This is a genomic window from Streptomyces sp. NPDC097129 (assembly GCF_055668065.1).
Window position 1 is genome coordinate 110,103 of the sequence record NZ_JBVOQE010000006.1, and the last position, 113,703, is coordinate 223,805.

Genomic DNA, 113,703 nt, shown 5'->3' on the forward strand with positions numbered 1-113,703 from the left:
AGCATGGGGGCGGTGCGGACCCAGGTGGGGCGGGGGAAGACCGCGCGGAACGCGTAGACGCCGTCCGCGCGGGCCGGTCGGCCGGCCGCCTTCTCCCACACCGAGCTTCTCCCACACCGACACGTGCCGGCGGCTCTCGCCGGTGAAGGGGGAGCGGTCCCAGCCCTGCCGGCGGGCGCGCGGCGCAGTCCCGCGAGCCGGGCCATCAGATCCGGTTCCGATCCAGTTCCGATCCAGTTCCGAGGGCCAGACATACGGGAACGGGATCGAGACGTAGGAGCTGGTGCCGTCCTCGCGCACCGTCCTCGCGCACCGTCACGTGGTGCGAGCTCATCGACTGCGTCGCCACGTCGTACAGGCCGAAGCCCAGCCGTGAGCCGTCCACCTCCGGTATCTCCGGACGTCCGTGTGGCCCAGAAAATCATGCAAGCATGCTTGATTGTTTCCTGGTCCGCTGCCATGCTCGCCCCATGTCAGATCCGACGCCCGTGATCGACGACCTGCGTGACGAGAGCGACGAACTCGACGGCCTGGTGGCAGAGTTGAGTGACGAGCAGTGGGCCCTGCCCACCCCGGCTCCCGGCTGGACCGTCGCCCACCAGATCGCCCACCTCGCCTGGACCGACCGCTCGGCCCTGTGCGCCGTCACGGACGCGGACGCCTTCCGCGCCCTGGTGGAGCAGGCCCTCGCCGCACCGGACACCTTCGTCGACGAGGGCGCCGAAGAGGGGGCCGCCCTCCCCCCGGAGACCCTCCTGCGCCGCTGGCGCGAAGGCCGTACCGCGCTCGACAAGGCGCTGCGCGCGGCCCCGCCCGGCGCACGTTTCCCCTGGTACGGCCCGCCCATGGCCGCCGCCTCGATGGCCTCCGCGCGCCTGATGGAGACCTGGGCGCACGGCGAGGACGTGGCCGGCGCGCTCGGCGTGCGGCGCACCCCCACGGACCGGCTGAGGCAGGTAGCGCGGCTCGGCGTGCGCACCCGGGACTTCGCCTTCGGCCTACGCGGACTGACCGCGCCCGCCGGCGAGTTCCGCGTCGAACTGCGCGCCCCCTCCGGCGACCTGTGGACCTACGGCCCCGAGGACGCCCCGCAGCGCGTCACCGGCCCCGCCCTCGACTTCTGCCTGCTGGTCACCCAGCGCGCCCACCGCGCCGACCTGGCCCTGCGCGCCGAAGGCCCCGACGCCGACGCCTGGCTGGACATCGCCCAGGCCTTCGCCGGGCCGCCCGGCGCGGGGCGCCCGGCGACGGGGGAGGCGCGATGAGCGGGGGCGCGCCCCGGGAGAGGGAGTCGGCAGAGGGAGCCGGAACGATGAGCAATGTGCTGCGCATCGGCAACGCCTCCGGCTTCTACGGCGACCGCTTCGACGCGATGCGCGAGATGCTCACCGACGGTGACCTCGACGTCCTGACCGGTGACTACCTCGCCGAGCTGACCATGCTGATCCTCGGCCGCGACCGGCTGAAGGACCCCGCCGCCGGATACGCCCGCACCTTCCTGCGGCAACTGGAGGAGTGCCTGGGCCTCGCCCACGAGCGGGGCGTTCGGATCGTGGCCAACGCGGGCGGCCTGAACCCGGCCGGGCTCGCCGACGCCGTCCGCGCGCTCGCCGGACGGCTCGGGATTCCGGTGCGTGTGGCGCACGTCGAGGGCGACGACCGCACCGCGCACCACCCCGGCAGCCTCGCCGCGCACGCCTACCTCGGCGGCCACGGCATCACCGCCTGCCTGCGCGCGGGCGCCGACGTGGTGATCACCGGGCGGGTGACGGACGCCGCCCTCGTCACCGGGCCGGCCGCGGCCCACTTCGGGTGGCAGCCGCAGGACTACGACCGGCTCGCGGGCGCGGTCGTCGCCGGGCACGTCCTGGAGTGCGGGGCGCAGGCCACCGGCGGCAACTACGCCTTCTTCCACGACCTGCCCCACACCGGCGGCCGGGACATGCGCCGCCCCGGCTTCCCGCTCGCCGAGATCCACGCCGACGGCAGCAGCGTGATCACCAAGCACCCTGGCACCGGCGGCTTCGTCGACACCGGCACCGTCACCGCGCAACTGCTGTACGAGACGACGGGCGCCCGGTATGCGGGACCCGATGTCACCGCCCGGCTGGACACCGTACGACTGGGCCAGGACGGGCCCGACCGGGTACGGATCGACGGGGTGCGCGGCGAGGCGCCCCCGCCCACGCTCAAGGTCGGCGTCAACCGGCTCGGCGGCTTCCGCAACGAGGTCGTCTTCGTGCTGACCGGCCTGGACATCGAGGCCAAGGCGGCGCTGGTGCGCGAGCAGATGGCCGACGCGCTCGCCAAGTCGCCGCCCGCCGACATCCGCTGGGAGCTGGTCCGCACCGACCGGCCCGACGCGGACACCGAGGAGACGGCGAGCGCCCTGCTGCGGCTCGTCGTACGGGACGCCGACCAGCGGGTCGTGGGACGGGCGCTGAGCGGGGCGGCGGTGGAACTGGCGCTGGCCAGTTACCCCGGCTTCCATGTGCTCGCGCCCCCCGGGAAGGGCGCCCCCTACGGGGTGTTCGAGGCCGCGTACGTTCCGCAGGACGCCGTCGAGCACGTGGCGGTGCTGCACGACGGGCGGCGCGTGCCCGTGCCGGCGCCGGGAGAGACGGCCGCGTTGGCGCCGGTAGCGGAACCGGACCTTCCTGATCCGCTGCCCCTGGGGCCGGTGCGGCGGGCGCCGCTGGGACGGGTCGCCGGGGCCCGCAGCGGGGACAAGGGCGGGGACGCCAACGTCGGCGTCTGGGCGCGCTCGGAGGAAGCCTGGCGGTGGCTGGTCCACGAGCTGACGGCCGAGAGGTTCAAGGAACTGCTGCCCGAGACCCGCCCGTTGACCGTCGCCCGGCATGTCCTGCCCCGCCTGCGCGCCCTGAACTTCGTCGTCGAGGGCCTCCTCGGCGCCGGTGTCGCCGCCCAGCACCGCTTCGACCCGCAGGCCAAGGCCCTCGGCGAATGGCTGCGCTCCCGCCACCTCGACATACCGGAGACCCTGCTGTGACCGCCGCCCTGCCGGCCGGCCCGGCCGCTGTCCTGTCCGCCGGCCCGCCCGCCGGCCCGCCCCCCGCCCTGTCCTCCGCCCCGCCCACATCCCTCCCCGTCGACCTCCCGGAGGCTGCGCTGTGACGGTTCTGCGGACCGCGCTCGACCCGGACGCGCCCGACCACCGGGCCAACCGGGAGGCCATGCTCGCCAAGCTCGCCGATCTCGACGCCGAGCACGCCAAGGCGCTCGCGGGCGGCGGCGAGAAGTACGTCGCACGGCATCGCGGGCGCGGCAAGCTGCTCGCCCGTGAGCGCATCGAGCTGCTGCTCGACCCGGACACCCCGTTCCTGGAGCTGTCCCCGCTGGCCGCCTGGGGCAGCGACTACACCGTCGGCGCGTCCCTGGTCACCGGGATCGGCGTGGTCGAAGGTGTGGAGTGCCTGATCACCGCCAACGACCCGACCGTGCGCGGCGGCGCCTCCAACCCCTGGTCGCTGAAGAAGGCTCTGCGCGCCAACGACATCGCCCTCGCCAACCGGCTGCCCTGCATCAGCCTCGTGGAGTCCGGCGGCGCCGACCTGCCCTCCCAGAAGGAGATCTTCATCCCGGGCGGCGCGATCTTCCGCGACCTGACCCGGCTGTCCGCGGCCGGCATCCCGACGATCGCCGTCGTCTTCGGCAACTCCACGGCCGGAGGCGCCTACGTCCCCGGCATGTCCGACCACGTGATCATGGTCAAGGAGCGGGCGAAGGTGTTCCTCGGCGGCCCGCCGCTGGTGAAGATGGCGACCGGCGAGGAGAGCGACGACGAGTCGCTCGGCGGCGCGGAGATGCACGCGCGCGTGTCGGGCCTCGCCGACTACTTCGCCCTCGACGAACCCGACGCGCTGCGGCAGGCGCGGCGCGTGGTGGCCCGCCTCAACCACCGCAAGGCATACCCGGACCCGGGCCCGGCCGAGCCGCCCACGTACGACGCCGAGGACCTGCTGGGCATCGTCCCCGGCGACCTGAAGACCCCGTTCGACCCGCGCGAGGTCATCGCCCGGATCGTCGACGGCTCCGACTTCGACGAGTTCAAGCCGCTGTACGGCACCAGCCTGGTCACCGGCTGGGCGGCCCTGCACGGCTACCCCGTCGGCATCCTCGCCAACGCCCAGGGCGTCCTGTTCAGCGCGGAGTCGCAGAAGGCGGCCCAGTTCATCCAGCTCGCCAACCAGCGCGACATCCCGCTGCTGTTCCTGCACAACACCACGGGCTACATGGTCGGCAAGGAGTACGAGCAGGGCGGGATCATCAAACACGGCGCGATGATGATCAACGCGGTGTCCAACTCGAAGGTCCCGCACCTGTCGGTGCTGATGGGCGCCTCGTACGGCGCCGGGCACTACGGCATGTGCGGGCGGGCCTACGACCCGCGCTTCCTGTTCGCCTGGCCCAGCGCCAAGTCCGCCGTCATGGGTCCGCAGCAGCTCGCGGGCGTCCTGTCGATCGTCGCCCGCCAGTCCGCGGCCGCCAAGGGGCAGCCGTACGACGAGGACGCCGACGCCGGACTGCGCGCCCTGGTGGAGCAGCAGATCGAGTCCGAGTCGCTGCCGATGTTCCTGTCCGGGCGGCTCTACGACGACGGCGTCATCGACCCGCGCGACACCCGCACCGTCCTCGGCCTGTGCCTGTCCGCCCTGCACACCGCGCCCTTCGAGGGCGCGCGCGGCGGCTTCGGCGTCTTCCGGATGTGAGGAACATGATCCAGACCCTGCTCGTCGCCAACCGGGGCGAGATCGCCTGCCGGATCGTCCGCACCTGCCGCCGGCTCGGCATCCGGACCGTCGCCGTCCACTCCGACGCCGACGAGAACGCCCTGCACGCGCGCGTGGCGGACACGACGGTACGGCTGCCGGGCGCGGCGCCCGCCGAGACGTATCTGCGCGGCGACCTGATCGTGAAGGCCGCGCTCGCCGCCGGCGCGGACGCCGTGCACCCCGGCTACGGCTTCCTGTCGGAGAACGCCGACTTCGCGCGTGCCGTCCTCGACGCCGGCCTGACCTGGATCGGGCCGCCGCCGGAGGCGATCGAGGCGATGGCGTCCAAGACGCGCGCCAAGCAGCTCATGGGGATCGAGCCGCTGGGCGAGGTCACCGCGGCCGACCTGCCGGTGCTGGTGAAGGCCGCCGCGGGCGGCGGCGGGCGCGGCATGCGGATCGTGCGCCGACTGGAGGAACTCCAGGGCGCGCTGGAAGGGGCGCGCGCCGAAGCGGCCAGTGCCTTCGGGGACGGCGAGGTCTTCGTCGAGCCCTACCTGGAGAACGGCCGCCACGTCGAGGTGCAGATCCTCGCCGACACCCACGGCACGGTATGGGCGCTCGGCACCCGCGACTGCTCCCTCCAGCGCCGCCACCAGAAAGTGATCGAGGAGGCGCCCGCACCGGGCCTCCCCCAGGGGCTCACGGAGGAGCTGTACGCCCTGGCCGTACGCGCCGCCCGCGCCGTCTCCTACGCCGGCGCCGGCACCGTCGAGTTCCTGGTCGCCGACGGCCGCGCGCACTTTTTGGAGATGAACACCCGCCTCCAGGTCGAACATCCGGTGACGGAGGCCGTGTTCGGCCTCGACCTGGTCGCCGAGCAGCTCCGCGTGGCGGAGGGCCACGCCCTCGCCGGGCAGGCCCCACGCGCGCGTGGCCACGCCGTCGAGGCCCGCCTCTACGCCGAGGACCCCGCCCACGACTGGGCCCCGCAGACCGGCACCCTGCACCGCCTCGCCGTCCCCGAAGGGGTCCGCCTGGACACCGGCTTCACCGACGGCGACGACATCAGCGTCCACTACGACCCGATGATCGCCAAGGTCGTCGCACACGCCCTCACGCGCGCGGAAGCGGTCCGCGCCCTCGCCGGCGCGCTGGAGCGCACGCTGGTCCAGGGCCCGGTCACCAACCGCGACCTGCTCGTACGCTCCCTGCGGCACGAGGAGTTCACCTCCGGCCGCATGGACACCGGCTTCTACGACCGCCACCTCGCCGAGCTGACCGCACCGGCCCACGACCCGCTGGCCCCGCTGGCCGCCGCCCTCGCCGACGCCTGCGGCCGCTCCCGCTTCGGCGGCTGGCGCAACCTGCCCTCCCAGCCGCAGGTCAAGCGGTACGCCCTGGCGGGTGAGGAGCACGAGGTCCGCTACCGGCACACCCGCGGCGGGCCGGCCGCCGAGGCGGACGGGGTGCGGGTGGTGCGCGCGCAGCCCACCCGGGTCGTGCTGGAGAAGGACGGTGTGCGGCGCGGGTACGACATCGCCCGCCACGGCGACCAGGTCTGGGTCAACGGCACCGTCCTCACCGCCCTGCCGCGCTTCCCCGACCCGACCGCCCAGCACGCCCCCGGCTCCCTGCTCGCGCCGATGCCGGGCACGGTCGTCAAGATCGCCGACGGTCTCATCACCGGATCGAGTGTCCAGGCGGGAGAACCGATCGTCTGGCTCGAAGCGATGAAGATGCAACACCGCATTTCCGCCCCGGTGTCGGGAGTCCTGACGGCCCTCCCGGTCACAGAAGGACAGCAGGTGGAGATGGGTGCCCTCCTGGCAGTGGTCGAGAGCGACCAACCTTAAAGGGGCGCGGGGAACTGCGCGCCCAGCCACCCACAACCCGCACCGGAGGACGACAGTGACCACCCTCATCGAATCCGAAGAACACAAGGCCCTCCGCGAGGCAGTCGCGGCCTTCGCCAAGGCCAATCAGGACAACCCCAACCTCTGGCAGGCGGCGGCCAAGTTCGGCTACATCGGCGTCAACCTCCCCGAAACCTACGGAGGAGGTGGCGGCGGCATCACCGAACTCTCCCTCGTCCTGGAAGAGCTGGGCGCCGCCGGAAACCCCCTGCTGATGATGATCGTCTCCCCGGCGATCTGCGGCACGGTCATCGCCCGCTTCGGCACCCAGGCCCAGAAACAGCAGTGGCTCCCGGCGCTGGCGGACGGCACCCGCCTCATGGCCTTCGGCATCACCGAACCCGACGCCGGATCCAACAGCCACCGCATCACGACCACGGCCCGCCGCGACGCCGACAGCGGCGACTGGCTGCTCACCGGCCGCAAGGTGTTCGTCTCCGGCGTGGACATCGCCGATGCGACCCTCATCGTCGGCCGCACCGAGGACGCCCGCACCGGACGCCTCAAGCCCTGCCTGTTCATCGTCCCGCGCGACGCTCCCGGCTTCACCCGCCGGCAGATCGACATGGAACTGAACGCCGCGGAGAAGCAGTTCGAACTGGTCCTGGACGACGTGCGGCTGCCCGCCGAAGCCCTCGTCGGCGACGAGGACGCCGGACTGCTGCAACTGTTCGCCGGCCTGAACCCGGAGCGGATCATGACGGCCGCGTTCGCGATCGGCATGGGCCGCCACGCGCTCACCAAGGCGATCGAGTACGCCCGCGAGCGCACGGTGTGGAACACCCCCATCGGCGCCCACCAGGCCATCGCCCACCCCCTCGCCCAGGCCCACATCGACCTCGAACTGGCCCGGCTGATGATGCAGAAGGCCGCCCATCTCTACGACGCGGGGGACGACGCCGGCGCCGGTGAGGCCGCCAACATGGCGAAGTACGCGGCCGGGGAGGCCTGCGTGAAGGCCGTCGACCAGGCCGTGCACACCCTCGGCGGCAACGGCCTCACCCGGGAATTCGGCCTCGCCCGGCTGATAACGGCGGCCCGTGTGGCTCGTATCGCCCCGGTGAGCCGGGAGATGATTCTCAACTACGTCTCCCACCAGACCCTGGGCCTGCCCAAGTCGTACTAGGCGACCGCACTGGAGGAACCGTGTTCCGCAGCGAGTACGCAGACGTCCAGCCCGTAGACCTTCCCATCCACGAGGCCGTGCTCGGCGGGGCCGCCCGGTTCGCGGACACGCCCGCGCTCGTCGACGGCACCGACGGCACCACCCTCACCTACGAGCAGGTGGACCGCTTCCACCGGCGTGTCGCCGCCGCGCTCGCCGAGGCCGGGGTGCGCAAGGGCGACGTGCTCGCCCTGCACAGCCCCAACACCGTGTTCTTCCCCATCGCCTTCTACGCCGCCACGCGCGCCGGCGCCTCCGTCACCACGGCACACCCCCTCGCCACCGCCGAGGAGTTCGCCAAACAGCTCGCCGACTGCGCCGCCCGCTGGATCGTCACCGTCTCCCCGCTCCTCGGCATCGCCCAACGGGCCGCCGAACTCGCCGGCGGAGTCGCGCAGATCTTCGTGTGCGACCAGGTGTCCGGCCACCGCTCCCTGATCGACATGCTGGCCTGCGCGGCCCCCGAGCCGTCCGTCGCGATCGACCCGGCCGCGGACGTGGCCGCGCTGCCGTACTCCTCGGGCACCACCGGCATCCCCAAGGGCGTGATGCTCACCCACCGGCAGATCGCCACCAACCTCGCCCAGCTGGAGCCCGCCATCACCACGGGCCCGGGCGACCGCATCCTCGCCGTGCTGCCCTTCTTACACATCTACGGGCTCACCGCGCTGATGAACGCGCCCCTGCGCCAGGGCGCCACCGTGGTCGTCCTGCCCCGCTTCGACCTGGAGACGTTCCTCGCCGCCATCCAGAACCACCGCATCACCGGCCTGTACGTGGCCCCGCCGATCGTGCTGGCCCTCGCCAAGCACCCCCTGGTCGCCCAGTACGACCTGTCGTCGCTGACCTACGTCATCAGCGCCGCCGCCCCCCTGGACGCCGCCCTCGCCACCGCCTGCTCCCGGCGCCTCGGGCTGCCGCCCGTCGGCCAGGCCTACGGCATGACCGAACTGTCCCCGGGCACCCACGTCGTCCCCCTGGACGCCATGCGGACCGCCCCGGCCGGCACGGTCGGCAAGCTCATCGCCACAACCGAGATGCGGATCGTCTCCCTCGACGACCCCGGCAAGGACCTCTCCACCGGCGAGCCCGGCGAGATCCTCATCCGCGGCCCCCAGGTCATGAAGGGCTACCTGGGCCGCCCCGACGCCACCGCCGCCATGATCGACCCCGACGGCTGGCTGCACACCGGCGACGTCGGCCACGTCGACCCCGACGGCTGGCTGTTCGTCGTCGACCGGGTCAAGGAACTCATCAAGTACAAGGGCTTCCAGGTCGCCCCCGCCGAACTCGAAGCCCTGCTGCTCACCCACCCCGGCATCGCCGACGCCGCCGTCATCGGCGACCTCGACGCCGACGGCAACGAGATCCCGCACGCGCACGTGGTCCGCCGGCCCACCGCGGCCGGCCTGACCGAAAGCGAGGTCATGATGTACGTCGCCGAACGCGTCGCCCCCTACAAACGCATCCGCAAGGTCACCTTCATCCACACCGTGCCCCGCGCCGCCTCCGGCAAGATCCTGCGGCGCCGGCTCAGGGAGCGCCCATGACCACACCCGTAGGCCGCAGCCGCACCCGGGGCGTCGAAACGCTCAGCCTCGACTCCACCGACACCCGCAACGCCCTGTCCGCGGCCCTCGTCACCGCCCTCGCCGACGCCCTCACCGACTGCGCCGAGGACCCCGACGTCCGCGCGATCGTCCTCACCCACACCGGCACCACCTTCTGCGCCGGCGCCGACCTGCGCGACCCGCCCCACCCCGACGCCCTCGCCGGACTGCTGCGGCAACTGCTCGAACTGCGCAAACCCGTCATCGCCCGCGTCACCGGCCACGTCCGCGCGGGCGGCCTCGGACTCCTCGCCGCCTGCGACATCGCCGCCGCCACCACCACCGCCACGTTCGCCTTCACCGAGGTCCGCATCGGCGTCGCTCCCGCCGTGATCTCCCTCGCCGTCATCCCGCGCACCGACCCCCGCGCCCTCGCCCGCTACTACCTCACCGGCGAACGCTTCGACGCCCCCGAAGCCGTCCGCGTCGGCCTGCTCACCACCGCCGCCGACGACGTCGACGAAGCCCTCACCCCCGTCCTCGACGGCCTGCGCCGCTCCTCACCCCAGGGCCTGGCCGAGACGAAACAGCTGCTCACCACTAGGGTGCTTCAGACATTCGACCAGGACGCGGCGGAGCTGACAGCGCTCTCGGCCCGGCTGTTCTCCTCCGCCCAGGCCGAGGAGGGGATGACGGCCTTCCTCCACAGACGGGACGCAGCATGGGTGGTGTGACCACATGAGTACGACGGCGGAGAACGACCGCGTGCCCAGGGACCGCGACCGCGCCCCCAAACAGGACCGCAGCCGGGCCACCCGGCAGCGGCTCCTGGAAGCCGCCGTGGCCTGCCTCGCCGAACACGGCTGGGCGGGCTCCACGGTGTCCGTCGTCGCCGAACGCGCCGGAGTCTCCCGCGGCGCCGCCCAGCACCACTTCCCCACCCGGGAAGACCTCTTCACCGCCGCCGTCGAATACGTCGCCGAGGAACGCTCCCTCGCGCTGCGCGCCCTGTTCCCGCAGGGCGCGGCCGCGGACGAGCGCCGGGCCGTCGTCCAGGCCCTCGTCGACCTCTACACCGGCCCCCTCTTCCGCGCCGCCCTCCAGCTCTGGGTGGCCGCCTCCAACGAGGACCAGCTGCGCGCCCGCGTCACCGAACTCGAAGCCCGCGTCGGCCGCGAAACCCACCGCATCGCGGTGGAACTGCTCGGCGCCGACGAATCCCGCCCCGGCGTCCGCGAAACCGTCCAGGGCCTCCTCGACATGGCCCGCGGCCTCGGCCTCGCCAACCTCCTCACCGACGACAGGGCACGCCGCGAGCGGGTCGTGACGCAGTGGGCGGCACTACTGGACGAGGCGCTGGACTGAGGACGTTGTCAGCGACGGGGCCTGCGGTTGACCCATGGCCGGCCTCCTCGACGGCCACCGCACCGCCTACGTGTGGGGCAAGTTCCGACCGCGGCCGGACCGCCCCTCAGGGGCTGAGCCGCTCCACCTGCCAGCTCCCGTCCGGCTGCGCCGCGTACCGCAGCCGGTCGTGCAGGCGGTTCTCGCGGCCCTGCCAGAACTCCACGCTCTGCGGCGCCACCCGGAAACCACCCCAGTGCGGCGGCACCGGCACCTGCTCGCCCTCCGGATAGCGCGCCTGAAGCTCCGCGTACGAGGCGTCCAGCTCCGCCCGCGAGGCGATCACCGTGGACTGCGCGCTCGCCCACGCGCCGAGCTGCGAGCCGTGCGGCCGGCTGCGGAAGTACGCGGCCGTCTCGTCCCGCCCCGTGCGCCGCGCGACACCCTGCACGATCACCTGCCGGGCCATCGGATGCCACGGGAAGAGCAACGAGACGTACGGATTCCCGGCCAGCTCACGCGCCTTGCGCGAGTCGTAGTTGGTGTAGAAGACGAAACCCTCCTCGTCGAACCCTTTCAGCAGCACCGTGCGCGAGCTGGGCCGCCCCTCCGCGTCCGCCGTGGAGACGACCATCGCGTTCGGCTCGAAGAGGTGCGCCACCTCCGCGGCCTGCCGGAACCAGCGCGCGAACTGCTCCACCGGCGTGGCGGCCAGCTCGCCTTCGGTCAGGCCCTCGGCGCGGTAGTGCTTGCGCATGGCGGAGGGATCGGGGGAGGGACCGAGAAAGGCGGCGTCGTGGTCGTTCACGCGAGCATCTTGCCGTATCGCCCGCCCGGCCGTACGCCGAAAAAACCCGTCGATGGCACTGAGTGCCGCGAGGCCTCCCCAAAGGTGGCACTCGGGGATTAAGGTGGCCGCAACCCGGTTGGGTGACCGTCGACCCCACGGGGCATCACCAGGGTGACCATCGAACACCACCACGAGGAGCCGCCTGATGTCCGACTTCGTACCCGGTCTCGAAGGAGTCGTCGCATTCGAGACGGAGATCGCCGAACCGGACAAGGAAGGCGGCGCACTCCGCTACCGCGGCGTCGACATCGAGGAACTCGTCGGCCACGTCTCCTTCGGCAACGTCTGGGGACTGCTGGTCGACGGAGCCTTCAACCCCGGCCTGCCGCCCGCCGAGCCGTTCCCCATCCCCGTCCACTCCGGCGACATCCGCGTCGACGTCCAGTCCGCGCTCGCCATGCTCGCCCCCGTCTGGGGCCTCAAACCCCTCCTCGACATCGACGCCGACCAGGCCCGCGACGACCTCGCCCGCGCCGCCGTGATGGCGCTGTCCTACGTCGCCCAGTCCGCCCGCGGCCAGGGCCTGCCCATGGTCCCCCAGCGCGAGATCGACAAAGCGCAGTCCGTCGTCGAACGCTTCATGATCCGCTGGCGCGGCGAGCCCGACCCCAAGCACGTCAAGGCCGTCGACGCCTACTGGACCTCCGCCGCCGAGCACGGCATGAACGCCTCCACGTTCACCGCCCGCGTCATCGCCTCCACCGGCGCCGACGTCGCCGCCGCCCTCTCCGGCGCCGTCGGAGCCATGTCCGGCCCGCTCCACGGCGGCGCCCCCTCCCGCGTCCTCGGCATGATCGAGGAGATCGAACGCACCGGCGACGCCGTCGGCTACGTCAAGCGGGCCCTCGACCGCGGCGAACGCCTCATGGGCTTCGGCCACCGCGTCTACCGCGCCGAGGACCCCCGCGCCCGCGTACTGCGCCGCACCGCCCGCGAACTGGGCGCACCCCGCTTCGAGATCGCCGAAGCCCTGGAGAAGGCCGCCCTCGACGAACTCCACAACCGCCGCCCGGACCGCGTCCTCGCGACGAACGTCGAGTTCTGGGCGGCCATCATGCTGGACTTCGCCGAGGTCCCGGCGCACATGTTCACCTCCATGTTCACCTGCGCCCGCACCGCCGGCTGGTCCGCGCACATCCTCGAGCAGAAGCGCACCGGCCGCCTGGTGCGCCCCTCCGCCCGCTACATCGGCCCCGGCCCGCGCAGCCCCCAGCACATCGAGGGCTACGAGGACATCGCCGGCGCCGAGCACTGACCCGGCGTCCAGGACTGACCCGGCATCCAGCACTGACCCGGCGCCCGGCCGGCATCACGCGGGGCTCAGCAGCTCCGCGTGATGCCGCTCGGCCACCAGCGGATGCGCCCGCAGCTTGCCCTTCAGCTCGTTGAAGCCGTACTCCGCGAACAGCGGATTGTCCGGATCGTGCGACACCCCCGGCGCCACGGCGGCATGCGGGAACGGCAGCGGCTCCACGCGCGCGTCCAGCCGCGGGTTGTAGAAGAACGGCACCGAGAACCGTTCGGTCGCCCCCGCCGGCGACACCACCCGGTGGTTGGTGGCCAGCAGATACCCGTTCGTCGCCACCTCCAGCAGCTCACCCAGGTTCACCACGAACGCCCCCTCGATCGGCGGCACATCGTGGAAGACCCCGTCCTCCCGCTGCACCTGCAACCCGCCCACCCGGTCCTGCAGCAGCAGCGTCAGAAAGCCGTAGTCCTTGTGCGCGCCGACTCCCTGACCCGCGCCGTCCCCGGCACTGCCCGGATAGCGCACCAGCTTCAGATGCGGATGCGCCTGCTCCCCGAAGATCGGCTCGTAGAAGTCCGCCGGAGCCCCGATCGCGGTGAGCAGCTCACGCAGCAGCCGCTGAGCCACCCCGCTCAACCGCCCGATCCACCCCAGCGCCGCCTGGCGCAGCTCCGGCAACCCCGCCGGCCACTGATTGGGCCCCTGCAACCACCAGTACGGCGCCTCACCCGGCCCCGGCACCCGCGCCGGCCGCTCCGCCCCGATGTCCAGCTGATCCCGCCAGTCCTGCCGCCCGCCGGTCAGCTCGTCCCCGATGCGCGTATAGCCCCGGAAATGAGGCGAGTTGACGTTGTCGACGGCCAGCCGCTCGCCCTCCGGCAACGCGAAGAACCGCCGCATGGCACCGACCAGCCGCTCGGTCTCCTCCCGGGTCACGCCATGCCCCACCAGCTGGAAGAACCCCACGTCATGGGCGGCACTGTGCAGCTGCGCGTGCAGCAGCGCCCGCGCCTGGGGCCCGCGGTCGGCGGCGGAGAGGTCGATGATCGGCAGTTGCTGATACGTCATGGGACACGTCCGTGGGTGTACGGAGCCCGCGCGCGAGCTGAGGGTGGGCGACGACGCACGGGTGCCTGGGCGAAGAGAAGAGGAGAGCGCAGAAAGCGAGTAGGAACGGCTGGACGACTCAGAGGGAGCGTCGACAGCCCATGCTCGTGACGCGGACGAAGTCCACGTGGCGGCGCCGAACGAGCGGAAGCATGCGCCCAGGGTACTGCGCCCCGAAAACCCCCACGGCAAAGCGGCCGTAAAACGCAGACGACCCGCGAGTCTGGTTCCTCCGAAGGAGGAGCCGGCCGGACGTACCGGCGACTCGCGGGTCGGGTGACTGCTTGGGATTGGGCCGGCTGCACGCATCACTCACGCACTGGTCCGGCACCGCACTGATGTGGTGACGGACCGCTAGCCCGCAGCCACCTCTTCCGTCCGGTATGTGTACATCTGCCGAACCACCTCCCTTCTGAAGTAACAGCAAGCCTAGGAAGCTGGGCGCGGACCATCAACCGGTTTTTCGAGACGCGATGGCTGGGCCTCCTGCCGGAGAAGGGGCTGGCCGATCAAGCTGCTGGACCACCGGTCGGCGACCTGGTCTTCCGGCCGGCGGAGCGGGAGTCTTCGGCTGATGAGGTGGTCGATCGGGCCCTGGCGTATCGGCCGATCGCTCTGTGAGGCCGGATCCCCGCCGATCACCTGCGACAGTGCTGGGGCGGCTCGGCCGTATTGACACCGCACTGGTCCAGACCGCACCGTGATCCGCGATATGGACCGCGACTGCGAAGGAGCCCCGCGGATGAGCGACAAACTGGCCGGTCAGTTCTTCGACGCCGCGATCGGGCTGTTGCAGCGCGTCCGTGACGAGGAGGCGGAGGGGATCCGGGCGGCCGGCGTGCTGCTGGCGGACACGGTGGCCGCCGGGGGGAACCTGTTCGCGTTCGGTGCGGGGCACTCCTCGCTGGCCGCGCAGGACGTCGTCTACCGGGCCGGCGGGCTGGCGCTGATGAACCTGCTCGCGGTGCCCGGTGTGGTCGGCGTCGACGTGATGCCGGCGACGCTGGGTTCGGCGCTGGAGCGGGTGGACGGTCTGGCGAGCGCGGTGCTGGACAGTTCACCGGTCCGCGCGGGCGACGCGCTGGTGATCATCTCCCTGTCCGGGCGCAACGCGCTGCCCGTGGAGATGGCGATGAACGCCCGCGCGCTCGGCGTGAAGGTCATCGGCGTCACGTCGGTGGCGTATGCGACGCAGACCAGGTCACGGCACGTGTCGGGGACGTATCTGAAGGACCACTGCGACATCGTGCTGGACTCGAAGATCGCGGTCGGGGACGCGGAGCTGTCCATGGAGACGATCCCGGCGCCGTTCGCGCCCGCCTCCACGGTCGTCACGTCCGCGCTGCTGCAGGCCGTGATGGCGACCGCGGCCGGGGCGCTCGCCGACCGCGGCATCGAGCCTCCGCTGCTGCGCTCGGGCAACGTCGACGGCGGGCACGAGTGGAACGGGCGGATCCTCACCGAGTACCGGGACCGGATCTTCTACCGGCACTGAGCCCGCCCTCAGCTCACCCCGCCCTCAGCTCACCCCGCCGTCAGCTCGCCCCGCCCTCACTTCTCCTTCGTGGCCTCCGCCAGGTCCAGGGCCATCGCGATGTGCGCGGCCACGTCCTCGGCGTAGGCCGTGTCGAAGCGTTCGAAGGCGGTGCGGCCGCTGCCGCGCAGGAACGTCACCACGCCGAGCGTGCGGCCCCGGCTGCGCAGCACCGTGCACAGCGCGTGCACGGTGTCCGCCGGCCACTGCCGCTCCTGCGCCCACGCGGCCGCCTGCTGCGCCGGTACGGCCCCGGCGGCGGCCCGGACCGACCCGGCGCGCTCCACGCTCTGCAGGGCCGGGTGGCCCTCGCCGTAGCGCACGGGCAGGCCGGCCGGTGTGTCGGGCCGGCTGGGGCCGGGCGCGCCGGAGGGGGTGGCGGCGACGCGGACGAGCCGGACCTGCCCGGCGGCCTCGGCGTCGGTGACGGGACCGCCGGCGAGGCGGTCGATGAGGGCGTGGTCGGCGAAGCCGGCGAGGGCGAAGTCGAGGTGGACGGTCGCGGCCTCGGCGGGATCCTCGCACTCGGCGGCGGCGCGGGCCGCGCGGTGCAGCTGGTTGGTGCGGAAGCGCAGCAGCGACGCCTCCTGTTCGGTGTGCTTGGCCTCGGTGACGTCCTGGAAGAGCCAGCCGACGCCGAGCGGTACGGGTTCTTCCGCCAGCGGGCTGGCGAGCCGGACGAAGCCGCTGCGCCAGCAGCGCCGCCGGTCGCCCTCGGGGGTGCGCACGCTGACCCAGATCTCCGCGGGTGCGGGTGGGGCGCCTTCGGCCAGGACGTGCGTCAGCGCGCTCTCCAGCTCCTCCACGCCCTGGGAGAGCAGGTCGCCGAGGGGCCGGCCGAGCGCGGAGGTGCGCCCGGTGCCGAGCGCCCGCGCGGCGTGCGCGTTGACGACGGCGGGCCGCAGGTCGGCGTCGACGAGGACGACGCCCCAGGAGGCGTCCTCGAAGAGGGCCTCGCTGAGCGCGATGGACCGCTCCAGGTCGATCTGTGTGTGCACCTCGCTGAAGGCGCAGTACACGCCGGCGGGTTTGCCGTCGGGGCCGCGCACGGCCGCGGACTGGGTGCGGACGAGGACGCGTCCGCCGTCCTTGGTCAGCAGCGCGAACTCGTGGACCTGCCGTCCCGGCGCGTGCATCGCCGACAGCAGGCGTGTCTCGACCTCTTCGGCGTCGGCGCTGCGCACCGCCCAGCCGGCGAAGCCCTGCCGGCCGACGGCCTCGGTCGCGCTCCAGCCGAGGATGCGTTCGGCCTCACGGTTCCAGTGTGTGACGACGCCGTGCGCGTCGAAGGCGCACAGGGCGGCGTCCATGCCGTCGAGCAGCGCGGCCAGCAGATCCGCGCCGTCGCGCTCCGGCGGCTCGGGCTCGTCCGGCCCGAGCTCGTCGGTGGTCCCACTACGCCGGGAAGCACTCACCTGAACCCCCTGCTGCAGGCTGCGTCCGCACGCTCCGAGCGACGGTTCGCTCAGTGCAATCATTCAACTTGAACGTGACGCAGCACACACCGGGTTCCCACAAGATTGAAGGAATCGTTGTACGGCGGAAAACAGACGGCGAACGGCTGCCGAGCGCAGGCCACGGCGGCCGGGCGGGGCCTACGCGTGCGTGGCGATCCGCAGGTCGAGCCGCAGGTCGATCCAGAGGTCGCTCTCGCCGTCCAGGACGTAACGGTCGGTCTCGACGAATCCCCGGGCCTCGGCGAACCGCAGCCCGTCGGCGTTGGCGGCGAGGACGCACGTCTCCACGGTCTGAGCGCCCTGCACGCGCGCGTGGGTGAGCGCGTCCTCGTAGAGCGCACCGCCGATGCCCCGTCCGCGGTACGGGGGCAGCACCCGCGCGATGACGGTCGCCGTGCCGTCCTGCGGGGGCCGTACGGTCGAGCAGCCGACGAGTACGTCGCCGAGGTAGGCGTTCGCGAGCCGGTGGCGTTCCAGCCGGTCGCGGGCCTCGTCAAGGGACATGGCGGCGGGCGGCACGATCACGTTGTGCACATGGCGCCACTCCTCCAGCATGTCCTCGCCGGTGACCTGCTCGATCCGCGGCTCCGGCCCGTTCCGCGGGCCCGTGTGCCCCGTGTCCCTGGTCATGGCCGGCACGCTAGATGACCGGCATGGACACGTCCATCGGATACCGGCCCGCCCGGCGGCGCGGCACGGTTGTCAGTGGGATCCGGCAGAATTGACACCAGGGCCAGCGCACGCGCCGAAAGGGCCGTCGAGCCTTCGGCACATCTCATCGAGGGGCACGTATGTCCGGACTGATCGACACCACGGAGATGTATCTCCGCACCATCCTCGAGCTGGAGGAGGAAGGTGTGGTCCCCATGCGCGCCCGGATCGCCGAGCGGCTCGACCAGAGCGGGCCGACGGTCAGCCAGACGGTGGCCCGGATGGAGCGGGACGGCCTGGTGTCCGTCGCCAGCGACCGGCACCTGGAGCTCACCGACGAGGGCCGCCGGCTCGCCACGCGCGTGATGCGCAAGCACCGCCTGGCGGAGTGTCTGCTGGTCGATGTGATCGGGCTGGAGTGGGAGCAGGTCCACGCCGAGGCGTGCCGCTGGGAGCACGTGATGAGTGAGGCCGTGGAGCGCCGGGTGCTGGAGCTGCTGCGCCACCCGACCGAGTCGCCCTACGGCAACCCGATCCCGGGTCTGGAGGAGCTGGGCGAGAAGGACGGCGCGAACCCGTTCCTGGACGAGGGCATGGTGTCCCTGGCCGACCTGGACCCGGGGACGGAGGGCAAGACGGTCGTCGTGCGCCGTATCGGCGAGCCGATCCAGACGGACGCGCAGCTGATGTACACGCTGCGGCGGGCGGGGGTGCAGCCCGGTTCGGTGGTGAGCGTGACGGAGTCGGCGGGCGGCGTGCTGGTGGGCAGCGGCGGCGAGGCGGCCGAGCTGGCGGCCGACGTGGCCTCGCACGTCTTCGTGGCCAAGCGCTGAGCCCCACCGCGAGCGCCGGCGCCAGGCGCTGAGCCCCCGCCATGGCCTGCGGCGCCACGCGCTGAGCTCCACCGTTGCCTGTGACGCCGGGCGCCGGGTTCCACCGAGCCCGCGGGGCCGGCGCTGAAGGCGCGGTCGGCTCCCTCGCAGCGCGCTGGGGCCGAGATTCGCCATTCTCAGCGCGGCGGCGCCGCCGCGTGCGAGGCTGTCGCGGGGAGGTCCGCAGCCGAGGGGGCAGGTAGATGTGCCGCAGACATGGGGAGGGCCCCGGCGCCCTGAGGCGCCGGGGCCTGTCCTCCCCTGTTCTGACCCGGAGCCCCGAGCTCCCAGGGTCAATCCCCTCGGACCGTTTTCCCCGAGCGGTCCGCCTCCCGTTGAAGATCTCCCCTCGGCAGCGCCGATCATTCCTTGAGGGAGGTCACTCGAAGGAGGGGTGTTGCCCGCAGAGAAGGGCATTTTCGAATACCCATTCGATAGTCTGCGGATGACGGAGGCCGGCCGGAGCTGATGGGGGCACAGCGACGGCACGGCGACAACGGCAGCGACAGCGCGGAGCGTGGGGGTGCCAGTTCCAATGGTGCGGCGTATCGACGTGACCGGCGCGGGCGGCGTACGCCTCGCGGCCTGGGAGTTCGGCGACCCTCCCAAGGGCGACCTTGCCGGGCAGGGCCCGGGCGGACCGGAGCCCGCGTCCGGTGTGCTGTTACTGCACGGGCTGATGGGCCGTGCCGCGCACTGGGCGTCCACCGCCCGCTGGCTCTCCGAGCGGCACCGCGCCGTCGCCCTCGACCAGCGCGGGCACGGCCAGAGCGAGAAGCCCCCGCGGGCCGCCTTCACCCGCGAGGCCTACGTCGAGGACGCCGAGGCGGCGCTGGAGCAGCTGGGCCTCGGTCCCGCCGTCGTCATCGGCCACGCCATGGGCGCGCTGACCGGCTGGCAGCTCGCCGCCAAGCGCCCCGACCTGGTGAGCGGCCTCGTCATCTGCGACATGCGGGCCTCCGCGCTGGGCGCCGCCTCGCAGCGCGAGTGGGGCGACTGGTTCAGCTCCTGGCCCGTCCCCTTCGCCACGCTCGCCGACGTCCGCAAGTGGTTCGGCGAGGACGACCCCTGGGTCGAGCGCCCCAACCCGGCCCGCGGCGCCTTCTACGCCGAGGTCATGCACGAGACCCCCGACGGCTGGCGTCCCGTCTTCGACCCGGAGCAGATGCTCAAGTCCCGCGAGACCTGGGTGTACGACGCGCACTGGGAGGAGCTCACACAGGTGCGGTGCCCGACGCTCGTCGTGCGCGGGCTGGACGGGAAGCTGGGGCGGGCCGAGGCGCAGGAGATGGTGCGGGTGCTGCCGCGTGGCGAGTACGCCGAGGTGGCCGACGCGGGCCACCTCGTCCACTACGACCAGCCGGAGGCCTGGCGGTCGGCCGTCGAGCCGTTCCTCGACGCCGTCCTGACGGGGTGACGGCCGGTCCTGGACAGACATCATGTCGGCCAGGGCGCTGGAGCGCTCTGGACAGCGGCCACGGCTCAGCCCTTGCTCACCGCCCACAGGATCTCCGGCAGTCGCGCCGCCGTCCGCGGTGCCGCCAGCCGCAGCCCCAGCCAGGTGATCAGCGTGCCGTACACCGCGCCCACCGGCAGCAGCAGCCAGCCGTAGTGGCCCGCCTCGCCGGTGACGTTCAGCCAGATCGTCGCCGCGATGACGGGCGCGCACAGCAGGGCCGCCGAGACCATGCCGCCGAAGATCGCGATCCAGGCCAGGCCGGTCTGGCCCGGGACCACGTTCTTGTGGCCCTCCTGCGGGATGGAGTACGGGAAGCGGGCCGACATCCACGCGCCCGTGGACAGCATCGCGCCGAGCAGCGCCAGTGACAGCCCCAGCACCTCGGGCAGCCGGCCCCACTCGCCGAGCAGCGCCGTCGTCACCACGGTCACCAGCGTCGCGTACGGCAGGGTCACCACCAGCAGCGCCAGGGCCCGCGCGCGCAGCTCGACGTAGGCGTCGCGCGGGGCGGAGATGGTCATGGCGACCATCCAGAAGGCGGAGGTGTCCTGCCCGAACTGGTTGTACATCTGGATACCGAGCATGCCCGCCGCGAAGCACGCGAAGTAGAGCGACCCGGTGCCCTGCACCGCGTTGAACACCGGCACGATCAGCCCGATCGCCAGCGAGGTCACCCAGGCCGCCTTGGTCTTCGGGTCGCGCCAGATGTAGCGCAGGCTGCGTTCCATGACCGTCCCGGTGCGCCCGGCCGGCAGCAGCCGCGCGAGCCCCCCGGACGCGCCCCGCTCCCGCCCGGCCGGCTCGGCGGCCTGCAGGGTGGACGCGTCGGGCGCGGTCATCACCTTGGTCAGGGTGCGCGCCCACACCGCGATCAGCGCCGCCAGCCCGCCCACGCTGACCAGCAGCTGCCCGGCCGCGACGCCGTACGCGCCCGCGCTCGCGGAGTCCACCGCGCCGAGCGCCGACGCCGCCGGCAGCCAGCGCACCACGGCGGTCACCGGGTCCAGCTGCCCCAGCCCCGCCGCGCCCAGCCGCTGCGCGCCGAAGTTGACCACCTGCACCCCGACGGCGATCACCAGACCGCTCAGCACCGCCAGATCGCGGCCCCGGCGGCTGCTCAGCAGCCGGACGTTGGCGGCGGCGACGGCCCGCGCCAGCGCCACGCACACCAGCAGCGCGAGCGGTACGGCGACGACCGCGACGGTGTACGCGGCCGCCCCGTGCGCCACCGCGATCACCGACCCGACGAGCAGCAGCAGCGTGAACAGCGGCCCGATGCCCACCAGCGACGCCGCGAGCAGCGCCCGCACCAGCGGCCTCGGCCGCAGCGGCAGCATCACCAGCCGGCTCGGGTCCAGCGTCTCGTCGCCGCTGGGGAAGAACAGCGGCATCACCGCCCACCCCAGCGCCAGCACCGCGACCAGCAGCACCACCAGGGAGACGGCGTGCGCGTGTCCGCGCAGCAGGATCAGGCCGAGCAGTTGCAGGGCGGCGAACAGGAGCGCGATGACGGCGGAGGCGATGTACGCGGCCCGCCGCCCCCCGGACTGCCGCAGCCCGTTGCGCAGCAGCGACAGCTTCAGCCGTACGACGGTGGCGGTCACGTTCGTCATCGGCCGCCGCCGCCCAGCCAGTCGAGGTCGGTCCCGGCGTCCCGGCCGCTCGCGCCGACCAGCTCCAGGAACGCCTGCTGCAGGGTCGGGGCCGCGCCGCGCACCTCGGCGAGCGGACCCTGCGCCCGGATCCGGCCGGCGGCCATCACGGCCACCCAGTCGCACAGCGACTCCACCAGTTCCATGACGTGGGAGGAGAAGACGACGGTCGCGCCGGAGGCGGTGTAGCGCTCCAGGACGCCCCGGATGATCTGCGCGGACACCGGGTCGACGCCCTCGAACGGCTCGTCCAGGAAGAGGACTTCGGGGTTGTGCAGCAGCGCGGCGGCGAGCCCGATCTTCTTGCGCATTCCGGTCGAGTAGTCGACGACCAGCTTGTGCTGACTGCCCGCGAGGTCCAGTACGTCCAGCAGCTGCCCGGCGCGCTTGTCGACCTCGGCGCCGGGCAGACCGCGCAGCCTGCCTGTGTACGCCAGCAGCTCCCGCCCCGACAGCCGCTCGAAGAGCCGGAGCCCCTCCGGCAGCACCCCGATCCGCGCCTTCACCTGCACGGGGTCGCGCCACACGTCGTGCCCGACGACCTCGACGGTGCCCTGATCCGGCCGCAGCAGCCCGGTCACCATGGACAGCGTGGTGGTCTTCCCCGCCCCGTTCGGCCCGACGAGCCCGATGAACCGACCCGCGGGCAGCTCCAGATCGATCCCACCCACAGCGACCTGCTGCCCGAACCGCTTCCACAGGCCCTGTACGCGTACAGCGGCCGGCCGGTCCCTTTCCGTTCGCTCCGTCATGAGGCAACCGTAAGGGGAGGGGTGGGATCAGCGGTCCCGCCCGCAGGCATAAGCGAGCGGTGACACCAACTCCTCCGCATCCGGCAGCCACCGGTTGGCCGGAGTGGGCCGCAGAGCCCACTGAACGGCACCCCGTGTGCCGTAGCGCGTGGGCGGCGCGGCGACCCAGGCACCCTCCCCCAGCACCACCAGGTCCAGCGAGGACACCGACCAGCCCAGCCTGCGCAGCAGATCCGGCAGCTTCGCCGCCGCGCCCGGCAGCACGAAGAAGTGCATCCGCCGGTCCGGGGTCAGCGTCACCGGCCCGAGCGTCAGCTCCATCCGCTCCATCCGGGCCAGCGCCAGGAACCCGGCCGTCTCCGGGACGGACAGCGCGTCGAACGTCCGTCCCGTCGGCAGCAGAATGGACGCGGCCGGCTGCTTCTGCCACATCCGGCGCGCGACCGTCGCGCTGCCCGTCGCCAGCGTCGCCCAGTCCTCGCGCGCCGGGTGTGCGCCGGGTACGGCGCACACCGGGTCGCCGCAGGAGCAGACCTGCACCCCGTCGGCGGCCTCCAGCCAGGTGCCGGGGAACACGTCCCAGTGGCGCTCCTCGGCGTAGCGAACTGCGGCTTCCAGCAGGGATTCCCCGCGCTGCTTCGGGATCTGCGCGGCTTCGGTGCCCGGGATCGTCTCTTCCACGTGGAACTCAACTCCCGCACCCACCTCCGGTTACGGGACGCGTCGCGCGCGGGGGAGGAGCATCGATTCGGCGTCCGGGGCGCATGGGTGCACAGGTGGGGGCGCGCGGAAGGTTCGAGGTGGTGAGCGGGTAACCACGTGAGGGCGGCATCCGCCGTTACCCCGGCAATCCGCCCATGCCTCGCATTTTCGGTATGTCCGCTGGGCATTGATCTTCACGGCCCGATCTTCACGCCGCCCGGCGACTCGTTCGACGAGTGGAGAAGGCCATGGAAGACACGACCACTCGGTGCACGGGCAGGCACCGCAGCCACAGGGGGTAGTGCCAATGGCCGCAAGGCCTCTCGTCGCGCGGCAGCCGAACGAACGGCTGCAGGCGCTCATCCAGGAAGCGGGATGCTCGAACGCCGGGCTGGCCCGCCGGGTCAACATGTGCGGCGCCGAGCACGGGCTCGATCTGCGGTACGACAAGACGTCGGTGGCGCGCTGGCTGCGCGGGCAGCAGCCCCGGGGACGGGCGCCGGCGATCATCGCGGAGGCGCTGGGGCGCAAACTGGGCCGTACGGTCACGATCGACGAGATCGGCATGGCCAACGGCAAGAACCTCGCGTCGGGCGTCGGCCTCCAGTTCTCGCCGACGGTGCTGGGAGCCATCGAGCAGGTCTGCGAGCTGTGGCGCAGCGACGTGGGGCGCCGCGACTTCCTCTCGGGGTCGTCCGTCGCCGCCTCGGCGCTGGTCGAGCCGAGCCGTGACTGGCTGATCTCCTCGCCCGACGCGCAGGTGGCACGGCAGGCGGGCCCGCGCGTGGGCCTGTCCGACGTGGCCGCCGTGCAGGCGATGACACAGGCGCTGGTGGATCTGGACCACCAGTACGGCAGCGGTCATGTGCGGCCGGTGGTGGTGCACTACCTCAACAGCGTCGTCTCCGGGCTGCTGGCGGGGTCGTACCGGGAGGCGGTCGGCCGTGAACTCTTCGCCGCGGTGGCCCGCCTGACGGAACTCGCCGGGTACATGGCCATCGACACCGGTCAACCCGGGCTCGCCCAGCGGTACTACATCCAGGCGCTGCGACTCGCGCAGGCGGCGGGCGATCGCGGTTACGGCGGATATGTGCTGGCCGCCTCCATGAGCCACCTGGCCGCGCAGCTCGGAAACCCGCGTGAGATCGCGCAGTTGGCGCGGGCGGCGCAGGAGGGGGCGCGCGGCCGTGTCACCCCGCGCGCGGAGGCGATGTTCTTCGCGGCGGAGGCCCGCGGCCACGCGTTGCTGGGCGACGTGCGCGCCGCACACGCGGCGAGCGGACGCGCGGTGAGCGCCATGGAGTCCGCCGACCCGGCCTCCGGCGACGATCCCGTGTGGATCGCGCACTTCGACGAGGCGTATCTCGCCGACGAGTTGGCGCACTGCCACCGCGATCTGGGCCAGCCGGAGGCGGCCGCCCGGTACGCGGAGCAGTCACTGGCCGGGCACCCCGCCGGCAGAGCCCGGCGCCGGGCCATCGGGTATGTGCTGCTGGCCACGGCACAGGTGCAGCAGCGGGAGATCGAACAGGCCTGCGCGACCGGGCTGAAGGCCGTGGAGCTGCTGGAGTCGCTGCGGTCCAACCGGGGCGCGGAGTACCTGGAGGACTTCCAGCAACGACTGGAGCCGTACCGGGAGGAGTCGGTGGTAAGGGAGTTCGGCGCCCGGCTGGACCTGCAGACGGCGGCGTGAACGGGCCGCGCACGCGCGTGGCGGGCCTTGTACAGCGTGCGGGAGCGCGGGTTTGTTACGGGAATCACAGGGAAGGAGGTGCCTTTCTCCGCTGCGTGGCATGGGCATCCGGGGACCCGGTAGCGTGAGCCGACGATTGACCAAGGTCCCCCATTCGTAGGAGTCCCGGTGACGCAGAGTGGACAGGGCGAGGAGCCCTCGGCGCAGCCCGCGCGCGAAGGCATCGTGCTGCCCTCCGACGGCGGCGAGCCCGTGCTGCCGGGGATGAGCGGCCCCGCGCAGGGCCCGTACGCCGGGAACCCCGCCGGGGGACCGTACGCCGGGGGTCCGTACGCCGGTGGTCCGTACGGCGACGGTCCTTATGCCGGTGGGCCGCACGGCGCGGACCGGCAGCCGGGGCCGTACCAGAACGCCCCGCAGCCCGGTGGCGCACCCGGCGCGCAGTACGGCGGCCAGGGCGCCGCCGCTCCGGCGGGCGGGCAGGCCTGGGGCGACCCGTGGGGTCCCGGGCAGCAGCCCGGCCCCGCCCCGGCGCCGGACCAGGGGTGGTCCGGCGCCCAGCAGTGGCCCCCGGCCGGCCAGAGCGGCGCGGGCCCGCTGCCCGCCGAGGGCACCCCGCCGCCGTACACCCCACCCGCCCCGCACGACGCCTACGGCGCCCCCCAGCCGCACTCCGGCGGCTACGGCCCCGCGACGCCCGGCGGGCAGCACGCGAACCCCGGCATACCCAACGGCCGGCACACCGGCTCCCCGATGCCCGGGCAGCCGACGGGCCCCGGCGCGCATCCGCAGGCCGGCGGCGACGCGGGCGGCTATGGAAGCGCGCCCGCCCCCGGGCAGCACACGGCCCCCGGGCAGCACACGGCCCCCGGGCAGCACACGGCCCCCGGGCAGCAGCCCGCCCCCGGTCAGCAGACGCCCCCCGGGCAGCTTCCCCCGGCCGCAGGGGCGGCCTCCGCTCACGGCCAGGGTGCGCCGCTGCCCCCCGCCGGAGCTCCCGCGCCCGGGTACGGCGGCGCCCTGCCGCCCGCCCACGGCGCCCCGCTGCCTCCCGCCGGAGCCCCCCTGCCGCCCGCCGACGACGGCGCGACCCAGTACCTGCCGCCGGTGGCCCCGGGCGGTGCGGGCGATGCGGCGACGCAGTACATCCCGCCCGTCGCCGCGCAGTCCGCGGACGACGCGGCGACCCGCTACATCCCTCCCGTCGGCCCCGGCGCGCTGCCGCCCGAGTCGCCGGCGGACGCCACCCGCTTCCTCGGCCGCGCCCCGCAGCACGCCGGGCCGCAGCCCGGCTCCGGCCCGCTGCCGCCCGCCGCCGACCCCGACGCGCAGGCCACCCAGTACATCCCGCCGGTCGCGGCGCAGCCCGGCGGGATGCCGGGATACGGCGACCGGCAGCCGCCCGCGGAGTTCGCGGGGCTGTTCCGCGACGAGCCGGCCGCCGCCCCGGCGGGGGCCACCCAGCAGCTGCCCCAGATCGGCACCGACCGCCCCGGCGCGCCCCGGCCCGGGTATGTGCCGCCGTCCGCCGGCCGGCGCGGCGCGCGGGAGGACGACGGCGGCGCGGACCGGAGCGGCGGCGGCCGTTCGGGTTCGCGGCTGCCGCTGTTCGCCGCGATCGGCGTCGGCATCGCCGTCGTCGGCATCGGCGCGGGCGCGCTGCTCGGCTCCGGCGGCTCCGACGACGCCAAGGCCGACGCGCCGGCGAACGTCTCCGCGACGGCCCCCACCGCGACCTCCTCCTCCGCCGCCTCCGCCTCGCCCGCCGCCGACCCGGCGAAGCAGCAGGCGGTCGCCCTGGACCAGCTGCTCGCCGACAGCGGCAGCAGCCGCGCCGCGGTGATCGCGGCGGTCGCCGACGTCAAGGGCTGCCGCAATCTGGGCCCGGCCGCGAAGAACCTGCGCGACGCCGCCCAGCAGCGCACCGGCCTGGTGACCCGGCTGGCGACGGTGCCGGTGGACAAGCTGCCGAACAACGCCGCGCTGACCGGCGCCCTCAAGAGCGCCTGGCAGGCGTCCGCGTCGGCCGACAGCCACTACGCGGCGTGGGCCGACCAGGTCGCCGGCAACAAGAAGCTGTGCCACAAGGGCAAGGCCGCCGGCACCCCGCAGGCCCAGGCCGGCAACCGGGCCAGCGGAACCGCCAGCGCGCAGAAGCAGAAAGCCGCCCAGCTGTGGAACGCGATCGCACAGCAGTACGGGCTGACCCAGCGTCAGGCGGGCCAGCTGTAGCCGCCGGCGGTGAACCGCGCCGGGACCGTGGCCGCCCCGGCGCGGTTCAGTTCAGGTGCGCGTTCTTGAGGGTGTCCGTCACGTCGACGAAGCCCTTGCGGGCCGCGACCAGCCGGCCGTCCCGGGCGACCTGCAGGGTGACGTCGGTGTTGACCAGGCGCGGGAAGCCGACGGGGGCGAGCTTGCCCGCGAACGGCCAGCTCAGCGTCGGCGTCAGCCCGCCCGTGGTGACCCGCACACCGTCGTCGAGGGCGTGCCGGACGGTGTCGGCGGTCACCTCGCCACCGCCGAGGGACTGAACGACCTCGCGGAAGGCGGTGTAGGCGATGTACGTCGTCTGCACCCCGGCGTCGGCCGGATCGATGCGGTTGTCGGTGAACGCCTGCTCGCTGATGACCTGCTTCAACCCGTCCCAGCGCGGATCGGTCGACACCGGGTACCAGCCGGTGATGTACGACCCCTCGTACGGCCCGGTCTTCCCGCCCGAGGCGTCGACGGCGGTCTGGTCGACGCTGCCCATCACCGTGGCCGCCCCCACCTCGGGATACCCCGCCCGGGCCCGGCGGAAGGAGTCCATGAAGGTGCCGGTGCGGTCGCCGAGGGCCGGCACCACGCACCCCTTCTTCCCGGAGTCCCGGGCGGCGCGTTCCAGCGCCTGCGCCGACTGCGCCTCGTACTCGGTCGCGTCCTCGTCGGCCACCAGGTCCCCGGCGTCCGCGTGGCCGCCCGCCTTCAGCCCGGCGTCGAGCAGCGAGGGCAGTTCGTCGCCCGCGATGGTGTCGGGGCGGACCAGCGCCACGCGGCCGCAGCGCGCGGCGAGCTCCCGCCCGAGGCCGGCGAGCAGCACCGGCTGGCCGCCGTTGACCGGGTACGACAGCGGGCTGGTGAACTCGGCGGTGGTGACGCCGTAGCCGCCGAGGTAGGGGATGCCGGCGCTCTCCAGCGGCGGGAAGTAGGAGTCGGAGTACTGGCTGTAGGAACCGACGACCGCGACGGCGTGCTCGTTGACCGCGCGCCGGGCGCACTGGGCGGCGCCCACGGTGTCGTTGTGCTCGTTGCAGGTCAGCACCTTCAGCCGGCGGCCGTTGATGCCGCCGTGGGCGTTGATCCAGCGGGCGTAGGCCTCGGCGAAGGCCGGCATACCGGGCTTGTTGGTCGCCGTGGTGTCCATCGGCGCCCAGGTCATGACAGTGACGGGATCGCCCCCGGAGCCCCCCGTGGCACCGGGGATGATCCCGCAGCCGGCGGCCAGCGACGCACACGCCACCGTGGCCGCCGCCGTCGTGGCGGCTCTGGTCAGAGGCCGGGTGGTCAGGGGGAGGACGGTGCTTCGCGTGCGTCGCCTGCCGGTCATGCACACGCACGATTCCCCCACATCACCAACCGGGGAGTGACCCAGGGTCAACGGACGGTGACATGCAGGTGAATTACGAGGGGCCGGCAGGGTGGCCCGGGAAGGGAACGTACGATCGATGACCGTGCAAGGTTCGGAGAAGTCTTCCCGTCGCGGCCGTCGCTCCAGCACCATGGGCGGCATGCCACACAACGACATGCCGTGGTGGCGCTGGCGCAGCAATGTGCGCTCCGCGCTGCACATGCTCTCCGACCAGGGGTTCCAGCGCGACGTCTGGCTGGCCGGCGCGGACGGCTACGGCGACGTCACGGACGCCGTGTACCGCCTGGTCGAGGACACCTGGCTGGACCACTGGTCCGCCGAGAAGTACGTCGGCACGATCTTCCGCGACTCGCAGGAGGCGGCGCTCGTCGACTCCGCGGTGCTGCGCGTGCTGCGGATCATGCACCAGGTCGGCCCGGACGCCCCGGTCGCCACGTACATGGAGCACCCGGAGTGGCCGGAGGCGGTGCGCGCGGCGCGGGACGCGCATGTGCGGATGGCCACGAGCGACGGCGACGACCCCGACGCGCCGCCGCGCACGCTGGAGGTGCTGCACCTCCTGGCCCGGTCCGCGTAGCGGACGACCGCACCGCGCGCGGGGCCGGGCATGAGATCCTGTGACGCATGACCGATCAGTCCGTGCCCGCCGCCGACCAGGCCGACCAGTATGTCCTCACCCTGTCCTGCCCGGACAAGAAGGGCATCGTGCACGCGGTGTCCAGCTACCTGTTCATGACCGGGTGCAACATCGAGGACAGCCAGCAGTTCGGCGACCACGACACGGGTCTGTTCTTCATGCGCGTCCACTTCTCGGCGGAGGCGCCGGTGACGGTGGACAAGCTGCGCGCCAGCTTCGCGGCGATCGGTGACTCCTTCCGCATGGACTGGCAGATCAACCGCGCCGACCAGAAGATGCGCATCGTCCTCATGGTCAGCAAGTTCGGGCACTGCCTGAACGACCTGCTCTTCCGCGCCCGGATCGGGGCGCTGCCGGTGGAGATCGCGGCGGTGGTCTCCAACCACACCGAGTTCGCCGAGCTGGTGGGCTCCTACAACATCCCCTTCCACCACATCCCGGTGACGAAGGACACCAAGGCGGACGCCGAGGCCAGGCTGCTGGAGATCGTCCGCGAGGAGAAGGTCGAGCTGGTCGTCCTCGCCCGCTACATGCAGGTGCTCTCCGACGACCTGTGCAAGCAGCTCTCCGGGCGGATCATCAACATCCACCACTCCTTCCTGCCGAGCTTCAAGGGCGCCAAGCCGTACCACCAGGCGCACGCACGCGGCGTGAAGCTTATCGGCGCGACCGCGCACTACGTCACGGCGGACCTCGACGAGGGCCCGATCATCGAGCAGGAAGTCGAACGCGTCGGCCACGACGTCACGCCGGACCAGCTGGTGGCGATCGGCCGCGACGTGGAATGCCAGGCGCTGGCGCGGGCCGTGAAGTGGCACGCCGAACGCCGCATCCTGCTGAACGGCCGGCGGACGGTCGTCTTCGCCTAGGCAGGCGGGGCTTCTCGGCTCACGCGGCTGCGGGCAGTGATGGGGGACCAGCCACCTTCGGCCCGCACTCGCCCACGAACCCGCCCCCACCCCTACATCCGGCTCAGCCCCGCGACGGCGAACAGCACGTCCCTGATCGCCTCCCGGTCACCCACCTGCCCTGCCGCAGCCTCCGCAGGAGACACGTGGCCCGCCGCCAGCTGGCAGAACTCCACGTCGTCCAGGGCGACATGGGCCACCTCGTGCTCCGCGGAGGCCATCGCCGCCGGTGAGTCCAGCGGGATCAGCCACTCGCCCCCGCCCGAGCCCTCGATCTCCAGCCGCAGGCTGCGGCCCGGCCGTCCGGCGGGCACGAGGTGGCGAATCGCGCCGGGCGCGGCCGGTCCCGGCCGCCGGCGCGCCGCCAGGGCCTGCGGCAGCATCCGCGCGGCCAGGTCGATCATGCTGTTCAAGTGCCGGGGCGCGGGCGGGTCGTAGGGGTAGTCCACCGCGTCGGCGATGTCACCGGCGTGCACCCAGCACTCGAAGGCACGGTCCAGCATGGCGTCCCGCAGGGGCAGTTCGCCCTCGCCGTAGGGCACTTGGAGCAGTCCGGCCGTGCTGCCCGTGAACGACACGGTGCGCACCAGCTCGTGACTCTGCTCGCGCCATGGTCCGCGCACCGAGCGGCTGGGCGGGAAGCGGGAGGCCCGCCAGTACGCCTCCGTGCGCTCCTCGGGCGTCGGAGCCCGCGGGGTCGCCTCCGCGAGCGGGTCGTCGAGGCCGAGCGCCACCGCGACCAGTCCGTCGACGGCCAGCAGATGCGCGATCACCCCGGCGACGGTGGTACGGCGGGTGGTGGTCGCGTCGGACTCGAACCAGCGCAGCCGTACGGGCGCGTGCCACTCGGCGTCGCCGAAGTCCTGCAGCAGCGCGTCCAGCCGCGCGGTCTCGGCGTCGTACGCGCCCGCCCACTCCGGCACGGGGATGCGCGGCGGCCGCCGGTCCAGGCAGCCCTGGAGGACCCGGGTGCGCAGGCCGGGGTCGAGGTCGAGGCTCTCGGAACGCTGGAGCAGGCCGACGGCCTCGCGCAGCCGCCGCGCCTCGACGGCGCAGGTTCCGCAGTCGCCCAGGTGCTCCTCGACGGCCGCGGTCTCCTCCGGTGAGCAGGCGGCCAGCGCCCACGCCCCGAGCAGCGACTTCAGCACCGGGTGCGGCAGGGCCGGCGGCCGGGGCGCCGGCGGCGGGTCGGGCAGCGGCTGCCCGCTGTCCTCGACGGCCGCGCGGGGCAGGGGTATCCGCGGCGGCTGCCCGGGATCGGACGCCCCTGAGCCGCCGTCCCCGTCCCCGGGCCGGCCGGGGCCTTCGGGACCGCGGGGGCCGCCGGGACCACCGGCGTCACCACCGTGTCCGCCGCCACCGGAGCCGTACGCCTCGCCGAAAGCCCCCTGCCGGGACTCCCCGGGCCCCACCGCGTCCCCGGACTCCGTGGAATCCCCGGACCGCGCGGGACTCCCGGGCTCCATGAACTCCCCACCGCTCCCGCCCTGCACCGGAATGTCCCCCCAGACGTCCGTGCCACACAGCTCCGGATCGACCCGGCCGCCGGTCATCGCGTCCGTGCCGTAGGCCGTCTCCCGGCCCTCCCCGTCGTCGGCGGCCCCGGGCAGGCCCCGGTCGTCGTCGTAGGACGCGAGGCCCTCCGCGTCGTTCACGCCGCACCCCCGTACTGCGGTGGTGCGCCGGGCGTGCCGGCGTCGTGGGCCGTGGACAGCAGTTGCAGGCCGAGGCGGAGCCGGCGGCGGGCCTCGTCCTCGGTGACGCCGAGGTCGGCCGCGGTCTGGCGGTAGTCGCGGCGCTGGAAGTAGGCCAGTTCCAGGGCGGCGCGCAGCGGGGCCGGCATGGCCTGCACGATGTAGTCGGCGCGGGCGGCGACCGCGGCGTGCCGCACCTTGCGCTCCAGTTCGTCGGGGGAGCCGGGCGCGCCGTGGGCCAGCGCCGCGGTCTCGGTGGCCCGCAGCCGCTGCACGGCCATGCGGCGGGTGAGGTCGGCCACCCAGGTGCGCAGCGGGCCGCTCTTCGGGTCGTAGCTGTCGGGGTGTTCCCAGACATGCGCGAAGACCTCGCGGGTCACGCCGTCGGCGGCCCGCTCGTCGCCCAGGACGCGGTGCGCGAGCCCGTGCACGAGGGAGGCGAAGCGGTCGTAGAGCTCGCCGAGGGCTGCCGCCTCCCCGCGTGCGAGCCGCTGCTGCATCTTGCGGTCCCAGCGGGGCGGTGCGTCCTTCTTCGCCATACGGCCCCCTCACCCTGCCCGTGCCCGTCTTCAGCGTGCGCCCACCGACCCCTCGAATGTAGTCGGCACGTCTGACAGCGCACGCCCCTTTGTGCCAATGTGCGCCCCCCTCGGGGCCGTGCGTGCTAGGGCGCTTACCCGGAGGGGTCGACCCCGGAACACCGTGGCACCCGATCGAACAGTATCGAAATCAGATTGAATCCGACTGAAACAAGCCGAATCTGATCGCGGCCCGTTTTCAAGGGCAAGTTTCAGGGAAACGCCGCTGGGCAGCCGCGCTGCGAGGAAGCGTAAGAACTCCTTCCGTTTGGCGAGCGAGGGGCGTGGTGGTGACGTTCACGGTGACCGGCTCGGAGCAAGGGGCGTGGGCCGTGCTCCAGGTGTCGGGCGAGCTGGACCTGGTCACGGCGCCGGTGCTGCGGCAGCGGGTGCACGACGTGGTGGCCGAGGGCCGGCACAGCCTCGTCCTCGACCTGTCCCGGGTGCAGTTCTGCGACTCCAGCGGCGTCGGAGTCCTCATCGCCGCCCGGCGTCTGCTGCGCTCGTGCCAGGGCGGCCTGCGGCTGGTGCTGCCGGCGCAGGGCGCGGACGGGAGCGCCTCCCGGCCGGGCGAACTCGACATCGGGGGAGGCTCCCATGTGAACCGGGTCCTCGGAGCCCTCGGCGTGCGCCGCCTGTTCGACGTGTACGCCGACCTCGAGGACGCCGTCGGCGAGGAGCCGCTCTCCGCCTGAGCTGTGAGTCGTTTCACACCGATTGCCACAGTGTTGTCCCGGTTCTCCGCCGGTCTCGGTACAGCCGCCGTCACCTCCCTTCCGCGCTCGTTCGTGCGTCGTACGCTCGCATGCCGGAAGCATCACCCCCGACGTAAGGCGGCCGAAGAAGAGATGGTCAGCAGCGAGTACGAGCGTGAGATCGCCGCCCGGTTCGCCACCTTCGACCAGGACGGCAACGGCTGGATCGACCGCGAGGACTTCGGCGCCGCCGCGAAGGCGCTGCTCGCGGAGTTCGGCACGGCGGCCCGCTCCGACAAGGGGCAGGCGCTGTACGCCGGCGCCGAGGCCTTCTGGCAGGGCATGGCCGCGATGGCCGACCGGGACGGAGACCAGCGCATCACCCGCGAGGAGTTCGTCACCTGCGCGGTCAAGCGGCTGCGCGACAACCCCGAGCGGTTCGCCGAGATCGCCCGCCCCTTCCTGCACGCGGCCCTCGCCGTGGCCGGCACCGATGGCGACGGCTTCGCCACCGTGGCCGACACCGCGCGCGTGCTGCGCGTCCTGGGTGTGGCGGGGGAGCGGGCCGGGGCCGCGGCCGCCGCGCTGGACGCGGACGGCGACGGCAAGGTCGGCGAGGCGGAGAGCGTGGCCGCGTTCGCCCGCTGGTTCACGGTGCCGCAGTAGCACCGGCCGCACGGCGCACGGGAGTTGGACGGCCCGTACAGCGCTGAGCCATGGCCAAAGATGTCGCGGATCGTGGCAATGCGGTGTCACGGAGCGTCGATACCGGGTTGTGTCCTCGGAGGGGGTCGTCACGGCCCGGAGTCGACGGGTGGCTCCGGTACCTTGTGTGGGATGCGAGTGGTTCCCGGTACGAGCCATGCCGGTGGTGCCTGTTCGACTCCCCCCGACGAGCGTCGCACAGTATGCCGCACGGGTACTCCTTCGCGCTGGAATATGCCCGAAGCGCTTGTTGGGGTGACGGTACGTCAACCAGGCTGTGGCATAAGGGTTTCACGTTCCGTGATCCAGGCTCCGGCCATTGTCCTGGCCATGCAGAAAATGGCTACGATCGTGGCCCTCGTCGTCGTGGTGCTCGCGTGGCGCGCGGCCATGTGTCCGCCGGTTCGGATGGTGTGAGCGGTGCAGGTGCTTCAAGTGCAGCTGGAGATCCGGCCCGACCCCACGGAGGTCGGGAGGGCCAGGCGGTGGGCCCGCTCGCGGCTCGCCGGTTCGGGGATAGCGGCCGACGAACCCCTCGCCGAGACGCTCATCCTGCTCGTGTCCGAACTGGTCACCAACGCCGTGGTGCACACCGGCCATCCGGCCGTGCTGCGGCTCTGCCTGCCGGGCGTCGCGGCCGAGTCGGCGACGGTGCGGCTGGAGGTGGCCGACTCCAGTGACCACGCCCCCGTGCCGCGCTGCGTGGACGGCGACGCCACCGGCGGCCGGGGCCTGGCCCTCGTCGACGGGCTCGCCGACCGGTGGGGCTGGAGCCGTGAGGGCGCGGGCAAGCGCATCTGGTGCGAACTGGACCGGTGCAGCGCCACACAGGACGCCACAAGCGTCTGCGGCAGCCTGGTGACGCCGTACGAGGGGCTGGCGTTCGAGGCGGTCTGACCGGCGGGCCGGGGTGTGGTGAGCCGCGCGCCGCGCTGCGGCCCCGCCCTGCTGTGCGAACCCCGGAGAGTTGCCGTGCGCCCGGGGTGTGCTTCCGTGCGCGCCGGTGACAAAGGGGGCGTAAGTAATATTTCTCCTTCGCGGTGTTGACGATGCGTGTCCGTTTGATCACGCTTGTGGGCAGCGATCCGCTGTGAGGGGACGGCGAGGGCGCCGGTGACGGGCGTCCTCGGCGAGTGCGGGTCGTCCGGTTCGGCGGCGGTTCCCCCGAGGGGCTCAGGGCGAGGGAGCCGGGGCGGGTGCGCCGGAACCGGCCGACGGTGCGCGGTGCCGTGCTCGGGGCGGGCAGCCGCGCGCCGTCGGCCGCACGAAGCGGCACTTTCTTGTCCACAGCCTGTGGACAACTTTTCCCGACTCGCGCTCCCGTTCCCGACTCGCGCTCCCGTTTCCGGCCGCGACCCCGGCGCGAGCCGCCACCGCGCCGGGGTCGCACAGCACCCCGCGAGTACACGGCGCACCGCCAACTCCCGTTCACCGCAGGGGGAATGGTGCGATCCGTTCGAGTTTTTCCACAGGCGGCACCATGCTCACCCGCAACCTCGCCCGGCGAGCGCCGCCGCCGCCCGGTCAGCCCAGGGCGCCGACCTCGCCCCGGTCGGTGCCGCCGCCCGCGGCGCGGAAGGTGCGGCGATACGTGGCGGGGGTGACGCCGAGCGCCGTCTGCAGGTGCTGCCGCATCGACTGGGCCGTGCCGAAGCCGGCGTCCCGGGCGACCTGGTCGACGGTCAGATCGGTGCACTCCAGCAGGTGCCGGGCGCGCTCCACGCGCTGCTGGGTCAGCCACTGGCCGGGGCTGACGCCGGTCTCCTCGCGGAAGCGGCGGGTGAAGGTGCGTACCGACATCGACTCCTGCGCGGCCATGTCCCGCAGCTGGATCGGCTCGTGCAGCCGTCCCAGCGCCCAGGCCCGCGCCGCGGTCGTGGTCGCCTGCTGCGGGTCGGGCACCGGCCGGTCGATGTACTGCGCCTGGCCGCCGTCGCGGTGCGGCGGTACGACCGTGCGGCGGGCCACGTCGTTGGCGACGGCCGTGCCGTGGTCGCGGCGCACCATGTGCAGGCACAGGTCGATCCCGGCGGCCACCCCGGCCGAGGTGAGCACGTCACCGTCGTCGATGAACAGCACGTCCGCGTCCACCTCGATCTTCGGGAACAGCCGCTGGAAGCGCTCGGCGTCGGCCCAGTGCGTGGTCGCCGGGCGGCCGTCCAGACAGCCGGCCGCGGCCAGGACGTACACACCGGTGCAGATGGAGGCGAGCCGGGTGCCGGGGCGGACCAGGGCGAGCGCGGCGGCCAGTTCGTCGGTGAGCACCCCTTCGTCGTACAGCGGACCGAGTTCGTACGACGCCGGGACGATCACCGTGTCGGCCCCGGCCAGCGCCTCGGGGCCGTGTGGGACGTACACGCTGAAGTCGGCGTCCGTCTCCACCGGGCCCGGCGGGCGCACCGAGCACGTCACCACCTCGTACAGGGGCCGCCCCAGGTTGTCCTTGGGGCGGCCGAAGATGCGGTGCGGGATGCCGAGTTCGAAGGGGAGGATCCCGTCGAGGGCCAGAACGACGACGCGGTGCGGACGGAAACCGTCGGCGGGGTCGGCTGAGTCCATGGCCCGATCCTAGCGAATGCTGTCCTCCGGGCCACTCGCTCGGCGTTCGCCCACCCGGGAAGCTCTACGTCGTGACGCAGACGACCGAAGCACCCACCGCCCCGCAGGAGCCCGTCCGGCGGCCACGCATCCACCGCGCGTGGTTCGTCGCCGCGGTCACCTTCGTGACGATCGTCGGAGCGGCCGCCTTCCGCTCCCTGCCCGGACTGCTGATCGACCCGCTGCACGCGGAGTTCGGCTGGTCACGCGGCACGATCGGCGCCGCCGTCTCCCTCAACCTCGCCCTGTACGGCCTCACCGCGCCCTTCGCCGCCGCGCTGATGGACCGTTTCGGCATCCGCCGCGTGGTCGCCGCCGCGCTGACCGTGATCGCGATCGGCTCGGGCCTGACCGTGTGGATGACGGCGGCCTGGCAACTCTGGCTGTGCTGGGGCCTGCTGGTCGGCCTCGGCTCCGGCTCGATGGCGCTGGCGTTCGCGGCGACCGTCACCAACCGCTGGTTCACCGAGCGGCGCGGACTGGTCAGCGGCATCCTCACGGCCGGGTCCGCGTCCGGGCAGCTGATCTTCCTGCCGCTGCTGTCCTGGATGCTGGAGCGCAACCAGGACTGGCGGCCGGCCGCCGTCACCGTCTCCCTCGCCGCGCTCGCCGTCGTCCCGTTCGTCTGGCTGCTGCTGCGCGACCACCCGGCCGACGTGGGCGCGAAGCCGTACGGCGCGGCCGCGTTCGTGCCCAAGCCCGCACCCGTGACGGGCGCGGCGCGGCGCACGCTGGGCGTGCTGTTCTCCGCGGTGCGCACCGGGCCGTTCTGGCTGCTGGCCGGGACGTTCGCGATCTGCGGCGCCTCCACGAACGGGCTGGTCCAGACCCACTTCGTGCCTGCGGCGCACGACCACGGGATGCCGGTGACCGCCGCGGCGTCGCTGCTCGCGGTGATCGGTGTGTTCGACGTCGTCGGCACGGTGGCCTCCGGCTGGTTCACGGATCGCTTCTCGCCGCGGAGGCTGCTGGCGGTGTACTACGCGCTGCGGGGGGTGTCGCTGCTGTTCCTGCCGATGCTGCTGGCGCCGAGCGTGCATCCGCCGATGATCTTCTTCATCGTCTTCTACGGGCTGGACTGGGTGGCCACGGTGCCGCCGACGCTGGCTCTGTGCCGGGAGCGGTACGGGGAGGACAGCGCGATCGTCTTCGGGTGGGTGCTTGCCTCTCACCAGGTGGGTGCGGCTGTGGTGGCGGGGCTGGGGGGAGTGGCCCGGGACGTCTTCGGGAGCTATGACGTGGTGTGGTACGCGGCGGGGGCGTTGTGTGCGGTGGCTGCGTTGATGGCGTTGGTCATTCGGGGTGGGGGGTCGGTGCCTGTGGCGGCTTGAGGGGGTTGGGGGGTGGGTCGTGTTTCGGCTGCGGCTTTCGTTGTGGCTGGTCGCGGGGGCCTGCGGCGCTGGGTCGTCGTTTGTCTGCGGCTTTCGTTGTGGCTGGTCGCGCAGTTCCCCGCGCCCCTTATATGCCTGCGGCGGCCCGTCGCTGTTGCGTCGTGGCGTGCGTCGCGCCTACGGCCGGTTTGTGAGTCGGGGCCGGGGTGGGGGGTGTCCGTCCTCGGTCCGGCCGCCCGTTTCCGACGAGCGCACCGTTGCCCGGTGCCGGCCGCTGCGGGCGGACACCCCCCACCCCGTCCCCTTCCCGCCGTCGGCGAGTGCGGGGACGCCGTGGTCGTCAGAGGGGCAGTCGGGAGACGTCGGGGCCGCTGGTCCGGGTGATGGCCTTGGCTATCTTCCCGGCGTCCAGGGACAGTTCGCGGAGCATGCCGCTGATGGGGTTGGTGAAACCCGTGAAGTACAGGCCCGGTGCGCTGTGGGGGGTGCGGGGGCCGTGGACGGTGGGGCGGCCGTCTTCGTTCAGTACGTCCAGGTGGCCGACGAGGCTTTCCAGGCCGCGGGTGTAGCCGGTGGCGGCGATTACGGTGTCCGGCTCGATGCGGGTGCCGTCGGCGAGCAGCACCTTGCCGGACTCGAAGCCTTCCACGGCCGCCACGATCTCCACCCGCTTCTTGCGGACGGCGTCGATGAGGCCGACGTCCTGCACCGGGATGGCGCCCTCGGTGACCCTGCTGTACAGGCCGGTGCCGGGGCGGGGCAGACCGTGGGCGGACAGGTCGGGCACGCTGACCCGGGCCAGGGGCCGGGCGAGCGCGTCCACCAGGCGCACCGGCAGCCGCCGTACCAGGACACCGGTGTACTGGGCGGCCCAGCCCGCGGTCGAACGGCGCACGATGTGCGGGGCGGTGCGCACCGCGAGCCGTACCCGTGCGGCGCCGCCCTCCACCAGGTCGACGGCGATCTCCGCGCCGGTGTTGCCGACGCCGACGACGAGGACGTCACGGCCGGCGTACGGTGCGGCGTTGCGGTAGTGGGAGGCGTGCAGGAAGTCACCGGTGTACGTGTCACGTCCCGGCCAGTCGGGGAGGTACGGCGTGTGGTTGAAGCCGGTGGCGACGACCACCGCGGCCCCGGTCAGCTCCCGGCCGCCGGTGGCGTGCAGCAGCCAGCCGTCGGGTGCGCGGTCGATGCGCGACACCTCGACACCGGTGACGATCTCCAACTCGTGGTGCTCGGCGTACTTCTCCAGGTACCGCACCACGTCGTCCCGGGCCACCCAGCGCCCGAACCGGCGCGGCATCGGCAGCCCCGGCAGGGCGGACAGGCGGCGGGTGGTGTGCAGGTGGAGCCGGTCGTAGTGGCCGCGCCAGGACGCGCCGACCCGGTCCGACCGCTCCAGCACGACGGCCCGCAGACCCCGGGCCCGCAACGCGTACGCCACGGACAGGCCACCGGGGCCGCCGCCGACGACGTAGACGGGGCGGTCGGCCGGGGTCGCGGGGCGCGGGGGCGTGGGGGAGTCGACCATGAGCGCGAGCGTAATCACGCACGCGTTTGATGGGTCTCGGTCAAGACCGGAATCGGTTGCGAATTGATCACGCCTGAGCCGCGGGAAGGCGCGCGCCACGGCGTCCCCGCACCCGCCGACGGCGGGAAGGGGACGGGGTGGGGGGTGTCCGCCCGCAGCGGCCGGCACCGGGCAACGGCACGTTCGTCGGAAACGGGCGGCCGGACCGAGGACGGACACCCCCCACCCCGGCCCCGACTCACAAACCGCCGGTAGGCGCTACGCGCGCCACGACGCGACAGCGACGGGCCGCCGCAGGCATTCAAGGGGCGCGGGGAACTGCGCGACCAGCCACAACGAAAGCCGCAGACGAAACACGACCCGGCGCCGCAGGCAACAGCGACCAGCCACAACGCACCCGCAGTCGAAACACGACCCGCCCCCGCCAAAAAAATTCCCCACCCCCCGCCCCGCCCCCTCCTGTTCAATGACCGAATGACACCCGCGCCACCCGCCCCCGACCTCCGCCTCCGCCGCTGGGACCCCGCCTCGGACGCCGACGTCGAGACATTCCTCCGCGGCTGCTCCGACCCGGAGTTCCAGCGCTGGAACACCCCGCTGCGCCCGATCGCGACCCTCGCCGACGCCCGCGCCACCCTCCGTGCCAAGGCCGACGCGGCCGACGCCGGCACCGGCGTGGCGTTCTGCGTGGAGGACGCGGACACCGGCACCCCGCTGGGCCACATCGGCGTCAGCCGCATCGACCGGGCCATGCGCTCCGCCACCGTCGGCTACTGGGTCCTCCCGGAGGCCCGCGGCCGCGGCATCGCCACCCGTGCCCTGGCGGTCGCCACCCGCTGGGCGTTCACCGATCTCGCCCTGCACCGCCTCGAACTGGACCACGCCGTGGGTCACGACGTCTCCTGCAAGGTCGCCGAACGCTGCGGTTTCCGTTACGAGGGGACGCTGCGCGGCGCGATGTGGGAGGCGGGCCGCCGTGACGCCTTCCGCGACTGCCACCTGCACGCCCGCCTCGCCACGGACCCCGGGCCCGACGGCGGCGCCAAGGCCGACCCCGACTCCCAGGAGGCACACGCGTGAGCGCCTGGTGGATCACCCGCGACCTCGACGCGTTCCTCACCCGCGCCGGAACCTTCCTGCACTCGCGGCCCGCCGCCCACACCCTCGCCCTGAGCGTGACCGACGCGCTGCTTCACCGGGGCCTGCACGCCTTCGGCGCCGGCGACCCCGTCTTCGGCGCCCTGGAACGGGCCGGCACGGTGGAGGCGGTCTTCGTCCACACACCGCCGTGGCCCCTGAGCGTCACCGCCCTCTCGGGGCCGGACGCCGACGCGCTCGCCGCGCACCTGGCGGCCGAGGGGTACGCCACGCCCGGCGTCACCGCCGACGAGGACACGGCGGCGGCGTTCGCGGCGAGCTGGCGACGGCACACCGGCGCGACGGGCGAGGTCGGCAAGCGGCAACGCCTGTACCGGCTGGCCGCGTTGGCGGCGCCGCACCCGGCACCGCCCGGAGGCCCCCGCGTCGTCACCGCCGGCGACCGCGCCCTGATCGCCGGCTGGTTCGCCGAGTTCGCGGAGGCGGTCGGCGAATCCGTGCCGACCGACGCCGGGGCCTGGGCCGACGCACGGATCGCCTACGGCGGCGTCACCCTCTGGGAGAGCCCGGACGGCACCCCCCTCGCCATGGCCGGTGTGACCCGCCTGGTCGCCGGACAGGTCCGGGTGGCCCCCGTCTACACCCCGGCCGGCCTGCGCGGTCGCGGCTACGGGGGCGCGGTCACCGCCGAGGTCAGCCGGGCCGCGCTCACCGCCGGCGCCGACGAGGTGCTGCTCTTCACCGACCTGGCCAACCCCACCAGCAACGCCCTCTACCAGCGGATCGGCTACCGCCCGGTCGCCGACTTCACGGTATGGGAGTTCACCCCCGCGCAGCCCTCGCCCGCCCAGACCCCGCCCCCAGGCACCCCGCCCCCCGACGTCAGGGCCACAGCAACCCCCTGACCCACTCGCCCCCGCCCTCCCGCCGGTACACCACCCGCACATGCCGCCGGGCCTCGTCCCCCTGGAAGAACTCCACCTCCTCGGGCCGCAGCCGGTACAGCGTCCACGTCGGCGCCTGGGCGTCCGGGTCCTGCCGGGCCCGGTCCCACGCGGCCTGCGACACGCGGCGCAACTCCTCGACGGACTCCAGCGGTTCGCTCTGCCGTCCGGTGAGCGCGGCCGCCAGCGCTCCCGTGGAGCGGGCGTGCAGGTCGGCCCGCGCCTGCGCGGGCGGCGCCACGGTGACCGGCCCGCGCACCCGCACCTGCCGTCCCAGCACCGGCCAGTAGAAGCAGAGGGCGGCATACGGCCGTGCGGCGAGCTGGCGTCCCTTGTGGCTGACGGCGTGGGTGGCGAAGGCCCAGCCGTCGGCGTCGGCGCCGTGCAGCATGACGATCCGCACGTCCGGGCGGCCCTGCGCGTCCGCGGTGGCCAGCGCCATGGTGTGCGGCTCCGGCTGCCCGGCCGCCACCGCGTCCGCGAACCACTCCTCGAAGAGGGCGAGCGGGTCGGCGGGGACGGCGTCCGGGTCGAGGGGCGGCAGCCGGGTCACCTCCGGGTCCCACACCCGAAGTGACCTCAGCAGCTCGTGCAGTTGGGTTGCCATGAGCGGAAGTATGGCCGGAGCGCGACGATCACCGGGCGGTAGCCTCGGCCGGATGCGCCTGATACCCGACGACCCGTTCCCCGAGATCGGTCACCCCTACACCACCGCCGTCAGCGCCGACGGCCGCTGGCTCGCGGTCAGTTGCCACGCGACCCACCGCGCCGGTCACGGCCGTGTCGTCGTGTACCGGACGGCCGATCTGGCTCTGTGGGACCAGCTCCTGCTGGACGAGGGCGTCGAGACACTCGTCTTCCACCCGCGGCTTCCGGTCCTCGCGGTCGGCACGGAGGCCGGGGACGAGTTCGAGCGCCGGGGCGGGCTGTACCTGTACGAGCCCGGGGCGCGCCGCCGGACCGGCATGACCGTCGCCGGCGCCGGGGTCGTCCATCTGCGCTGGCGGGACGCCCGGCGGCTGGAGGTGGTCTTCGCCGAACCCGTCGTCGACTTCGGGGACCCGGGGGAGAACACCCACACCCGCGCCACCGTCGTACGCGACGACTGGTGCGGTGTGCGCGCCGAGGACCTCGCGGCGCCGCTCGGCTGGCCGCGCGCGCAGGCCGTGATCGACTGGAGCCGGATGAAGGGCCCCGAGATCAGGCACCCGCGGCAGTACCTCGCCGCCCTCGCCGCCGAGCACGGCCGCGCCTGGAGCCACCGCTTCGGCGTGGCCCTCGTCGAGTCGCTGCGCGACGGCCGGGTGCTCGCGGCCCTGCTCACCGGGACCCTGCTGGAGTGCTGGTCGCCGGAGGGCACCCTGCTGTGGTCGGTGCCGGAGCCGGAGGAGTCTTTCCACCGCAACGGCGGCCATCTGTACGTCTCCCCGGACGAGGAGAGCGCCTGGGTGACGATCCGCTACGGCGACAGCGGCAACCCGACGACCTTCCTGCGCCGCCTCTCGCTCACCGACGGCAGCCAACTGGCCGAGCACAAGCTCGACTTCCCCGTCTCCCTCGCCTGGCGCGCCGACGGCGCCTGGGTGGCCCGCGACTCCCGCGACATCTTCCCCGGCCCGCGCTGGCCGCCGTACGACAGCGTCGTGTACACCCCGGGTGGGCGGCGCCTGGCGGAGCTGCCGCTGGGGGAGAGGGACGGTTCGTTCGAGATGCGGGTGCGCCGCTCGCCGCATCTGCTGGTCCTGCGCGGCTACGGCGCGGAGGGCACCCGCACGGAACACCTGGACAAGTGGGTCGTCCGGCTCTCCCCGGCCGGTGTCGAGCGGCTTTTCCCGCTGTCCTGGGACGGCATGCTCGGTCCGTACCTGTACGCGGGGCCCGCCGTGTACGTCGACGACACGGCCGGGCCGGGACTCGTGCACGCCTGCACGGTCCACGGGAACAGCCACCTGGTACGCCGCGCCTTCCCGGGCGGCGACCTGCTCTGGGCGCAGCGCTTCGACACCCTGGTGACGGGCGTCGACGTCGAGGACGGCCAGCTGTACGCGGTCACCGGCGACCGGGAGCTGCTCACCCTGCGCGCCACGGACGGCACGGTCGTACGGCGTCAGCCCCTCACCCTGGGAGGGCACACCTACACCCCGACCTGCCTGACCGCCGCCGGGGACGGCCGGCTGGTGATCGGGACGGTGGAGGGGCGGCTGCTGAGCGTGCCGGCAGACCCCGGCGCCGGCTGAGGACGGCCGCCCTACAGCGTCGCCAGGCGCTCCACCAGCAGGATCGCGCCGATGCCGAGCATCGCCGCGCCCGACGTCCGGGTGACCGCGCGGGCCGCGGCGGGCCGGGCGCCCAGCACCGCGCGGGCCAGCAGGCCGACCGCCAGATAGACGGCGGCGCAGCACGCCATGTGCAGGACGCCCAGTACGGCGGTCTGCGCCGGCACCGGCAGACGGTCGCCGCGCAGGGTGAGGAACTGGGGCAGCACGGAGAGGTAGAGCAGCAGCCCCTTGGGGTTCAGGCCGCTGATCGCGGCGCCGCGGCCGAAGACCCGCAGGCCGCTCTGCGCGTCCACCGACTCCCCGGCCCCCGGCGTCACGGGCCGCCGCAGCACGTTCCAGCCCAGCCACACCAGGTACCCGGCGCCCACCACGGTCAGGGCGGTGAGCAGCGCCGGGGAGCCCGCCACGAGCACCGCGAGCCCCGCCGCCGCCAGCGCCGTGTGCACCGCGTACCCGCCGACCAGCCCGGCCACGGCCAGGGTCACCCTGCGGCCGCCGAGGCCCGCGGCGATCGCGTACGCCCAGTCGGCGCCCGGCACGCAGACCAGCAGGAAGTCCAGGGCGAGGAAGGAGAGGAGGGTTGCGGAGTCCATACCGGGGACATTAGGCGCGATCCGCCCGAAAGTGTTCCCGAAGTTTGCCGGTTTCCTCGTACGCCGGGGGAAGATTTCCCTCATGGACGACGTGGACCGGAAGATCCTTGCAGAGCTTCAGCAGGACGGGCGGCTGACCGTGACCGAGCTGGCCGCGCGGGTGCGGCTGAGCGTCTCGCCGTGCCATCGGCGGCTGCGCGAGCTGGAGCGGTCGGGGGCGATCAGCGGATACCGGGCGATGGTGGACCCGGCGGCGGTCGGGCTGACCTTCGAGGCACTGGTCTTCGTCTCGATGCGGCAGGAGGACCGGGAGACGGTCGCCGGCTTCGAGCGGGCCCTCGGGGAGGTGCCGGAGGTGGTGGAGGCGCAGCGGCTGTTCGGGGAGCCGGACTACCTGCTGCGGGTGGTCGCCGCGGACCTCGCCGCCTACCAGCGCCTGTACGACGACCGCCTGGCCACCCTGCCGGGCGTGCAGCGCCTGACGTCCACGCTGGTGATGAAGCACGTGGTCAGGGACCGCCCGCTGCCGGCGTAGCGGTGACGCCCCGGCCGGCGTGGGGCCGCTCCGTGACGCGGAGGTGCCGGATATGCGGCAGGCGGTGGTCCGCCTGGGGGGACCACCGCCTGTGAGACAGGACTTGGGGCCGGGGCCGTGCGGGCCGCGCCTACCGCGACGGCTTCTTGCCGGTGACGCCCAGATGCACCAACAGTGCGACGTTCGGCTTCAGTTCGGCCAGCTTCACGCCCCACGCCGTGGAACCCTTCTGGTGGGAGGCGACCGCCGCGAGCATCGCGACGAGCGCGCCGGCGATCGCCGCCGGGTTCACGTCCTTGTCGATCCGGCCCTTGGCCTGCAGCTCGGAGATCGACTCCGCGAGGGAGCCGTTCACCGCGTTGAGGATCTTCACGCGGATCTTGTTGAACCGCTTGTCGCCCTCCGCGGCGCCGAGATCGATCACGCGCAGGATCGCGTCGTTGCGGCGCCAGAACTCCAGGAAGCCGTCGACGAGTTCCTGCGCGGTCTGCCAGCCGGCCTTGCCGGCCCACGACCGGCCCTTCACCAGCTCGCTCAAGACGGCGCCCTCGGCGGTCATTTGGTCGGCGAGCTCCAGGACGGCGCCTTCGACGTCCGGGAAGTACTGGTAGAACGTCGCGGGCGAGGTGCCCGCCTTGCGGGCCACGTCGATGACCTTGACGTCCCGGTACGGAGAGGAGCTGAGCATCTCGCTGAGGCAGTCGAGCAGCTTCTGGCGGGTCGCCTGCCCTCGCCGGCCGGCCACGCGGCCGTCGACGGTACGCACTTGTCCTGTCATGCCGTCAGCTTACCGAGGGGGTGTCGGAGCGCGATTTGGCCGACTGCAAATGGGGTGCACGGGGGTGCGGAGGCTGGTGTGCCTGGTCTGCGGGGTGCGCGCGGTCCCGTTACTTTGGCGGCATGGCCGAAAACAGCGCATCCGCGTACCCAGAGGGCGCCCCCTGCTGGGTGGACGCCCAGCTGCCGGACGTGGAGGCGGGCAAGCGGTTCTACGGTGAGCTTTTCGGGTGGTCCTTCGAGGCCGCCCACGGCGACTCGGTGTGGGCCCGCCTGGACGGGGAACCGGTCGCCGCGCTCGCCCGCAAGACCGACGGGCGGCTGCCCACCGTCTGGACCGTCCACTTCGCCACCCCCGACGCCGGGGCGCTCGCCCGCCGCGTCCGGGCGGCGGGCGGACAGGTGGTCAGCGCGCCGCTGGAGGTCGGCGAGCTGGGCGTGGCCGCCCTGGCCGCCGACCCCGAGGGCGCCGTCTTCGGCCTGTGGCAGCCGGGCGGCCACCACGGCTTCGGCCGCCGCCACGACGAGGGCACCTTCGCCTGGGTGCAGCTGTACACCCGCGACACCGCCGCCGCCGACGCCTTCTACGGCGACCTCTTCCACGACGCCCTCTTCGGACCCGACGCCGAGCCTCTCTTCGGCCGCGCCCCGGTCGCCGACGTCTTCCCCGCCGAGATGCCGCCGCACTTCCTGGTCCACTTCCGGGTGCGGGACTGCGCGCAGGCCGTCGGCCGGGTGCAGCGGCTGGGCGGCCGGGTGCAGGCGGACCCGTTTGCGACGTCCTACGGCACCGCGGCGGTCGTCACGGACGACCAGGGCGCGTCATTCGCGCTGCTGGAGCGGCCGTAGCCGACCCCGGAGTGCCGTTTCTGTCCTGAAATGGTGCGAGACACCCCTCCTGTCCCCGGGTTCGCAACCGCTGCCCGGGACAGGAAGAATCGGGGTGCGTCCCGCCATGGCGGTGCGGTGGTGAGACGCTGCACTTCGGCCGTGTCCACAAGCAGGTGGTATGCGGCTCGTACGGGGAGGTGGCAGGCAAGTGGTGGATCAGCTGACGCAGCACGATCCTCGGCGGATCGGGCCGTTCGAGGTGCTGGGACGGCTGGGTGCCGGCGGCATGGGGCTGGTCTATCTGGCGCGCTCGGCGTCCGGCCGGCGGGTGGCGATCAAGACGGTGCGCACCGAGCTGGCCGAGGACCAGCTGTTCCGGGTCCGCTTCACGCGCGAGGTCGAGGCGGCCCGCGCGGTCTCCGGCTTCTACACGGCGGCCGTCGTCGACGCCGACCCGCGCGCCGCGGTGCCGTGGCTCGCCACCGCGTACGTGCCCGCGCCCTCCCTCGAGGAGATAGTGAACGACTGCGGGCCGCTGCCCGCCCAGGCGGTGCGCTGGCTGGCGGCCGGGGTCGCCGAGGCGCTGCAGTCCATCCACGGCGCCGGCCTGGTCCACCGCGACCTGAAGCCGTCCAACGTCCTCGTCGTCGAGGACGGCCCCCGGGTGATCGACTTCGGCATCGCCTCGGGCGTGTCGAACACACGTCTGACGATGACGAACGTCGCCGTCGGCACCCCCGCCTACATGTCCCCCGAGCAGGCCAAGGACTCCCGCAGCGTCACCGGCGCCAGCGACGTCTTCTCCCTCGGCTCCACCCTGGTCTTCGCGGCCACCGGCCACCCGCCCTACCACGGCGCCAACCCGGTCGAGACCGTCTTCATGCTGCTGCGCGAGGGACCCGACCTGGAGGGCCTGCCCGACGAGCTGCGCCCGCTGATCGAGTCCTGCATGCAGATGGAGGCCGCCGGCCGCCCCAGCCCGGCCGACCTCCAGGCCCAGCTCGCCCCGCATCTGTTCGGCTCCGGTTCCGACGACAGCGGTACGGCCTCGGCCTGGCTGCCGGAGAAGGCCGTCGCCCTGATCGAGGCGCGCCGTGGCGGCCGTCCCCCCGTCAAGCCGGCCCCGGCGGGCCCGCGCAGCGCCGGCCGCGGCGGTTCCGACGGCGGCCCGGGCGCCGCTCCCGCCATCCCGCCGCCGCCCCCGCACGCGCCCGCCGTCCCGGCGCCGCCGGTCTCCGCGGGCGCGCCCGGCACCGGCCCGGTGCACCTGGCCGGCGCCGCCGTGCCGATCGGCCCCGGCCCCCGCGTCGCCGACCTGCGCGCCGCCGCGGTCAAGGCGCCGGCGCCCGAGGCCGCCCTCGCCGCCTCCTGGTCCAGGCCGCGCCCCGGCGTGGGCGGCGCCGACCCCGCCGTACCGAATCCGCCGCCGGTGCCGGCCGAGCAGCAGCAGACGGGCTGGCGTCCGTGGCGTTTCCGCATGTCGAACGACGTCTGGGGCACCCCGGCCGTCGCCGACGACCTGGTCTACGTCACCTCCTTCGAGGTGCACGCCCTCGATGTGGCCACCGGCCGGCGCCGCTTCAAGACCCGGGACGTCGCCTGGTCGATGGCGGTCGCCGACGGCCGGGTCCACGCCTCCGACGGCCCCACCCTCTTCGCCCTCGACGCCCGCACGGGCAGCGACCTGTGGCGGCTGCAGACCGACGCCTGGGTGTACTCCCTCAAGGCCGAGCGCGGCACGGTCGTCACCGGCACCCGCGGCGGCGGCGTCCAGGCCTGGGAGGCGTCGGGCGGGCAGAAGCTGTGGGAGATCACCGGCGTGCAGAGCGACTTCGAGTCGCCCGAGGCCGGCCCCGCCCTGCACGAGGGCACCGTCTACGTCTGGCAGGACGCCCGCCTGCGCGCCCTCGACGCCCGCACCGGCGACGAACGCTGGTCCTACCCCATCGGCGACGCGGCCTCCTGCGGCGGCGTCCCGCTGCGCCTCACCCAGGCCCCCGACGGCTACGTCTACGTCAGCGCCGGCACCCGGGTGCTCGCCGTCGACGTGGCGAGCGGCATGGTGCGCTGGCACTTCGAGGCGCCCGCGGTGTTCCTCTCCCCGCCGGCCTTCGTACCGGGCCCGGCGGTGGCCGGCGGCGGGGTGTACCTGGCGGACTACCTCGGCACGGTGTACGCCCTCGACGCCACCGACGGCCGCGACCGCTGGCGCATCGCCACCGAGTCCCGCGCCTCCATCGAACCGGTCCTGGTCGTCGCCGGCCACGTCCACGTCGGCAGCGGCAAGGGCCTGTACACGCTGGACGCGGTGACCGGCACGCCCAAGTGGCGCTTCCAGGCGGGCGGCGACATCGTGGGCGCGCCCGCGGTGGCCGAGGGCCGCATCCATTTCGGCTCCACCGACCACCTCCTCTACACGCTCAAGGCCGACGACGGCCGGCTGCGCTGGAAGCTCGCCACGGGCGGCGAGATCACCGGCTCGCCGCTGGTGCGCGACGGGGTGGTGTACGCGTGCAGCAAGGACCGCTGCGTGTACGCGCTGGACGCGGAGAAGGGCACGGGCACGGCCCGGACAGCGTGACCCGGGCGGCCCTGCGGGCGGGTGCCCGGTGAGGCCCTGCGGGCGGGCGCCGGTGCGGCCGTCGTGCGGGTGCCCGGGGACGGCCGTCGTGCGGGTGCACGGAAGGGGTGCCGGACGGCGGCCGCCGCGTGGGGGAGCGGCGTTGCCGGCCGCTCTCACCGCAGACGCTACGCCGGGTACCGGACGGTCGCCACGCGGTGACATGTCCGTGACCAGTGGCCCCTAGGGTGACCCCATGAGCAGATGGGGTCGCGAGTTCAGGTTGCTGACCGTGTCGGCGCTGGTCGTCCTGTCGCTGACCGGGTTCTCCACGGGGAGCCACAGCGGCAGCGGCGGCGGCAGCAAGGTCAGCAAGTCGAAGTCCGGCTCCAGCAAGAGCGGCAAGAGCAGCAGCCGCCACAGCTCGGGCGGGGGCGGCTGCAGCAGCTCGCACCAGGACCACGACGCCTACGACGACGATGACGACACGTACGCCGACGACACCACCGGCGACGGCACGTACGCCGACGGCGCCACCGCCGACGCGACCACGACGCCCCCGCAGGGCGCGACCGTGAGGCTGGTGAGCTGCGCGACGAGGAAGCAGCCGTACGCCACGGTGGAGTTGCGCAACCCCAACGCCCAGGACGGCACCTTCGAGGTGCGGATCAGCTTCCTGGACGCCAAGGGCAAGCTGGTCGACTCCGAACGGGACCACGTCGAGGTCCCCGCGAACGGGACGGTCGCGACGAAGGAGTACGTCGTCGGCAACGTGTCCGCGGTCCGCCGCTGCAAGGTGGACGAACTGGCGGACCCGGTGACGTCGACGCCCTGAACCTCACGGCCGCCGCGTCGCCGGACAGGCCTCGGCCGCGACGGCTCCCCCTCCGCGCCGCCGCGGCCGTACCCCCGTGGGTGCTGGTCTGTCAGGCCTCTTCGCTCGTGATGTGGGTGTCGAGCGGCTTGACCGTGCCACCGTCGGCCTTGGCGTCCGTGATGTGCGTGTCGAGCGGCGTGACGGTGCCCGCGTCGGCGTCGGTGATGTGCGTGTCGAGCGGCTTGACGGTGCCGTTGCTCTTGTTGTCTGCGGCCATGCTGTTCAACTCCTGTGACGAAGGACGAGTCCCGCCCGGCAACTCCCCCGAGGGTCGCCGGGCGGGCTGGTCAGGGCCGCTCACCTTAGTGGTGGGCCCTCCACGGTCATCCGCCTGCCCCCCGACGCGACGGATCGACGGCATTCAGAGTGCCGGAAGGCGATAAACGAACGATGAACGCCGAAGCCGGGGCCCGCCGTTCGGATCGTCGCGAGGTAACGAAGCACTACTAGGCGGCGGCCACCGGGTTGAGCAGGCGGCGTACCTCGGCGAGTTCCGGTGAGTCCAGGGTCTCGTAGATGGCCAGCGCATCGCGCCAGCAGGCCTGGGCGCGGTCGATCTGCCCGACACCGTGCAGCGCCCGGCCCAGCACGGTCAGCACGTTGCCGCGCCGCCATTCCCCTCCGATGCCGCGCAGGACCGCCAGCGACTGTTCCGCGAGGGCGGCGGCCTGGGCCGGCTGGTGTTCGCTGAGGCGCACCTCCGCGATCCGGAAGATGCTCATGCCTTCCCACAGGCGCTGGCGGCTGTCCCGGAAGACCTCGAGGGCCTCGGTCAACTGCTGAGCCGCGTCGGTCAGTTCGCCGGCCTGGGCGAGCGCCAGGCCCAGGGCGTACCGGCCGTTGGCGCCCCGCAGGGTGTGACCGAGGCGGTCGTAGATCTCGACGCCCTGGCGGGCGAGTTCGATCGCGCTCTTCGTACGCCCCATGGCGAGGTGGCACCGGGAGAGGTTGCACAGCGCGCTGGCCTGGCCGGCCAGGTTGCCGTCCGACCGGAAGCTGGTGATGGCGTCCTGCAAGCAGGTGGCCGCCTCCGCGTGCTGGCCCCGGTAGACCGCGATGACGCCCCGGTGGTTGGGCACCCAGCTGTTCAGGGCCGGATCGTCCACCGCGCAGGCCAGCGCGTGCGCCCGGCTCACCTCCTGGTCGGCCTGGGCGAACCGCCCTGCCGCCAGGTGCGACTCGGTCAGCGCGGTCCGCGCCCGCCCCTCGGCCTGCGCGTCGCCCGCCGCCCGGGCGGCATCGCGCGCCGCCGTGGCGACCGCCTCGTACCCACGGGAGTTGGCCCCGGACTCCGCCAGGTCCTTCACCGCCCACAGCAGATCGACCGCGCGCCGCAGCATCGTCCCCCGGGCGCACTGCTGCACCAGTGCCAGTACGGTGTGCGCCTCCGCGTACAGCCAGTCCTGCGCCGCGTGCCGGTCCCCGAACGTCAGCCCCGGATACTCCGCCTTCGCCAGGTGGCTGACCAGCCGGTCGCCGGGGCGTTCGATCGCGTACACGCCCGCTGCCGTCGCCAGGTAGAAGTCCAGGAGGCGGGACAGGGCCGCCTGCCGTTCCTGAGGGGGCCACTCGTCGCGTTCCGCGCAGGCGCGGGCGTAGAGGCGGACCAGGTCGTGGAAGCGGTAGCGGCCGGGGGCCGCCGACTCCAGCAGCGAGGTGTCGACCAGCGACTCCAGCAGATCCTCCGTGTCCTCAGGCGGCAGGTCCAGGACCGCCGCTGCCGCCGCCAGGGAGATGTCCGGGCCGTCGGCCAGGCCCAGCAGGCGGAAGGCGCGCGCCTGAGCCGGTTCCAGCTGGCCGTAGCCCAGCTCGAACGTCGCCTTCACCGCCAGGTCCCCGGCCTGGAGTTCGTCCAGACGCCGGCGTTCGTCGGCGAGCTTTGCCGCCAGCACGGACACCGTCCAGGTCCGCCGGGCCGCCAGTCGGGACGCCGCGATACGGATCGCCAGCGGCAGGAAACCGCACGCGGCGACCACGTCCAGCGCCGCCTCGCGCTCCGAGCCCACCCGCTCCTCGCCCACGATCCTCGTGAACAGGGCCAGCGCCTCGTCCGGCGCCATCACGTCCAGGTCGACCAGGTGCGCCCCCGCCAGGTCCAGCATGCGCACACGCGAGGTCACCAGCGCCGCGCACCCCGCCGTGCCCGGCAGCAGCGGACGCACCTGGGCCGCGTCGCGGGCGTTGTCCAGCAGCACCAGGACCCGCCGGCCGTCGAGCACCGAGCGGTACAGGGCCGCCCGGTCCTCCAGGGAGTCCGGGATCGCGGAGTCCGCCGTGCCGAGGGCGCGCAGGAAGGAGCCGAGGACCGTCTCGGGTTCGGCGGCCCGCGGGCCCGCGCCCTGCAGGTCGACGTACAGCTGGCCGTCGGGGAAGGCGGTGCGCGCCTGGTGGGCGACGTGCACCGCCAGCGTCGTCTTGCCCACGCCGCCGATGCCGGCGAGCGCGGACACGGCCATCACCCGGCCCTCGGCGGAGGCGAGGATGTCGCCCAGTTCGCGGACGAAGGCCGCGCGGCCCGTGAAGTCGGGCACCGTGGCGGGCAGTTGTGCGGGGCGGGGCCGCGGTGTGGCCGGCTCGGTCGGCGCCGAGGAGGGTTCCGCCAGGGCCGGGTCGGCGCGCAGGATCCGCTGCTGCAGCTCGCGCAGGCCGGGGCGCGGGTCCACGCCGAGTTCCTCCGCGAGCAGGCGGCGGGTGTCGGCGTACACGGCGAGGGCCTCCGCCTGGCGGCCGCTGCGGTACAGGGCCAGCATCAGCAGTTCGCGCAGCCGCTCGCGCAGGGGGTGGGCGGCGGTCAGCGCGGTGAGTTCGGAGACCGCCTCCGCGTGGCAGCCCTGCTCCAGGTCCATGTCCAGGCAGGACTCCAGCAGTTGCAGCCGCCACTCCTCCAGGCGGACCCGCTGGGCCTCCGCGTACGGGCCCGGTACGCCCGCCAGCGCCTCCCCGTCCCACAGGGCGAGCGCCCGGCGCAGCACCGCACGGGCATGGCCCAGGTCCCCGCCCGCCCGGGCCTTGTCCGCCTCGGCCGCCAGGTCCTGCGCGGCCGTCAGGTCCAGTGTGCGCGGCCCGCGGATCGCGTAGCCGCCGGACTCGCTGACCAGCACGCCCGCGTCGAGGACCTTGCGCAGCCGGGAGGCGTAGGTGCGCAGCGCCGCCAGCGCCTGCGAGGGCGGCTCCTCGCCCCACAGGGCGTCGATCAGCTCGGCGGCGGTGGCGGTGCGGCCCTCGCGCAGCAGCAGCGCGGCGAGCAGGGCGCGCTGCTGGGGGGAACCGGTCGGCAGCGGGTCCTCGCCGCGCCAGGCCCGCACCGGGCCGAGCACGCCGAAGCGCACGCCCGCCGGCCCCGCAGCGGAGTCAGGGCGCCTCTGCTCCGGCACCCGCGCAGCACCGTCCATCGCCGTCCCCCCTGGAGATCCCGAGCAACCCCGTCAGTTTGCCTTGTTCGTGGCGGATGCGTCAGCCGTGGGAGACGCCGATCACAGGGCGCGGGGCGGGCGGTCACAGGACCCACACAACCGCCCGCACGGGAGGCGGCCCGCGATCGGCGCCGGCCGGTCAGTCCAGGTCGACCCGGACGGTGAGCAGATCGGTCCCGAGGACCCGCACCGCGGCGCTGTTGACGCGCGGCAGGCGGCGCAGCCGGGCGACGGGGTCGTCGTCGGGCAGGAGGTGGGCGGTGCCGGTGTACCAGCGGCCGCGCAGACGCACCCGCACCCGCGGATCCGCCTGGATGTTGCGCACGTACTGGGAGCGCGTCCCGAACTCCGACACCAGCCAGAAGCAGTCGCCGATCCGCCGTCCGCCCACCGGCGTCTGCCGGGGCAGCCCGGAGACCCGCCCCGTCGTCTCCAGCACGGTCTGTGTGGGCAGCCGGCGCAGCACCGGGTTGAGGCGGCGCTGGACGGCCGTGGTGTACCGGTGGCGGAGATCGGCGAGGCGGGACACGAACGCTCCAGTCGAAGGTCAGCGGTGGCCGAGGAAGATTGGGTTGGTGAACGCCGCGAGCGCGCCCGGCAGCGGACCCGCCGCCGCCTCGTGCCGCACCTCGGCGCGGACGTAGGCAGCGTACGACGGGGTGGTGTGCCACTCCACGGTGCCCGCGCCCGGCACCGGCAGCGGGGCGCTCGTGAACAGCACGCCCTGGTCGGTGACGAACCGGACGGTGCAGCGCGGGGCGCCTTGGACCTCCAGGCGCACGGTCACCGGGGTGTCCCGGTCCACTTCCAGGCGCTCGCCGATCCCGGCGTGTTCGCCGCGTCCGCCGCTCACTGCGAAGGACAGCGTCACCCCGGCGGACTCGGCGACGTAGGAGCGGCCGGCGCGGATGCCCGCCTGGATCGCCTCGCGGGTCAGGTCGTCGGCGAGGACGACGGTCTGCGGCATGCCCACGGGGTCCGGGTCGCGGTGGGCGTCGCTGTTGCCCATCGCCGGGATCCAGTCGCGTCCCTCGCGCACGGAGGCGACGAGCATGCTGTCCCAGTCGGCGAGCGCCACCTCGTCGTCGGGGGTGTACGCCCCGTTCCACACCTCGATCGCGTCGGCCTCGCCGAAGCCGAACTTCCAGTTGCAGCCGACGCAGGTGGCGTGCGGATGCGCGGGTACGACGAGACCGCCGGCCTGGCGGACACGGCGGGCGAACCTGCCGAACCGGTTGTCGCGGGCCCGGTAGCGCCAGTCCACGAAGGTGCCCGGGTCGGTGCCGAGGGCCACGACGTGGCCGTTGCGGGTGGTGATCTCCTCGCCGAGCATCACCAGCAGGTCGTCGCCGGCCACGTCCGCCCAGTGCGGGTGGGAGGAGTGGGTGTTGTGGTCGGAGGTGTTGACGAAGTCCAGGCCCGCGGCCCGCGCGAGGGCGCCGATCTCGGCGGGGGTGCGGCGGCCGTCGGAGTGCCAGGAGTGCAGATGGCAGTCGCCCCGGTACCAGGCGCGGCCCCGCCCCTTGGCGCGCTCCGGCGGATAGACGGGCTTCGGCGTCTCGCCGGGCTCCCCGAAGGTGAGCGTGACGGTCAGCTCGTACGCCAGCCCCTGCGGGGCCACCGTGTACGGGCCGAGCGCGATGTGCCAGGTGCCCTCGCGCACCGGGCCCGGCAGATAGCCGGGGGTGGCGTCGTCGGCGCGTACGAGGAACTCGGTGCGGGCGCCGCCCGACCAGCCGCGGAAGCCCTGGCCGCCGAGGCCGGTGCCGCGCTCGTCGAAGAGGCCGATGTCGAGGGCGTTGCCCGGGGTGCCGGCCGGCACGGAGGGCTTGTCGTAGGTGTAGGAGACCTTGATCTCCCGTACGCCGGCGGGCACTTCGACCGGGACGTACACGAAGTCGGGGGCGCCGGGGGGCAGCGTGCCGCGCACGGTCCGCGTCTCCTGGCCGGTGCGGCCCCCGTCGGCCGCTGAGGCGAAGGTCACGCTTCCCAACGTAAGCGCGGCGGCGGCTCCCGTCACGAACAGGGCGCGCCTGCCGAGGGCGTTTCCGTCTGCTCTGTCGTCACACATGGCCGCCACTGTGCCGCCCGGGCGTGAACTCCGGTAGACCGCAAGGGAATCGGTGGACGGCGGGCCCGGCGGCCGGCCCTCCCGAGGCATCGACCGACCGGACGGTATGGACTGCCGGCCTCCGGCGCGGTACAGATGCCCTCATGCGCATCTCCGTCACGGTCTTCCTCACCGACGAGACCATCACGCCCGTCCGCCTCGCCCGCGCGCTGGAGGAACGCGGCTTCGCCGGGCTCTACCTGCCCGAGCACACCCACATCCCCGTCGAACGCACCACCCCCTACCCGGCCGGCGGCGACCTGCCGCGCGAATACGGCCGCACCCTCGACCCCTTCGTGGCCCTCGGACAGGCCGCCGCCGTCACCGCACGGCTGGGCCTGGGCACCGGCATCACGCTCGTCGCCCAGCACGACCCGATCGACCTGGCCAAGCAGCTCGCGACCCTCGACCACCTCTCCGACGGCCGCGTCACGCTCGGCGTCGGCTTCGGCTGGAACGTCGAGGAAGCCGCCGACCACGGGGTGAAGTGGCGCACCCGGCGCGCCCTCGTACGGGACCGCATGGCGCTGATGCGGGCGCTGTGGGCCCCGGAACCCACCGGCCATGACGGGGAGTTCGCCAGCGTGCGCCCGAGCCTGGCCCACCCCAAGCCCGTGCGCGCACCGCGAGGCCCGGTCCTCGGTCCGCGCACGCTCGTCGGCGGGGCGGCCGGCCCGAAGCTGTTCGCGGACATCTGCGCGTACGCCGACGGCTGGCTCCCGATCGGCGGCCGCGGCCTGACGGAGTCCCTGCCGCTGCTGCGTACGGCCTGGGCCGACGCGGGCCGCGACCCGGCCGGCCTCCAGGTCGTCCCCTACGCCGTGCACCCGTCCCCGGGCAAGCTGACCCACTACGCCGGCCTCGGCATCGAGGAGGTGGTGCTGCAACTGCCGCCCGCCGGGGAGACGGAGGTGCTGCGGGCGCTGGACGAGTACGCCCCCTACCTTTCCTGATCACGCTCGTATCCTCGAAGGATGACGACCTCCGCGACACCCGGACCCGGCCCCACCGAGAACTCCATGCGTCGCGCCCTCAAACGCGCCCGCGACGGTGTCGCCCTCGACGTCGCCGAGGCGGCGGTGCTGCTGCAGGCCCGCGGCGAGGACCTGACCGGCCTCGCCGCGTCCGCCGCCCGGGTCCGCGACGCGGGCCTGGAACAGGCGGGCCGCCCCGGCGTCATCACGTACTCGAAGAGCGTTTTCGTCCCGCTCACCCGGCTGTGCCGGGACAAGTGCCACTACTGCACCTTCGTCACCGTGCCCGGCAAGCTGCGGCGCGCCGGGCACGGGATGTTCATGTCGCCCGACGAGGTCCTCGACATCGCCCGCAAGGGCGCGGCCCTCGGCTGCAAGGAAGCCCTCATCACGCTCGGCGACAAGCCGGAGGACCGCTGGCCCGAGGCGCGCGAGTGGCTCGACGCGCACGGCTACGACGACACCATCGCCTACGTCCGCGCCATCTCCATCCGCATCCTGGAGGAGACGGGTCTGCTGCCCCACCTCAACCCCGGCGTGCTGACCTGGACGGACTTCCAGCGGCTGAAGCCGGTCGCCCCGTCGATGGGCATGATGCTGGAGACGACCGCGACCCGGCTGTGGTCGGAGCCGGGCGGCCCGCACCACGGCTCCCCGGACAAGGAACCGGCCGTACGGCTGCGGGTGCTCCAGGACGCGGGCCGCTCCTCCGTCCCCTTCACCTCCGGCCTGCTGATCGGCATAGGCGAGACGTACGAGGAGCGCGCTCAGTCGCTGTTCGCGCTGCGCAAGGTCGCCCGTGCCTACCACGGCATCCAGGAACTGATCATCCAGAACTTCCGCGCCAAGCCGGACACCGCGATGCGCGGCATGCCGGACGCCGAACTGGACGACCTGGTCGCGACGGTGGCCGTGGCCCGGCTCGTCATGGGCCCGAGCGCCTGCCTCCAGGCCCCGCCGAACCTCGTCGACGCCGAGTACGAGCGCCTCATCGGCGCCGGCATCGACGACTGGGGCGGCGTGTCGCCCCTGACCATCGACCACGTCAACCCCGAACGCCCCTGGCCGCGGATCGAGGAGCTGGCCGCGAAGTCCCGCGCCGCGGGCTTCGAGCTGCGCGAACGGCTCTGCGTGTACCCGGAGTTCGTGACGCGCGGCGAGCCCTGGCTGGACCCGCGGCTGCTGCCGCACGTACGCGCCCTGGCCGACCCGGCCACCGGACTCGCCTTGCCCGGCGCCCTGCCGAAGGGGCTGCCCTGGCAGGAACCGGAGGAGGTCTTCACCGCCGCCGGCCGCACCGACCTGCACACCTCGATCGACACCGAGGGCCGCACCTCCGACCGCCGCGAGGACTTCGACGAGGTGTACGGCGACTGGGGCGCCCTGCGCGAGGCGGCCGCCCCCGGCATGGCCCCCGAGCGCATCGACACCGACGTCCGCCAGGCGCTGCGCACCGCCGCCGACGACCCGACGCGGCTCACGGACGCCGAGGCGCTGGCGCTGCTGCACGCGGACGGCCCCGCGCTGGACGCCCTGTGCCGGGTGGCGGACGACGTGCGCCGGTCGGCGGTCGGCGACGACGTGACGTACATCGTCACCCGGAACATCAACTTCACCAACGTCTGCTACACCGGCTGCCGCTTCTGCGCCTTCGCCCAGCGCCGCACCGACGCCGACGCCTACACGCTCTCCCTCGACCAGGTCGCCGACCGTGCCCAGCAGGCCTGGGACGTCGGCGCGGTCGAGGTGTGCATGCAGGGCGGCATCCACCCGGACCTTCCCGGCACGGCGTACTTCGACATCGCCGAGGCGGTGAAGGCGCGCGTGCCCGGCATGCACGTGCACGCCTTCTCGCCGATGGAGGTGGTCAACGGCGCGACCCGCACCGGCATGTCGATCCGGGAGTGGCTGACGGCGGCGAAGGAGGCCGGGCTGGACACGATCCCCGGCACCGCCGCGGAGATCCTGGACGACGAGGTCCGCTGGGTGCTGACCAAGGGCAAGCTGCCCGCGGCCACCTGGATCGAGGTGATCGAAACGGCCCACGAGCTGGGCATCCGCTCGTCGTCGACGATGATGTACGGCCACGTCGACCAGCCTCGCCACTGGCTGGGCCATCTGCGCACGCTCGCCGGGATCCAGCAGCGCACGGGCGGCTTCACGGAGTTCGTGACCCTGCCCTTCGTGCACACCAACGCGCCCGTCTACCTCGCGGGCATCGCCCGCCCGGGCCCCACGATGCGGGACAACCGTGCGGTCACCGCGATGGCCCGCCTGCTGCTGCACCCGTACATCCCTAACATCCAGACCAGCTGGGTCAAGCTCGGCACGGAGGGCGCCGCCGAGATGCTGCGCTCCGGCGCCAACGACCTGGGCGGCACCCTGATGGAGGAGACGATCTCCCGCATGGCGGGCTCCTCCTACGGCTCCTACAAGTCGGTCAAGGACCTGATCGCGGTCGCGGAGGCGGCGGGCCGCCCGGCCAGGCCGCGGACGACGCTCTACGGCGAGGTCCCCGGGGAACGGCAGCGCGCGGCCGAGGCCTCCGACGGCCACCTGCCGGAACTGCTGCCGGTGCTGGACTGACCGGCGGGGCGCCCACGGCAGGGCAGTACGATGATCCGGCCCCCGACATGCCGGGGGCCGGAGACTGAGGAGATGCGTAGCGGTGCCTGCCCGACGGCTGCCCTCGTGGGCCTGGACCACCGCGCTGACCGTGGGCGCGGTCGCCGCGGTCGCGGCCCTGACGGTACAGGCCGACCAGGGGGCGAAGCCCTCGGCGACGGCGGCCCGGCCGGGCGCGTCGGCGTCGGCGCACCCGCACCCGGCGCCCGCGGCGCCGCCCGCGGTCCCGGACGCCTCGGGCACCGGACGCCGGGTGGTCTACTCGCTCGGGCAGCACCGGCTGTGGCTGGTGGACGCGAGCGACTCCCCGCGCCGCACGTTCGCGGTGTGGGCGGGCACGGTCAGCCCGGACCCGGGGACGTACGCGGTGTCGACGCGGCGGGAGACCACGACCGGCTCCGACGGCGTGCGGATCGAGCACATCGTGTACTTCACGGCGAAGTCGGGGGTGTCGATCGCGTTCTCCAACGCGGTCGACGGCGCCTCCCCGCCGCCGCCCGCCGCGGGGAGCCGCACGGGCGGCATCCGGATGCGGGCGGCCGACGGGGCGGCGCTGTGGGCGTTCGCGACGCCGGGGACGACGGTCGCGGTGGTCAGCTAGCGGTCTTCCCGGCCTCCTCGGCCTTCGCCGGTTTCCCGGTCGCCGGGACCCCGGCGGCCTCGGTGTTCCCGGCGGCCAGGTGGTTGACGATCAGTACGATGCCGCTGATCAGGAAGATGCGGGTCGCGGCGTCGAGGCCGTTCCAGTTCTTCGACTGCCACATGGAGAACCACTCACCGCCGATCGCGATGAACCCGGCGCCGAACAGCAGCATCAGCATCAGCAGGCCGTAGGTGGACAGCCGCCGGGCGAGGGCGTGATCGCGGCGCGCCCAGCAGACGGTCCCGGCTATCAGCACGAGCGCGGCGACGCTCTCCCAGACGATGATCGCGACGTAGGCGGCGTTCTGCAGGCCCTTGCTGGTGATGGCCCGCCACATCAGGTCGTCGTCCTTGAAGGTGGTGTCCATGGCCAGGACGTGCTGGACGAATGCCTGGTTCGTCCCGAAATCGGTGATGTTCCCGAAGGCGACGAGCGTGATGTAGAGCGCGAGCACACCGGTGAGAAGCCCGGCGGCGAGCGGAAGCGCGCGTGAGGTGGGGGTGGTCATGCCGATCATTCTGCCCAACCGGCGCCACCGTCCGTGCAGCACTCAACTTCCCCGGCCCGTATCGCCCTTGGCCGCCGCCGGCGGCCGGGCGGGGACGGCACGCGCGGCACGGGGCCGGGGCGGACCGGGAGCCCCGACCGGCGCCGCCTCCCGGCGCGCACATTTTCCGCCCCTTTCCGCCCCTGAACCCATCGCCTCCGTTCGATTACAGTGCTGCGCGTCGTACGTGCGGACGGTGCCGGGAGGTCTGGGTGGGCGCGACGTCCGGTGCCGTCTGGGGACGAGCCGAGCAGCAGGACTTCCGCAGCCGGGTGCGCGGCACGCTCCTCGGGGCGGCCGTCGGGGACGCCCTCGGCTCGCCCGTGGACGGGCTGGACCTGGCCGCGATCCGGGAGACGTACGGCCCGGAGGGCATCGCCGACCTCGTGCCGGCGCACGGCCGCCGCGGCGCCGTCAGCCATCTCACGCAGCTCACCCTGTTCACCGTGGACGGGCTGATCCGCGCCCAGGTGCGCCGCGACACCGGCGCCTGGCATCCGCCGACCGACCTGCACCGGGCGTACCGGCGGTGGCTCGCCACCCAGCGGGACTGGGGGCCCGACGAGCGCCGCAAGGACGACGGCTGGCTGGCCCGCGAGGAGTGGCTGTACGCCCGCCGCGAGCCGCCCCGCGCGCTGCTGCTCGGGCTCGGCGAGGAGACCATGGGCACCCTGGAGGCGCCCAGGAACCCCGCCGAGGCCGGGCCCGAGGCCGCCGCCCGCTCCGCCCCCTTCGGGCTGCTCGTCGGCTGGGAGCCGCAGCTGGTCGTCCAGCTGGCCGTGGAGTGCGCCGCGCACACCCACGGGCACCCGGTCGCCGGCCTGGCGGCGGGGGCGTACGCGGCGATCGTGCACGGTCTCGCCCGCGGCCAGAGCCTGGACGGCGCCGTCCAGCAGGCGCTCGCCCTGCTCGCCGCCCGCCCCGGCCACCAGCCGGTCTCCGCCGCCCTCCAGCACGCCCTCGGCGCGGTACGGCAGGGACTGCCGACCCCGGCCCGCGTCACCGAACTGCTCGGCGAGGGCACCGCGGACGGCGTGCTCGGCGCCGCCGTCTACTGCGCCCTGGTCGGCGAGGACGTCCGCCACGGTCTGCGCCTCGCCGTGAACCACGACGGCCCCTCCGGCCCGGCGGGCGCCCTCGCCGGCGGCCTCCTCGGCGCCCTGCACGGCGAGACGGCCCTCCCCCCGGCCTGGCTGGCCGAACTGGAGGGCCGCCCCACGCTCCTGGAACTGTCCGACGACTTCGCCATGGAAATGACCCAGGGCCCCGCCTTGCACGGCCCGGCGGGAGCGTCACCGGGGTGGCTGGCCAGGTATCCGCGCGCCTGACGAGGCTCCCCTACGGCGCCCCCACCACTCCCTGCGCCGGGGGCCGGACCGCGGCGGCCGCCGCGTCGTCGTCGCCGTTGACGCGCTCGATGACCGCCAGCCGCTCCGGGGTGTCCTCCGGCTTCACCCAGCCGATCGCGATGTACAGGACCAGGGAGACCGCCAGCGGGATCGACACCTGGTACTGCAGGGGCACTCCGCCCTTGATCTGCCAGCTGATCGGGTAGTTGACCAGCCAGAAGGCCAGCAGGCCCAGCGCCCAGCTGGTCAGGGCCGCCGTCGGGCCGGAGCGGCGGAAGGGGCGCAGCAGGCCCAGCATCATCGGGATGGCGATCGGGCCCATGAGACCGGCCACCCACTTGATGACGACGGTGATGATGTCCTTGAAGGCGGGGGAGTTCACCTGCGTGGCCACCGCCATGGACAGGCCGAGGAAGACGACGGTCGTCACCCGCGCGGCGACCAGCCCCGAGCGCTGCCCCCAGGCCCGCGCCCGCCGCGACAGCACCGGCGCCACGTCCCGGGTGAACACCGCGGCGATCGCGTTCGCGTCGGAGGAGCACATGGCCATGGTGTGCGAGAAGAACCCGACGATCACCAGGCCCAGCAGGCCGTGCGGCAGGAGCTGTTCGGTCATCAGGGCGTAGGAGTCGGAGCCGTCCGGCTTCTGCGCGTGGACCAGGAGCGGGGCCATCCACATCGGGAAGAACAGCACCACCGGCCAGACGAGCCACAGCACCGCCGACAGCCGCGCCGAGCGTTCGGCCTGGCGGGCGCTGCCGGTGGCCATGTAGCGCTGCGCCTGGTTGAGCATGCCGCCGTTGTACTCGAACAGCTTGATGAACAGGAACGCGAGCAGGAACACCGTTCCGTAGGGGCCGACGAGCGGCTTGCCGTGCCCGTGCAGGGCCGGTTCGTCCCAGGCGCCGAGGAAGCCGATGCCCTTGTCGTTCAGCTTCAGCACCACCGCCACGAACATGGCGATCCCGGCCAGCAACTGGATGACGAACTGCCCGAGTTCGGTCAGCGCGTCCGCCCACAGCCCGCCGATCGTGCAGTACACGGCCGTAATGGCGCCGGTGATGAGGATGCCCTGGTTGAGCGAGAGGCCGGTGAACACCGACAGCAGGGTCGCGACGGCCGCCCACTTCGCGCCCACGTCGACGATCTTCAGCAGCATCCCGGACCAGGCCAGCGCCTGCTGGGTGCGCAGGTTGTACCGGTTCTTCAGGTACTCCAGCGGTGAGGCCACGTGAAGCCGGGAGCGCAGCCGGTTGATGCGCGGCGCGAACAGCTTCGAGCCGATGGCGATGCCGAGGGCGATCGGGAAGGACCAGGTGATGAACGAGGTGACGCCGTAGGTGTAGGCGATGCCCGCGTACCCGGTGAACATCACCGCGCTGTAGCCCGACATGTGGTGCGAGATGCCGGACAGCCACCAGGGCATCTTCCCGCCGGCGGTGAAGAAGTCGCTGACGTCGTCCACCCGCTGGTGCGACCAGACGCCGATCGCGACCATCACACCGAAGTAGCCGATGAGCACGGCCCAGTCGAGACTGTTCATGGGCTCGATCGTGTGGGCAGCCGCGTGAACACGACAAGCGAGAGTAAGGTCAAGTCACGGTAAAAACGTTCGACTTGATGTCTGTGGTTCACTGACATGAACACTCGGGGGTATGGGAAAGCCCCTGCCGGCACCGGTGCCGACAGGGGCTTCGTCCCGCTGGAGCGCTCGTTACGGCGTCTGCACGGCGGCATGCTTCAGCTCGTCCGGGCAGGGCGTGCCGCGCGGCAGCTGGTAGGGCGCCGCCAGCCGGTAGGTGCCCGCCTTCGGCGCCAGCAGCACCGTCCACCTGTCGCCGTCGGCGTCCTCCTCCGTCTGCATCAGACAGCCGTTGACGTTGTCGTACGACTTCGGCGTGCCCTCGGCGCGGTGCTTGGAGGCGTCCGTCTCCTGCGGGGCCTTCAGGCTCTTGCCCTTGGCGTCCACGATGCTCAGCCACGGCGAGTACGGGATGCGCACCAGGATCCGGCCCGGCCGGCCCACCTGGATCGTCATCTCGCCCTGCTCCGCGCGCACCACGACCGCGTCCGGCTCGGCCAGCGGCGCCGGGTCGGTGACCCGGAACAGCTGCCATTGGGTGTCGCCCCAGATCTGCTGGAGATACGGCAGCCCGCGCTGCACCAGCGCCCGCTCGCGCTGCCCGCCGTCGCCGTCCGGCTCGTCCTTCGGCACGACCACGTAGTGCACCGCCCAGCGCTGGAGCCACTCGTGGTAGTTCGCCGAGTTGAGGGTGTCGTCGTAGAAGAGCGGGTTGCGCTCCATGTCGGCCTGGCGGTTCCAGCCCCGGGCCAGGTTCACGTACGGCGCGAGCGCGGACGCCTCGCGGTGCGAGCGCGCCGGGACGACCTCCACCCGGCCCTTCTCCGCGCCGACCTGCTGCAACTGGTTCACCAGCGGGGCCAGCTCACGCGACCAGGAGGCGGCCGGAGCGGTGTGGATGATGTCGTCGACGGTCTTGTAGCCGATCCAGCCGACGAAACCGACGAAGGCCATCACCACCGCGTACCACTTGCGCGACTTCGGCACGGTGAACGGCAGTGCCGCCACCAGCGCCACCCCCGCGAACAGCATCGCGAGCCGGGTGATGTTCGAGCCGATCTGCGAACTGATCAGCCACACCAGCAGCACCGCGAGCCCGTACACGGCCGCCGTCACCCGGACCGTCTTCCACTTGCGCGGGACGGCGAAGTAGACGAGCGCCGAGAACAGCAGCGGAAGGGACGCCGAGCCGAACGACATCGGCTGCGTGCCGGAGAACGGGAACAGCCACGCGGAGACCGCCACCACCGCCGACGGGGCAAGCCCCAGCGCCCACGCACCCGGCCGCCGCTTCTGCAGGAACAGCGCGACCGCCACCAGACCGACGAACAGTCCGGCAACCGGCGAGGCCATCGTGGCGAGCGCGGCCAGCGGCGCCGCGCACAGCGCCTTCGCCCAGCGTTTGTGGCGCCAGCGGTACGGCCAGCAGAAGACCGCCGCGACCGCGCCGAGCGCGAACATCATGCCCAGACCGAAGGTGACCCGCCCCGAGATGGCGTTGCAGAGCAGGCCGAACACCCCGGCCATCGTGGCCCACAGCGGATTGCGCACCGCACGGCTGCGGATCAGGATCAGCGCCAGCAGCCCCGCCGAGACCGTACCGGCGATCATCATCGTCGTCCGCACGCCGAGCACCGACATCAGATACGGCGACACCACGCTGTACGACACCGGGTGCATGCCGCCGTACCAGGCCAGGTTGTACGCCGAGTCCGGGTGCCGGCCGACGAACTCCGCCCACGCGTCCTGCGCCGCGAGGTCGCCGCCGCTGTTGGCGAAGGTGAAGAACCAGACGATGTGCAGGACGCCCGCGAGGGCGGTGACCCACAGCACCGGGTGACGCAGCATCCGCTCCCGCAGCGCGAGGAAAGCGGACCGGAAACGCTCGCGGGGGCCGTCGCCGCCGCCGGAAGGGCCTGTTTCAGGCAGCGCTATTCGAGGGCCGGTACGTGATCCCGTACCGGTGTCGTCGGCGCGTGTCGGCTCCGCTGTGGCCACCTGTCGGCACTCCCAGTTCCCGTCTTCTGTTCTCGGCCGCGACCGGCGACCTGTCCGTTTCGCGACGCTAGCACGCACCCCGCCGGGCAGCCCTGCCGTGGGGCGCCGATGGAGGCGTGCGCGGGCGCGAGGACGACGCGGGCGCGGGCCGCGGAGGCGACGCGGGCGCGGGCCCGTGCGGGGCGGCGCGCGCCGCCCCGCACGGGCCCGGACGTCAGCCCACCCGGGTGAGCTTGGCCGTGAAGCCCGGCTCGACCAGATCCTTCTGCAAGGCCACCGGAACCTTCACCGCGCCGTTGGAGCCGTCACCCACGGTGAGCGTGCCGACCTTCGTGCCGGCCTTCGCCGTGTGCGGCACGTCGTCGGCGGCGAACGACAGCCTCACCTTCAGCCCGGCCCAGCCGACCGCCGTGACGTCCTGGGTGAGGACGACCGGCGTACGGCCGCCGAGCTGGTCGTCCACGTACCCGACGACGTCGCCCTTCTTGAGGATCTTCACCGAGGTCAGCGCGTCCCGGGCGGCGAGCATCGCGGTCCTGCTGACCGTGTTGACCGTGTCGATGATCGGCGCCTTGTGCTGGCCGAGGATCGCACCGACCACGGTGACCGTCTGCCCGCCGACCTCCTTGGTCGCGGCGAACAGCAGGTTGCCGCCGGCCGCGCTGGTCGTGCCGGTCTTGAGGCCGATGGCCCCGTTGTACGGCACGAGGTCGTTGTAGTTGCGCCACTTGTGGCCGGAGGGGTCGACCCAGTTCGGCTGCTTGGTGATCTCCATCAGCGCCGGGATCTTCACCAGCTCGTTGCCCAGCTTCACCTGGTCCTCGGCGGTGGAGACCGTGGTCTCCTTCAGCCCCGAGGCGTCGGTGTACGTCGTGCCGGTCATCCCGAGCTGCTTGGCCGTGTCGTTCATCTTCTTGATGAACGCGGCCTCGGTGCCCGCGTCCCAGCGGGCCAGCAGACGGGCGATGTTGTTCGCCGACGGGATCATGATCGCCGACAGCGCCTGCCGCTCGGTGAGCTTGTCGTTCTCCTTGACCGTGTTGAGCGTGGACTCGCCGTCCTTGTCGTAGCCGCCCTCCTTCTCGGCGGTGGCGTCGACGGTGATGGCCGGACCCTGCTCACCGGGCTTCAGCGGGTGGTCCTTCAGCACGATGTACGCCGTCATCGCCTTGGCGACCGAGCCGATGGCGACCGGCGTCTGCCGGCCGAAGCGGCCCATCGTGCCGATGCCGTTCACGTCGATGCGGCCCTGTCCCTCGCCGGGCCACGGCAGGTTCACCTGGTCGCCGTCGAAGGTGTGACTGTCCGCGGCGGTCAGCTGCAGGGCGGGCGCCGGCAGCGGCCGTACGGCCTGCACGATCGCAAAGACGATCACCAGCAGGATGACCAGCGGCGTCCAGATCTTGACCCGGCGCACCACCGTCCGCAGGGGGGTCTGCGGAGGCGGCGGGGTGTTCGTCAGCTCGGCCAGCAGATCCAGCGGCGGCTTCGGCGGCAGCGGCTGCTGCGTGGTGCGCTCGGGGCCGACCTGGGGGATGGCCGCGGTGGCGTCGGCGGGGGCGGCCTTGGGGGCCGCCTTGGGGGCCGCCGCCTTCCGGTCCGCGGGGGCGGTCTTCGCGTCCGCGGGCTTGGCGTCCGCCGCCTTCGCGTCCGCGGGCTTGGCGCCGGCGGGCTTGGCGTCCGCGGGTTCGGCGTCCTTCGGCTCCGCGTCCTTCGGCTTCGCGTCCGGGGTGACCCGGCGGAGCGCGGTCGTGGCCTCGTTCGCGGGCGGCTGCGTCAGGCGCGGGGGCTTACGGGTCGAGGGGTCGTCGAGCGGCTTCAGCGCGACGAACTTGCTGGTCCGCTCGGCGTCGGACTCGGCCGGCCTGCCGTCCTCGGGACCCTTCGCGTCCTTGGCGGGCTTGGCGTCCTCGGGCCGCTTCGCGTCCTTGTCGGGCTTGGCGTCGTCCTGGGGGCCCTTGGCGTCCTTGGCGTTCCCGGCGGGCTTCGGCTTGACGTCGCCGAGCTTCAGCATGGTGGTCGGCTGGTCGACGGGGCCCTTGCCGGCGCGTGCCTCGGAGGCGTCACCGATCTTGAGCATGGTGGTGGGCTGATCGCCGCCCTTGGCCGGGGCGTCCTCGTCCGCAGCCGCGTCCGTCCCGTCCGCCGTACGCGAGTCGGAGTCGGCCTTCTCGTCCTCGGCGGCCTTCTCCGGGGCCTCGGCGTCCGCGGAGGGGGCCTTCTGCGGGGTCTCGGCGGCCTTCTCCGCCTCCTGAGAGCCCTTCGCCTCCGCCGGCTCACCGTCGGAGTCCGCCGACCTCACCCAGGCCGCCACGGCCTCGCGCAGCCGCTCGTCACCCTCCGCACCCGCCGCGTCGCCGTCCGTGCCGCGATCCGCGTCGTCGTCCGCGTCGCCGGCCGTGCCGGAGGTGCCGTCGTCCGATGCGTCGCTGTCCGAAGCCTCGTCCTGCGGCGCGTCACCGTCGGAGGCGCCGTCGCTCTCCGCCGTCCCGCCCTCGGTCCCGTCCTCGGCCGCCGGCGTCCCTTCGCTGTCCGCCCCGCCCTCAGAACCGCCTTCAGAACCGCCTTCAGAGCCGCTTTCAGAACCGCCCTCAGGGCCGTCCTCGGTCCCGTCCTCGGGGCCGTCGTCGGACGCGCTCTCCCCGGCGTCCTCCGCCAGGTCCCGCACCGACAGCACCCGGGTCGCCGTGTCCACGCCCCCGTGGGCCGCGTCGGCGGAACGTTCCATCCGGGCCTCGGGAACCGGCGCCGTACTCCCCGGCGTCGGTTCTGCCGACGACTCGCGCTGCTTCGACTTGTCGGGGGACTCGCCCGCCACCGATGCCTCCTCCTACGCCGCCGCACGCCCACCGTGCGTCTGCCGAAACCGTGGACCGCCGCCCGGAACACCGCCCCACGGCACTGTCCGAACCATGTACCAGTGTCCTGTCTGCGGGCCCGACTCCTGCGTAGGACGAGAACGACATACCTGCCGGTTCCCTCACAAACAGGTCACGCACCCTCGACAGACCAATGTGAGAGGGGTCACCCTGTCATTCATCCACGCGGGGAGGCATGGATGGGCAGGAGCCGCAGAACACTTCCGGAGGAGCTTCTGCTGCTGGCACTGGACCCGGCCACGGGTACCACTGCACAGCCGCAGTCGCTCGACCTCGGTCTGGCCGGAGCACAGCTAGTGGAGCTGGCGCTGGCCGGACGGATAGCCCCAGACGGGGATCGTATCGCCGTGGTGGTACCACGGCCGACAGGAGATCCAACACTGGACTGCGCGTTGGAGTTGCTGCGAAGGCGCGGCGCTCCGGTACGGGCGGTCCACTGGATCGGCGGGCCGCGTCTCGGGCTCCGCCAGATCTACCTCTCGCATCTGGAACGGTGCGGCATGGTGCATGCCGTCGAGGGCCAGATGTGCGGAGTGCTGCCGACGACGCGCTATCAGGCGACCGACAACGAGATCAGCCGGGAGATCAGGGCCCGGCTGGACTCGGCGATCCGCACCGGCGTGCCGCCGGACCCGCGGACCGCGGCGCTCGCCGCCCTGGCCCACGCGGTCGGTCTCGGCAAGCACCTGTACCCGGGCAACGAGGGCCGTTCGTCCCGTTCCCGGTTGCGGGACCTGATCCGGCACGACCCCATGGGCGGGCTGGTCGCGCACGCCGTCATGGACGTGCAGAACGGCGTGGCCGCGCAGCCGCGCCGCGGTGCGCCCCCCGGCCGGCAGGCCGGAGGCGCCCGGCCGGCGCCGGAACCCGCTCGCGGGGTTCCGGTGCAGCCGCACCGGGGCAGCATGGCGCACGTCGTGGCCCACTGATCCGCGGTCCACGACACCGCACCGCACCACCGGCGCCCTCCGGCGCCACCAGGACCCGTTCGGGAGCCGCGCGTGCGCGCGGGGCGGCCCGGCCGTATGCCCCTTCAGGGCCCGGCCGCGCCGCCCCGCGCGAACGCATGCCCGCACGCGCACTTCAGAGGCGCACCCGGACGCGTGTGCGAGGCACCGTACGGGTCTTCGCCGCATATCCACCGTTCGGCAGCGGTAGGAAGGCCCTTGGTGGCAGTCTGCTCAACAGCAGATACGCAAAGTTGCAAGCAACAGGCACAGCCGGAGGTGCACGTCCCGTGGCGTCCAATGTCAATCCCACTGTCAGGCGGCGCCGGCTGGGCCAGGAGCTGCGCAGGCTCCGCGAGCTCAAGGGCATGACGGCCGAGGAGGTCGCCGAGCGGCTCCTGGTCTCCCAGTCGAAGATCAGCCGGCTGGAGAACGGCCGCCGCAGCATCAGCCAGCGCGACGTGCGCGACCTGTGCAGCGTCTACGAGGTCGAGGACCAGCGGGTCGTCGACTCGCTGATGCAGATGGCCAAGGACTCCCGCCAGCAGGGCTGGTGGCACACCTTCGGCGACATCCCGTACAGCGTCTACATCGGCCTGGAGACGGACGCGGCGAGCCTGAGGGTGTACGACCCGCAGGTGGTGCCCGGTCTGCTGCAGACCCGGCAGTACGCGGAGGCGCTCATCGCGGGCGCGCTGCCGGAGACCGCGCAGGCCGACATCGAGAAGCGTGTGCAGGTGCGCATGCGCCGGCAGGAACGCATCACCGCGCCGGAGAACCCGCTGCGGCTGTGGACGGTGCTGGACGAGGCGGCGCTGCGCAGGGTCGTCGGCAACGAGTCCGTGATGCGCGACCAACTGGAGTACCTGGTCGAGCAGTCCCAGCTGCCGCACGTCACCGTGCAGGTCATCCCGTTCGAGATGGGCGCCCACCCGGGCCTCAACGGCCAGTACGCGATCCTGGAGTTCCCGGACGCCGCGGACTCCAGCGTCGTCTACATCGAGGGCGTGACCAGCGACCTCTACCTGGAGAAGCCGAACGACGTCCACAAGTACGCCATGATGTACGAGCACTTGCGGGCGCAGGCGCTCAACGTCGACCAGTCGCTGCAGTACATCTCGCGGATCGCCAAGGAGTACGCCCGCTGACGACCGCCTTCCGCGCGCCCGGCCGTGGAAAGTGCCGCACGGTACACCAGTCGACGGCCGGGATGGAAGTCTCCTCTGGAATATGCCATCCAACGAGTGAATGGGCACTTCCGGACCCGAGGGGGGCGAGTAGCGTCGATCACGCCAAGCAAGCAACAAGGTTGGCGTGAATCGAACAACCTTCCTCAGGCAATACGGAGCAGAGATGGCAATTCGTCAGGGCGCCACCGACTCGTGGACCAAGTCCTCGTACTCCACGGGCAACGGCGCGTGCGTCGAGATCAAGTCGCCGGTCGTGGCCGCCATGGCCGTACGGGACTCCAAGGTTCCCGAGGGCCCCACCCTGTCCTTCCCGGCCGAGGCGTGGAGCGTCTTCGTCACCTCGGTCAAGTCCTGAGGGGAGGGTCCCTGAGACCCACGCACCCCCCACGACACGAGCACCGCGAAGAGCCCTCTCGACGAGCTCGCCGTCCTTGCCGAGAGGGCTCGGCTTTCCCCGTCGGACCCGGAAGGTCACCGCACGGGGAAGGCCACATCGCACACCGGGTCCCCGGGCCCGGCGGCGTCCCAGTCGGCGAAGTAGATCTCCCGGCACGGGCCGTCGTACTCCAGCCCCCGCTCCTTCATCCACGCCTCCACCGCTTCGAAGGCGGCGAGGATCTGGGGGTGCGCGACCTGCGCCTTCGTGATCCGCGTGTACGCCAGCCGGCGGGCCGGCTCGACCCGCACCGCCGTCTCCCACGCCCGCCCGCGCGCCGCCGCCCACGCCCGGGCCGCGTCCTCGTCGGCGACGGGCACGCAGCACTCGGCGGGACCGTCGCTCTCCATGGACACCTCGGCGTGGTAGACGACGAACGGCGACGCCACCACCCCGCCGCACTCCCGGGCCGCGCTCTCCAGCCGCCCCATGGACGCCCCGATCCACGCGGGCAGTTCGTCCGCCAGCGTGTGCCGCTTCTCGGTGAGCACCACCTGAGCGGGCACCTCGACCGTCTCCACTGTGAACGTGCCGTACATCTCCAAGCCCCTTCCGGACAGTCGTCCACGGAGGAACCCGGCGAGCGTGCGCTGCCGCGCGATCCGCTCCTCGACGCCGGCCCAGTACGCGCCGAGCCGGTCGGCCGCCGCGCCCCCGTCCCGCTCGGCGGCGTCGACCACCTCGGCGATCACGGCGAGCGGCATGTCCAGCTGCCGCAGCAGCGCCACCGTCCGGGCGCGGTCGATCTGACCGGCGCGGTAGTAGCGGTAGCCACTGACCTCGTCGACGCGCGCCGGACACAGCAGGCCGAGGCGGTCGTACAGCCGCAGGGCCTTCGGCGAGAGCCGGGCCCGCGCGGCGAACGCGCCGATCGTCAGCAGGTCGTCGTCCACGACGCCATCCTCCGTCACCGGGCGCGTCTGGCCCGGTGACGGGAACGCTGGTCCCTGCCCCAGGGGCAAGGTCAACCCGGACCGGCTAGCCGAGCGCCTTCTCGACGGCCCCGACGAGCGCCGCCGCCTCCGGCTCGGTCTGCGGCGAGAAGCGGGCGACGACCCGGCCGTCCCGCCCGATCAGGAACTTCTCGAAGTTCCAGCGGATGTCCCCGCTGTGCCCCTCGGCGTCCGCGACACCGGCCAGGCGCTCGTACAGCGGGTGCCGGCCCTCCCCGTTGACCTCGACCTTCTCGGTCATCGGGAAGGTCACGCCGTACGTCGCCGAGCAGAACTCGGCGATCTCCTCGGCGCTGCCCGGTTCCTGCCCGAGGAACTGGTTGCACGGCACGCCGAGCACCGTGAAGCCGCGTCCGGCGTAGCGCTCGTGCAGCTTCTCCAGGCCGGTGTACTGCGGGGTCAGGCCGCACTTGGAGGCGACGTTCACGACGAGCACGACCTGCCCGGCGTAACTCTTCAGCTCGGCGGAGCCACCGGTGAGCGCGCCGATCTCGACGTCGAGGGGGGAGGAGGCGTCAGTAGTCATGAGCGGATGCTAGCCGGGCCGGGTCAGCCGCATCCCGCGGCCTGGGCCACTGCGTCCCCCGCGGCCGTCCGCGAGTACAGCACCGACTGCCCCGCCCGTCGCCGCCGCACCAGACCGGCGTCCCGCAGCACCCGCAGATGACGTCCGACCGATCCGAGTCCCTGCCCGGTGACGGCGACCAGCTGCGTCGTGCTCATCGGCGAGGCGAGCAGCACGAGCACCGCGGCCCGACCCGCCCCCAGCAGCGCGCCGAGGCCCTGTGGCACCCGCGGCCCGCCGTCCCCGGCCAGCGCGCCCGCGCACGGATAGACGACGGCGTAGCGCCGCCCGTCCTCCCAGCTCACCCACCCGGTCCCCGGGGTGACCGGCACGAACACCAGCTCCGCGCCGGCGATCTCGCGCGGCGGATACTCGTGCGCGTTCACCTGGAACCGGTTCTCGCCCAGCCACCGCGTCCCCGGCCGCAGCCCGTCCAGCACGGCCGCCCAGCCACCCCGGCTGACCTGTGCCGTCCGCGCGACCACATCGGCCTCCAGCACCCGCCGTCGCCGCTCCCAGTACGGCCGTACGGTCTCCTCCCACACCCACTCCAGCAGCGTCGCGGCCCGCGCCGGCAGATCGTCCCGACGCAGCTCGCCGGGCAGCTCCCCGGCGAGGGACATCCGCAGATGCGCGCGCGCCTGCACGCCCCCGACCTGCCGCACCCGGGCGACGGCGCCGGCGAGGTCCTCCCCGTCGTACGGGACCGGGGTGAGGAAGTCGGCGATCCACTCCCGCCCGAGCCCGGCCCGCACCAGCGACGCGGTGACCGGGTCGCGGGCCAGCAGGGCGCGGTAGGCGGGCAGGTGGGCGCGCAGCCACTCCTGCTCCCCGGGATGGGACCCGTGCGCCGAGTGCAGCAGCTTCAGAGAGGCGAAGGTCTCGGCGAGCGGCGAGATCACGAACCGGCTCCCGGCCAGCGTGTCCGCGTTGACCTGCCACCAGCCCATGCCCCACCGACCTTTCGCGTGTGGGCGAAAGAGTACGAGCCGTGCCCCGACTGCTCCCACCCTGTGGGGCATGCGCAGCTACCGCGACCTGTTCCGCGCCCCCGAGTTCACCCCGCTCTTCCTGTCCAGCGCGGCCCTGACCGCGGCCCAGACGACGGGCGGGCTGGCGCTGGCGACGCTGGTGTACCGGGCGACGGACTCACCGCTGCTGTCGGCGGTGAGCATGTTCGGCCCGTCCCTGGCCCAGGTCCTGGGCGCGACCCTGCTCCTGTCCGGCGCGGACCGCCTCGCCCCGCGCCGGACCCTGACCGCGATCTCCCTGACGTTCGCGGCGGGCACGGCGGTCCTGGCGATCCCCGCGCTGCCGATCTGGGCGGTGTTCCTGGTGATCCTCACGCAGGGCCTGGTGGCCTCGCTCGGCGGCGGAGTCCGCTGGGGCCTGCTGAACCAGATCCTCAGCAAGGACGGCTATCTGCTGGGCCGTTCGGTGTTCACGATGCTGAGCGGACTGATGCAGATCACGGGCTACGGCCTGGGCGGCGCCCTCCTCGCCTACCTGAGCCCGCGGACCACGCTGCTGCTCTCGGCGACGCTGTACGCCCTGTCGGCGGCCTCGACCCGCTGGGGCCTGACCGCACGGCCACCGCGCGCGACGGGCCGCCCGTCGATCCGAACCACCTGGCGGACCAACGGCACGCTGTGGCGGTCGCGCCCCCGCCGCCTGACGTTTCTCGGCCTGTGGATCCCGAACGGCCTGATCGTGGGCTGCGAATCCCTGTACGTCCCCTACACCCCGAAGTCGGCGGGCACGCTGTTCGCGTGCGCGGCGCTGGGGATGCTGCTCGGTGACCTGGCGGCGGGCCGCTTCGTACCGCCCGCGCTCCGCCCCCGCCTGATCACCCCCCTGCTCGTCCTGCTGGCGGCCCCCTACGCCGCGTTCGCCCTGCACCCCCCGCTGTGGCCGGCGGCGCTGCTGGTCACGACGGCGTCGGCGGGCTTCAGCGCGAGCCTGCTGCAACAGGAACGCCTGATGCGGCTCACCCCCGACGACCTGAGCGGCCACGCCCTCGGCCTGCACTCGGCAGGCATGCTCACCCTCCAGGGCGCAAGCGCCACGCTGGCCGGCACCCTCGCCCAACTGACCGCCCCGGCAACGGCGATGACCCTGCTCTCCCTGACCTCCCTGACGGCGACGCTGCTGCTGGCCCGCGCGAACGGACGAGCCGAGAACCCGCGACGCCCCACCCCGGAAACCGTCACCCCCTGCCCTTCACCCCTGCCTGAGCCCCCCACCGGGTGAGAGCCCCCACCCCCAGCGAAACAAGAATCGCCCCCCAGTCGACGACATGCGGCAACCCCGGAAAGAAGGCGAAGAAGGCGAGTGACCCGCACAGCCCCCCAAGGAACGCAACGATTCCCACCCACCGCACCCGCGCCCGGCGCGCGGACTCGCCGGCGCCGGTGTCCTGATGTTCCGTCATACGTCGCTCACTTCGTGATGTGGTGGCACTGACTCACACGCCGCGTCCCGTTCACGTACAGGTGGGCGCATGTCTTGCCATAACGAGGAAGTGTCTGGGGAGAGTTGTTCCGCATCGGGTCGATCTCGCATGGGTGCGAGCGCGCCGGTGCGACGCCCGGCCCTGCGTGCGCGGGGGTCGGCCGGAGGGCTCGGCGTATGCCGTGGGGGCGTCGGGTGTGGGTGGAGGCTCACGCTGCCGGCCGCCGGCCCGGGCGGGGGCGGCGGTCGGTCGGGGGCGTGCCTTGCCTTGGGGTGGGTTACCTCTTGGCGCCGTCCACGATGACCGGCGTGCCGTTCGCGTCGGTGCCGCAGGGGACCGCGTACACCGGGTTGGCCTTGGCGGCTTCCTTGTAGGCCTCCAGGCACTGGTTGTACAGCACCTTGTCGCTCAGCGACCGTTCGATGATCTTGTTGGCGGCGGCCGTGCCCTCCGCCTCGATCCGCTTGCGCTCCGCCTCCGCCTTCGCCGTGCGGGCCGCCTCCGTGGCCCGCTCGGTGGCCTGTTCCTGCTGGATCTTCTTGTCGATCTGGTCCTGCAGCTTGTCCGACGGCCTCACATTGCGCAGGTTGACGGTGGTGACGTCGATCCCGCGCGGCGTCAGCCGCTGCTTGACGAGTTCGGCGATCTGCGCGCCGATCTGCTCGCGGGCGGAGGCGTACCCCTCCTCGCTGGTGTGCTTCGCGAAGACGTTGCGGATGATCTCGCGGCTGTCGGGCAGCACCAGCCGCTGCTCGACGGCGTCCTCGCTGCCCGCCAGCCGGTACAGCGCGACCGCCTTCGCCGGCACCACGGCCCACTTGATGGTGACGTCGGCGTACAGCACACCGCCCTGCGAGGAGCGGACCTCGACGGTGTCCTTGCCGTTGAGGTCGAGGTCGACCGGGCGGGTGGAGAAGGACGTGACGTCGGTGAACGGCGACTTGAAGTGGACGCCGGACGTCAGCGGCGTACCGATCTTCCCGAAGGTCACCGGGACGCCGACCTCGTAGGCGCTGACGACGTGGACGCAGGCGAAGATCCCCGCCAGCAGCCCCGCCACGGCGCTCAGCGCCGCCCCGAGCCTGAAGCCCGTCGCGTCGCGGCGGCGACCGACGAGAAAGAGCACGACGGCCGCTATGAGCAGCACGATGGACAGCACGAACACGGTGATCCCCCTCCAAAGACGTTTCCGCGCCCTCCTGGGGCGCGACCCCGGCGCGCATCGTAGCGATCGAGGGTGACGCCGGCACAGCAGCGCGCAACACCCGGGGGCCCGAACGAGTGGACTCGCGAAGACCGGTGGCGCGGGGAAGCCTCAGCGCGCTTGCCCGATGGTGCCGTTGCCTTCTCAGCCCCCTCCCCGAGAAGGCGCCCCGACATGCGACGTATCCCCTCCCGACGCCTGTTCACCACCGCGCTCGCCGCGTCGGCGCTGGCCCCGCTGACGGTCACGCCCGCCGCCGCACGCGCCGGGGGCGACGACGCCCTCGACCTCCACCTCGACCCCTTTCACGACGCCGACACCGACCCCGGCCTCGACCCCCACCCCGGCCACTGCCGCCCGCACGGCCTCGGCCGTGAGCTGACCGCCCAGCTGGACAAGGCCGTCGAGGACGCCCGCCGGGAGGCCGGCATCCCCGGGCTGGTCGTCGGGCTGTGGATGCCGTGCAAGGGGACGTACGTCCGCCCGTCCGGCGTCGCCGACCTCACCACCCGCGAGCCGATGCGGACCGACTTCTTCACCCGGATCGGCAGCGAGACGAAGACCTTCACGGTCACCGCGCTCCTCAAGCTCGTCGACGACCGGCGCATCCACCTCGACGACCCGATCGCCGCCTACGTCGACGACGTGCCCAACGGCGAGCGGATCACCCTGCGCCACCTCGCCGAGATGCGCAGCGGACTGTTCCCGTACACCTCCGACCCGGACTTCATCCACGACCTGCTGAGCGACCCGTACCGCTTCTTCACGCCGCGCGAGGTGCTGGCGTACGGCTACAAGCACGACAACACCTTCGCTCCGGGCACGCAGTTCCAGTACTGCAACAGCAACCTCGTCCTGCTGGGCCTGGTGATCGAGCGGGTCAGCGGTCAGCGGGCCGCCGGCGTCATCCGCAACCGGGTGCTGCGCCCGGCCCGCCTGCTGCAGACGCTGTTCCCCGACGGTCCCGAGTTCCCCGAGCCGCACGCGCACGGCTACACGAACCAGACGCTCAGCGGCGCCGTCGAGGACTCCACCGACTGGAACCCCAGCTGGGCCTGGACGGCCGGCGCGATGATCTCCACCCTGCACGACCTGCGCCGCTGGGCGAAGATCGTCGCGACCGGCACGCTGCTCACCCCGGAAACCCAGCGCGAACGCCTGAAGATGCTCCCGACCGGCTACCCCGGCACGAGCTACGGCCTCGGCATCTTCGACAGCGGCGGCTGGATCGGGCACAACGGCTCCATCCCCGGCTACGAGAGCGTGACGGTCTACCTGCCCCCGCACGACGCGACGATGGTCCTGCTCCTCAACACGGACATCACCCACGCAGGCCAGGAACCGTCGTCCCTGGTGGCCCGGGCGATCACCCGGATCGTGACCCCGGACCACGTGTACGACCGCCCGGTACCGCCGCGCTAGAACACCCGGGCCGGGGCGTCAGCGGGTGAAAGTCAGCGGGTGAACGTGCCCAGCTTGTTGGCGTCGAGGTGCTCGACGGTGACGCTCGTCGCCTTGCCCGACTCGACGTGGAAGGTGACCCCGGACAGGCCCACCGCGTTCTCCCCCTGGGTCCGGTAGCTGAAGGTGTCACCGGTGTAGTGCGACAAGGGGAACGTCATCTTGCGCGGACCCAGGGTCATGCTCAGTTTGCCCTTGGCGTCACGGCTCACGGTGAGCGGTCCGTAGTAGCCGTTCGCGTAGGTGCCCGTGTAGACGTCGTCGCCCTTGGCCGCCGTGACCTTCGACGGCGGCTTGGCGTAGTCGGTGGGGGAGGCGCCGGTGTAGGCGGCGCCCTCCACCACCGTGCGGAAGAAGGGCAGCCAGTCGACCGTCTGCTTCCCGTGCCGCGCGATGTCCACGAACGCGGAGGCCACCGCCTCGGGCACCCCGATGGGCTGCCCGTTCGTCAGTACGACGATGCCGAGCTGCTCGCCGGGCAGCAGGGTCACCGTGGTCGCGGCGCCCAGCTCGAAGGCGCCGGAGTGACTCAGCCGCAGCGCGCCGCCGTCGTCGTAACCGACGTTCCAGCCGAGGCCGTAGAAGCTCGGCGCACCGGCCGGGGCCCTCGGGGGGTTGGGAACGGAGTGCGGAATGCGGGTCTGGACCAGGGCGTCCGCGTCGATCAGCCTCTTCCCCGCGAACACGCCGTCGCCCAGTTGCAGCCGCATCCACTGCGACAGGTCGTCGATGTTCGAGCTGGCCCCGCCCGCGGGCGCCTGACTGTCCGCGTTCTCGGTGACGGAAGGCTTCCACCGCTTGTCGACCAGGACGTGGGCCGACGCCTTGTCGGCGGCCCTGTCGTAGTCGGCGCGCCGGTAGCTGGTGTGAGCCATCCCGAGCGGCTTGAACAGCGTGTCGGACGCGAGCTGCGGCCAGCTGGTCTTCGCCGCGGCGGCCACCGCCTCACCCGCCGCGGTGAGGCCGTAGTTGGTGTAGGCGTAAGTGGAGCGGAAGGCGGTGAGCGGCTCCAGCCGCAGGTGCCGCTCGATGTAGTCCCGCTGATACCCCAGGTCCTGCAGCAGATCACCGGCGTGGTCGGGCAGCCCGCTGCGGTGCGAGAACAGGTCCGCGTACGTGACGTTCGCGGTCACATAGGGGTTCTTGAGCGCGAACCCCGGCTCCTGCTTGACCACCGGATCGTCCCAGCCGACGACTTTGCGCCCCACGGCCCCGGAGACGACGGTGGACGCCAGCGGCTTGGACAGCGACGCCAGCTGGAAGACCGTCTTCGCGTCGACCTTGCCGCCCTTCCCCAGCTCCCGGACGCCGAAGCCCTTCTCGTACACGGCCTTGTCCCGGTACACGACCCCCACGGCGACCCCGGGCACCCCGGACTGCCGCATGGCGTTCTCCACGAGCCCGTCGAGCTTTCCCACCGCCGCCTCGACCCGTTCCGGCGTCAACTGAGGCGGCGGCTCCTTCGGCGGAGTGGGCGCGAGCGAGGCGCCGGCGGACGGGGCGTCGGTGGCGGCCTCGGCCCCGTCACCGCACCCGGACAGGGCGAGTGCGAGCGCACTGAGCTGTACGACGGCCACGCCCACCCGGACCGGCCGCAACCACGCGATCCTGCTGCTCCTGCGACTCTGCTTCGGCATGATCGGCGTTCCTCACGCTCACGGGTTCCCAGGGCACGGCCTGCGCGGCTTCCATGCTTGCGGCAGCGGAGCCGGGCGGCACTCGGGGGTCGCCAAGTGGGTGAGGGAGGTGGTGGGACCCCGGGGTGCGGGGTCGGACGTCGGCCAGGGGGGTGCGGGGGTCAGACGTCGGCCAGGCGGAAGTGGACGACGGCGACATCGTCGTCGGGGTGGATGTCGGGGTAGTGGTACCGCAGCCTGTCGTGCAGCGTCGCGAGATCGGGGAAGCCGTCGGCGACGGCGTCCTGAACGGTCAGCTCACCGGCCCTCTTGTGACGGATCGCCGTCACGACCCCCGGGATCACCACCTCCTCGTCCAACTCGAAGACGAGGTCGACCGGGCCCGTCGCGACCGGAGTCCTCAGGCGCACAGTCGTCGTCTTGCGCCCCGAGCGGACGGCGTCGAGATAGTCCCGGTGGAAGGACAGGGACTGCGTCGCCGTCGCGGGCCCGCCCGCCTCGGAGGAGGAAGCGGAGGCTGAGCCGGAGACGGCGTGATCCGCCCACACATAGCTGTGCGGCAGCAGTTCCGCCACGGCGATGCTGCGGACCCCGTCCGCCGTGGGCACCAGTACGCGGATGCCCGGATGACGGTCGAGCAGGACCTGCCGGTCACGCCCGCACGGCGCGAGCACTCCGCGACCGTTGTCCCCGACGGCCACGATGGCCGCCAGCTCACGCGCCCCCGCCGCACGGGCGTGCCCCAACGCCACGAGCTCGGCACAGGGCCCGCCGGTGAAGTGATAGAGGTTGATGCCCCCGAACATCCGCCCCCGCACATCCCGCACGGCGGCCCCCACGGTGTGCACCTCGCCGTCCCCGTTGCCGTCCACGATCCGCCGAGCGAACTCGACCAGTTCCACGTCTTCTTCGGCGAGTTGCTCAAGGTCGCGTTCCATGCGCAGCAGCTTAGAAGAGGATCGACCGGCACCTCTGAGCGCCCAGCACCTCTGAACGCCCAGAGTGCGGACGTACCGTCAGTCGACGTCCACCCGGCCGTCCTTCGGCTTCTGCTCCTTGCCGGCGGCCAGTCGGAGCAGGCCGTTGTCCTCGCTCCCCTCGGGGCGCCGGCCGCCGGGGCGGCTGCCGTCGGAGTCCTGGCCGTTCAGGTTCTGGCGGACCGAGTCGAGGATCGTCAGGCCCTGGGACACCAGTCCGGCGGCGATCTCACCGAGGCCGTCCGCGCCGTTGAGGACGTTGACGTTGGCGCCCGCGAGGCCGCCGGCGGCCTCCTTGACGATCTGCGGGAGCTGGTCGATCAGCATCCGGTCGAGCGCGACCCGGTCGTACGAGGCCGCCGCCTCTGCCTGGATCTTCATCCGCTGCGCCTCGGCGGCCGCGAGAATCCGGACCCGCTCGGCCTCGGCCTCGGCGGGCTTCACGATCTCGGCCACCAGCTGCTGCTGACGCAACTGGGCCTGACGCTGGGCCAGTTCCGTCTGGGCGGCGAGCACCTCCTGCTGGGCGTCGGCCAGCGCCAGCGGTCCCGCCTGCGCGGCCTTCGCCTGTGCGCGGTCCACCTCCGCCGAGTACTCGGCCTTGACGATGGCGGTCTGCCGGGAGTACTCGGCCTGTGCGCGGGCCGCCGCCTGCTCCGCCTCGGCCGCGGCCTGGGTGGCCTGCGCCTGGGCGATCTGGGCCTGCCGCTGGATGGCCGCCTTGTGCGGCGCGGACATCGCGTCGATGTAGCCGGTGTCGCCGTCGTCGATCGACTGGATCTGAAGGGAGTCGACGGTCAGACCGATCTTCGCCATCTCGGTCTTGGAGGTGTCCAGGACCTCCGCGGCGAGCTTCTGCCGCTCGGTGACGATCTCCTCGACCGTCATCGAACCGATGATGGCCCGCAGATGGCCGGCGAAGATGCGGCCGGTGAGCACCGACATCTGCTCCTGGTCGGAGAGGAACCGCTGACCCGCGTTGATGATGCTCTCGTGATCGTTGCCCACCTTGAAGGCGATGACCGCGCGGACGTGCAGCGCGATGCCCTGCCTGGTCACACAGGTCTCGGTGACCTCGGACTCGCACATGGACAGGGTGAGGAAGCGGACCTTGCGGAAGACCGGGAGCACGAACTTGCCGTGCCCCGTCACCACGCGAAACGGCGCGCCCCCCAGGCCCCGCCTGCCTCCCGAGATCAACATCGCCTCGTCGGGGGCGGGGACGCGGTATCCGAACATGCCTGTACTCCTCAGTCGGCGTCGGCGGTGTCCTCGCCGAGCGCGTCCAATGGATCCACCCACTCGATGACGCCGACCTCACGGCATCCACGCGATTCGATCACGAGCACCGTGGCGCCCGCCGACAGGGGGTTGTCCGACCATGCGAGGAAGGTCTCGGAGCCGCCTCTGATCCGTACCAGAATCTCACCGGGGCCCGCGGAACCGCGAGTTCCGATGAGCAGTGTCCCCGTGCAGCCGACCACGGCCTCGTCCTGTGGCATCACCGGCTGTCCTCCTCGTCCTGTCCCCTTGATTCCGACGATAGCCCCAGCCCGGCCCGGACCCAACGGGCCGGCCCGGACCCAACGGCCAGGAGGGCCCGCTCTGCGGGACGCGACGGGGCGCGTGGGACCAGGAGTCGGGTTGCGACGGGGCGCGACGGGACGCGTGGGACCAGGAGTCGGGACGCCACGGGGCGCGTGGGACCAGGAGTAGCGTGGCAGGTGCGAGGTGAGCCACGTTTCCGCGCAGGCTCTCGACGACGGGTGGTCCCCATGACCGGCTCGGACACCCCACCTGTTCCCCGGCGTCTGCCCAGTGGCGTCCACGAGGCCGTACGGCCGGGATGCGCTCTGCTCCGGCTGGAGACCACGGAGTCGCGCGAAGGCGTCCTCGACGGTGCGTGGTGGCCGCGCTCGCGCGACATCGGGACCGAGCTGCCCGCCCTGCTGAGCGCCGTCGTCGGACACCTCGGCCCCGTGACGCGCGTGGGACTGGACACCGCGGCCTGGGAAGGGCTCCCGACGCGGATCGTCGTGAACGACCAGGTGGTGCACGTCGACTCCTTCCCGGACGGTGACGACACGGTCCTGATCACCCGGGGCGACCGGGACGTCTTCTCCCTGCTGGTGGTACCGCCGGACGCGGCCCCGGACGCCGCCCGCGCCGCGATGGCCCAGGCCGTCCGCGCGGACAACGTCAGCCAGGCGGAACAGATCCTCGTCGACACCGGGAGTGGACACGAGCCGTCGGGCTGATGCGCCGCGCCCCGCCCGCGTGAGGCCGGTGGGGTCGGCGGCGGGTGGGATGGGCCGCGGGTGAGGTCGGCCGCGGGTCGGGTCGGCCGCGGGTGAGGTGGGCCGCCGGCCGGGGTCAGCCGCGCCACTCCACCATGAGCAGCGTGGCGTCGTCCGTGGTGTGTCCGCCCCTGGCCCGTTTGAGCGTGTGGGACAGGGCGCGCGTCACCGCCCGGATCCCGCGGCCGGTTCTCTCCAGCTGGTTCACGCAGTCGATCAGCTGGTCCTCCCCGAACTCCTCCCCACGGCTGGTGTGCTCCTCGACCAGCCCGTCGGAGAAGTACAGAACCCGGTCGCCGCGCTCCAGCTGCAGTTCGCTGATCCGGGGCTCCGCACCGCCCAGGCCGACCGGGAGCGTCGTCGGGGCGATGAGGCGCTGTGCCACGCGGTGGTCACGGATGAGGAGCGGCGGCGGATGCCCGGCGTTGACCCACTGCACCCGTCCCGTCGTCGTCTCCAGCTGCATCATCTGTGCGGTGACGAAGTGCTCGGGGCCGAACTGCCCGGACACGGCCCGGTCCATGAAGTCGTAGATCGCCGACAGCCCGATGCCGAGGCGGCGGGCGTGGCGGTAGGCGCCGATGGCCACGGTGGCCATCGTGGCCGCGTCCAGTCCGTGGCCCATCGCGTCGATCATGACGACGTGCAGGACGTCGCCGTTGAGGGCGTAGTCGAAGCTGTCACCGGCCACGTCGTAGGCGGGTTCCAGGATCCCGGCCACGGCGACCCGCGGCATGATCATCGCCAGCGGCGGCAGCAGGGACCACTGGATCTCCGCGGCGACGCTCATCGACTCGCCGCGCCGGACACGGAAGAACTGGTCGGAGTAGCCGTGCTTGGTCACCAGCAGGTCGGCCACCAGCCCGGCGACCCTGAGCAGCAGGCGGCGGTCGTGGTCGTCGATGCTGTCCAGGGTCACCGCCATGACGCCGACCTGGTCACCGCCGTCGAGCAGCGGCAGGTGGATCCTGCGTCCGTCGTCCTCGAGCAGTTCGATGGTCTGAGCGTCGAGAAAACAGCGGCCGGCCGAGGAGTCGTCGATCACGTGCGGTTCGCCGCCCGTGAGGCCGTGGCCGGGCAGCGGTACGAGCAGCAACTGGCCGTAGTCCTGGAGCAGCACCTGCGGCCGGCGGCCCCCGAGCCGTTCCACTACGTCGGAGACCAGGGGCCCGATGAGGTGGGGCGGCAGCTCGTGCGCGCGATCGAGGATCTCGCCCAGCAGGGATTCGCCGAAGCTCTCGGAGCGGTCGGTGTCCTGGTCGCGGCGCTCAGCCGTCATCCCCGCACCTGCCCTGATCCGAGCCGATCGGGGCGGTGGGACGGGACGACGAGGGGCTGCCGGCGTCGTCACTCCGCCGAGGGAGTGCCGGCGCTCGGCTCGGCCGGTGGTCAGGTGGGCCCGACCGCAGGGTGCCTCTCACCTGAGCCCAGGCCCTCCTTCCGACTCCCACGTGGCCTGCCCGTCGAGGCCGCTCTCGACGAGTGCCAGCAGGTGCGGAGCCGACAGCGAGTTCCCGGAGCCGGCGGCGGCGATCAGCAGCCCGGCAGCCGCTCCGGCCGGTTCGTCCGGCGGGATCACCAGCAGTTTCCACTGACCCACGGTGTCGCAGTCCACCGTGATGGCATGCGCCTCGGCGTCGACGTCGGTCAGGGCCACCTCGATCACATGGCCGGGCGCCATCACCCTGTGCGGGGCATCGGGCCAGGCGGCCGTCCCCACGGTGACGTGGGTGACGTTGCCGATGCCCGGATCCAGTGAAGCGACCAGCGCGGGCAGCTCCAGTTCCAGCGCGTCGCAGCGCGGCCACCACGCTCCGTCCAGCGGGCCGTGGCTGACGTCCGGCGTGAGGCGCAGCCGGGGCAGGGGCATCCGGTAGGTGTGTCCGTCCCCTGGGGTCGTACCTTCGGCGGGCTTGGTGATGGCGTTCATCGTGTGATCCCGTCCCGGGCGGTTTTCCGGCTGCCCGTGTCCAGGACCCAGGACGCGGACTCACCGGGAACGGCGCCGCCGTGGTCGTGCGCCCGAAATATCTCGGTATGTGCCAGGCTACCCCCGGCCGCGCGGGACGGCACGGCACTTGATCCCTCTCCGCCCGCTCCGCATCCCTCTCTGCCCGCTCCGCCGGATCAGCGCCGCTCTGCCGTATCAGCGCCGCTCCGCCGGGGGTGCCCCTTCGACCGGCAGGATCAGGACGCAGGGGGCGACAGGTCCGGGCAGCCCGATGACCTCTCCCATGTTCTGCCAGCCCCAGGACGAGAAGGCAGCCTGTGCGGCCCGGTCGGCGGGGTGCAGCAGGGCGACGCCGAGGGAGGAGTGCAGGTCGGTGAGCAGACGCTGTTGCAGACGGCGGGCGATGTCGCGGTGCTGCGCGTGCGGACGGGACACGACCTGGGTGAGGAAGACGAACCGTGCTCGGGAGGTGAGCCGTTGGACGCTCTCCTGGAGCGTTCCGTCGAACGCCCGGCGACCGGAGTCGTCCGGATCCACCGGAAAGCCGAAGGAGCAACCGACCAGTACCGTCGTCTCGGCGACCAGCAGCGCGAAGCCGGGACGGTGGGCACTGACCGCCAAGCGGCGCAGCAGATCTCCACGGCCGCGGTACGCCTCGCCCGGAGTACCCGCGACGGACGCCGCGGCCAGGTCCGCGATGTCCTCGCGCATCCCCTCGGCCTGCCAGCGGGTCAGCCGGCGAAGGCGGATCCCGTCCTTGAGAACAGGCTGATCCGGCCGGCCGGCGGAGCCTTCGGCCACCGCCCGCGTCGCGGTCCCCGTGCGATCACCGGGCCCGGCGGACGGCACGGGACCCCCGGGAGCCTCAAGGAGCAGAGAAGCGGACCCGGTGGCGGCGAGGAGCCGGGTGATCTGCGGGCACGGGTGGTGCAGCCGCAGGCAGGCGTGCACCCGGCCGGCGCGCTGAGACGCCGACAGGATGACGTCCAGGCCCCTGGTGTCGCAGGAGCCGACCGTGGCCAGGTCGATGTCGATCACGGTGACGCCGTCCAGCAGACACTGCTCCAGCGCGGCCCGCAGCAACGGTGTCGTGGCCGGCCCGATGTCACCGGCGAGCGTGACGAGCGTCCGCTCCCCCCGGTTCCGCCGACGGATGTCCAGCCGAGGAAGGATCATCACGCCTCCCCGAAGCGAAGGCGCGGCGCGGCCACAGCCGGCATGAGCCTGCGTGGAGTCGCTACGACCATGACGCACATGCTGCGGACCCGTCTCCGCGCCGATCACTGCAAACGGCCCGGAATCTCATCCCTCGCCGAGGACACCCCGACAAAGGCAGCCGGAGTACGCAAACCCTCGGTACCTCAACGGTACGCCGCGGGGGAGGGGGAACGGGGGGCGCTTGGCGGCGGCTGTGACGTGGCTGTGGGGGATGGCTCGGTGGCGTGATCTTGGGGGAGTGCGGGGCGGTTCCCGAAACCCTCCGATGGCCCGGTCCTGGAGGAAACCCCACTGAGGCGGCCAGTCAGTCTGTGCCCCCGGAAGGGTTCGAACCAGTGACATCCGCTTCAAGGAGTTCGATCCGAGACCATTTCTGCTGCTGCCATCGACTGGTTCGGCGGCCGGACGGAAACGCTGGTGTACGCCTCCGTCCGGCGTCGTTGATGTCAGCCGCGGATGTCAGAGGCCGTCCGATCCATAGCTCTACAGAGATCGGTCATTGAAGGTCATACAGCTGCCATGACGCTTCTGAGAGCCGGTGTGGGGCGCTGCCGGTTGCTGCACTCCGCTGCTGTACAACGTCATCAAAGATCTAGACGGGATTATTATCCCAGATCAGGGACGAAATAAGAGGAGGCCGCTATCGGCGGTCCGGCAGCCGCAGCATTTTCGTATGCCTCGTCCATCAGGTCGACAAATCGAATCTGCCGCGCATCCCCTGTCGCCTCTGCAAACTCGCGCCAGCCTACGGAACGATCAACCCAATGATCTCGCGCCCGCTCGCCCCGGAAGTGCAACTCAAGCTGGACGCGTGTTGCGTCGTCGTTCACACGCTTAAGCAAATAGTCGGAGTAGTATTGCGTAACGATCAAATGCGTGAAGTGGAGTTGCCTTGCTAGAGTCAAAGGGAGTGGGCTCTGTGATGGTGCCCAGCAAACGAGAAGCTCAGGATCATTGATCGACATAAGCGCCAGTTCACGGTGCGCAGCACGCCGCTCTTCCTCATTGGATATGTCGGTCTGGTGGGCTTGATAGGCGAGAGATACTGCAACCCCGATCAGTGCTGCACCCGAGAAGATCACGGAGAGGAATCCGTAGGCTTGTCCGACGTTACTGAGTGATTGCCAGTCTTCTCCGAGAAATGAGAGACCCTTGAGGGCTAATGGGGTCAGCGCGATGGTGGCGATTGTGGCAACGGCGATACCCCACGGGAAGTGTCTGTTTCGCCAGAATTCCATGTTTTACCCCTTGTTCCTTCGTTCTGTCGGAATCTGCTACCAGGCTGTTTGTCCGTGGCAGTTGAGGGGGATGGTTCCCAGCTCTGTGCGACGCCATACGAGCGGTCGGTGGAGGGATTTTGGGAGGGAGCTGCTTTGGCGCGAGTGTGATCATGGACCCGTAAGCTTCCGGCGCGTCGGGCAGTCTGTGGACCTGCCCGGTAAAGCACGACGTTGGGGCCATGATCTTCGAGGCTCGCGCCAAAGGGGCTGCCTAAAATCGCGGAGCCGACCGCCCCAGCCACGACGAACCCCTTCTCTGACCTCATGCGGCTGATTGCTGTGCGCGCGGCACGGGCGCCGGCCGGGCTGGAGCGGGGCGGAGACAGGAGCGCAGGCCCGGCCGGGGGCCGGGCCTGCGCGCGGCGAGCAGGGCGAGCCGCCTTGATGAAGTAGAGAAAGTCTTATCCCGCTGGGGATGAGGCGGTTCCCGTCGTGGCTCCGGGTGGAGGCCGTAGCCGTTCAGGGCGTCCAGGAGCCTGATCGGGAAGGCCGTTGCCGTGCGCTCGATGAACTCGCACTCGTCGGGTGTGAACCACTCGACGCCTGTGGACTTGTCCGATGTGCGCCCGGCGCCGCCCGGTGGCTTGCAGCGGAAGACCAGGGCCACGATGCCTCGGGTGGTGTTCTTGTAGACGCCGGTCAGCTCGTCCACTTCGCCCAGGATCCCTGGCTCCCAGAAGGACCTCGCGGCCTACGTCGGCCTCGGGGGTTTCATCGAGTTCGACCACGCCGCCTGGCAGCTCTCAGGTGCCGTCGTCGGCGGGGTGAATTGCCAGGAGCCAGCCATCCTTGGGGCCCTGTGCCTCCGTCAGGGAGAGATCATCGGCCGCACCGTGGCGTGATGGGGGTCCTCGGCCAGCGAGGCCATGAGCCGCATGGCCCAGATGCTCAGGAAGACGCCCCGCTCGTGGGTGATCGCCCGCGTTGATGTCAGAAGTAGATGTCAAAGGCCCCGGACCAAGATCGGTCCGGGGCCTCCGCACTGGTGCCCCCGGCAGGATTCGAACCTGCGACACCCGCTTTAGGAGAGCGGTGCTCTATCCCCTGAGCTACGAAGGCGGCGCCCGCCGGATGTCCGGCTGGCACATGACAGGGTAGCGGATGCGTGTCCTTGGGGGAGGGAGCAAGGTCCCCAAGGCTCTACGCCGAGGGGGCCGGGGCAGGGAGTCGGAGACGTACGTGCCGAGGCCGACCTCGCCGCGTGTCCAGCCCTGTTCCCGTAGGAGGCGCATGGCCTTCGCTGCCGTCGCGTTCACCACGCCGAACTCCTGGGCGATCTCCAGGGTCGACGGCACCCGGCTGCCCGGAGGGTACGTGCTGTCCTTGATACGTCGGGTGATCTCCGCTGCGATCTGGCGCCAGAGGGGGCGAGTGCTGTCCAGTTCCATGAACGTCAGCGTGGGGGATCAGAACTCGATGCGTCCGTGGTTGCTCACGATCACGACGCTCTTGGGTGTACCTCGTGCGTCCTTGGCGAGCGGCGGGGTCGGCCTGCGGCGCCGGGTCAGGAAGAGAGGTGCTTTCCTCTGTCCCCGCTGCGCACGACGGCGGCGGGCCGCGCGTTGGGGACGGGCAGGGCCTCAGGCCGCCGGCAGCGGGTCGGAGACGAACCAGCCACGTTGGGGTACCGCGTACACCCAGCCCTCGGCTGCGAGGAGGCCGAGGCCCCGGCGCACGGTCGTCCGGGCGATCCCGTGCCGCTGGACCAGCTGGGCTTCGCTCGGCAGCATCCGCCCCCGCTGCCAGTCGCCGCGTCGGATCTGTGCACGCAGGATCTCCGCCAGTTGCCGGTACGGCGTGAGGGGTGCGCCGTGATCGATCTCAGCGTCAGGATTCATGTGGACGACGCTAAGCACGCGGGCGTCATCGCGGGGCGGAGTACGGGTAAACGGCCTTCACGTGAGCGGGACTTGGGTGAAGTGGGATGCCGTGTGGAGGTCCTCCTCGATTTGGGACGCCGTTGTCAGGAGTTCCGGGAGGAGGGTTTTCACGCAGTCCTCCGGGGTGCGGCGAGCCGCGTGCGTTGCCGTTGTCAGCGACGCGATCACCTCGCCCCCGGCGTCATGGATCGGCACCGCCAGTGTGCGCAGGCCCGCTTCCAGTTCCGCGTTCAGAAGGACGTAGGGGGCGGCGGTCTTCCCGGCCGGGTGCAGGATGCGGCCCGCAGAGGTCTGGGAGGACGGGAGGCCGGTGCCCAGGGGGAGGTTCGCGCTCATCACACGGTGGTGCGTCGAGCGGGCCACGTACTGGATCTGGTCCGGGGACGGGGTGCGGATCGCCAGCGCCGTCGATTCCTGGATGCGGGACGTCAGGTCGTTCAGGTGCGGCCTCGCGATGTCCGGCAGCGTCGAGCGGGACAGGGGCGGGAAGCCCAGGGACAGCACCCTCGGGGTCAGGGAGAACACGCGGTCCTCCGCCGTCCCCACCAGGCCCAGGTACTCGTACGTGATCAGCGCCCTGCGTGCCGTCGCCCTCGCCAGGCCCGTCGCCTTCGCCACCTCCGTCAGCGTCAGGCTTCCTCTGCCCTCGCCGAACGCCGTCAGGACCGTCAGGCCCCTCGCCAGGGATTCGACGAAGGTGCGGCCCAGTTCGTTCTTCGATGCCGTCGTCCACGTTGCCAGGCCGGCGGGGGGTGGCGCGGATTGCCCAGGGGGCTCCGCGGCCAGGTCCTTCTCCATCGTCCGCACCGCCTCCCGCAGGCGCGGCAGCAGCGTCGCCGTCAGATCGTCCGCCGTGTGGCGGCTCGTGTGGCTCACCACGCTCGCCACGCAGGCGATGCGGCCGCTCCCCGGGTCCCGCACCGGCGCCGAGACCGCCACCAGGCCCGGTTCGATCAACTGGTCGTCCAGGGACCAGCCGTCCCGCGCCGCCCGCCGGGCGCGGTGGGCGAAGTCCTCTTCCGGGTACGGCCGTTCCCGCGGCGGTACGGCCGGGAAGGCGGCGTCCCGCGGGTCCGCCGCCCGGCGTTCGCGCCAGCAGCGCCAGTCGGCGTCCGTCCACTCGGTGGCGAAGAGCGGGCCGGGAGCCGTGCGTTCGGCCGGGAGCAGGTCGCCGATGCGGAAGCTCAGGGACATCGCGCGGCGGCGGGTCGCCTGGTGGATGAAGCGGATGCCGTCGCGGTCGGCGACCGCCAGCGACACGGACTCGTCCAGTCCGTCCGCCAGGGCGTCCGCCCGCGCCGCCAGCAGCGCCGGCAGGCGCAGGGCCGCCAGGTAGGCGTTGCCCAGTTCCATGACGCGGGGGGTCAGGATCGCGTCGCGGCCGTCCAGGCGGACGTATCCCATGCGGGCCAGTGTCGCGGTGATGCGGTCCACCGTGGAGCGCGCCAGGTTCGTACTCCTCTCCAGCGCGCTCAGGCTGAGCGTGCCGCCCGCCTCCGTCAGCCGGTGCAGTACCGCGACACCGCGGATCAGCGGAGTGACGGCCTCCGCCGGGGGCGCGGGGGTCCCGGGGGCGGCATGGGCGGCGGCGTCGGGCGGGTGCATGGGCCGTACGGTCTCCGGGCTGGCGGGGGGGGAGGGGACGTGCGGACACCGTATCCGGCGGGACGCAGTGACCGGGTGGCGAGCGATCGGTTCGGCGGGGGGCAGTGACCGAGTGGCGGGCGATCGGCTCGGTGGGGTGCAGTGACCGGGTGGCGGGCCATCGGTTCCGCTGCGGTCGGCTGCGGGTCGGCGCCGGAGGCGGTCCCGGTTCCGGCGGCTCACGGGCCGGCCTCTACTTCCGCGTCACCCGGACCACCACCTCGCCCTCCGTGTCACCCTCGCCGTCCGGTTCCGTCACCGTGATGCGGATGCCGTGCCGGGGGTCGTCGAAGGACTGGCCCGGCACGAAGGTGGCGTCGGAGAGTTCCGCGTGGACGTTCGGACTGCGGGTGCAACCACCGCTGTTGGGCCGGGAGTCGTACACCTGGACGGGGCCCATGCCCGTGTCGACGTCGGCTTTCACGCGGTAGATGAGGACGCCCGGCCGGCACACCGCCTCGTCGTTGCCCTCCCGGGTGCGCAGCTCCAGCGCGTATCCGGTACGGGCGTCGAGCGGGACGAAGACCAGTTTGGGGCCGCCGGACCGGGCGAGCGGGGTGAGCGGGAACTCGGCCGTCCCGGGGGAGGCGGCGCAGCGGATCTGGGCGGCGTCCAGCCAGCCCAGCTTCCACTTGTGCCAGCCGAGCAGGTCGTTGTCGGCGCCCCAGTCCTCGCTCATGATGTCCCAGTGCCCGACCGCGCCCCCGCCGTCCGCGGTGTAGAGGTCGGGCAGTCCGAAGGTATGGCCGTTCTCGTGCGGCAGGACCCGGTAACCGGTGCGGGCGTAGGAGCCGGAGCCGTCGTCCTGGCGGGAGTAGACGAACGAGGCGTTGGCGACCGGGACGCCGTCCGCCACGGGGGCCTCGGCGTTGCCCGCGAAGGTCACCGACAGCACGGTGTCCAGGGCGGAGGGGCCCGCGTTCGGGGTGACCAGCACGTTCAGCAGGTCGTACTCGCTGAAGTCCACCCGGGCGTCCGCGGTGGCCACGATGTCCTGGACCAGCGCGCGGTAGCCCGGTTCGAAGGGGGCGCCGCGCTCTATGCCGTACGCCTTGAAAGGCTTCGGCATGTGCAGCCAGCCGGTGATCGGGGTGAACGGGCGGTAGTCCAGGCGGCCGTAGGAGCCGGTGCGGAACCATCGCTGGGTCTGCGGGAAGAACTCGTGGAAGCGGTCCATCGCCTTGCCCTGTCCCCGTGCGTCCGGGAAGTCGATCATCAGGTTCAGCGCGCGCACGGTCCCCGTGGAGTGCGCGTAGCCGCCGGCGGTGGGCACGCCCTCCGACATCTGGACGGCCGGGCCGCCGTTGATCATGCAGGGGCCGAGTGCGGTGGAACGGGACAGCGCCGCGACGGGACCCGCCCCGGCCGGGGAGGCGCCCGGCAACAGGTGCCCGCTGCCGGCGGAGGTGCTGACGGCGAGGGTCAGCAGCGTCACGGAGGCGAGGGCGGCCGTGCGGCGCGGGCGTATCCGGCGGTGCGTTCCCCTCCGGGGTCGCTGCGGCTGCATGCAGGGCCCTTCGCTCCAGGCAGCCTCCGGCTCCCGGCTGCATCCATGCGCTCACCCTCCGTCGCACCGGATGCGCTCGCGCGTTGAAGCGGGCCGATCGGGGGTCACGGGGAGGGGCGGCCCCGCGGGGCGGGCGGGGGAGTGGTCGACGCCTCGGGAGGGCGGCCCCGGGGGCGGCCGGGGGTCGCCCCGCCGCACCCGGCGGATGGCACTGGCCAGCCCGGAAGTCCCGGCAGAGCACCGGCCCCGCCGCGCCCGGCGTACGGCACTGGCCGGCCGGGAAGTCCCGGCAGAGCACCAGTCCCGCCGCACCCGGCGTACGGCACTGGCCGACCGGAACTCCCGCCAGAGCGCCGGCCCCGCCGCGCCCGGCTGACGGCGCCGGGCAGCCCGGAAGTCCCGGCAGAGCACCAGCCCCGCCGCACCCGGCGTACGGCACTGGCCGGCCCGGAAGTCGCGCCGACCGCCGCCCGTCGCCCCCGCCGCAGCCGCAGCCGGCGTACGGCACTGGCCGACCGGAACTCCCGCCAGAACGCCCACCCCGCCGCACCCGGCGGGCGGCGCCGGGTAGCCGGGAAGTCCTGGCAGAGCACCAGTCCCGCCGCACCCGGCGCACGGCACTGGCCGACCGGAACTCCCGCCGGAACGCCCACCCCGCCGCACCCGGCGGGCGCCCCGGGCAGCCGCGAAGTCCCGGCAATGCGCCCTGTGGGCAGCCGCGAAGTCCCGGCCGAGCGCCCTGTGGTCAGCCGCGAAGTCCCCGCCGAGCGCCCTGCGATTCAGCCGCGAAGTCCCCGCCGAGCGCCATGTGACCCAGGTCACCGAGAATCTCTCCGGCGACGGGAAATAACCGGGGACCGCTTCCCCGTTTAGTCAGGTGTTCGCGCGAAACGGGGACCGCGTCCCCGGATCGTGAGTCACCAGACAGACAGACGGAAAGACAGACCAGCCCGAGGAGTACGCCGTGACGATCACCGCAACCGCGCCGCGCAAGGTGCCCCGGCCCCGCGCCGACGCCCTGCGCAACCGCGAGCGCATCGTCACCGCCGCGCGGGAGATGTTCGTCGAGCACGGCCCCGACGTGCCGCTCGACGAGGTAGCCCGCCGGGCCGGCGTCGGCAACGCCACGGTGTACCGCAACTTCCCCGACCGCGACGCCCTCGTCCGCGAGGTCGTCTGCTCGGTCATGGACCGCACGGCGCAGGCGGCCGAGGAGGCGCTGGCCGCGACCGGGGATGCCTTCGGAGCGCTGGAGCGCTTCGCGCACACGGCCGCCGACGAGCGGGTCAGCGCGCTGTGCCCGATGGTCTCCAGCACCTTCGACCAGAACCACCCGGACCTGCAGGCGGCACGGGAGCGGTGCGAGCACCTCATCGGGGTGATCATGGACCGCGCCAAGGCGGCCGGCCAGCTCCGCACCGACGTCGAGGTCGGCGATCTGGTGATCGCCGTCGCGCAGCTCAGCCGGCCCCCGGCCGGCACGGGATGCGGCAGCCTCGACCGCTTCGTCCACCGCCATCTGCAGCTGTTCCTGGACGGGTTGCGGGCCCCGGCCCGCTCCGCCCTGCCGGGCACGGCCGCGACCCTGGAGGACCTGCGCAACGCCTGAGCACCGACGCCTGAGCACCGACGCCTGAGCACCGACGCCCGAGCGATCAGTTCCGCGCCCGCCGCCCGTCTGCACAACGGACGGTGACATCAACGGCCCCCACCCAGGGCGAGCCGTTCCCGCAGCCACCGCTTCCTTCCTCACCGCACGTTTCTCTCACCGCACGTTTCTCTCACCGCAGGTTTCTTCTTCACCGCAGCCTTTCTTCACCGCACAACTTCTCCGCTTACCGCACGTTTTTTCCGTCACGAAGTCCCGAAGTGGGTACCCCCATGTCCGAAACAGCTCTCAAGGCTCCCGGCGCCGTCCGCAGCGGCGGCGACGCCAACCGCTGGAAGGCGCTCGTCTTCATCGCGCTCGCTCAGCTGATGGTCGTCCTCGACGCCACCATCGTGAACATCGCGCTTCCCTCCGCCCAGACCGACCTCGGCATCTCCGACGGCAACCGGCAGTGGGTCGTCACCGCCTACGCCCTCGCCTTCGGCGGACTGCTGCTCTTCGGCGGCCGGATAGCCGACCTGTGGGGCCGCAAGCGCGCCTTCGTCCTGGGTCTCGGCGGGTTCGCCGCCGCGTCCGCGCTCGGCGGCGCCGCGACCACCGGCGCGATGATGTTCGGCGCCCGCGCCCTGCAGGGTGCCTTCGGCGCGCTGCTCGCGCCCGCCGCCCTGTCCCTGCTCGCGGTGATGTTCACCGACGCCAAGGAGCGCGCCAAGGCGTTCGGCATCTACGGCGCCATCGCCGGCGGTGGCGGCGCGGTCGGCCTGATCCTCGGCGGTTTCCTCACCGAGTACCTGAACTGGCGCTGGACGTTCTTCGTGAACATCCCCTTCGCCATCGTCGCCGCGCTCGGCGCCTACTTCGTCATCCGTGAGCCCGAGGGTGGCCGCAACCGCTCCCCGCTCGACGTCCCCGGCGTGGTGCTGTCCACCCTCGGCCTGGTCGCGCTGGTCTACGGCTTCACCCGCGCCGAGTCCGACGGCTGGGGCGACACCGTGACCGTGGCGATGTTCGTCATCTCCGCCGTCTCGCTGATCGCGTTCGCGCTCGTCGAGTCCCGGGTGAAGGCCCCGCTGCTGCCGCTGCGCGTGGTGACCGACCGCAACCGCGGCGGTATCTACCTCTCCCTCGGTCTCGCGATCATCGGCATGTTCGGCCTGTTCCTCTTCCTGACCTACTACCTCCAGGTCGTGAAGGGCTACTCGCCGGTCAAGACCGGCTTCGCGTTCCTGCCCATGGTGGCCGGCATGATCACCGGCTCCACCCAGATCGGCACCCGGCTGATGACCCGGATCCCGGCCCGCTTCCTGATGGGCCCCGGCTTCCTGGTCGCCGCGCTGGGCATGCTGGTGCTCACCCAGCTGAAGATCGACTCGTCGTACGGCACGCAGCTGCTGCCCGCGATGGTGCTGCTCGGCCTCGGCATGGGTACGGCGTTCATGCCGGCGATGTCCCTGGCCACCCAGGGCGTCCAGCCCCGGGACGCCGGTGTCGCCTCCGCGATGGTCAACACCTCGCAGCAGGTGGGCGGCGCGATCGGCACCGCCCTGCTGAACACCATCGCCGCGTCCGCGACCACGTCGTACGTCAGGGACCACATCGCGTCCGCCGCCGGCAAGCCGCAGCAGCAGCTGGTCGCGCTGCAGGGCATGGTGCACGGCTACTCCACCGCGATCTGGTGCGCCGTCGGCATCCTCGCCCTCGCCTCCCTGATCGCCTTCACCTTCGTCAACGCCGGCCGTCCGGTCTCCACCATGGTGGCCTCCGGGGACGGCGAGGGCATCGAGGACGAGGTGCCGGTGCCGGTGGTGGCCCACTGACCGGCCGCACGGTGCGTTAGCGGAGCCAGGGCAGGTCCGCACCCGCTTCGTTGGGCTGGAGGCCCTCGGCGACGATCTCCATGATCTCGCCGAGGGCCTTCTGCTGTGCCGGACTGAGCCGCTCGAACAGCGCCTGGCGTACGGCGGTGACATGACCGGGCGCGGTGCGCTTCAGCACGTCCAGGCCCTCGTCGGTGAGTACGGCGAACTGGCCGCGCTTGTCGGACGGGCAGTCCTCGCGGCGTACCCAGCCGTTCTTCTCCAACCGCGCGATGGCGTGCGAGAGCCGGGAGCGGGTGATCTTCGCCTGCATCGCCAGCTCGGTCATCCGCAGCCGGCGGCGCGGGGCCTCGGCAAGGCCCACGAGGAGGCCGTAATAGATGTGCGGCATGCCCGCGTCGCGCTGCAGCTGCCGGTCGAGGTGGTCCTCGAGCAGGGTGGTGGCGTGCAGATACGCGCGCCAGACGCGCTGTTCCTCCGCGGTGAGCCAGCGGGGCGGTTCCGCGGCGGGGGAGGAGGCGGGGGATGCGGGTGCCGTGGTCATGGCTCCACTGTACGGCTCCTGTCCTTGAAACTTAAACAAGTCGGGCGTACTCTGGGAAAAGGGAAAGCTTTAGTTTTAAAGCATCTTTTGCAGCATCTGTCCGTTGGGAGTAGTGACGATGTCCGCAGCCACCCAGGAGCGCATGCCCGCCCTGTACCTCAGTCACGGCGCCCCGCCGCTCGCGGACGACCCGGTCTGGCCCGGTGAACTGGCCGCCTGGTCCGCCGCACTGCCCCGCCCGAAGGCGATCCTGATGATCTCCGCGCACTGGGAGGAGGCCCCGCTCGCCCTCGGCGCCACCACCACCGTGCCGCTCGTCCACGACTTCTGGGGCTTCCCCGAGCACTACTACCGCGTCCGCTACGACGCGCCGGGCGCCCCGGAGCTGGCCGAGAGCGTGCGCAAGCTGCTGCGCGCCCCCGGCATGCCGGTGCAGGACATCCCGGACCGGGGCCTGGACCACGGCGCGTACGTGCCGCTCGTCGAGATGTACCCCGGCGCCGACATCCCCGTCCTGCAGGTGTCCATGCCGACCCTGGACCCGGTGCGGCTGATGGAGATCGGCCGCCGGCTCGCGCCGCTGCGCGACGAGGGCGTGCTGATCGTCGGCTCCGGCTTCTTCACCCACAACCTGGCCGCGCTGCGGCACGCCGGTGGCACCCCGGCCTGGTCGGCGGAGTTCGACGAGTGGGGGCGGCGGGCGCTGGACGGCGGTGACGTGGACGCGCTGCTGGACTTCCTGCACCGCTCCCCGGCCGGCCACCTCGCCCACCCGCGCACCGAGCACTTCGCCCCGCTGTTCGTGACCATGGGCGCGGCCGACGCCGCCGGTGAACTCGCCGACCAGAAGTCGGTGATCGACGGCTTCTGGCTGGGCCTGGCCAAGCGGTCCGTCCAGTTCGGCTGACCCCCGGCGTAAAGGCCGGATATGCCCCACCCCTGAAATCCCTGTGAGTCCGTGTCGCCCGGCAACCTTCGGCGGGTGCCGGCCGTCTTCCGGGGTGGGAGAGCGGCCGATGCGGGCGCTCCCCGGACAGAACCGAGGGTGGTCGGCTCGTATGTGACGGGCGTCTCACCCGCACGGGGAGCGGGGTGGTCCGTGACGGCCGGGAGGCCGGCCTTCATTCTGGGCCTGACCTGCGCCTCTCGGTGCTCGTCGGTCCTGCACAGTGGCGTGCGGCCCGACAGGGTACTGCATGATCAGAAAAATCGGGGGACGGGTTGGGAATTCTGTCCGGATTCCAGTCGTTGTTTCCATCGGATGCAGGGCACCCGAGGAGAGTCCGAGGAGTCCGGAAGAGGGTCCGGAAGGCCTCGGCGGCGCCTCCCGCCGTGCCGAGTGTCCGACGGACCACCCGCTGACCCATCATCGCAAGGGAGCACGCATGGCAACCCGTGCCGTCGCCCGTCGTAAGTCCGCCAATGGCGAGACGGCCGACGCGGCAAGCAGTGTTCGCGCCACCGGCGACATCGCCGACCGCGATCTGGTCGGCATGTACCTCGACGAGATCGCGCGGACACCGCTGCTCGACGCCGCCAAGGAGGTCGAGCTGTCCCAGCAGATCGAGGCGGGTGTCTTCGCACGGCAGATCCTCGACGGGTGCGAGGAGTCCCCGTCGGACGCGAGCCGTGCGGAGCTGGAGGCCCTGGTCGCCCAGGGAGAGCGGGCCAAGGACGTCTTCATCCGCTCCAACCTCCGGCTGGTCGTCGCCGTGGCCCGCCGTTACCCCCGCAGCGGTCTGCCCCTGCTGGACCTGATCCAGGAGGGCAACGCCGGCCTGGTCCGCGCGGTCGAGAAGTTCGACTACCGCAAGGGCTTCAAGTTCTCCACGTACGCCACGTGGTGGATCCGCCAGGCGATCACCCGCTCCATAGCGGACCAGTCACGCACGATCCGGCTGCCCGTCCACCTCGTGGAGGAGCTGGGCCGCATCCGCCGCGTGCAGCGCGAGTTCAACCGTGAGCACGGCCGCGACCCGGAGCCCACGGAGATCGCCACCGAGCTCGGCTCCACGCCGGAGCGCGTCATCGACGTACTGGACTGGGCCCGCGACCCCGTCTCGCTGAACATGGCGGTGGACGACGAAGGGGAGACCCAGTTCGGCGACCTGCTGGAGGACACCTCCGCGGTGAGCCCCGAGCAGTCGGTGCTCACGCTGCTGCGCAGCGAGGAGCTGGACGACCTGATCGGCCGCCTCGACCAGCGCACGGCGTCCATCATCAAGATGCGGTACGGCATCGATGACGGCCGTGAGCGCACCCTGACCGAGGTCGGCAAGGAGCACGGTCTGACGCGTGAGCGCATCCGCCAGATCGAGAAGCACGCCCTGCTTGAGCTGAAGAAGCTGGCCCGCGACACGGGCTTCGACGCGGCGGCGTGACCCGGCGGTCTGATCCGGCGGTCTGATTCGTCGGCCTGACGTGGCGGCCTGACAGGCGGGCGTGCGCTCGCCGGCCGGTGTGCGCGGGCGCGTGCGCCGGGTGGCGAAAGACCGCGCAAACATGGCGTTGTTCCGTCGCTTCAACCGGCGAGGCCGGGGGAAAAACACCTCAGGGCACGGGAGTTCGGATACACCGGACACCGGAGTTCGGTTTCGGGGTCCGGCCCGGACTCCCGCCCCAGCGAACCGTTTCAGCAGCCGGCCCCGCAGTCAGCTGACGCCAACTGAACCAGGTCCCGACGCAATCCCCCCCCGGCGCCGGGACTTCCCTCGAGCCGGGCTTCGGCGCCCTCCCCCCCCCCCGGGTGCCGGAGTCCGGCTCCTTTTGTGCGGCGAGGGTCATGAAAGGGCGGGCCACCCCGTACCTGAACCACGGGGTGACCCGCCCGGACGGCAGATTCTGTCATACACCCGATCACCACCCGACCACGGGCCGTCACGTCCTCCGGGGCCGTCACGCCTCCCTTACTGCCACGCCCTCCCGTCCGTCGCGCCCTCCCCGCTGCCACGCCCTCCCGGGCCGTCGCGCCCTTCCCGCCGTCACCCCGCGTGCGCCGCCCGGCTCAGCCGCTCGCCCATCTCCCTTACGCCCGCGACCAGTTCCGCCGGTTCGCGCACCGTGAAGTCGAAGCCCAGCATCGCCAGACGGGCCGCCAGCCACTCCACCGGGCCGCTGCCCCGCCCGCGCAGCACGCATCCGCCGCCCTCGTCCGGCTCCGGCGTCCCGAGCCACCCCGGTACCCGCGCCGCGACCGCGTCCACCGGCGCGGCGAACGCGACGGCATAGTCGTAGGACTCCTGCCCGCGCTGCATCGAGCGCCGCAGGTACTCCGCGGCGCTGCCCTCCGGCAGCTCGCGCTCCACGAACCGCGCGCCCGTCGCGAACGGCTCGCTCACCCGGTCCACGCGGAAGGTACGCCAGTCCTCACGCTCGAGGTCGTAGGCGACGAGGTACCAGCGCCGCCCCGTCGACACCAGCCGGTATGGCTCGGTCAGCCGCCGGGACCGGGTGCCGTCGGCGGCCCGGTAGGCGAACCGCAGCCGCTCCCGCCCGGCCACCGTGGACGCCATCACGGTGAGCGTCTCGGGTGCGATGCTCGGCCCGTCCCCGCTGGTCAGCGGCGTGGTCGCGGCCTGCAGCGTGGACACCCGGTGGCGCAGCCGCGACGGCAGCACCTGCTCCAGCTTGGCCAGCGCCCGCACGGACGCCTCCTCCAGGCCCTCCACCGCGTGCCCCGCGCCGGCCCGCAGACCCACCGCGATGGCCACCGCCTCCTCGTCGTCGAGGACGAGCGGCGGCAGCGCCTTGCCCGCGACGAGCCGGTAACCGCCGTCGGCGCCCATGCTCGCCTGCACCGGATAGCCGAGCTCGCGCAGCCGGTCGACGTCGCGGCGGACCGTGCGGCGGGAGACGCCGAGCCGCTCGGCGAGCTCGCCGCCGGGCCATTCGCGGGGCGTCTGGAGGAGGGAGAGGAGCTGCAGGAGCCGGGCCGGAGTATCGGTCGTCATACAGTCGAGAATGCCGCAGAACTAGGACACGATCTGACCTACTGCCGTCCTACCTTCGGTGCATGACCTCCACCGAGACCGAAAAGCACCGCACCGCACCACCCGCCGCCGGTGACCGTCGCCGCTGGTTCGCCCTGGCGATCGTGATGACGGCGGCCTTCATGGACCTCGTCGACGTGACGATCGTCAACATCGCGATCCCGTCCATCCAGCGGGACGCAGGCGCCTCCTTCAGCCAGATCCAGTGGATCACCGCCGGTTACGCGCTCGCCTTCGCCGCCGGCCTCATCACCGGCGGCCGGCTCGGTGACATCCACGGCCGCAAGCGGATCTTCCTGCTCGGCATCGGTGGTTTCACGCTCGCCTCCGCCCTGTGCGGTTTCGCCACGAACCCGGAGATGCTCGTCGCCTCCCGGGTGCTGCAGGGCGGCATGGCGGCGCTGATGGTGCCTCAGGTGCTGTCGATCGTGCACGCCACCTTCCCGGCGCACGAACGGGGCAAGGTCTTCGGTCTGTTCGGCGCCATCATCGGGCTGGGCGCGGTGTCCGGCCCGCTGCTGGGGGCGCTGCTGACGGAGTGGAACCTCTTCGGTCTCGAGTGGCGGCCCATCTTCCTGATCAACCTGCCGGTGGGCGTCGCCGCCCTCCTGCTCGGCCGCCGTTTCATCACCGAGTCGCGCGCCCCGCGCGCCCTGAAGCTCGATCTGGTCGGTGTCGCGCTGGTGACGCTGGGCCTGCTGATGCTGCTCTACCCGCTCACCCGGGGCCGTGAGCTGGGCTGGCCGCTGTGGGGGTACGGCTCGATGGCGGGCGCGCTCGTCGTCTTCGGGGCGCTGGTCGCCTACGAGCGGCGCAAGGCGGCGCGGGACGGGTCGCCGCTGGTGGAGCTGTCCCTGTTCCGGGTGAAGAGCTTCGTGGCCGGTATCGCCGTGCAGACGGTGTTCGGGATCGCGCTCGGTGTGTTCTTCCTGGTGTGGACGCTGTACATGCAGATGGGGCTCGGCTGGAGCCCGCTCAAGGCCGGCCTGACCGGCGTTCCCTTCTCGATCGCGGTGTCGGTGGCGGCCGGGATGAGCGTGCAGAAACTGGTCCCGCGCTTCGGGCGCCGCGTGCTCCAGGCGGGCGCGCTGATCATGGCGCTGGGCGTGCTGCTGTACCTCGCGGAGGCCGGCCACTACGGCGTGGCCATCACCCCCTGGCAGATGGCACTGCCGCTGGTCGTGATGGGCCTGGGCATGGGTCTGATCGTCGCGCCGCTGACCGACGCGGTGCTGTCCCAGGTGCCGCGCGAGCACGCCGGTTCGGCGTCCGGGCTGATCAACACCGTGCAGCAGATGGGCAACGCGCTGGGCCTCGGCCTGGTCTCGGTGATCTTCTTCGGCGAGATCGGCGACCGGCTCACCCCGGCCCAGACCGGCCCGGCGTTCGTGCACGCCTTCCAGTACGCGCTGGGCTGGGTGGCGGCCGTGATGGCCGTGATCTTCCTGCTGATGTCCGCGCTGCCGAAGCGGCCGGCGCAGCACGTGGACGGGGCGGGCGCGGAGGTGCTTCCGGTGGAGGAGAAGGAACCGGCGCTGGTGCGCTGACCGGCGGCCCGGGAGTCGTACGGGAGCCGGTCGACGGCGGTGGGAGGGGCCCGGTGCCGATGGCGCCGGGCCCCTCCGGCGTGTCCGGACGCGCCCGCTCGTCATGTCTGATCATGCCCGGTTGACTTCCGTTTGGATCCGAAGCTGTTTACTTTCCAGAAATCCGGGCGTAGCCTCCGGAGAGAGAAACCACACGTTCGGGTATGAGTCGGAGGCGAACGGACATGTACGCACCGGAGCGGCAGCAGGAGATCCTCCGGCTCGCCCGGGACGGCGGCCGGGTGGACGTGGTGTCACTCGCCGAGGAGCTCCAGGTGACGGCGGAGACCATCCGCCGCGATCTGAAGGCCCTGGACCGGGCCGGCCTGGTGCGCCGTGTGCACGGCGGCGCCATCCCCGTCGGACGCCTCGACTTCGAGCCCGACCTCACCGAGCGCGAGTCGACCGCCGCCGACGAGAAGGACCGCGTCGCCAAGGCCGCCCTCGCCGAACTGCCCACCGAGGGCACGGTGATCCTCGACGCCGGCACCACGGTCGCCCGGCTGGCCGCCGCGCTGCCGCTGGAGTCCTCGCTCACCGTCGTCACGCACTCGCTGCCGATCGCGGCCCGCCTCGCCGACCACCCGGGCATCCAGCTCCACCTCGTCGGAGGGCGGGTGCGGCACCGTACGCGTGCCGCCGTGGACGCCTGGGCGCTGCGGGCGTACGGCGAGATCCGCGCGGACGTGCTGTTCGTGGCCGCCAACGGCTTCTCCGCCGAGCACGGTCTGACCACCCCCGACCTCGCCGAGGCCGCCGTCAAGCGCGCCGCGGTCGCCGCCGCCCGCCGGGTGGTCCTGCTCGCCGACTCCTCCAAGCACGGCCAGGAGCACTTCGCCCGCTTCGGCGACCTGAGCGACGTGGACCTGCTGATCACCGACAGCGGGCTGAGCCCCGAAGACACCGCCGGCATCGAGCGCGGCGGCACGGAAGTAGTACGCGCATGATCCTCACCGTCACCCCCAACCCGTCCCTCGACCGCACCTACGAGGTCCAGGCGCTCAAGCGCGGCGAGGTCATCCGCGCCGAGACCGAGCGCATGGACCCCGGCGGCAAGGGCGTGAACGTCTCCCGCGCGGTCGCGGCCGCCGGACGGCGCACGGTCGCCGTACTGCCCCTGGGCGGTGCGCCGGGCAAGCTCATCGCCGATCTGCTCGACGCGCAGGGCATCGAGGTCGCGCCGGTCCCGATCGCCGGGGCCACCCGCTCCAACATCGCGCTCGCCGAGGTGGACGGCCTTCTGACGAAGATCAACGCGCCCGGCCCCCAACTGACCGCCGCCGAGCAGGAACTGTTGCTGGACACCGTGCGGGAGGCCTCGCGCGGCGCCGACTGGATCGCCTGCTGCGGCAGCCTGCCCCGTGGTCTTGCTCCCTCCTGGTACGCCGATGTCGTCACCCGGGCGCACGCGGGGGGCGCGCGGATCGCGCTGGACACCTCGGGGCGTGCCCTGCTGGAGGCGCTGCGGGCCCGGCCCGACGTGGTGAAGCCGAACGCGGAGGAGCTCGCGGAAGCCGTCGGGCGCCCCCTCGCCACGGTCGGCGACGCGCTCAAGGCGGCCGAGGAACTGCGCGAGATGGGCGCGGGCGCGGTGCTCGCGAGCCTGGGTGCCGACGGCCAGCTGCTGGTGGACGGCTCGGGCGCCTGGTTCGGCAGCGCGCGCGTGGACACCGTACGCAGCAATGTGGGCGCCGGTGACTCCTCCCTGGCCGGCTTCCTCATCGCCGGCGGCAACGGCCCCGACGCCCTCGCCTCCGCCGTGGCCCACGGCGCCGCCGCCGTCCAGCTGCCCGGCAGCGTGATGCCGACCCCGGCCGACCTGGACCCGGCGGCCGTGACGGTCACGGACCGGGTACCGGTCGACCGCCCGCTGAAGGAGCCGGCGCCATGACGCCCCACGCGACCGCCCCCGTACGGCGCGGCCCCGGCACCGCGTTACTCCCCATGACACCGGTACTGCTCCCCATGACACCGGTACTTCGCTTGACCTCGGCACTTCCCGTGACAGGGCCGGCGACCACCCCCGTCTCCACCCTCCCCCTCCCCCTCCCCGTCCCCCTCCCGCCCACCCTCCCCACCGGGCGATACGCGAGCTAAGGAGCCCGCGATGAGCGACATGATCACCGCGGAACTGGTCGACCTCGACCTGTCCGCCACGACCAAGGAAGCGGCGGCCCGCGCCCTCGCCGAGCGCATGGTGTCGCTGGGCCGGGTGACCGACCTGGACGCCTTCCTCGCCGACGTGGCCGCGCGCGAGGCGCAGATGCCGACCGGCCTCGACGGCGGCATCGGCATACCGCACTGCCGCAGCGCCCATGTCACCGAGCCGACGCTGGCCTTCGGGCGCAGCGCCGCCGGCATCGACTTCGGTGCCGCGGACGGCCCCGCCGACCTGATCTTCCTGATCGCCGCACCCGCGGGAGCCGACGACGCCCATCTGACGATCCTGTCGTCGCTGGCCCGGCAGCTCATGAACGCCGAGTTCACGGGCGCGCTGCGCTCGGTGAACGGCGCGGGCACGGCGGCGGCGCTGATCCGCGGGGACGTGACCCCGGCGGACATCGAGGCCGAAAAGGCCTCCGCAGACTCCGTGGCGGCGCCGGTGGCGGCCTCCGCCGGCGCCGCCACGGACACCACCGCGCAGGGCACCGGCGAGCGCCCGTTCCGGATCGTCGCCGTGACCTCCTGCCCGACCGGCATCGCCCACACCTACATGGCCGCCGAGTCGCTGGAGAACGCGGGCCGTGAGGCAGGTATCGAAGTCACCGTCGAGACCCAGGGCTCGGCCGGCTTCACCCGGCTCGACGCGTCGGTCATCGCGGACGCGGACGGCGTGATCTTCGCGCACGACGTGCCCGTCCGCGACAAGGACCGCTTCGCGGGCAAGCCCACCGTCGACGTGGGCGTGAAGGCCGGCATCAACCGCCCGGCCGAACTGATCGCCGAGGTCCGCGAGAAGGCGGCGCGCGGCGAGGTGAGCGCGGCGGCCTCCGCGGGAGGCGGCACCCCGGTCGAGCGCGCCGGCGACTCGGCGGAGGGCTACGGCAGCAAGCTCCGCAAGTGGCTGATGTCCGGCGTGAGCTACATGGTGCCGTTCGTCGCCGCGGGCGGTCTGCTCATCGCGCTCGGCTTCGCGATCGGCGGCTACAAGATCAACAAGGCGCCGTCGGTGATGGACCACTTCATCTGGACCCAGGCCGACAGCTGGGGCGCCCTGCTGTTCCAGATCGGCGGCGTGGCCTTCGCCTTCCTCGTCCCGGTCCTCGCCGGATACATCGCCTACGGCATGGCCGACCGCCCCGGTCTGGTGCCAGGCTTCGTCGGCGGGTCGATCTCCCTCACCATCAACGCGGGCTTCCTCGGCGGCCTGGCCGCGGGCCTGATCGCCGGCGGCGTGGTGCTGGCGATCCAGAAGGTGCGGATACCGGCGGCACTGCGCGGCATCATGCCGGTGGTGGTGATCCCGCTGATCTCCTCGGCGATCGTCGGGTTCCTGATGTTCGTGGTGATCGGCAAACCCATCGCCTCGGCCCAGAAGGGCATGACGGACTGGCTGAACGGCCTCACCGGCGCCAACGCCGTCCTGCTCGGCGCGCTGCTCGGCCTGATGATGTGCTTCGACCTCGGCGGTCCGGTCAACAAGGTCGCCTACACCTTCGCCACCGCCGGCATCGCCGTCGCGAGCCCCAGCGACTCCGCGATGAAGATCATGGCCGCGGTGATGGCCGCCGGTATGGTCCCGCCGCTGGCGATGGCCCTGGCCACCACCGTGCGCGGCAAGCTCTTCACGCAGACCGAGCGGGAGAACGGCAAGGCGGCCTGGGTCCTCGGCCTCTCCTTCATCTCCGAGGGCGCCATCCCGTTCGCGGCGGCCGACCCGCTGCGGGTCATCCCCTCGGCGATGGTCGGCGGCGCGATCACCGGCTCCCTGTCGATGGTCTTCGGTGCGACCCTGCGCGCCCCGCACGGCGGCATCTTCGTCGTCCCGCTGATCGGCAACCCGCTGCTGTACCTGGTCGCCATCGCCGCGGGCGTCTGTGCCACCACCGCCCTTGTCATCGTCCTCAAGGGCCTGCGCAAGCCGGCCCCCGGCGCCCCGGAGCCGGGGACGAGCGGGAGCACGGCGGCCACGGGCGCCAAGCAGCCGGTGGCGGCGTAAGGAACCGAACGCCCGCATGTCCCTTTCAGGCGCTGTGAGTTGTTCACGGCGCCTGTCGGGATAGGGCGCACAATGCGAGATTCATCACGGTCCGGGGCCAAAGTCCCGGACCGTGGTGTCTACTGGAACGCATGCCCGAGCCCTCCTCGATCCTCCAGACGGCAGGGATGGCCGTCCTCGCCCTGGCCGGCATCGCCTGGCTGATCGGCATCACGCGCATGCTGCGCCGCTTCCGCCAGGAGGCGATCATCCGGCACTTCGGCCCGGACGCCGCTCTCTCCGCCCTCCCGGGCCCGCGCGAGACCGGCCCCCGCCTGGAAACCGTCGAACTGACCCCGGCGGAACGCGACGCCTTCGCCACGCTGGTACGCCACCTCGCCGACGGCCGCTGAGGCCTCCGGCGGCAGCCGTTGAAGCCACCCTGCGCGGGTGGTCGCGGAAGGGCCCACCCTGCGGGCAGCCGCCCTCCCGGCGTCGCCCGCCGGAGTTGATCGAGTGCCGTGAGTCCCCTACTGGGAGACGCGTTCGGCGCGCCGCTCCATCGCCTCCCGGGCCGCCTCCTCGCTCGCGTACACCTCGCACATGTGCCGCCCGTCCGGGGTCGCCGTGTGCTCCACCTCCCACAGGGCCAGCTCACGGCCGTCGCGCAGCAGGAAGGCGTGCTCGTAGAGGGAGAAGGACAGTCCGATGCGGCCCGCCCGGCACGGACGGCCGAACGCCTGCGTGATCCGGTGCCCCTGCGCCGTGGCCAGCAGGGCCGCCGTCTCCCCGTCCGGGCGGTCGGTGTTCTCCGCGCGGCGCAGCAGCCGGCGCGCGTGGTCGGCCGAGCCGTCGGTGATGTAGACCTGCCGGGGCCGGGGCACCGGAGCGGGGTGCGCCGGCACCGGCAGCTCGAACTCCGTCCCGTCCGACGGCAGCGGCAGCCGGGCCGTGGCCGCGCGCAGCTCCTCCTCGTCGACGTACACCTCGTGCTGCGGGTCGCTGCCCGGGGCGGTGTTGTGGACCAGCTCCCACAGGGTGAGCGCCTGGCCGTCCGCGAGGAGCCAGGTGTGCCGGTACGTCTCCCGGTGCAGCCCCGCGCTGTGGTGCGCGGAGTGCAACGAGCCGTCGTAGGCCAGCGCGCAGTCCAGCCGCCGTATCGCCTCGTCGGGCAGTTCGAAGGAGTTCAGGGCGCGGCCGAGAATCCGCGCCAGATGCTCCTCCGGTGACTCGGGTGATTCGTACGCTGCCGTCTCGTACGGAACGCTCAAGGTGTCTCCCGGCGCTTGCTGCATGTCACCTGGTGGGTGCATACCGTAGCCCCTCGGCCGGACATCGTGTCCGGGAACCGAGAAAACATGTGCCCGGAAAACGCACGGGCCGCGCGGGAAGTTCCCACGCGGCCCGACGATCCGTCAGCACCCTCTGTCAACAGGCGGTTTGACGCGTCACGCGGCGCTCCCGGCGACCCACTCGCTCCAGCCCATGTTCCAGCCGTTGAGCCCGTTGTCGGGGGAGACGGTCTTGTCCGGCGAGTTCTTGACGATCACCACGTCACCGATCAGCGACTGGTCGTAGAACCACTTCGCCGGAGTGTCCCCCTGCGCGCCCCGCTCGTCGGCCAGACCGACACAGCCGTGGCTGGTCCCCTGGCTGCCGAAGGGCGGGTTGCCCTTGCTGTACCAGTAGTTGCCGTGGATGAACGTCCCCGACTGCGTCAGCCGCATCGCGTGCGGCACGTCCGGGATGTCGTACTCGCCGCCCAGACCGACCGTCTGGCTGTTCATACGGGTCTGGGTGAACTTCTCGGAGATCACCATCGCGCCGTTGTACGTGGTGTGCTGCGGGCTTCCCGACGAGATCGGGATCGTCTTCACGGTCCGGCCGTCCCGCACGACCGTCATGGTCTGCGTGTTCACGTCCACGGTGGAGACCTGCGAACGCCCCACCGTGAACGTCACGGTCTTCCTCTGCACACCGAAGACCCCGTTGGCGCCCTCGACACCGTCCAGGTCGATCTTCATCGTGACCTTGGACCCGGCCTTCCAGTAGTCCTGGGGCCGGAAGTCGAGCCGCTGCGCCCCGAACCAGTGCCCGACCACCTGCTGACCGCTGCTGGAGGTGACCGAGATGTGCGACTGCACGGCCTTCTTGTCGCTGATCTCCTTGTCGAAGGTGAACGACACGGGCATCCCGACGCCGACGGTCGCGCCGTTGTCCGGCGTGTACGTCCCGATGAAGCTGTTCGACGACGAGACGGTGGTGAAGATGGCGTTCGCGGCCGCCGTACGGCCACCGGAGTCCTTCGCCGTAGCGGAGATCTGGTACTTGGTCCCGCGCTCCAGCTGCTCCTTGGGCTTCCAGGTGCTGCCGTCGGCGGATATCTCCCCGGCCACGGTCTGCCCGGTGCCGGCCACCGTCATCTTCACGTCCGTCAGCCTGCCGTCGCTGACCTTCACTCCGGTGCTGTTGATCGAGGCGCCGGACGAACCGTCCTTGGCCGAGATGGCGATCTTCGCGACGGAGGCCTTGGTGTCACCGCCGCCGTTCTTGTCGTCGTTGCTGGCGTTGGCGTTCCCGCCGCACGCGGTGAGGGTCAGGGCGCCGACCATCAGGGCGGCACAGGCCCCCAGTACGCGCCGCGCTGCTGTGTTCGGCGTTGTCACGGGCTGCTCCCAGTTTTCATCGATCATTCCAAGACGTGAAGAAGGAGCGATCAAACGACTACTCCGGTTCCCACGTGACAGAACTGCGACAATCCCCCACCGCAGCGAGGCCGGTTGGACCACAACCGACGCCACGCGGGCTCCGCCACGACGTCCCCGCACCCGCCGACGGCGGGGAGGGGACGGGGTGGGGGGTGTCCGCCCGCAGCGGCCGGCACCGGGCAAGGGTGCCGTCGTCGGGGACGGGCGGCCGGACCGAGGACGGACACCCCCCACCCCGGCCCCGACTCAGAAACCGGCCGCAGGCGCTACCGCAACCGGCCACCGGACAGCAACGGGCCGCCGCAGGCATATAAGGGGCGCGGGGCTGTGTCGATATGCGGCTCCGCCGCGTGGGCGCGACCAGCCACCACGCACCCGCACCCGAAACACGACCCAGCGCCGCAGGCGATACTCACACCCCTCCAAAGAGCTCCTCATACGACGGCCACTCACCGACAGAAGCCGCCGCCCGCACCCCCCGCACAATCGCCCGCGTCACCACATCCGCCCCCGCCGCAAGCAGTTCGTTCAAGGCCAACGGACCCCCACCCCCCGAAGACAACTCCCGCTCTCCCGTAGCCAACGCGAACACACTGTCCCCGTCGTTCAGCAGATGCACCGGCCGCACAGCCCGAGCGATCCCGTCATGCGCCGTACCCGCCAACTTCTGCGCCTGCGCCTTCGACAGCACCGCGTCCGTCGCGACCACGACCAGCGTCGTGTTCATCGGCGGAGCCGCCCGCCGAGCCTCCAGCTCCCGCCACCGCACCCGCGCCGCCTCGACTACCTCCGCCGGCGGATACGCCGGCCGCCGCCCCCCGTACAGCTCGCCGTACATCTCCCCGTACAGCACCCCCGTCGCCGGATCCACCACCGATCCCGCCGCGTTGGCCACCACCAACGCCGCCACCGTGATCCCGGAGTCGAGCACCACGCTCGCCGTCCCGACCCCGCCCTTCAGCAACCCCACGGCCGCCCCCGTCCCGGCCCCGACGCACCCCTCCGCGACAGCCGCCCCGACCGCGCTGCCCGCCGCCGCCTCCACCGCGGCCCGCCCCATCGCCGCGTCCGGCCGCGCCCGGAAGTCGCCCCCGCGACCGAGGTCGAAGACGCAAGCCGCCGGCACCACGGGCACGACATGCGTGGGATCCGGCCCCACCCGCACCCCCCGGCCGCGCTCCTCCAGCCACGCCATCACCCCGGACGCCGCGTCGAGCCCGTACGCGCTGCCCCCGGTGAGCACCACGGCCTCGACCTTCTGCACGAGGTTGCGCGGATCGAGGGCGTCGGTCTCCTTCGTCCCCGGCCCGCCGCCGCGCACGTCCACGGCGGCCACGGAGCCGCCTTCGGGAGCGAGCACGACGGTGGTCCCGGTCAGCCACCCGTCACCGCGCCGCGTCGCATGCCCGACCCGCATCCCGATGACATCCGTCAGAGCGTCAACTGTCATACGCCCCAGTGTGACCCGGCACCGCGCCACTCAGCCCCGAACCACAAGCCCCGACCACCCCGCCCCCCACCACCCGGCCCCGCGTCACCCCGCCCCGTGCGCGGAGCGTGCCCGGGCCGTCAGTGTCACCCCCGCCGCCACCGCCACCCCGCAGACGAGGCCCGCCGCGAGCACCGCCCACTCGCCGAGGAACGTGCAGCAGATCACGAGCAGCGCGGTGACGGGCAGCACGAGCTGCTGCCCGATGCCCACCTTGAAGTGACGGGCGTGCAGCGCCCACACGGTCAGCAGATACAGCGCCGTCGGCAGCGTCGCCGCCGCCGACGCGGCCGTCGCGGAGATGTGCGCGGAGCCGACCGCCTGCTCGACGGCCACCTCCAGCCCCGCGCCGATCGCCGCCGCCGAGGCGAAGATCAGGTAGTGCCCGTAGCCCCACACGAACGCCTGACGGCTGGAGCGCAGGTGCCCGTGGATCGGCACGACGAAGTAGATCCACCACGCGGCGAACACCATCAGCAGCCCGCCCGCCGCGATCGGCAGCAGCTCACCGAGGGCGTCGTGCTCGTCCACGGCCGACTTGACCGCGACCGTGGCCGCGGCGATCGTCTCGCCGAGCACGATGATCGTGAACAGTCCGTAGCGTTCGGAGATGTGGTGCGGATGCCAGGCCGTGGTGAAGGACCTCTCCGCGATCAGCGGCACCGACAGCTCGGCGAGCACCATCACCAGGAACACCCAGGGCCGCGCGGGCTCCGGCAGCACGATCAGCCCGACCCAGCCGACCTGGCAGAGCAGCACCCCGAAGGCGTACCGCACCGCCGCGGTCCGCTCGGCGCCCTCGGCCGATCTCGCGGCGCGCAGCCACTGCGCGACCATGGCCAGCCGCATGATCACATAGCCGAGCCAGACGATGAGGAAGTCGTGGTCGTCGAAGGCCCGCGACACGCCTGCGGCGAGCACCAGGACACCGGCGATCTGCACGAGGGTGACGACCCGGTACAGCACGTCGTCGTTGTCGTACGCGGAGGCGAACCAGGAGAAGTTCATCCAGGCCCACCAGATGGCGAAGAAGACCATCGCGTAGTTGAGGATGCCCTGACCGGCGTGCCCGTCGGCGAGGAAGTGCACCAGCTGGACGCCGGCCTGCGCGATCGCCACGACGAAGCACAGGTCGAAGAGGAGTTCCAGCGGCGAGGCCACACGATGGGCCTCGTCGCGCCCGCGAGCGGTGAGCCTGCGCAGGGGCCGGTGTCGGGCGGGTGCGTCGGAGGGCGCGGGGGACTGGCTGGAACTCGGCGTCATGTGACCCAGCACACCAGATAACCGGCCGAAAATCTTCGGGCCGATGCCGCGGCGTAACCTGGGGGCATGAGCACTGCTTCCGCCCCTGAGCCGCGCGACCCGAAGGCCGCGCTGGTCTTCGACGACCCGCTCGAGCTGCAGTCCTCGGACGACACCGACGGAGGGTGGGGCGAGCGTCCGGCGACGACCGGCGACAGCGCGGCCGACCTGAAGCGCTTCCTGGACGAGAAGCCGCCCCACCACATCTGACCCACGCGGCGCCCCGGGCGGACCCGACAGCCGAGCCCGCCCGCCCCGCAGCCCCACGCCCCGCAGTCCGACGCCCCGCAGCCAGAGGCCACCCGGGCCGGCCCACGCCCAGCCGCTCGGCCCGGCCCGGCCCGGCGATCGGGTCCGCCGCGCGCCGCGCGCCCCCGCCGCTTCTACTGGCCGCGCCCGGCGGTCCGCTGGGTGACCAGCGTGTCGCGGATCTCCTTGAGCACTTCCAGCTCGCTGACCTCGACGATCTCCTTCGTGCCCTCCCGGGCTGCCTTGCGGTCGGCCTGGCGGGCCAGGTACTTCGCCATCGGCAGGAGCATCAGGAAGTAGACCACCGCGGCGGTGATCAGGAAGTTCAGCGTGGCGCCGAGGACGGAGCCCCACATGATGCGGATTCCCTCGACCTTCGTGCAGTTCGCGGTCAGGCAGGAGCTGTAGTTGTCCAGGCTCTGTGTGCCGATCGCCCCGACCACCGGGTTGATCACGCCCTTCACCACCGAGTTCACGATGTTGGTGAAGGCGGCGCCGATGACCACCGCTACTGCCAGATCGACGACGTTCCCGCGCATCAGGAAGGCTTTGAAGCCTTCCAGGACGCCGGGTACCTTCTTCTCGCTCACCTCGGGGCCTTTCCTCGTCCGTACGGCATGTGGAGTAAACCGCTCCGCAACCTACGGCAGGCCAAGGGAGGCATGTCCAATCCGGTAACTCGATCGTGCTACTTGACAAACGGTCGCACAGGCGCCGCACCACCCGGCTCATCCCACCGTCACCGCCAGCCGTGCCGTCGCGCTCGCCCCGACGAGACGCGCCGCCGTGGCCCGCGGGACCGACAGCACGACGAGGGCGCCGCCGCCGGTGACGTCGTCCGTGACCTCCGGCAGCCGGGCCACGCGCGCACCGCGGGCCACGACCCACGCACCGCGGCCGCCCGTACCTCCGCCGTCGCCGGTACCGCCTCCGCCGCCCGTACCGTCCTCGGCGGCGATGACGTCCACCCGGTCGCCGGGCCGCAGCAGGCGCACGGTGCCGGCGTCGGCAATTCGCACCGGTGCCGCCACCGTCCCGCCGGCCGCGCGGCCCGGCGCTGAAGGGGAAACTCCCGCGGGCGGGACCGGCTGGGCGGCGGACGGCCGTCCCGGCGGATGCCCGCGGACCCGGTCGGGCCCGGTGGTCTCCCGGGGCCCCGCCGCCACCAGCGCGGCCGCGGTGACGGCGAGACCGGCGGCGACGGCCCGCCTGCGGTGCCGGGCGAGCCGGTGCGCCAGGTGACGCACTCCACGCACCCGCACCGGTGCGAAGTGCGGCACCTCGCACGTGGGCGGCACATCGTCGCCGGGCGGACGCGGAACAGCGGGAGACGGAGCGGAGAGGACGGACACGGGACCACCACCTGCGGCGAGAAGTTCGGCTGACGACCCCACGATGAGGCCTCCGGCCGAAGCGCGCCGACGCCGGTGGACCACCGACCGGTTGTGGAAAACCCGCTCACCCGAACGAGACGTTCCGCCCCCCGAACCCGAAGGCCCGCCGCCCCTAGACCCGCCGCCGCCCCCAGACCCGCCCCCACCCCCTGGACCCGCTCCCGCCCCCAGACCCGCTCCCGCCCCCCGTCAAGCCAGTCAAGGCAGCAGGAACCCCGGATCCATCCCCCCGAGCGCCGACGTGCACAGACACTCCCGCTCCTCGTTCGCCGGCAGCGCCGCCACCGCGTCGAAGAGGACCCCCCGCATCCGGTCCACGTTGGCGGCGAACACCCGCAGGACCTCGTCGTGGGAGACGCCCTCGCCGGTCTCGGCGCCGGCGTCCAGGTCGGTGACCAGGGTGAGGGAGGTGTAGCAGAGCTCCAGCTCACGGGCGAGGGCCGCCTCCGGGTGGCCGGTCATGCCGACCACCGACCAGCCCTGCGCCTGGTGCCACAACGACTCGGCACGCGTCGAGAAGCGCGGCCCCTCGACGACGACGAGCGTCCCGCCGTCCACCGGCTCCCAGTCGCGGCCCCGCGCCGCCTTCAGCGCGACCGCGCGCCCGACGGGGCAGTACGGATCGGCCAGGGACACGTGCACGACGTTCGGGACGGTGCCGTCGGGCAGCGGCAACCCGTCGAAGTAGGAGTTGACCCGGGACTTCGTACGGTCCACGAGCTGATCGGGCACCAGCAGCGTGCCCGGCCCGTACTCGGGGCGCAGGCCGCCCACCGCGCACGGCCCGAGGACCTGGCGCACGCCGGCCGAGCGCAGCGCCCACAGGTTGGCGCGGTAGTTGATGCGATGGGGCGGCAGGTGGTGTCCGCGCCCGTGCCGGGGCAGGAACGCGACCCGGCGGCCGGCGATCTCCCCGAGGAAGAGGGAGTCGCTGGGCGGACCGTAGGGGGTGTCGACCTCGACCTCGGTCACGTCGTCCAGGAAGGAGTAGAAACCGGAGCCGCCGATCACGCCGATCTCTGCATGCGTCGCACTCGCCACGCCGGTCCCTGCCCTCGCCTTGTTCGCCATGCCCGCACCCTAACCGGCGGCGCACACGCCGAGGACCCCGCCGTCGGCCGACGGCGGGGTCCTGCGGGAAAGCGGTGGAGGAGTGGGCCTCAGGCAGCGGTGGTGCTGCTGCTCGAGGAGCCGCTGGAGCTCGACGAGGAGCCCGCGTCCGAGGAGGACGAGGAGGACGACGACGTGGAAGTCGACGTCGAAGTCGAAGAGGCCGACGACTTCGACGACGCCGGCGCGCTGCTCGAGGAGGAGCCGCGGCTGTCGTTGCGGTAGAAGCCGGAGCCCTTGAAGACGATGCCGACCGCGGAGAACACCTTCTTGAGGCGGCCCTGGCAGTTGGGGCACTCGGTCAGGGCGTCATCGGTGAACTTCTGCACCGCCTCGAGGCCCTCGCCGCACTCGGTGCACTGGTACTGGTAGGTGGGCACTGTCTTCCTCCTGGCACTCTCACTCGATGAGTGCTAACGACAAACCATAGTGACGTATTCCCGTGCGTCAGTCCACTGTCACCGGCACGCGGTGACCCACGCCACGTGCGACGGTACGGCCCCGGGCAGGCGCCGCCAGCCGCGAGCGCAGCGCCAGCAGGGTCACCAGGGCCAGCACCGTGCC

Annotated in this window: 97 protein-coding genes, 1 tRNA gene and 2 pseudogenes (2 of these 100 running past the window's edge); 48 read left to right on the forward strand and 52 right to left on the reverse strand. The window is 72.5% G+C overall.

The window, feature by feature from the left end:
• From AC0B9F_RS19000 to AC0B9F_RS19040, 9 genes are all read left to right on the forward strand, one after another.
• Positions 1–57: the 3' end of an EamA family transporter gene (locus AC0B9F_RS19000; protein WP_472004011.1), read on the forward strand. The gene continues 909 nt to the left of window position 1, outside the view; only the last 57 of its 966 coding nucleotides appear in the window; its start codon lies off the left edge, out of view; its stop codon occupies positions 55–57.
• Positions 58–470: 413 nt separating this feature from the next.
• Positions 471–1,265, forward strand: a complete 795-nt coding sequence (locus AC0B9F_RS19005) for a TIGR03084 family metal-binding protein (RefSeq protein WP_472004013.1) — start codon at positions 471–473, stop codon at positions 1,263–1,265.
• Between the two features lie 47 nt (positions 1,266–1,312).
• Entirely contained in the window at positions 1,313–3,010 is a 1,698-nt protein-coding gene (locus tag AC0B9F_RS19010; RefSeq protein ID WP_472004014.1) for an acyclic terpene utilization AtuA family protein, read from the forward strand.
• A gap of 121 nt (positions 3,011–3,131) precedes the next feature.
• Positions 3,132–4,730, forward strand: a complete 1,599-nt coding sequence (locus AC0B9F_RS19015) for an acyl-CoA carboxylase subunit beta (RefSeq protein ID WP_472004016.1) — start codon at positions 3,132–3,134, stop codon at positions 4,728–4,730.
• A 5-nt stretch (positions 4,731–4,735) separates the two neighbouring features.
• The gene (locus AC0B9F_RS19020) at positions 4,736–6,589 is read left to right on the forward strand and encodes an acetyl/propionyl/methylcrotonyl-CoA carboxylase subunit alpha (RefSeq protein ID WP_472004018.1); all 1,854 of its coding nucleotides are present in this window, start codon (positions 4,736–4,738) and stop codon (positions 6,587–6,589) included.
• Positions 6,590–6,644: 55 nt separating this feature from the next.
• Positions 6,645–7,775 carry an acyl-CoA dehydrogenase family protein gene (locus AC0B9F_RS19025; RefSeq protein ID WP_472004020.1) on the forward strand — a complete coding sequence of 377 codons (1,131 nt, stop codon included), beginning with the start codon at positions 6,645–6,647 and terminating at the stop codon, positions 7,773–7,775.
• Between the two features lie 20 nt (positions 7,776–7,795).
• Positions 7,796–9,364, forward strand: coding sequence for a 4-coumarate--CoA ligase family protein (locus AC0B9F_RS19030; RefSeq protein WP_472004022.1), 1,569 nt, complete (start codon positions 7,796–7,798; stop codon positions 9,362–9,364).
• Positions 9,361–10,098: an enoyl-CoA hydratase family protein gene (locus AC0B9F_RS19035; protein WP_472004024.1), complete on the forward strand. Its 738-nt coding sequence runs from the start codon at positions 9,361–9,363 to the stop codon at positions 10,096–10,098. Before AC0B9F_RS19030 ends, AC0B9F_RS19035 begins: the two co-directional genes overlap by 4 nt.
• Before the next feature lie 4 nt (positions 10,099–10,102).
• Positions 10,103–10,729: a TetR/AcrR family transcriptional regulator gene (locus tag AC0B9F_RS19040; RefSeq protein ID WP_472004025.1), complete on the forward strand. Its 627-nt coding sequence runs from the start codon at positions 10,103–10,105 to the stop codon at positions 10,727–10,729.
• A gap of 106 nt (positions 10,730–10,835) precedes the next feature.
• On the opposite strand, the gene pdxH is transcribed toward AC0B9F_RS19040, so the two are convergent.
• A complete protein-coding gene (pdxH, locus tag AC0B9F_RS19045; RefSeq protein ID WP_472004564.1) occupies positions 10,836–11,465 on the reverse strand; it encodes a pyridoxamine 5'-phosphate oxidase in 630 nt (209 codons plus the stop codon).
• A 238-nt stretch (positions 11,466–11,703) separates the two neighbouring features.
• Between pdxH and AC0B9F_RS19050 the strand changes: the two genes are divergently transcribed.
• The gene (locus AC0B9F_RS19050; RefSeq protein WP_472004027.1) at positions 11,704–12,813 is read left to right on the forward strand and encodes a citrate synthase 2; all 1,110 of its coding nucleotides are present in this window, start codon (positions 11,704–11,706) and stop codon (positions 12,811–12,813) included.
• 54 nt (positions 12,814–12,867) lie between these two features.
• Here the strand turns inward: AC0B9F_RS19050 and AC0B9F_RS19055 are convergent, their stop codons facing one another.
• The gene (locus AC0B9F_RS19055; RefSeq protein WP_472004029.1) at positions 12,868–13,875 is read right to left on the reverse strand and encodes an isopenicillin N synthase family dioxygenase; all 1,008 of its coding nucleotides are present in this window, start codon (positions 13,873–13,875) and stop codon (positions 12,868–12,870) included.
• A gap of 781 nt (positions 13,876–14,656) precedes the next feature.
• Here AC0B9F_RS19055 and AC0B9F_RS19060 point away from each other — a divergent pair.
• Positions 14,657–15,409 (forward strand): SIS domain-containing protein, encoded by a 753-nt coding sequence (locus tag AC0B9F_RS19060; protein WP_472004031.1) that lies wholly within the window; start codon positions 14,657–14,659, stop codon positions 15,407–15,409.
• Between the two features lie 56 nt (positions 15,410–15,465).
• On the opposite strand, the gene AC0B9F_RS19065 is transcribed toward AC0B9F_RS19060, so the two are convergent.
• Together AC0B9F_RS19065 and AC0B9F_RS19070 are read right to left on the reverse strand one after the other, a co-directional pair.
• The gene (locus AC0B9F_RS19065) at positions 15,466–16,863 is read right to left on the reverse strand and encodes a PAS domain-containing protein (RefSeq protein ID WP_472004033.1); all 1,398 of its coding nucleotides are present in this window, start codon (positions 16,861–16,863) and stop codon (positions 15,466–15,468) included.
• Positions 16,864–17,043: 180 nt separating this feature from the next.
• A complete protein-coding gene (locus AC0B9F_RS19070) occupies positions 17,044–17,535 on the reverse strand; it encodes a GNAT family N-acetyltransferase (protein ID WP_472004035.1) in 492 nt (163 codons plus the stop codon).
• A gap of 161 nt (positions 17,536–17,696) precedes the next feature.
• On the opposite strand from AC0B9F_RS19070, the gene AC0B9F_RS19075 reads away from it, so the two are divergent.
• Both AC0B9F_RS19075 and AC0B9F_RS19080 read left to right on the forward strand, forming a co-directional pair.
• Positions 17,697–18,389: a metal-dependent transcriptional regulator gene (locus tag AC0B9F_RS19075; RefSeq protein ID WP_472004037.1), complete on the forward strand. Its 693-nt coding sequence runs from the start codon at positions 17,697–17,699 to the stop codon at positions 18,387–18,389.
• Positions 18,390–18,963: 574 nt separating this feature from the next.
• Positions 18,964–19,845: an alpha/beta fold hydrolase gene (locus AC0B9F_RS19080; protein ID WP_472004039.1), complete on the forward strand. Its 882-nt coding sequence runs from the start codon at positions 18,964–18,966 to the stop codon at positions 19,843–19,845.
• 65 nt (positions 19,846–19,910) lie between these two features.
• Here the strand turns inward: AC0B9F_RS19080 and AC0B9F_RS19085 are convergent, their stop codons facing one another.
• From AC0B9F_RS19085 to AC0B9F_RS19095, 3 genes are read right to left on the reverse strand one after another with little or no spacing between them, the layout of a single operon-like run.
• Positions 19,911–21,500 (reverse strand): transporter, encoded by a 1,590-nt coding sequence (locus tag AC0B9F_RS19085; RefSeq protein WP_472004041.1) that lies wholly within the window; start codon positions 21,498–21,500, stop codon positions 19,911–19,913.
• Entirely contained in the window at positions 21,497–22,291 is a 795-nt protein-coding gene (locus tag AC0B9F_RS19090; RefSeq protein ID WP_472004043.1) for an ABC transporter ATP-binding protein, read from the reverse strand. The genes AC0B9F_RS19085 and AC0B9F_RS19090 overlap by 4 nt, the downstream gene beginning before the upstream one ends.
• A 27-nt stretch (positions 22,292–22,318) precedes the next feature.
• Positions 22,319–22,972, reverse strand: coding sequence for a bifunctional DNA primase/polymerase (locus AC0B9F_RS19095; protein ID WP_472004045.1), 654 nt, complete (start codon positions 22,970–22,972; stop codon positions 22,319–22,321).
• A 328-nt stretch (positions 22,973–23,300) separates the two neighbouring features.
• Here AC0B9F_RS19095 and AC0B9F_RS19100 point away from each other — a divergent pair, with 328 nt between their 5' ends.
• Entirely contained in the window at positions 23,301–24,686 is a 1,386-nt protein-coding gene (locus tag AC0B9F_RS19100) for a transcriptional regulator (protein ID WP_472004047.1), read from the forward strand.
• Positions 24,687–24,854: 168 nt separating this feature from the next.
• A complete protein-coding gene (locus AC0B9F_RS19105) occupies positions 24,855–26,918 on the forward strand; it encodes a hypothetical protein (protein ID WP_472004049.1) in 2,064 nt (687 codons plus the stop codon).
• Positions 26,919–26,964: 46 nt separating this feature from the next.
• On the opposite strand, the gene AC0B9F_RS19110 is transcribed toward AC0B9F_RS19105, so the two are convergent.
• A complete protein-coding gene (locus AC0B9F_RS19110) occupies positions 26,965–28,272 on the reverse strand; it encodes an ABC transporter substrate-binding protein (protein WP_472004051.1) in 1,308 nt (435 codons plus the stop codon).
• 118 nt (positions 28,273–28,390) lie between these two features.
• Between AC0B9F_RS19110 and AC0B9F_RS19115 the strand changes: the two genes are divergently transcribed.
• On the forward strand, positions 28,391–28,891 hold the full coding sequence (locus AC0B9F_RS19115) for an SCO4402 family protein (protein ID WP_472004053.1): 501 nt from the start codon (positions 28,391–28,393) through the stop codon (positions 28,889–28,891).
• A 47-nt stretch (positions 28,892–28,938) separates the two neighbouring features.
• Positions 28,939–29,820 carry a formyltetrahydrofolate deformylase gene (gene purU, locus AC0B9F_RS19120; protein ID WP_472004055.1) on the forward strand — a complete coding sequence of 294 codons (882 nt, stop codon included), beginning with the start codon at positions 28,939–28,941 and terminating at the stop codon, positions 29,818–29,820.
• Between the two features lie 92 nt (positions 29,821–29,912).
• On the opposite strand, the gene AC0B9F_RS19125 is transcribed toward purU, so the two are convergent.
• Positions 29,913–31,325, reverse strand: a complete 1,413-nt coding sequence (locus AC0B9F_RS19125) for a maleylpyruvate isomerase N-terminal domain-containing protein (protein ID WP_472004566.1) — start codon at positions 31,323–31,325, stop codon at positions 29,913–29,915.
• Between the two features lie 185 nt (positions 31,326–31,510).
• Positions 31,511–32,092, reverse strand: coding sequence for a sigma-70 family RNA polymerase sigma factor (locus AC0B9F_RS19130; protein WP_472004057.1), 582 nt, complete (start codon positions 32,090–32,092; stop codon positions 31,511–31,513).
• A 323-nt stretch (positions 32,093–32,415) separates the two neighbouring features.
• Here AC0B9F_RS19130 and AC0B9F_RS19135 point away from each other — a divergent pair, with 323 nt between their 5' ends.
• From AC0B9F_RS19135 to AC0B9F_RS19145, 3 genes are all read left to right on the forward strand, one after another.
• Positions 32,416–32,826, forward strand: coding sequence for an STAS domain-containing protein (locus AC0B9F_RS19135; RefSeq protein WP_472004059.1), 411 nt, complete (start codon positions 32,416–32,418; stop codon positions 32,824–32,826).
• A 153-nt stretch (positions 32,827–32,979) separates the two neighbouring features.
• Entirely contained in the window at positions 32,980–33,492 is a 513-nt protein-coding gene (locus AC0B9F_RS19140) for an EF-hand domain-containing protein (protein ID WP_472004060.1), read from the forward strand.
• Positions 33,493–33,951: 459 nt separating this feature from the next.
• The gene (locus AC0B9F_RS19145; RefSeq protein ID WP_472004062.1) at positions 33,952–34,428 is read left to right on the forward strand and encodes an ATP-binding protein; all 477 of its coding nucleotides are present in this window, start codon (positions 33,952–33,954) and stop codon (positions 34,426–34,428) included.
• A 627-nt stretch (positions 34,429–35,055) separates the two neighbouring features.
• Here AC0B9F_RS19145 and AC0B9F_RS19150 read toward each other — a convergent pair.
• Positions 35,056–36,090, reverse strand: a complete 1,035-nt coding sequence (locus tag AC0B9F_RS19150; protein ID WP_472004064.1) for a GlxA family transcriptional regulator — start codon at positions 36,088–36,090, stop codon at positions 35,056–35,058.
• Between the two features lie 71 nt (positions 36,091–36,161).
• Here AC0B9F_RS19150 and AC0B9F_RS19155 point away from each other — a divergent pair, with 71 nt between their 5' ends.
• Positions 36,162–37,460, forward strand: a complete 1,299-nt coding sequence (locus AC0B9F_RS19155) for an MFS transporter (protein WP_472004066.1) — start codon at positions 36,162–36,164, stop codon at positions 37,458–37,460.
• Between the two features lie 340 nt (positions 37,461–37,800).
• Here AC0B9F_RS19155 and AC0B9F_RS19160 read toward each other — a convergent pair whose 3' ends face one another.
• Positions 37,801–38,991: a flavin-containing monooxygenase gene (locus AC0B9F_RS19160; RefSeq protein ID WP_472004067.1), complete on the reverse strand. Its 1,191-nt coding sequence runs from the start codon at positions 38,989–38,991 to the stop codon at positions 37,801–37,803.
• Positions 38,992–39,465: 474 nt separating this feature from the next.
• Between AC0B9F_RS19160 and AC0B9F_RS19165 the strand changes: the two genes are divergently transcribed.
• The gene (locus tag AC0B9F_RS19165) at positions 39,466–40,071 is read left to right on the forward strand and encodes a GNAT family N-acetyltransferase (RefSeq protein ID WP_472004069.1); all 606 of its coding nucleotides are present in this window, start codon (positions 39,466–39,468) and stop codon (positions 40,069–40,071) included.
• Positions 40,068–40,994: a GNAT family N-acetyltransferase gene (locus AC0B9F_RS19170; RefSeq protein ID WP_472004071.1), complete on the forward strand. Its 927-nt coding sequence runs from the start codon at positions 40,068–40,070 to the stop codon at positions 40,992–40,994. Before AC0B9F_RS19165 ends, AC0B9F_RS19170 begins: the two co-directional genes overlap by 4 nt.
• On the opposite strand, the gene AC0B9F_RS19175 is transcribed toward AC0B9F_RS19170, so the two are convergent.
• The gene (locus AC0B9F_RS19175; protein ID WP_472004073.1) at positions 40,972–41,640 is read right to left on the reverse strand and encodes a pyridoxine/pyridoxamine 5'-phosphate oxidase; all 669 of its coding nucleotides are present in this window, start codon (positions 41,638–41,640) and stop codon (positions 40,972–40,974) included. The genes AC0B9F_RS19170 and AC0B9F_RS19175 overlap by 23 nt on opposite strands.
• A 52-nt stretch (positions 41,641–41,692) precedes the next feature.
• Here AC0B9F_RS19175 and AC0B9F_RS19180 point away from each other — a divergent pair, with 52 nt between their 5' ends.
• Positions 41,693–43,270: a PQQ-binding-like beta-propeller repeat protein gene (locus AC0B9F_RS19180; protein WP_472004075.1), complete on the forward strand. Its 1,578-nt coding sequence runs from the start codon at positions 41,693–41,695 to the stop codon at positions 43,268–43,270.
• A gap of 11 nt (positions 43,271–43,281) precedes the next feature.
• On the opposite strand, the gene AC0B9F_RS19185 is transcribed toward AC0B9F_RS19180, so the two are convergent.
• A complete protein-coding gene (locus AC0B9F_RS19185; RefSeq protein ID WP_472004077.1) occupies positions 43,282–43,905 on the reverse strand; it encodes a LysE family translocator in 624 nt (207 codons plus the stop codon).
• A gap of 82 nt (positions 43,906–43,987) precedes the next feature.
• Here AC0B9F_RS19185 and AC0B9F_RS19190 point away from each other — a divergent pair, with 82 nt between their 5' ends.
• Entirely contained in the window at positions 43,988–44,440 is a 453-nt protein-coding gene (locus tag AC0B9F_RS19190) for an Lrp/AsnC family transcriptional regulator (RefSeq protein WP_472004079.1), read from the forward strand.
• Between the two features lie 130 nt (positions 44,441–44,570).
• Here the strand turns inward: AC0B9F_RS19190 and AC0B9F_RS19195 are convergent, their stop codons facing one another.
• Complete coding sequence (locus AC0B9F_RS19195) at positions 44,571–45,206, reverse strand: TetR family transcriptional regulator (protein ID WP_472004568.1); 636 nt, start codon at positions 45,204–45,206, stop codon at positions 44,571–44,573.
• 134 nt (positions 45,207–45,340) lie between these two features.
• Here AC0B9F_RS19195 and kbpA point away from each other — a divergent pair, with 134 nt between their 5' ends.
• From kbpA to AC0B9F_RS19210, 3 genes are all read left to right on the forward strand, one after another.
• Positions 45,341–46,066, forward strand: a complete 726-nt coding sequence (kbpA, locus tag AC0B9F_RS19200) for an AfsK-binding protein KbpA (protein ID WP_472004081.1) — start codon at positions 45,341–45,343, stop codon at positions 46,064–46,066.
• Positions 46,067–46,256: 190 nt separating this feature from the next.
• Entirely contained in the window at positions 46,257–48,629 is a 2,373-nt protein-coding gene (gene afsK / locus AC0B9F_RS19205; RefSeq protein ID WP_472004082.1) for a protein serine/threonine kinase AfsK, read from the forward strand.
• 235 nt (positions 48,630–48,864) lie between these two features.
• A complete protein-coding gene (locus AC0B9F_RS19210) occupies positions 48,865–49,443 on the forward strand; it encodes a hypothetical protein (protein WP_472004084.1) in 579 nt (192 codons plus the stop codon).
• 91 nt (positions 49,444–49,534) lie between these two features.
• Here the strand turns inward: AC0B9F_RS19210 and AC0B9F_RS19215 are convergent, their stop codons facing one another.
• The 4 genes from AC0B9F_RS19215 to AC0B9F_RS19230 form a co-directional block, all read right to left on the reverse strand.
• Positions 49,535–49,702, reverse strand: a complete 168-nt coding sequence (locus AC0B9F_RS19215; RefSeq protein ID WP_472004086.1) for a hypothetical protein — start codon at positions 49,700–49,702, stop codon at positions 49,535–49,537.
• A 229-nt stretch (positions 49,703–49,931) separates the two neighbouring features.
• Entirely contained in the window at positions 49,932–52,877 is a 2,946-nt protein-coding gene (afsR, locus tag AC0B9F_RS19220; RefSeq protein WP_472004088.1) for an SARP-family global regulator AfsR, read from the reverse strand.
• A gap of 160 nt (positions 52,878–53,037) precedes the next feature.
• Entirely contained in the window at positions 53,038–53,427 is a 390-nt protein-coding gene (locus AC0B9F_RS19225) for a nitroreductase/quinone reductase family protein (protein WP_472004090.1), read from the reverse strand.
• An 18-nt stretch (positions 53,428–53,445) separates the two neighbouring features.
• Positions 53,446–54,969, reverse strand: a complete 1,524-nt coding sequence (locus AC0B9F_RS19230; RefSeq protein ID WP_472004092.1) for a CehA/McbA family metallohydrolase — start codon at positions 54,967–54,969, stop codon at positions 53,446–53,448.
• A gap of 143 nt (positions 54,970–55,112) precedes the next feature.
• Between AC0B9F_RS19230 and AC0B9F_RS19235 the strand changes: the two genes are divergently transcribed.
• From AC0B9F_RS19235 to AC0B9F_RS19245, 3 genes are all read left to right on the forward strand, one after another.
• Positions 55,113–55,961: a TIGR03619 family F420-dependent LLM class oxidoreductase gene (locus tag AC0B9F_RS19235; protein ID WP_472004094.1), complete on the forward strand. Its 849-nt coding sequence runs from the start codon at positions 55,113–55,115 to the stop codon at positions 55,959–55,961.
• Positions 55,962–55,982: 21 nt separating this feature from the next.
• Entirely contained in the window at positions 55,983–58,568 is a 2,586-nt protein-coding gene (locus AC0B9F_RS19240) for a bifunctional FO biosynthesis protein CofGH (RefSeq protein WP_472004096.1), read from the forward strand.
• 82 nt (positions 58,569–58,650) lie between these two features.
• Positions 58,651–59,208 carry a hypothetical protein gene (locus tag AC0B9F_RS19245; RefSeq protein ID WP_472004098.1) on the forward strand — a complete coding sequence of 186 codons (558 nt, stop codon included), beginning with the start codon at positions 58,651–58,653 and terminating at the stop codon, positions 59,206–59,208.
• Here AC0B9F_RS19245 and AC0B9F_RS19250 read toward each other — a convergent pair.
• Entirely contained in the window at positions 59,201–59,758 is a 558-nt protein-coding gene (locus AC0B9F_RS19250) for a DUF2165 domain-containing protein (RefSeq protein WP_472004099.1), read from the reverse strand. The two genes, AC0B9F_RS19245 and AC0B9F_RS19250, sit on opposite strands and share 8 nt — an antisense overlap.
• A gap of 251 nt (positions 59,759–60,009) precedes the next feature.
• On the opposite strand from AC0B9F_RS19250, the gene AC0B9F_RS19255 reads away from it, so the two are divergent.
• Positions 60,010–61,125, forward strand: a complete 1,116-nt coding sequence (locus tag AC0B9F_RS19255; RefSeq protein WP_472004101.1) for an ADP-ribosylglycohydrolase family protein — start codon at positions 60,010–60,012, stop codon at positions 61,123–61,125.
• Positions 61,126–61,135: 10 nt separating this feature from the next.
• On the opposite strand, the gene AC0B9F_RS19260 is transcribed toward AC0B9F_RS19255, so the two are convergent.
• The 3 genes from AC0B9F_RS19260 to AC0B9F_RS19270 all read right to left on the reverse strand — a co-directional run bounded on the left by AC0B9F_RS19260 (position 61,136) and on the right by AC0B9F_RS19270 (position 67,544).
• Entirely contained in the window at positions 61,136–62,689 is a 1,554-nt protein-coding gene (locus AC0B9F_RS19260) for a sodium:solute symporter family protein (protein WP_472004103.1), read from the reverse strand.
• Between the two features lie 171 nt (positions 62,690–62,860).
• Positions 62,861–64,726 (reverse strand): MFS transporter, encoded by a 1,866-nt coding sequence (locus AC0B9F_RS19265; protein WP_472004105.1) that lies wholly within the window; start codon positions 64,724–64,726, stop codon positions 62,861–62,863.
• A gap of 214 nt (positions 64,727–64,940) precedes the next feature.
• Positions 64,941–67,544, reverse strand: coding sequence for a D-alanyl-D-alanine carboxypeptidase (locus tag AC0B9F_RS19270; RefSeq protein WP_472004106.1), 2,604 nt, complete (start codon positions 67,542–67,544; stop codon positions 64,941–64,943).
• Positions 67,545–67,784: 240 nt separating this feature from the next.
• Between AC0B9F_RS19270 and AC0B9F_RS19275 the strand changes: the two genes are divergently transcribed.
• From AC0B9F_RS19275 to AC0B9F_RS19285, 3 genes are all read left to right on the forward strand, one after another.
• The gene (locus AC0B9F_RS19275; RefSeq protein ID WP_472004108.1) at positions 67,785–68,534 is read left to right on the forward strand and encodes a GOLPH3/VPS74 family protein; all 750 of its coding nucleotides are present in this window, start codon (positions 67,785–67,787) and stop codon (positions 68,532–68,534) included.
• Positions 68,535–68,842: 308 nt separating this feature from the next.
• Complete coding sequence (locus tag AC0B9F_RS19280) at positions 68,843–69,700, forward strand: helix-turn-helix domain-containing protein (protein WP_472004109.1); 858 nt, start codon at positions 68,843–68,845, stop codon at positions 69,698–69,700.
• A gap of 205 nt (positions 69,701–69,905) precedes the next feature.
• Complete coding sequence (locus AC0B9F_RS19285) at positions 69,906–70,097, forward strand: DUF397 domain-containing protein (RefSeq protein ID WP_472004111.1); 192 nt, start codon at positions 69,906–69,908, stop codon at positions 70,095–70,097.
• A 116-nt stretch (positions 70,098–70,213) separates the two neighbouring features.
• Here AC0B9F_RS19285 and AC0B9F_RS19290 read toward each other — a convergent pair whose 3' ends face one another.
• The 3 genes from AC0B9F_RS19290 to AC0B9F_RS19300 form a co-directional block, all read right to left on the reverse strand.
• Positions 70,214–71,089 (reverse strand): MerR family transcriptional regulator, encoded by an 876-nt coding sequence (locus AC0B9F_RS19290; protein ID WP_472004113.1) that lies wholly within the window; start codon positions 71,087–71,089, stop codon positions 70,214–70,216.
• Positions 71,090–71,156: 67 nt separating this feature from the next.
• Positions 71,157–71,657, reverse strand: a complete 501-nt coding sequence (locus tag AC0B9F_RS19295; RefSeq protein WP_472004115.1) for a glutathione peroxidase — start codon at positions 71,655–71,657, stop codon at positions 71,157–71,159.
• Positions 71,658–71,680: 23 nt separating this feature from the next.
• Positions 71,681–72,646 (reverse strand): ArsR/SmtB family transcription factor, encoded by a 966-nt coding sequence (locus AC0B9F_RS19300; RefSeq protein WP_472004117.1) that lies wholly within the window; start codon positions 72,644–72,646, stop codon positions 71,681–71,683.
• A 70-nt stretch (positions 72,647–72,716) separates the two neighbouring features.
• Here AC0B9F_RS19300 and AC0B9F_RS19305 point away from each other — a divergent pair, with 70 nt between their 5' ends.
• Positions 72,717–73,946, forward strand: coding sequence for an MFS transporter (locus AC0B9F_RS19305; RefSeq protein WP_472004119.1), 1,230 nt, complete (start codon positions 72,717–72,719; stop codon positions 73,944–73,946).
• Between the two features lie 479 nt (positions 73,947–74,425).
• Here AC0B9F_RS19305 and AC0B9F_RS19310 read toward each other — a convergent pair whose 3' ends face one another.
• A complete protein-coding gene (locus tag AC0B9F_RS19310; RefSeq protein WP_472004121.1) occupies positions 74,426–75,313 on the reverse strand; it encodes a prohibitin family protein in 888 nt (295 codons plus the stop codon).
• A gap of 213 nt (positions 75,314–75,526) precedes the next feature.
• On the opposite strand from AC0B9F_RS19310, the gene AC0B9F_RS19315 reads away from it, so the two are divergent.
• Positions 75,527–76,774, forward strand: a complete 1,248-nt coding sequence (locus tag AC0B9F_RS19315; RefSeq protein ID WP_472004123.1) for a serine hydrolase domain-containing protein — start codon at positions 75,527–75,529, stop codon at positions 76,772–76,774.
• A gap of 32 nt (positions 76,775–76,806) precedes the next feature.
• On the opposite strand, the gene AC0B9F_RS19320 is transcribed toward AC0B9F_RS19315, so the two are convergent.
• From AC0B9F_RS19320 to AC0B9F_RS19335, 4 genes are all read right to left on the reverse strand, one after another.
• The gene (locus AC0B9F_RS19320; RefSeq protein ID WP_472004125.1) at positions 76,807–78,450 is read right to left on the reverse strand and encodes a serine hydrolase; all 1,644 of its coding nucleotides are present in this window, start codon (positions 78,448–78,450) and stop codon (positions 76,807–76,809) included.
• Positions 78,451–78,611: 161 nt separating this feature from the next.
• The gene (locus AC0B9F_RS19325) at positions 78,612–79,388 is read right to left on the reverse strand and encodes an ASCH domain-containing protein (RefSeq protein ID WP_472004126.1); all 777 of its coding nucleotides are present in this window, start codon (positions 79,386–79,388) and stop codon (positions 78,612–78,614) included.
• 78 nt (positions 79,389–79,466) lie between these two features.
• A complete protein-coding gene (locus AC0B9F_RS19330) occupies positions 79,467–80,666 on the reverse strand; it encodes an SPFH domain-containing protein (protein WP_472004128.1) in 1,200 nt (399 codons plus the stop codon).
• Positions 80,667–80,677: 11 nt separating this feature from the next.
• Positions 80,678–80,929: a hypothetical protein gene (locus tag AC0B9F_RS19335; RefSeq protein WP_472004130.1), complete on the reverse strand. Its 252-nt coding sequence runs from the start codon at positions 80,927–80,929 to the stop codon at positions 80,678–80,680.
• A 273-nt stretch (positions 80,930–81,202) separates the two neighbouring features.
• Here AC0B9F_RS19335 and AC0B9F_RS19340 point away from each other — a divergent pair, with 273 nt between their 5' ends.
• Positions 81,203–81,685, forward strand: coding sequence for a DUF5994 family protein (locus AC0B9F_RS19340; RefSeq protein WP_472004132.1), 483 nt, complete (start codon positions 81,203–81,205; stop codon positions 81,683–81,685).
• A 115-nt stretch (positions 81,686–81,800) separates the two neighbouring features.
• Here the strand turns inward: AC0B9F_RS19340 and AC0B9F_RS19345 are convergent, their stop codons facing one another.
• From AC0B9F_RS19345 to AC0B9F_RS19390, 10 genes and pseudogenes are all read right to left on the reverse strand, one after another.
• On the reverse strand, positions 81,801–83,003 hold the full coding sequence (locus AC0B9F_RS19345; protein ID WP_472004134.1) for a PP2C family protein-serine/threonine phosphatase: 1,203 nt from the start codon (positions 83,001–83,003) through the stop codon (positions 81,801–81,803).
• Positions 83,004–83,141: 138 nt separating this feature from the next.
• Positions 83,142–83,654 carry a DUF5994 family protein gene (locus AC0B9F_RS19350; RefSeq protein WP_472004135.1) on the reverse strand — a complete coding sequence of 171 codons (513 nt, stop codon included), beginning with the start codon at positions 83,652–83,654 and terminating at the stop codon, positions 83,142–83,144.
• Between the two features lie 216 nt (positions 83,655–83,870).
• Positions 83,871–84,851: an STAS domain-containing protein gene (locus AC0B9F_RS19355; protein WP_472004137.1), complete on the reverse strand. Its 981-nt coding sequence runs from the start codon at positions 84,849–84,851 to the stop codon at positions 83,871–83,873.
• A gap of 647 nt (positions 84,852–85,498) precedes the next feature.
• On the reverse strand, positions 85,499–86,131 hold the full coding sequence (locus tag AC0B9F_RS19360; protein WP_472004139.1) for a DUF6082 family protein: 633 nt from the start codon (positions 86,129–86,131) through the stop codon (positions 85,499–85,501).
• Between the two features lie 447 nt (positions 86,132–86,578).
• A pseudogene (locus AC0B9F_RS19365) lies at positions 86,579–86,913 on the reverse strand (NUDIX domain-containing protein); the annotation flags it as partial.
• Positions 86,914–87,156: 243 nt separating this feature from the next.
• Positions 87,157–87,232, reverse strand: a tRNA-Arg gene (locus tag AC0B9F_RS19370).
• 98 nt (positions 87,233–87,330) lie between these two features.
• A pseudogene (locus AC0B9F_RS19375) lies at positions 87,331–87,561 on the reverse strand (GntR family transcriptional regulator); the annotation flags it as partial.
• 192 nt (positions 87,562–87,753) lie between these two features.
• Positions 87,754–88,011 (reverse strand): GntR family transcriptional regulator, encoded by a 258-nt coding sequence (locus AC0B9F_RS19380; RefSeq protein ID WP_472004141.1) that lies wholly within the window; start codon positions 88,009–88,011, stop codon positions 87,754–87,756.
• 57 nt (positions 88,012–88,068) lie between these two features.
• Positions 88,069–89,658: an IclR family transcriptional regulator domain-containing protein gene (locus tag AC0B9F_RS19385; RefSeq protein ID WP_472004143.1), complete on the reverse strand. Its 1,590-nt coding sequence runs from the start codon at positions 89,656–89,658 to the stop codon at positions 88,069–88,071.
• Between the two features lie 232 nt (positions 89,659–89,890).
• Positions 89,891–91,204: a M6 family metalloprotease domain-containing protein gene (locus tag AC0B9F_RS19390; RefSeq protein WP_472004145.1), complete on the reverse strand. Its 1,314-nt coding sequence runs from the start codon at positions 91,202–91,204 to the stop codon at positions 89,891–89,893.
• A 964-nt stretch (positions 91,205–92,168) separates the two neighbouring features.
• Between AC0B9F_RS19390 and AC0B9F_RS19395 the strand changes: the two genes are divergently transcribed.
• Together AC0B9F_RS19395 and AC0B9F_RS19400 are read left to right on the forward strand one after the other, a co-directional pair.
• A complete protein-coding gene (locus AC0B9F_RS19395) occupies positions 92,169–92,813 on the forward strand; it encodes a TetR/AcrR family transcriptional regulator (protein ID WP_472004147.1) in 645 nt (214 codons plus the stop codon).
• 272 nt (positions 92,814–93,085) lie between these two features.
• Positions 93,086–94,630, forward strand: a complete 1,545-nt coding sequence (locus tag AC0B9F_RS19400) for an MFS transporter (protein WP_472004149.1) — start codon at positions 93,086–93,088, stop codon at positions 94,628–94,630.
• A 16-nt stretch (positions 94,631–94,646) separates the two neighbouring features.
• Here the strand turns inward: AC0B9F_RS19400 and AC0B9F_RS19405 are convergent, their stop codons facing one another.
• Positions 94,647–95,174: a MarR family winged helix-turn-helix transcriptional regulator gene (locus AC0B9F_RS19405; RefSeq protein ID WP_472004152.1), complete on the reverse strand. Its 528-nt coding sequence runs from the start codon at positions 95,172–95,174 to the stop codon at positions 94,647–94,649.
• A gap of 142 nt (positions 95,175–95,316) precedes the next feature.
• Here AC0B9F_RS19405 and AC0B9F_RS19410 point away from each other — a divergent pair, with 142 nt between their 5' ends.
• Both AC0B9F_RS19410 and AC0B9F_RS19415 read left to right on the forward strand, forming a co-directional pair.
• The gene (locus AC0B9F_RS19410) at positions 95,317–96,081 is read left to right on the forward strand and encodes a dioxygenase family protein (protein ID WP_472004570.1); all 765 of its coding nucleotides are present in this window, start codon (positions 95,317–95,319) and stop codon (positions 96,079–96,081) included.
• 478 nt (positions 96,082–96,559) lie between these two features.
• Positions 96,560–97,555: a sigma-70 family RNA polymerase sigma factor gene (locus AC0B9F_RS19415; protein WP_472004154.1), complete on the forward strand. Its 996-nt coding sequence runs from the start codon at positions 96,560–96,562 to the stop codon at positions 97,553–97,555.
• Positions 97,556–98,155: 600 nt separating this feature from the next.
• Here AC0B9F_RS19415 and AC0B9F_RS19420 read toward each other — a convergent pair.
• The gene (locus AC0B9F_RS19420; protein ID WP_472004156.1) at positions 98,156–99,124 is read right to left on the reverse strand and encodes a helix-turn-helix transcriptional regulator; all 969 of its coding nucleotides are present in this window, start codon (positions 99,122–99,124) and stop codon (positions 98,156–98,158) included.
• Positions 99,125–99,186: 62 nt separating this feature from the next.
• On the opposite strand from AC0B9F_RS19420, the gene AC0B9F_RS19425 reads away from it, so the two are divergent.
• The 5 genes from AC0B9F_RS19425 to AC0B9F_RS19445 all read left to right on the forward strand — a co-directional run bounded on the left by AC0B9F_RS19425 (position 99,187) and on the right by AC0B9F_RS19445 (position 105,300).
• Complete coding sequence (locus AC0B9F_RS19425) at positions 99,187–100,710, forward strand: MFS transporter (RefSeq protein ID WP_472004158.1); 1,524 nt, start codon at positions 99,187–99,189, stop codon at positions 100,708–100,710.
• A gap of 224 nt (positions 100,711–100,934) precedes the next feature.
• Positions 100,935–101,696: a DeoR/GlpR family DNA-binding transcription regulator gene (locus AC0B9F_RS19430; RefSeq protein WP_472004161.1), complete on the forward strand. Its 762-nt coding sequence runs from the start codon at positions 100,935–100,937 to the stop codon at positions 101,694–101,696.
• Positions 101,693–102,640, forward strand: a complete 948-nt coding sequence (pfkB, locus tag AC0B9F_RS19435; RefSeq protein ID WP_472004164.1) for a 1-phosphofructokinase — start codon at positions 101,693–101,695, stop codon at positions 102,638–102,640. The genes AC0B9F_RS19430 and pfkB overlap by 4 nt, the downstream gene beginning before the upstream one ends.
• A 216-nt stretch (positions 102,641–102,856) precedes the next feature.
• The gene (locus tag AC0B9F_RS19440; protein ID WP_472004166.1) at positions 102,857–104,908 is read left to right on the forward strand and encodes a PTS fructose transporter subunit IIABC; all 2,052 of its coding nucleotides are present in this window, start codon (positions 102,857–102,859) and stop codon (positions 104,906–104,908) included.
• Positions 104,909–105,039: 131 nt separating this feature from the next.
• On the forward strand, positions 105,040–105,300 hold the full coding sequence (locus AC0B9F_RS19445; protein WP_472004168.1) for a hypothetical protein: 261 nt from the start codon (positions 105,040–105,042) through the stop codon (positions 105,298–105,300).
• Positions 105,301–105,417: 117 nt separating this feature from the next.
• On the opposite strand, the gene AC0B9F_RS19450 is transcribed toward AC0B9F_RS19445, so the two are convergent.
• The 4 genes from AC0B9F_RS19450 to AC0B9F_RS19465 form a co-directional block, all read right to left on the reverse strand.
• Positions 105,418–106,158, reverse strand: a complete 741-nt coding sequence (locus tag AC0B9F_RS19450) for a DUF6227 family protein (protein WP_472004170.1) — start codon at positions 106,156–106,158, stop codon at positions 105,418–105,420.
• 177 nt (positions 106,159–106,335) lie between these two features.
• Positions 106,336–107,553 carry a L,D-transpeptidase gene (locus tag AC0B9F_RS19455; protein WP_472004172.1) on the reverse strand — a complete coding sequence of 406 codons (1,218 nt, stop codon included), beginning with the start codon at positions 107,551–107,553 and terminating at the stop codon, positions 106,336–106,338.
• A 454-nt stretch (positions 107,554–108,007) separates the two neighbouring features.
• Positions 108,008–109,045 (reverse strand): P1 family peptidase, encoded by a 1,038-nt coding sequence (locus AC0B9F_RS19460; RefSeq protein WP_472004174.1) that lies wholly within the window; start codon positions 109,043–109,045, stop codon positions 108,008–108,010.
• A gap of 84 nt (positions 109,046–109,129) precedes the next feature.
• Entirely contained in the window at positions 109,130–110,347 is a 1,218-nt protein-coding gene (locus AC0B9F_RS19465; protein WP_472004176.1) for a low temperature requirement protein A, read from the reverse strand.
• 66 nt (positions 110,348–110,413) lie between these two features.
• Between AC0B9F_RS19465 and AC0B9F_RS19470 the strand changes: the two genes are divergently transcribed.
• On the forward strand, positions 110,414–110,596 hold the full coding sequence (locus tag AC0B9F_RS19470) for a hypothetical protein (RefSeq protein WP_471186638.1): 183 nt from the start codon (positions 110,414–110,416) through the stop codon (positions 110,594–110,596).
• Between the two features lie 173 nt (positions 110,597–110,769).
• Here the strand turns inward: AC0B9F_RS19470 and mscL are convergent, their stop codons facing one another.
• The 5 genes from mscL to AC0B9F_RS19495 form a co-directional block, all read right to left on the reverse strand.
• Positions 110,770–111,225: a large conductance mechanosensitive channel protein MscL gene (gene mscL, locus AC0B9F_RS19475; RefSeq protein WP_472004178.1), complete on the reverse strand. Its 456-nt coding sequence runs from the start codon at positions 111,223–111,225 to the stop codon at positions 110,770–110,772.
• 138 nt (positions 111,226–111,363) lie between these two features.
• Positions 111,364–111,987 carry a hypothetical protein gene (locus tag AC0B9F_RS19480; RefSeq protein WP_472004181.1) on the reverse strand — a complete coding sequence of 208 codons (624 nt, stop codon included), beginning with the start codon at positions 111,985–111,987 and terminating at the stop codon, positions 111,364–111,366.
• Positions 111,988–112,227: 240 nt separating this feature from the next.
• Positions 112,228–113,100, reverse strand: coding sequence for an S-methyl-5'-thioadenosine phosphorylase (locus tag AC0B9F_RS19485; RefSeq protein WP_472004183.1), 873 nt, complete (start codon positions 113,098–113,100; stop codon positions 112,228–112,230).
• Positions 113,101–113,189: 89 nt separating this feature from the next.
• Positions 113,190–113,519, reverse strand: a complete 330-nt coding sequence (locus AC0B9F_RS19490) for an FmdB family zinc ribbon protein (RefSeq protein WP_472004185.1) — start codon at positions 113,517–113,519, stop codon at positions 113,190–113,192.
• Between the two features lie 67 nt (positions 113,520–113,586).
• Positions 113,587–113,703: the final stretch of an MFS transporter gene (locus AC0B9F_RS19495; RefSeq protein WP_472004187.1), read on the reverse strand. 1,176 nt of this gene lie beyond the right edge of the window; the window shows 117 of its 1,293 coding nt (coding positions 1,177–1,293); its start codon lies off the right edge, out of view; its stop codon occupies positions 113,587–113,589.

Bases quoted from the DNA above. Each gene is read 5' to 3' on its own strand.
- AC0B9F_RS19405 (WP_472004152.1), bottom strand. From the start codon at position 95,174: ATGACCACGGCACCCGCATCCCCCGCCTCCTCCCCCGCCGCGGAACCG.
- AC0B9F_RS19125 (WP_472004566.1), bottom strand. From the start codon at position 31,325: ATGGAGCCCGGGAGTCCCGCGCGGTCCGGGGATTCCACGGAGTCCGGG.
- AC0B9F_RS19485 (WP_472004183.1), bottom strand. From the start codon at position 113,100: ATGGCGAACAAGGCGAGGGCAGGGACCGGCGTGGCGAGTGCGACGCAT.
- AC0B9F_RS19180 (WP_472004075.1), top strand. From the start codon at position 41,693: ATGCGCCTGATACCCGACGACCCGTTCCCCGAGATCGGTCACCCCTAC.
- AC0B9F_RS19355 (WP_472004137.1), bottom strand. From the start codon at position 84,851: ATGATCCTTCCTCGGCTGGACATCCGTCGGCGGAACCGGGGGGAGCGG.
- AC0B9F_RS19005 (WP_472004013.1), top strand. From the start codon at position 471: ATGTCAGATCCGACGCCCGTGATCGACGACCTGCGTGACGAGAGCGAC.
- AC0B9F_RS19215 (WP_472004086.1), bottom strand. From the start codon at position 49,702: ATGGCCGCAGACAACAAGAGCAACGGCACCGTCAAGCCGCTCGACACG.
- afsR (WP_472004088.1), bottom strand. From the start codon at position 52,877: ATGGACGGTGCTGCGCGGGTGCCGGAGCAGAGGCGCCCTGACTCCGCT.
- AC0B9F_RS19085 (WP_472004041.1), bottom strand. From the start codon at position 21,500: ATGACGAACGTGACCGCCACCGTCGTACGGCTGAAGCTGTCGCTGCTG.
- AC0B9F_RS19140 (WP_472004060.1), top strand. From the start codon at position 32,980: ATGGTCAGCAGCGAGTACGAGCGTGAGATCGCCGCCCGGTTCGCCACC.
- purU (WP_472004055.1), top strand. From the start codon at position 28,939: ATGACCGATCAGTCCGTGCCCGCCGCCGACCAGGCCGACCAGTATGTC.
- AC0B9F_RS19360 (WP_472004139.1), bottom strand. From the start codon at position 86,131: ATGGAATTCTGGCGAAACAGACACTTCCCGTGGGGTATCGCCGTTGCC.
- kbpA (WP_472004081.1), top strand. From the start codon at position 45,341: ATGGCCGAAAACAGCGCATCCGCGTACCCAGAGGGCGCCCCCTGCTGG.
- AC0B9F_RS19230 (WP_472004092.1), bottom strand. From the start codon at position 54,969: ATGTGTGACGACAGAGCAGACGGAAACGCCCTCGGCAGGCGCGCCCTG.
- AC0B9F_RS19425 (WP_472004158.1), top strand. From the start codon at position 99,187: ATGACCTCCACCGAGACCGAAAAGCACCGCACCGCACCACCCGCCGCC.
- AC0B9F_RS19115 (WP_472004053.1), top strand. From the start codon at position 28,391: ATGACCGTGCAAGGTTCGGAGAAGTCTTCCCGTCGCGGCCGTCGCTCC.
- AC0B9F_RS19100 (WP_472004047.1), top strand. From the start codon at position 23,301: ATGGCCGCAAGGCCTCTCGTCGCGCGGCAGCCGAACGAACGGCTGCAG.
- AC0B9F_RS19295 (WP_472004115.1), bottom strand. From the start codon at position 71,657: ATGACTACTGACGCCTCCTCCCCCCTCGACGTCGAGATCGGCGCGCTC.
- AC0B9F_RS19385 (WP_472004143.1), bottom strand. From the start codon at position 89,658: ATGCACCCGCCCGACGCCGCCGCCCATGCCGCCCCCGGGACCCCCGCG.
- AC0B9F_RS19390 (WP_472004145.1), bottom strand. From the start codon at position 91,204: ATGCAGCCGCAGCGACCCCGGAGGGGAACGCACCGCCGGATACGCCCG.
- AC0B9F_RS19040 (WP_472004025.1), top strand. From the start codon at position 10,103: ATGAGTACGACGGCGGAGAACGACCGCGTGCCCAGGGACCGCGACCGC.
- AC0B9F_RS19445 (WP_472004168.1), top strand. From the start codon at position 105,040: ATGCCCGAGCCCTCCTCGATCCTCCAGACGGCAGGGATGGCCGTCCTC.
- AC0B9F_RS19250 (WP_472004099.1), bottom strand. From the start codon at position 59,758: ATGACCACCCCCACCTCACGCGCGCTTCCGCTCGCCGCCGGGCTTCTC.
- AC0B9F_RS19160 (WP_472004067.1), bottom strand. From the start codon at position 38,991: ATGGTCGACTCCCCCACGCCCCCGCGCCCCGCGACCCCGGCCGACCGC.
- AC0B9F_RS19110 (WP_472004051.1), bottom strand. From the start codon at position 28,272: ATGACCGGCAGGCGACGCACGCGAAGCACCGTCCTCCCCCTGACCACC.
- AC0B9F_RS19165 (WP_472004069.1), top strand. From the start codon at position 39,466: ATGACACCCGCGCCACCCGCCCCCGACCTCCGCCTCCGCCGCTGGGAC.
- AC0B9F_RS19190 (WP_472004079.1), top strand. From the start codon at position 43,988: ATGGACGACGTGGACCGGAAGATCCTTGCAGAGCTTCAGCAGGACGGG.
- AC0B9F_RS19460 (WP_472004174.1), bottom strand. From the start codon at position 109,045: ATGACAGTTGACGCTCTGACGGATGTCATCGGGATGCGGGTCGGGCAT.
- AC0B9F_RS19090 (WP_472004043.1), bottom strand. From the start codon at position 22,291: ATGACGGAGCGAACGGAAAGGGACCGGCCGGCCGCTGTACGCGTACAG.
- AC0B9F_RS19260 (WP_472004103.1), bottom strand. From the start codon at position 62,689: ATGAACAGTCTCGACTGGGCCGTGCTCATCGGCTACTTCGGTGTGATG.
- AC0B9F_RS19345 (WP_472004134.1), bottom strand. From the start codon at position 83,003: ATGACGGCTGAGCGCCGCGACCAGGACACCGACCGCTCCGAGAGCTTC.
- AC0B9F_RS19330 (WP_472004128.1), bottom strand. From the start codon at position 80,666: ATGTTCGGATACCGCGTCCCCGCCCCCGACGAGGCGATGTTGATCTCG.
- AC0B9F_RS19410 (WP_472004570.1), top strand. From the start codon at position 95,317: ATGCCCGCCCTGTACCTCAGTCACGGCGCCCCGCCGCTCGCGGACGAC.
- AC0B9F_RS19130 (WP_472004057.1), bottom strand. From the start codon at position 32,092: ATGGCGAAGAAGGACGCACCGCCCCGCTGGGACCGCAAGATGCAGCAG.
- AC0B9F_RS19240 (WP_472004096.1), top strand. From the start codon at position 55,983: ATGACGACCTCCGCGACACCCGGACCCGGCCCCACCGAGAACTCCATG.
- pfkB (WP_472004164.1), top strand. From the start codon at position 101,693: ATGATCCTCACCGTCACCCCCAACCCGTCCCTCGACCGCACCTACGAG.
- AC0B9F_RS19380 (WP_472004141.1), bottom strand. From the start codon at position 88,011: ATGAATCCTGACGCTGAGATCGATCACGGCGCACCCCTCACGCCGTAC.
- AC0B9F_RS19060 (WP_472004031.1), top strand. From the start codon at position 14,657: ATGAGCGACAAACTGGCCGGTCAGTTCTTCGACGCCGCGATCGGGCTG.
- AC0B9F_RS19420 (WP_472004156.1), bottom strand. From the start codon at position 99,124: ATGACGACCGATACTCCGGCCCGGCTCCTGCAGCTCCTCTCCCTCCTC.
- AC0B9F_RS19010 (WP_472004014.1), top strand. From the start codon at position 1,313: ATGAGCAATGTGCTGCGCATCGGCAACGCCTCCGGCTTCTACGGCGAC.
- AC0B9F_RS19320 (WP_472004125.1), bottom strand. From the start codon at position 78,450: ATGCCGAAGCAGAGTCGCAGGAGCAGCAGGATCGCGTGGTTGCGGCCG.
- AC0B9F_RS19235 (WP_472004094.1), top strand. From the start codon at position 55,113: ATGCGCATCTCCGTCACGGTCTTCCTCACCGACGAGACCATCACGCCC.
- AC0B9F_RS19350 (WP_472004135.1), bottom strand. From the start codon at position 83,654: ATGAACGCCATCACCAAGCCCGCCGAAGGTACGACCCCAGGGGACGGA.
- AC0B9F_RS19070 (WP_472004035.1), bottom strand. From the start codon at position 17,535: ATGACCAGGGACACGGGGCACACGGGCCCGCGGAACGGGCCGGAGCCG.
- AC0B9F_RS19275 (WP_472004108.1), top strand. From the start codon at position 67,785: ATGGGCAGGAGCCGCAGAACACTTCCGGAGGAGCTTCTGCTGCTGGCA.
- AC0B9F_RS19465 (WP_472004176.1), bottom strand. From the start codon at position 110,347: ATGACGCCGAGTTCCAGCCAGTCCCCCGCGCCCTCCGACGCACCCGCC.
- AC0B9F_RS19055 (WP_472004029.1), bottom strand. From the start codon at position 13,875: ATGACGTATCAGCAACTGCCGATCATCGACCTCTCCGCCGCCGACCGC.
- AC0B9F_RS19150 (WP_472004064.1), bottom strand. From the start codon at position 36,090: ATGGACTCAGCCGACCCCGCCGACGGTTTCCGTCCGCACCGCGTCGTC.
- AC0B9F_RS19470 (WP_471186638.1), top strand. From the start codon at position 110,414: ATGAGCACTGCTTCCGCCCCTGAGCCGCGCGACCCGAAGGCCGCGCTG.
- AC0B9F_RS19210 (WP_472004084.1), top strand. From the start codon at position 48,865: ATGAGCAGATGGGGTCGCGAGTTCAGGTTGCTGACCGTGTCGGCGCTG.
- AC0B9F_RS19400 (WP_472004149.1), top strand. From the start codon at position 93,086: ATGTCCGAAACAGCTCTCAAGGCTCCCGGCGCCGTCCGCAGCGGCGGC.
- AC0B9F_RS19305 (WP_472004119.1), top strand. From the start codon at position 72,717: ATGCGCAGCTACCGCGACCTGTTCCGCGCCCCCGAGTTCACCCCGCTC.
- AC0B9F_RS19415 (WP_472004154.1), top strand. From the start codon at position 96,560: ATGGCAACCCGTGCCGTCGCCCGTCGTAAGTCCGCCAATGGCGAGACG.
- AC0B9F_RS19300 (WP_472004117.1), bottom strand. From the start codon at position 72,646: ATGGGCTGGTGGCAGGTCAACGCGGACACGCTGGCCGGGAGCCGGTTC.
- AC0B9F_RS19315 (WP_472004123.1), top strand. From the start codon at position 75,527: ATGCGACGTATCCCCTCCCGACGCCTGTTCACCACCGCGCTCGCCGCG.
- AC0B9F_RS19335 (WP_472004130.1), bottom strand. From the start codon at position 80,929: ATGCCACAGGACGAGGCCGTGGTCGGCTGCACGGGGACACTGCTCATC.
- AC0B9F_RS19340 (WP_472004132.1), top strand. From the start codon at position 81,203: ATGACCGGCTCGGACACCCCACCTGTTCCCCGGCGTCTGCCCAGTGGC.
- AC0B9F_RS19175 (WP_472004073.1), bottom strand. From the start codon at position 41,640: ATGGCAACCCAACTGCACGAGCTGCTGAGGTCACTTCGGGTGTGGGAC.
- AC0B9F_RS19430 (WP_472004161.1), top strand. From the start codon at position 100,935: ATGTACGCACCGGAGCGGCAGCAGGAGATCCTCCGGCTCGCCCGGGAC.
- AC0B9F_RS19080 (WP_472004039.1), top strand. From the start codon at position 18,964: ATGGTGCGGCGTATCGACGTGACCGGCGCGGGCGGCGTACGCCTCGCG.
- AC0B9F_RS19285 (WP_472004111.1), top strand. From the start codon at position 69,906: ATGGCAATTCGTCAGGGCGCCACCGACTCGTGGACCAAGTCCTCGTAC.
- AC0B9F_RS19035 (WP_472004024.1), top strand. From the start codon at position 9,361: ATGACCACACCCGTAGGCCGCAGCCGCACCCGGGGCGTCGAAACGCTC.
- AC0B9F_RS19075 (WP_472004037.1), top strand. From the start codon at position 17,697: ATGTCCGGACTGATCGACACCACGGAGATGTATCTCCGCACCATCCTC.
- AC0B9F_RS19325 (WP_472004126.1), bottom strand. From the start codon at position 79,388: ATGGAACGCGACCTTGAGCAACTCGCCGAAGAAGACGTGGAACTGGTC.
- pdxH (WP_472004564.1), bottom strand. From the start codon at position 11,465: ATGCGCAAGCACTACCGCGCCGAGGGCCTGACCGAAGGCGAGCTGGCC.
- AC0B9F_RS19440 (WP_472004166.1), top strand. From the start codon at position 102,857: ATGAGCGACATGATCACCGCGGAACTGGTCGACCTCGACCTGTCCGCC.
- AC0B9F_RS19020 (WP_472004018.1), top strand. From the start codon at position 4,736: ATGATCCAGACCCTGCTCGTCGCCAACCGGGGCGAGATCGCCTGCCGG.
- AC0B9F_RS19185 (WP_472004077.1), bottom strand. From the start codon at position 43,905: ATGGACTCCGCAACCCTCCTCTCCTTCCTCGCCCTGGACTTCCTGCTG.
- AC0B9F_RS19050 (WP_472004027.1), top strand. From the start codon at position 11,704: ATGTCCGACTTCGTACCCGGTCTCGAAGGAGTCGTCGCATTCGAGACG.